The organism is Brevibacterium sp. SIMBA_078 (assembly GCF_046534565.1).
Classification (GTDB): Bacteria; Actinomycetota; Actinomycetes; order Actinomycetales; family Brevibacteriaceae; genus Brevibacterium.
The window spans coordinates 1,378,958-1,494,300 of the sequence record NZ_JAWRYQ010000001.1; the positions used below are offsets into that span (position 1 = coordinate 1,378,958).

The 115,343-nt window shown below is 63.0% G+C and carries 100 protein-coding genes (1 of these 100 cut by a window edge); 56 read left to right on the forward strand and 44 right to left on the reverse strand.

Annotated features, from left to right (window positions below):
* Positions 1–40: 40 nt before the first annotated feature.
* Both SB749_RS06165 and SB749_RS06170 read right to left on the reverse strand, forming a co-directional pair.
* Complete coding sequence (locus SB749_RS06165; RefSeq protein ID WP_410709548.1) at positions 41–442, reverse strand: helix-turn-helix transcriptional regulator; 402 nt, start codon at positions 440–442, stop codon at positions 41–43.
* Between the two features lie 2 nt (positions 443–444).
* Positions 445–897 carry a hypothetical protein gene (locus SB749_RS06170; RefSeq protein WP_410709549.1) on the reverse strand — a complete coding sequence of 151 codons (453 nt, stop codon included), beginning with the start codon at positions 895–897 and terminating at the stop codon, positions 445–447.
* A gap of 97 nt (positions 898–994) precedes the next feature.
* Here SB749_RS06170 and SB749_RS06175 point away from each other — a divergent pair, with 97 nt between their 5' ends.
* Both SB749_RS06175 and SB749_RS06180 read left to right on the forward strand, forming a co-directional pair.
* A complete protein-coding gene (locus SB749_RS06175; protein ID WP_410709550.1) occupies positions 995–1,714 on the forward strand; it encodes a hypothetical protein in 720 nt (239 codons plus the stop codon).
* 188 nt (positions 1,715–1,902) lie between these two features.
* Positions 1,903–3,393 carry a PepSY-associated TM helix domain-containing protein gene (locus SB749_RS06180; protein WP_410709551.1) on the forward strand — a complete coding sequence of 497 codons (1,491 nt, stop codon included), beginning with the start codon at positions 1,903–1,905 and terminating at the stop codon, positions 3,391–3,393.
* 71 nt (positions 3,394–3,464) lie between these two features.
* Here SB749_RS06180 and SB749_RS06185 read toward each other — a convergent pair whose 3' ends face one another.
* The 5 genes from SB749_RS06185 to SB749_RS06205 all read right to left on the reverse strand — a co-directional run bounded on the left by SB749_RS06185 (position 3,465) and on the right by SB749_RS06205 (position 8,402).
* The gene (locus SB749_RS06185; RefSeq protein WP_410709552.1) at positions 3,465–4,982 is read right to left on the reverse strand and encodes a tripartite tricarboxylate transporter permease; all 1,518 of its coding nucleotides are present in this window, start codon (positions 4,980–4,982) and stop codon (positions 3,465–3,467) included.
* Positions 4,983–4,991: 9 nt separating this feature from the next.
* On the reverse strand, positions 4,992–5,606 hold the full coding sequence (locus SB749_RS06190; protein WP_410709553.1) for a tripartite tricarboxylate transporter TctB family protein: 615 nt from the start codon (positions 5,604–5,606) through the stop codon (positions 4,992–4,994).
* Positions 5,603–6,478, reverse strand: coding sequence for a 4-hydroxythreonine-4-phosphate dehydrogenase PdxA (locus SB749_RS06195; protein WP_410709554.1), 876 nt, complete (start codon positions 6,476–6,478; stop codon positions 5,603–5,605). Before SB749_RS06195 ends, SB749_RS06190 begins: the two co-directional genes overlap by 4 nt.
* A gap of 140 nt (positions 6,479–6,618) precedes the next feature.
* Entirely contained in the window at positions 6,619–7,590 is a 972-nt protein-coding gene (locus tag SB749_RS06200; protein WP_410709555.1) for a tripartite tricarboxylate transporter substrate binding protein, read from the reverse strand.
* 83 nt (positions 7,591–7,673) lie between these two features.
* Positions 7,674–8,402 carry a GntR family transcriptional regulator gene (locus SB749_RS06205; RefSeq protein WP_410709556.1) on the reverse strand — a complete coding sequence of 243 codons (729 nt, stop codon included), beginning with the start codon at positions 8,400–8,402 and terminating at the stop codon, positions 7,674–7,676.
* A 131-nt stretch (positions 8,403–8,533) separates the two neighbouring features.
* Here SB749_RS06205 and SB749_RS06210 point away from each other — a divergent pair, with 131 nt between their 5' ends.
* Both SB749_RS06210 and SB749_RS06215 read left to right on the forward strand, forming a co-directional pair.
* Entirely contained in the window at positions 8,534–9,736 is a 1,203-nt protein-coding gene (locus tag SB749_RS06210) for a CaiB/BaiF CoA transferase family protein (RefSeq protein WP_410709557.1), read from the forward strand.
* Between the two features lie 25 nt (positions 9,737–9,761).
* Positions 9,762–10,556: an enoyl-CoA hydratase gene (locus SB749_RS06215; protein ID WP_410709558.1), complete on the forward strand. Its 795-nt coding sequence runs from the start codon at positions 9,762–9,764 to the stop codon at positions 10,554–10,556.
* A gap of 15 nt (positions 10,557–10,571) precedes the next feature.
* Here the strand turns inward: SB749_RS06215 and SB749_RS06220 are convergent, their stop codons facing one another.
* From SB749_RS06220 to SB749_RS06260, 9 genes are all read right to left on the reverse strand, one after another.
* Positions 10,572–11,462 carry an NAD(P)-dependent oxidoreductase gene (locus tag SB749_RS06220; RefSeq protein WP_410709559.1) on the reverse strand — a complete coding sequence of 297 codons (891 nt, stop codon included), beginning with the start codon at positions 11,460–11,462 and terminating at the stop codon, positions 10,572–10,574.
* A 72-nt stretch (positions 11,463–11,534) separates the two neighbouring features.
* Positions 11,535–12,305: an SDR family NAD(P)-dependent oxidoreductase gene (locus SB749_RS06225; protein ID WP_410709560.1), complete on the reverse strand. Its 771-nt coding sequence runs from the start codon at positions 12,303–12,305 to the stop codon at positions 11,535–11,537.
* Positions 12,306–12,340: 35 nt separating this feature from the next.
* Positions 12,341–13,285 (reverse strand): sugar phosphate isomerase/epimerase family protein, encoded by a 945-nt coding sequence (locus tag SB749_RS06230; protein ID WP_410709561.1) that lies wholly within the window; start codon positions 13,283–13,285, stop codon positions 12,341–12,343.
* Positions 13,282–14,052 (reverse strand): GntR family transcriptional regulator, encoded by a 771-nt coding sequence (locus tag SB749_RS06235; RefSeq protein WP_410709562.1) that lies wholly within the window; start codon positions 14,050–14,052, stop codon positions 13,282–13,284. The genes SB749_RS06230 and SB749_RS06235 overlap by 4 nt, the downstream gene beginning before the upstream one ends.
* On the reverse strand, positions 14,049–14,825 hold the full coding sequence (locus SB749_RS06240; RefSeq protein ID WP_410709563.1) for a triose-phosphate isomerase family protein: 777 nt from the start codon (positions 14,823–14,825) through the stop codon (positions 14,049–14,051). Before SB749_RS06240 ends, SB749_RS06235 begins: the two co-directional genes overlap by 4 nt.
* Before the next feature lie 30 nt (positions 14,826–14,855).
* Positions 14,856–15,311, reverse strand: coding sequence for a ribose-5-phosphate isomerase (locus tag SB749_RS06245; protein WP_410709564.1), 456 nt, complete (start codon positions 15,309–15,311; stop codon positions 14,856–14,858).
* Positions 15,308–17,137 carry a dihydroxyacetone kinase family protein gene (locus tag SB749_RS06250; protein ID WP_410709565.1) on the reverse strand — a complete coding sequence of 610 codons (1,830 nt, stop codon included), beginning with the start codon at positions 17,135–17,137 and terminating at the stop codon, positions 15,308–15,310. Before SB749_RS06250 ends, SB749_RS06245 begins: the two co-directional genes overlap by 4 nt.
* A gap of 150 nt (positions 17,138–17,287) precedes the next feature.
* Complete coding sequence (locus tag SB749_RS06255) at positions 17,288–19,261, reverse strand: hydantoinase B/oxoprolinase family protein (protein WP_410709566.1); 1,974 nt, start codon at positions 19,259–19,261, stop codon at positions 17,288–17,290.
* A gap of 10 nt (positions 19,262–19,271) precedes the next feature.
* Positions 19,272–21,356, reverse strand: a complete 2,085-nt coding sequence (locus SB749_RS06260) for a hydantoinase/oxoprolinase family protein (protein WP_410709567.1) — start codon at positions 21,354–21,356, stop codon at positions 19,272–19,274.
* Between the two features lie 164 nt (positions 21,357–21,520).
* Here SB749_RS06260 and SB749_RS06265 point away from each other — a divergent pair, with 164 nt between their 5' ends.
* The 6 genes from SB749_RS06265 to SB749_RS06290 all read left to right on the forward strand — a co-directional run bounded on the left by SB749_RS06265 (position 21,521) and on the right by SB749_RS06290 (position 27,856).
* Positions 21,521–22,732, forward strand: a complete 1,212-nt coding sequence (locus tag SB749_RS06265; protein ID WP_410709568.1) for a PucR family transcriptional regulator — start codon at positions 21,521–21,523, stop codon at positions 22,730–22,732.
* A 9-nt stretch (positions 22,733–22,741) separates the two neighbouring features.
* Entirely contained in the window at positions 22,742–25,081 is a 2,340-nt protein-coding gene (locus tag SB749_RS06270) for an MMPL family transporter (RefSeq protein WP_410709569.1), read from the forward strand.
* A gap of 235 nt (positions 25,082–25,316) precedes the next feature.
* The gene (locus tag SB749_RS06275; protein ID WP_167193381.1) at positions 25,317–25,814 is read left to right on the forward strand and encodes a MarR family winged helix-turn-helix transcriptional regulator; all 498 of its coding nucleotides are present in this window, start codon (positions 25,317–25,319) and stop codon (positions 25,812–25,814) included.
* A gap of 73 nt (positions 25,815–25,887) precedes the next feature.
* Positions 25,888–26,943 carry a pirin family protein gene (locus SB749_RS06280; RefSeq protein WP_410709570.1) on the forward strand — a complete coding sequence of 352 codons (1,056 nt, stop codon included), beginning with the start codon at positions 25,888–25,890 and terminating at the stop codon, positions 26,941–26,943.
* A gap of 59 nt (positions 26,944–27,002) precedes the next feature.
* Entirely contained in the window at positions 27,003–27,377 is a 375-nt protein-coding gene (locus tag SB749_RS06285) for a GNAT family N-acetyltransferase (RefSeq protein ID WP_410709571.1), read from the forward strand.
* Between the two features lie 8 nt (positions 27,378–27,385).
* Positions 27,386–27,856, forward strand: coding sequence for a carboxymuconolactone decarboxylase family protein (locus tag SB749_RS06290; RefSeq protein ID WP_410709572.1), 471 nt, complete (start codon positions 27,386–27,388; stop codon positions 27,854–27,856).
* Between the two features lie 72 nt (positions 27,857–27,928).
* On the opposite strand, the gene arr is transcribed toward SB749_RS06290, so the two are convergent.
* Positions 27,929–28,339 carry an NAD(+)--rifampin ADP-ribosyltransferase gene (gene arr, locus SB749_RS06295; RefSeq protein ID WP_410709573.1) on the reverse strand — a complete coding sequence of 137 codons (411 nt, stop codon included), beginning with the start codon at positions 28,337–28,339 and terminating at the stop codon, positions 27,929–27,931.
* Between the two features lie 216 nt (positions 28,340–28,555).
* On the opposite strand from arr, the gene SB749_RS06300 reads away from it, so the two are divergent.
* From SB749_RS06300 to SB749_RS06320, 5 genes are all read left to right on the forward strand, one after another.
* Positions 28,556–29,863: an Nramp family divalent metal transporter gene (locus tag SB749_RS06300; RefSeq protein ID WP_410709574.1), complete on the forward strand. Its 1,308-nt coding sequence runs from the start codon at positions 28,556–28,558 to the stop codon at positions 29,861–29,863.
* A 94-nt stretch (positions 29,864–29,957) separates the two neighbouring features.
* Positions 29,958–30,917 carry an alpha/beta hydrolase gene (locus SB749_RS06305; protein WP_410709575.1) on the forward strand — a complete coding sequence of 320 codons (960 nt, stop codon included), beginning with the start codon at positions 29,958–29,960 and terminating at the stop codon, positions 30,915–30,917.
* A gap of 10 nt (positions 30,918–30,927) precedes the next feature.
* Positions 30,928–32,109 carry a serine hydrolase domain-containing protein gene (locus SB749_RS06310; RefSeq protein WP_410709576.1) on the forward strand — a complete coding sequence of 394 codons (1,182 nt, stop codon included), beginning with the start codon at positions 30,928–30,930 and terminating at the stop codon, positions 32,107–32,109.
* An 85-nt stretch (positions 32,110–32,194) separates the two neighbouring features.
* On the forward strand, positions 32,195–33,229 hold the full coding sequence (locus SB749_RS06315) for a helix-turn-helix domain-containing protein (protein WP_410709577.1): 1,035 nt from the start codon (positions 32,195–32,197) through the stop codon (positions 33,227–33,229).
* A 268-nt stretch (positions 33,230–33,497) separates the two neighbouring features.
* A complete protein-coding gene (locus tag SB749_RS06320) occupies positions 33,498–34,061 on the forward strand; it encodes a dihydrofolate reductase family protein (RefSeq protein ID WP_410709578.1) in 564 nt (187 codons plus the stop codon).
* A 147-nt stretch (positions 34,062–34,208) separates the two neighbouring features.
* Here the strand turns inward: SB749_RS06320 and SB749_RS06325 are convergent, their stop codons facing one another.
* From SB749_RS06325 to SB749_RS06340, 4 genes are all read right to left on the reverse strand, one after another.
* The gene (locus SB749_RS06325; RefSeq protein WP_167193398.1) at positions 34,209–35,492 is read right to left on the reverse strand and encodes a TRAP transporter large permease; all 1,284 of its coding nucleotides are present in this window, start codon (positions 35,490–35,492) and stop codon (positions 34,209–34,211) included.
* Positions 35,492–36,136 carry a TRAP transporter small permease gene (locus tag SB749_RS06330; protein ID WP_410709579.1) on the reverse strand — a complete coding sequence of 215 codons (645 nt, stop codon included), beginning with the start codon at positions 36,134–36,136 and terminating at the stop codon, positions 35,492–35,494. The genes SB749_RS06325 and SB749_RS06330 overlap by 1 nt, the downstream gene beginning before the upstream one ends.
* Positions 36,136–37,179 carry a DctP family TRAP transporter solute-binding subunit gene (locus SB749_RS06335; protein WP_410709580.1) on the reverse strand — a complete coding sequence of 348 codons (1,044 nt, stop codon included), beginning with the start codon at positions 37,177–37,179 and terminating at the stop codon, positions 36,136–36,138. Before SB749_RS06335 ends, SB749_RS06330 begins: the two co-directional genes overlap by 1 nt.
* Before the next feature lie 226 nt (positions 37,180–37,405).
* Positions 37,406–38,104, reverse strand: coding sequence for a GntR family transcriptional regulator (locus tag SB749_RS06340; RefSeq protein ID WP_410709581.1), 699 nt, complete (start codon positions 38,102–38,104; stop codon positions 37,406–37,408).
* 146 nt (positions 38,105–38,250) lie between these two features.
* Here SB749_RS06340 and SB749_RS06345 point away from each other — a divergent pair, with 146 nt between their 5' ends.
* Genes SB749_RS06345 through SB749_RS06355 form a run of 3 tightly spaced genes read left to right on the forward strand, consistent with a single transcriptional unit; the run spans position 38,251 to position 42,424 of the window.
* Positions 38,251–39,492: a CaiB/BaiF CoA transferase family protein gene (locus SB749_RS06345; protein ID WP_410709582.1), complete on the forward strand. Its 1,242-nt coding sequence runs from the start codon at positions 38,251–38,253 to the stop codon at positions 39,490–39,492.
* A gap of 5 nt (positions 39,493–39,497) precedes the next feature.
* Positions 39,498–41,240, forward strand: a complete 1,743-nt coding sequence (locus SB749_RS06350) for a FumA C-terminus/TtdB family hydratase beta subunit (RefSeq protein WP_410709583.1) — start codon at positions 39,498–39,500, stop codon at positions 41,238–41,240.
* 35 nt (positions 41,241–41,275) lie between these two features.
* Positions 41,276–42,424 (forward strand): acyl-CoA dehydrogenase family protein, encoded by a 1,149-nt coding sequence (locus SB749_RS06355; protein WP_410709584.1) that lies wholly within the window; start codon positions 41,276–41,278, stop codon positions 42,422–42,424.
* 20 nt (positions 42,425–42,444) lie between these two features.
* Here the strand turns inward: SB749_RS06355 and SB749_RS06360 are convergent, their stop codons facing one another.
* Positions 42,445–42,915 carry a MaoC/PaaZ C-terminal domain-containing protein gene (locus SB749_RS06360; protein WP_410709585.1) on the reverse strand — a complete coding sequence of 157 codons (471 nt, stop codon included), beginning with the start codon at positions 42,913–42,915 and terminating at the stop codon, positions 42,445–42,447.
* 113 nt (positions 42,916–43,028) lie between these two features.
* On the opposite strand from SB749_RS06360, the gene SB749_RS06365 reads away from it, so the two are divergent.
* Together SB749_RS06365 and SB749_RS06370 are read left to right on the forward strand one after the other, a co-directional pair.
* Positions 43,029–44,492, forward strand: a complete 1,464-nt coding sequence (locus tag SB749_RS06365; RefSeq protein ID WP_410709586.1) for an MFS transporter — start codon at positions 43,029–43,031, stop codon at positions 44,490–44,492.
* Positions 44,485–44,994: a nuclear transport factor 2 family protein gene (locus SB749_RS06370; protein ID WP_410709587.1), complete on the forward strand. Its 510-nt coding sequence runs from the start codon at positions 44,485–44,487 to the stop codon at positions 44,992–44,994. Before SB749_RS06365 ends, SB749_RS06370 begins: the two co-directional genes overlap by 8 nt.
* A 2-nt stretch (positions 44,995–44,996) precedes the next feature.
* Here the strand turns inward: SB749_RS06370 and SB749_RS06375 are convergent, their stop codons facing one another.
* Positions 44,997–45,635: a TetR family transcriptional regulator gene (locus SB749_RS06375; RefSeq protein WP_410709588.1), complete on the reverse strand. Its 639-nt coding sequence runs from the start codon at positions 45,633–45,635 to the stop codon at positions 44,997–44,999.
* A 59-nt stretch (positions 45,636–45,694) separates the two neighbouring features.
* On the opposite strand from SB749_RS06375, the gene SB749_RS06380 reads away from it, so the two are divergent.
* The 8 genes from SB749_RS06380 to SB749_RS06415 all read left to right on the forward strand — a co-directional run bounded on the left by SB749_RS06380 (position 45,695) and on the right by SB749_RS06415 (position 56,488).
* Positions 45,695–46,459 (forward strand): hypothetical protein, encoded by a 765-nt coding sequence (locus SB749_RS06380; RefSeq protein WP_410709589.1) that lies wholly within the window; start codon positions 45,695–45,697, stop codon positions 46,457–46,459.
* Position 46,460: 1 nt separating this feature from the next.
* A complete protein-coding gene (locus SB749_RS06385) occupies positions 46,461–47,393 on the forward strand; it encodes an alpha/beta fold hydrolase (protein ID WP_410709590.1) in 933 nt (310 codons plus the stop codon).
* A complete protein-coding gene (locus SB749_RS06390) occupies positions 47,390–49,102 on the forward strand; it encodes an AMP-binding protein (RefSeq protein ID WP_410709591.1) in 1,713 nt (570 codons plus the stop codon). The genes SB749_RS06385 and SB749_RS06390 overlap by 4 nt, the downstream gene beginning before the upstream one ends.
* Positions 49,103–49,144: 42 nt before the next feature.
* Entirely contained in the window at positions 49,145–50,320 is a 1,176-nt protein-coding gene (locus tag SB749_RS06395; RefSeq protein WP_410709592.1) for an acyl-CoA dehydrogenase family protein, read from the forward strand.
* Positions 50,321–50,425: 105 nt separating this feature from the next.
* Positions 50,426–51,286, forward strand: a complete 861-nt coding sequence (locus tag SB749_RS06400) for a MaoC family dehydratase N-terminal domain-containing protein (protein ID WP_410709593.1) — start codon at positions 50,426–50,428, stop codon at positions 51,284–51,286.
* Positions 51,287–51,298: 12 nt separating this feature from the next.
* Positions 51,299–52,510: a CoA transferase gene (locus SB749_RS06405; RefSeq protein WP_410709594.1), complete on the forward strand. Its 1,212-nt coding sequence runs from the start codon at positions 51,299–51,301 to the stop codon at positions 52,508–52,510.
* Positions 52,511–52,871: 361 nt separating this feature from the next.
* Complete coding sequence (locus SB749_RS06410) at positions 52,872–53,303, forward strand: (deoxy)nucleoside triphosphate pyrophosphohydrolase (RefSeq protein ID WP_410709595.1); 432 nt, start codon at positions 52,872–52,874, stop codon at positions 53,301–53,303.
* Positions 53,303–56,488: a DUF3427 domain-containing protein gene (locus SB749_RS06415; RefSeq protein WP_410709596.1), complete on the forward strand. Its 3,186-nt coding sequence runs from the start codon at positions 53,303–53,305 to the stop codon at positions 56,486–56,488. The genes SB749_RS06410 and SB749_RS06415 overlap by 1 nt, the downstream gene beginning before the upstream one ends.
* A 35-nt stretch (positions 56,489–56,523) precedes the next feature.
* Here the strand turns inward: SB749_RS06415 and SB749_RS06420 are convergent, their stop codons facing one another.
* On the reverse strand, positions 56,524–57,591 hold the full coding sequence (locus tag SB749_RS06420; protein ID WP_410709597.1) for a DUF2891 family protein: 1,068 nt from the start codon (positions 57,589–57,591) through the stop codon (positions 56,524–56,526).
* A gap of 497 nt (positions 57,592–58,088) precedes the next feature.
* On the opposite strand from SB749_RS06420, the gene SB749_RS06425 reads away from it, so the two are divergent.
* The 3 genes from SB749_RS06425 to SB749_RS06435 are packed head-to-tail and all read left to right on the forward strand — an operon-like array spanning position 58,089 to position 61,333.
* Positions 58,089–59,369, forward strand: coding sequence for a hypothetical protein (locus tag SB749_RS06425; protein WP_410709598.1), 1,281 nt, complete (start codon positions 58,089–58,091; stop codon positions 59,367–59,369).
* Between the two features lie 3 nt (positions 59,370–59,372).
* Entirely contained in the window at positions 59,373–59,696 is a 324-nt protein-coding gene (locus tag SB749_RS06430) for a CHY zinc finger protein (protein ID WP_410709599.1), read from the forward strand.
* A gap of 56 nt (positions 59,697–59,752) precedes the next feature.
* On the forward strand, positions 59,753–61,333 hold the full coding sequence (locus SB749_RS06435; protein WP_410709600.1) for an aspartate ammonia-lyase: 1,581 nt from the start codon (positions 59,753–59,755) through the stop codon (positions 61,331–61,333).
* Between the two features lie 36 nt (positions 61,334–61,369).
* Here SB749_RS06435 and SB749_RS06440 read toward each other — a convergent pair whose 3' ends face one another.
* Both SB749_RS06440 and SB749_RS06445 read right to left on the reverse strand, forming a co-directional pair.
* Entirely contained in the window at positions 61,370–62,764 is a 1,395-nt protein-coding gene (locus SB749_RS06440; RefSeq protein WP_410709601.1) for an MBL fold metallo-hydrolase, read from the reverse strand.
* Between the two features lie 46 nt (positions 62,765–62,810).
* Positions 62,811–62,996: a hypothetical protein gene (locus SB749_RS06445; protein ID WP_025777490.1), complete on the reverse strand. Its 186-nt coding sequence runs from the start codon at positions 62,994–62,996 to the stop codon at positions 62,811–62,813.
* 189 nt (positions 62,997–63,185) lie between these two features.
* Here SB749_RS06445 and SB749_RS06450 point away from each other — a divergent pair, with 189 nt between their 5' ends.
* A complete protein-coding gene (locus tag SB749_RS06450; protein WP_369865482.1) occupies positions 63,186–63,443 on the forward strand; it encodes a metal-sensitive transcriptional regulator in 258 nt (85 codons plus the stop codon).
* Between the two features lie 45 nt (positions 63,444–63,488).
* Here the strand turns inward: SB749_RS06450 and SB749_RS06455 are convergent, their stop codons facing one another.
* Positions 63,489–66,569, reverse strand: a complete 3,081-nt coding sequence (locus SB749_RS06455; protein ID WP_410709602.1) for a DEAD/DEAH box helicase — start codon at positions 66,567–66,569, stop codon at positions 63,489–63,491.
* Between the two features lie 72 nt (positions 66,570–66,641).
* Here SB749_RS06455 and SB749_RS06460 point away from each other — a divergent pair, with 72 nt between their 5' ends.
* Positions 66,642–66,941 carry a biopolymer transporter Tol gene (locus tag SB749_RS06460; RefSeq protein WP_410709603.1) on the forward strand — a complete coding sequence of 100 codons (300 nt, stop codon included), beginning with the start codon at positions 66,642–66,644 and terminating at the stop codon, positions 66,939–66,941.
* Between the two features lie 70 nt (positions 66,942–67,011).
* On the opposite strand, the gene SB749_RS06465 is transcribed toward SB749_RS06460, so the two are convergent.
* Positions 67,012–67,476, reverse strand: coding sequence for an SRPBCC family protein (locus SB749_RS06465; protein ID WP_410709604.1), 465 nt, complete (start codon positions 67,474–67,476; stop codon positions 67,012–67,014).
* Positions 67,477–67,940: 464 nt separating this feature from the next.
* On the opposite strand from SB749_RS06465, the gene SB749_RS06470 reads away from it, so the two are divergent.
* The gene (locus tag SB749_RS06470) at positions 67,941–68,090 is read left to right on the forward strand and encodes a hypothetical protein (protein WP_410709936.1); all 150 of its coding nucleotides are present in this window, start codon (positions 67,941–67,943) and stop codon (positions 68,088–68,090) included.
* Here SB749_RS06470 and SB749_RS06475 read toward each other — a convergent pair.
* Positions 68,083–68,805, reverse strand: a complete 723-nt coding sequence (locus SB749_RS06475; protein WP_410709605.1) for a haloacid dehalogenase type II — start codon at positions 68,803–68,805, stop codon at positions 68,083–68,085. The two genes, SB749_RS06470 and SB749_RS06475, sit on opposite strands and share 8 nt — an antisense overlap.
* 148 nt (positions 68,806–68,953) lie before the next feature.
* Here SB749_RS06475 and SB749_RS06480 point away from each other — a divergent pair, with 148 nt between their 5' ends.
* The 4 genes from SB749_RS06480 to SB749_RS06495 all read left to right on the forward strand — a co-directional run bounded on the left by SB749_RS06480 (position 68,954) and on the right by SB749_RS06495 (position 71,846).
* Positions 68,954–69,739, forward strand: coding sequence for a MerR family transcriptional regulator (locus SB749_RS06480; protein WP_410709606.1), 786 nt, complete (start codon positions 68,954–68,956; stop codon positions 69,737–69,739).
* Between the two features lie 209 nt (positions 69,740–69,948).
* Positions 69,949–70,611, forward strand: coding sequence for a small multidrug efflux protein (locus SB749_RS06485; protein WP_410709607.1), 663 nt, complete (start codon positions 69,949–69,951; stop codon positions 70,609–70,611).
* Between the two features lie 87 nt (positions 70,612–70,698).
* Positions 70,699–71,121 (forward strand): hypothetical protein, encoded by a 423-nt coding sequence (locus SB749_RS06490; RefSeq protein WP_410709608.1) that lies wholly within the window; start codon positions 70,699–70,701, stop codon positions 71,119–71,121.
* Positions 71,122–71,195: 74 nt separating this feature from the next.
* The gene (locus tag SB749_RS06495; protein WP_410709609.1) at positions 71,196–71,846 is read left to right on the forward strand and encodes a homing endonuclease associated repeat-containing protein; all 651 of its coding nucleotides are present in this window, start codon (positions 71,196–71,198) and stop codon (positions 71,844–71,846) included.
* Between the two features lie 100 nt (positions 71,847–71,946).
* On the opposite strand, the gene SB749_RS06500 is transcribed toward SB749_RS06495, so the two are convergent.
* Positions 71,947–73,128: a pyridoxal phosphate-dependent aminotransferase gene (locus SB749_RS06500; RefSeq protein ID WP_410709610.1), complete on the reverse strand. Its 1,182-nt coding sequence runs from the start codon at positions 73,126–73,128 to the stop codon at positions 71,947–71,949.
* A gap of 159 nt (positions 73,129–73,287) precedes the next feature.
* Here SB749_RS06500 and SB749_RS06505 point away from each other — a divergent pair, with 159 nt between their 5' ends.
* Positions 73,288–74,016, forward strand: a complete 729-nt coding sequence (locus SB749_RS06505) for a VIT family protein (protein ID WP_173154699.1) — start codon at positions 73,288–73,290, stop codon at positions 74,014–74,016.
* Between the two features lie 515 nt (positions 74,017–74,531).
* Here SB749_RS06505 and SB749_RS06510 read toward each other — a convergent pair.
* The gene (locus SB749_RS06510) at positions 74,532–75,986 is read right to left on the reverse strand and encodes an NAD(P)/FAD-dependent oxidoreductase (RefSeq protein ID WP_410709611.1); all 1,455 of its coding nucleotides are present in this window, start codon (positions 75,984–75,986) and stop codon (positions 74,532–74,534) included.
* A gap of 179 nt (positions 75,987–76,165) precedes the next feature.
* On the opposite strand from SB749_RS06510, the gene SB749_RS06515 reads away from it, so the two are divergent.
* The 3 genes from SB749_RS06515 to SB749_RS06525 all read left to right on the forward strand — a co-directional run bounded on the left by SB749_RS06515 (position 76,166) and on the right by SB749_RS06525 (position 78,637).
* Positions 76,166–76,591 (forward strand): cupin domain-containing protein, encoded by a 426-nt coding sequence (locus SB749_RS06515; protein ID WP_410709612.1) that lies wholly within the window; start codon positions 76,166–76,168, stop codon positions 76,589–76,591.
* Positions 76,592–76,710: 119 nt separating this feature from the next.
* Positions 76,711–77,268 carry a hypothetical protein gene (locus SB749_RS06520; RefSeq protein WP_410709613.1) on the forward strand — a complete coding sequence of 186 codons (558 nt, stop codon included), beginning with the start codon at positions 76,711–76,713 and terminating at the stop codon, positions 77,266–77,268.
* Positions 77,269–77,437: 169 nt separating this feature from the next.
* Positions 77,438–78,637, forward strand: a complete 1,200-nt coding sequence (locus tag SB749_RS06525) for a pyridoxal phosphate-dependent aminotransferase (RefSeq protein ID WP_410709614.1) — start codon at positions 77,438–77,440, stop codon at positions 78,635–78,637.
* A 202-nt stretch (positions 78,638–78,839) separates the two neighbouring features.
* Here SB749_RS06525 and SB749_RS06530 read toward each other — a convergent pair whose 3' ends face one another.
* The 3 genes from SB749_RS06530 to SB749_RS06540 all read right to left on the reverse strand — a co-directional run bounded on the left by SB749_RS06530 (position 78,840) and on the right by SB749_RS06540 (position 82,787).
* Entirely contained in the window at positions 78,840–79,382 is a 543-nt protein-coding gene (locus SB749_RS06530) for an acyl-CoA thioesterase (protein ID WP_410709615.1), read from the reverse strand.
* Positions 79,383–79,535: 153 nt separating this feature from the next.
* A complete protein-coding gene (gene lgt, locus SB749_RS06535; RefSeq protein WP_410709616.1) occupies positions 79,536–80,456 on the reverse strand; it encodes a prolipoprotein diacylglyceryl transferase in 921 nt (306 codons plus the stop codon).
* A gap of 210 nt (positions 80,457–80,666) precedes the next feature.
* Entirely contained in the window at positions 80,667–82,787 is a 2,121-nt protein-coding gene (locus tag SB749_RS06540; protein ID WP_410709617.1) for a DUF222 domain-containing protein, read from the reverse strand.
* Positions 82,788–83,203: 416 nt separating this feature from the next.
* Here SB749_RS06540 and SB749_RS06545 point away from each other — a divergent pair, with 416 nt between their 5' ends.
* From SB749_RS06545 to SB749_RS06570, 6 genes are all read left to right on the forward strand, one after another.
* Entirely contained in the window at positions 83,204–84,115 is a 912-nt protein-coding gene (locus tag SB749_RS06545) for a LysR family transcriptional regulator (RefSeq protein WP_410709618.1), read from the forward strand.
* A 234-nt stretch (positions 84,116–84,349) separates the two neighbouring features.
* The gene (locus SB749_RS06550) at positions 84,350–85,654 is read left to right on the forward strand and encodes an MFS transporter (RefSeq protein ID WP_410709619.1); all 1,305 of its coding nucleotides are present in this window, start codon (positions 84,350–84,352) and stop codon (positions 85,652–85,654) included.
* 180 nt (positions 85,655–85,834) lie between these two features.
* Complete coding sequence (locus SB749_RS06555) at positions 85,835–87,175, forward strand: M20 family metallo-hydrolase (RefSeq protein ID WP_410709620.1); 1,341 nt, start codon at positions 85,835–85,837, stop codon at positions 87,173–87,175.
* Positions 87,172–88,797 (forward strand): amidase, encoded by a 1,626-nt coding sequence (locus SB749_RS06560; RefSeq protein ID WP_410709621.1) that lies wholly within the window; start codon positions 87,172–87,174, stop codon positions 88,795–88,797. Before SB749_RS06555 ends, SB749_RS06560 begins: the two co-directional genes overlap by 4 nt.
* On the forward strand, positions 88,790–90,034 hold the full coding sequence (locus SB749_RS06565) for an amidase (protein WP_410709622.1): 1,245 nt from the start codon (positions 88,790–88,792) through the stop codon (positions 90,032–90,034). The genes SB749_RS06560 and SB749_RS06565 overlap by 8 nt, the downstream gene beginning before the upstream one ends.
* A gap of 164 nt (positions 90,035–90,198) precedes the next feature.
* Positions 90,199–90,942: a DUF1345 domain-containing protein gene (locus tag SB749_RS06570; protein WP_410709623.1), complete on the forward strand. Its 744-nt coding sequence runs from the start codon at positions 90,199–90,201 to the stop codon at positions 90,940–90,942.
* Positions 90,943–91,061: 119 nt separating this feature from the next.
* Here the strand turns inward: SB749_RS06570 and SB749_RS06575 are convergent, their stop codons facing one another.
* Both SB749_RS06575 and SB749_RS06580 read right to left on the reverse strand, forming a co-directional pair.
* The gene (locus SB749_RS06575) at positions 91,062–92,519 is read right to left on the reverse strand and encodes a lipase family protein (RefSeq protein ID WP_410709624.1); all 1,458 of its coding nucleotides are present in this window, start codon (positions 92,517–92,519) and stop codon (positions 91,062–91,064) included.
* Positions 92,520–92,856: 337 nt separating this feature from the next.
* Entirely contained in the window at positions 92,857–93,585 is a 729-nt protein-coding gene (locus SB749_RS06580) for a sulfite exporter TauE/SafE family protein (RefSeq protein ID WP_370036023.1), read from the reverse strand.
* Between the two features lie 313 nt (positions 93,586–93,898).
* On the opposite strand from SB749_RS06580, the gene SB749_RS06585 reads away from it, so the two are divergent.
* Both SB749_RS06585 and SB749_RS06590 read left to right on the forward strand, forming a co-directional pair.
* Positions 93,899–95,251 (forward strand): Nramp family divalent metal transporter, encoded by a 1,353-nt coding sequence (locus SB749_RS06585; protein ID WP_370036025.1) that lies wholly within the window; start codon positions 93,899–93,901, stop codon positions 95,249–95,251.
* Positions 95,252–95,367: 116 nt separating this feature from the next.
* Entirely contained in the window at positions 95,368–96,537 is a 1,170-nt protein-coding gene (locus tag SB749_RS06590) for a sialidase family protein (RefSeq protein ID WP_410709625.1), read from the forward strand.
* A 30-nt stretch (positions 96,538–96,567) separates the two neighbouring features.
* On the opposite strand, the gene SB749_RS06595 is transcribed toward SB749_RS06590, so the two are convergent.
* Positions 96,568–97,353 (reverse strand): DeoR/GlpR family DNA-binding transcription regulator, encoded by a 786-nt coding sequence (locus tag SB749_RS06595; protein WP_370036029.1) that lies wholly within the window; start codon positions 97,351–97,353, stop codon positions 96,568–96,570.
* A 197-nt stretch (positions 97,354–97,550) separates the two neighbouring features.
* Positions 97,551–100,106: a 4-hydroxythreonine-4-phosphate dehydrogenase PdxA gene (gene pdxA, locus SB749_RS06600; RefSeq protein WP_410709626.1), complete on the reverse strand. Its 2,556-nt coding sequence runs from the start codon at positions 100,104–100,106 to the stop codon at positions 97,551–97,553.
* 140 nt (positions 100,107–100,246) lie between these two features.
* On the opposite strand from pdxA, the gene SB749_RS06605 reads away from it, so the two are divergent.
* The 6 genes from SB749_RS06605 to SB749_RS06630 all read left to right on the forward strand — a co-directional run bounded on the left by SB749_RS06605 (position 100,247) and on the right by SB749_RS06630 (position 108,016).
* The gene (locus SB749_RS06605; protein WP_410709627.1) at positions 100,247–101,227 is read left to right on the forward strand and encodes an aldo/keto reductase; all 981 of its coding nucleotides are present in this window, start codon (positions 100,247–100,249) and stop codon (positions 101,225–101,227) included.
* A gap of 43 nt (positions 101,228–101,270) precedes the next feature.
* Positions 101,271–102,164: a dihydrodipicolinate synthase family protein gene (locus SB749_RS06610; RefSeq protein WP_410709628.1), complete on the forward strand. Its 894-nt coding sequence runs from the start codon at positions 101,271–101,273 to the stop codon at positions 102,162–102,164.
* A gap of 239 nt (positions 102,165–102,403) precedes the next feature.
* Positions 102,404–103,132 (forward strand): GntR family transcriptional regulator, encoded by a 729-nt coding sequence (locus SB749_RS06615; RefSeq protein ID WP_410709629.1) that lies wholly within the window; start codon positions 102,404–102,406, stop codon positions 103,130–103,132.
* Positions 103,133–103,351: 219 nt separating this feature from the next.
* The gene (locus SB749_RS06620) at positions 103,352–104,398 is read left to right on the forward strand and encodes a 2-keto-3-deoxygluconate permease (RefSeq protein ID WP_410709630.1); all 1,047 of its coding nucleotides are present in this window, start codon (positions 103,352–103,354) and stop codon (positions 104,396–104,398) included.
* Positions 104,399–104,446: 48 nt separating this feature from the next.
* A complete protein-coding gene (locus SB749_RS06625) occupies positions 104,447–107,104 on the forward strand; it encodes a UxaA family hydrolase (protein ID WP_410709631.1) in 2,658 nt (885 codons plus the stop codon).
* Positions 107,105–107,164: 60 nt separating this feature from the next.
* Complete coding sequence (locus tag SB749_RS06630; RefSeq protein WP_410709632.1) at positions 107,165–108,016, forward strand: fumarylacetoacetate hydrolase family protein; 852 nt, start codon at positions 107,165–107,167, stop codon at positions 108,014–108,016.
* Positions 108,017–108,164: 148 nt separating this feature from the next.
* Here the strand turns inward: SB749_RS06630 and SB749_RS06635 are convergent, their stop codons facing one another.
* The 6 genes from SB749_RS06635 to SB749_RS06660 form a co-directional block, all read right to left on the reverse strand.
* Positions 108,165–109,109: a phosphoglycerate dehydrogenase gene (locus tag SB749_RS06635; RefSeq protein ID WP_410709633.1), complete on the reverse strand. Its 945-nt coding sequence runs from the start codon at positions 109,107–109,109 to the stop codon at positions 108,165–108,167.
* Positions 109,109–110,542 (reverse strand): Nramp family divalent metal transporter, encoded by a 1,434-nt coding sequence (locus SB749_RS06640; RefSeq protein ID WP_410709634.1) that lies wholly within the window; start codon positions 110,540–110,542, stop codon positions 109,109–109,111. Before SB749_RS06640 ends, SB749_RS06635 begins: the two co-directional genes overlap by 1 nt.
* Before the next feature lie 443 nt (positions 110,543–110,985).
* Positions 110,986–112,416, reverse strand: a complete 1,431-nt coding sequence (locus SB749_RS06645) for a purine-cytosine permease family protein (RefSeq protein WP_410709635.1) — start codon at positions 112,414–112,416, stop codon at positions 110,986–110,988.
* Between the two features lie 225 nt (positions 112,417–112,641).
* The gene (locus tag SB749_RS06650; RefSeq protein ID WP_410709636.1) at positions 112,642–113,778 is read right to left on the reverse strand and encodes an acyl-CoA dehydrogenase family protein; all 1,137 of its coding nucleotides are present in this window, start codon (positions 113,776–113,778) and stop codon (positions 112,642–112,644) included.
* A gap of 139 nt (positions 113,779–113,917) precedes the next feature.
* The gene (locus SB749_RS06655) at positions 113,918–115,060 is read right to left on the reverse strand and encodes a CaiB/BaiF CoA transferase family protein (RefSeq protein WP_410709637.1); all 1,143 of its coding nucleotides are present in this window, start codon (positions 115,058–115,060) and stop codon (positions 113,918–113,920) included.
* A gap of 235 nt (positions 115,061–115,295) precedes the next feature.
* A protein-coding gene (locus tag SB749_RS06660) for an acetyl-CoA C-acetyltransferase (protein WP_410709638.1) crosses the window boundary here: on the reverse strand, positions 115,296–115,343 show its 3' portion. 1,176 nt of this gene lie beyond the right edge of the window; 48 of the gene's 1,224 nt are visible here — the last part of the coding sequence; its start codon lies off the right edge, out of view; it ends in the stop codon at positions 115,296–115,298.

Consider the following 115,343-nt stretch of genomic DNA (forward strand, 5'->3'; position numbering starts at 1 on the left):
CGTCGCGTTGCTTTGCTGCCGGTCTGGGCTCCCGGTGCTGTCATTCCTCCTCCGACACCTCGACGAGGTGGCCCTGGACTCCCGACAGAAAACTCGCTCCCAGCGGGGTAAGCGAGAGCATCTTGCGCTTCGCCCCGGTGCGCGGGGCATCGACCGCTGTGCTCTGCAAGAACCCCGAATCCTGCAGACGCTTGATCGTGCGGTAGAGGCCGCGTTCGGTGATCTGCCAGCCGGTGGCGGCGGTGACCGCCTCGGCAATGGTCGAGATCTCGGCCGGCTGATGCTTTGCGACCAGGGAAAGCGTGACCGGGGTGAGCATCGACTTCTTGTAGGTCTCGACCCACGAGTCCACGCGGTGATCAAGCCATTCGCGCTCTTCAGGGGAGAGCGCGGCCGAGCCGCCCGTCTCCCCGGTTGTGATGCAGGGAGAGTCTGTCGCCATCCTCAGTCCTCCCAGCCGCGGCCGAGGACTGAGCCGAGGAGGTGGACCAGCAGTCCAAGCCCCCACAGGGCGCTCATCACGAGGGTGGCTCCGAACCACGAGCTCTCGAGCAGGGTGCGGGCCGCGTCTCCGGCGCCGTCGACTTCGAAGCCGAGGAACATCACCCGGAGGATCGCGTGCAGATTGAAGGAGGTGGTGACGGTGACGAAGGCAATGGCATGGGCGATGACCACGCCGAAGCGGACACGTTTGAGCGCGGTCAGGTTCCGCCACAGCCACACCGCGATTCCGATGGCGACGAGTGCTGTGAGTCCACCGGCGAGGATCGTGACCTCGCCGCCGGTGGTAGCGACGACGATCTGCACGATGGCCATGGCGATGATGAGACCGAGCGTGTACGGGAGTAGAAGGGTCCGTGCGTTGGTGGGCGATGACGTCTGCGGGGTTGTAGTCATATTGGTACGGTACCTATGGTTCAGTGCGTGCCGCAAGACCCGATCTCTCACGATCACTCTGGGGTGATTCCACCTGTGTGAAAATAGACCCGTGATGATGAGAGTCAGGCACCGGCGCGCTCTGCGCGGCACCCTCGCCGCAGCATTCGCGACCTTTGTCGCGCTGACGTCGCACATCCTCGGCGGTGGATCGTTTCCGACTGCGATGGGTGTCGTCGTGCCGCTGGCGCTGTCGACCCTCGTCTGCGTTCTCTTGGCCGGGCGCCAAATGTCGCTGCCGCGGCTGACAGTTTCCGTCGGAATCAGCCAGACGCTCTTCCACCTTCTTTTCTCCCTCTTCACTCCGCACGGTTCTGCATCGTCGAACACGATGGCGCGCTCCGACAACGGTCTCGCCACGCTCATCGGCTCGCACTCACACCACTCGCCGGCGCATGGAGTCCACCAAGCGGCGATGCATGCGTCGCCCAGCGGCGGGGTGCAGATGGCTCATGATTCCGCAGTCATGCCTGCCATGGATGGTTCTGTGGGTGCAGCAGCCGAGATGCATTCGCACTCGTCTCCCGCGATGCTGCTGGCCCACTGCGTTGCCGGGATCGTGACCATCGCGATGATCTATTGGGCCGAGCGACTGCCGATCATGCTCGGCGAGTTCGCCCGCCTCATCATCCGAGCGGTCATCCCGCGCCTCGTCGTCTTGCGGGCGCAGATCGAGAAGCCTCGGTCACTGATCGGCTTCGAGCCCGAACTGCCTCGCAGCCTCGGTGTGTGCCGATCCCCGGTGTTGCGGCGAGGGCCACCGCAGCCTGCTTTCTGACACTCATCACATCCGCGCATCGGCTCTCGTGAGTCGGTGCGATCACTGCTGACCGTATCTGGTCGTGGACCGCGACTGCGGGTAGCGTGCGACGACTGCCGACCTCAGCTGCCCGTCGACAGTGTCTGCTCGTCGAGGGCATCAAGCCGACCGGATCCGGTTCAGCGCAACTGAGAGAAAGCATCATCATGACCACCCCTTCATCAACCGTGCCCGAAAGCTCGGGCCCGGAACCGACCAGCCAACGTAACCACCCCGACCGCCCCGACCGTCCTATTCCGTGGCTCGGTCCGCTTCTGCGCCGTCTCCACTTCTACGCGGGCATCCTCATCGGCCCGTTCATCCTCATCGCCGCGCTCACCGGGGCGGCCTATGCGATCAGCCCGACGCTCGAAAAGGTGGTCTATGCCGACCAGCTCAGCGTCCCCGCCACCGACGATCCGCTGCCACTGGCCGATCAGATCGACGCCGCGAACACCGTGATCGCAGGCAGCGATTCGACGCTGTCCGCCGTGCGGCCGGCCCCCGAGCCGGGCGATACCACGCGAGTGATGTATTCCGATCCCAGCCTCGGCGAGAGCGAATCCCGGGCGATCTTCGTCGATCCCGCCACCGCCGAGGTGGTCGGTGACCTCACCGTCTACGGCACCTCGAGTGCCCTGCCGCTGCGGACGTGGATCGATCAGATGCACCGCAGCCTCCACCTCGGCGACGTCGGACGGATCTACAGCGAACTCGCCGCCTCATGGCTGGGAATCGTCGCCGCCGCGGGTCTCGTGCTCTGGATCCTCCGCGCTCGCAAAACGAAGAAGCCCGCCGCGATGCTACGACCTAGCCGGAAGCACAAGGGGCTGCGCCGCACCTTCTCCTGGCATGCTTCGGTCGGTGTCTGGGCGGCGATCGGGATGCTCTTCCTCTCGGCCACCGGGATCACGTGGTCGCAGTTCGGCGGGGAGAACGTGACGAAGCTGCGTGCGGCGCTGAGCTGGGAGACCCCGGCGGTGTCGACGGAACTCGGCAGCGCCGCCGCCGCGCATGCTGACGGCGGGTCCGGACACGAGGGTCACGCTGGTCACGAAGGCCACCCGGGAACCGGTGCCTCAGGAGGGTCCGAGACCGATCAGGCCGATTTCGACATGATGCTGTCGATGGCGCGCGGAGTCGGCATCGATTCCGGAGCCGTCGAGATCCTGCCGCCCGAGGACGAAGGATCCGCGTGGGTGGTGCAGGAGATCCAGCGCAGTTGGCCCACCCAGGTCGGCGCGGTCGCCTTCGACCCCGAGACGATGGAGGCCACCGACCGGGTCGACTTCTCCGACTACGGTGTGGCCGCGAAGCTCGCCCGCTGGGGCGTCGACCTGCACATGGGCACACTCTTCGGATTGGCCAACCAGATCGTGCTCTTCGCGCTCGCCATCGGCATCGCGTCGATGGTGGTCTGGGGCTATGTCATGTGGTGGCAGCGTCGGCCGAAGCGGAATCCGGCGAAGGGGTTCGGGCGCGCACCCGCACGCGGTGTGCTGAACGGGGCTCCGTGGTGGGGAGTGGCTGCGGTCGTCGTCGCCGCGATCGTGGTCGGTGTGTTCCTGCCGTTGATGGGCATCAGCCTCATTGGGTTCGTCGTCATCGATGTGGCGGTTGGGTCGCTGACGATGAAACGCAATGGGACTCACGCCTGAATGTAGGGCGGAAAGACTGTGGGATCGTCGCCTCAGGCTACGATCCCACAGTCATTGGAGAAGAGATGTGACTAGTGCGTGACCTTCTCTTTACTCGATGCGCCGGCCTTTCGTGTCTTGAGATTGCGCATAACGGCGCCGACCAGCGGATATGTCAAAGCGATAAGAGCCGCAACTGTAAGGACGAGCGATAGCGGCCGCTGGAACATGATGAGGAGATTGCCGTCTCCCATCGCTGAGGTCTGGACCAGGTACTTTTCGAGCAGAGGGCCGAGGACCAGACCGAGGACGAATGGAGCAGCTGGGAAATCGAACCGCTTCATGAAGTACCCGAGCAGTCCAGCGAAGAAGACGACCCACAGTGTGAATGTGTTGTTTCCCAAGGCGAACGCACCGACGAAGCTCATCATCAGTACGATCGGGTAGAGGAAGACGTATGGTATGCGCAGAATCTGAGCGAAGACCGGAGCCATCGGGAGATTGAGCACGAGCAGAATCAGGTTGCCGAAGAAGAAGCTGACAAGCAGACCCCAAACCAGGTCAGGTTCCTGTTCGAAGAGCAGCGGTCCAGGCTGGAGCCCGAAGATGACGAAAGCGCCGAGGAGGACCGCAGTCGTCCCGCTTCCGGGAATGCCGAGAGCCAAGGTAGGAATGAAGCTCGCGTTGGCAGCAGAGTTATTTGCTGCTTCTGGAGATGCGACCGCTTCGGGCGCGCCCTTTCCGATGAGATGTCGGAACCGGCTCACCTGCTTCTCTACTCCGTAGGCCAGGAACGTCGCCAAGGTGGCACCGGCTCCAGGTAGGACCCCGACGGAGAAGCCGAGAGCCGTCCCGCGTGCTGTTGCAGGAGCGGAGCGGGCGAGCTCTTCTTTGGTGACCAGCAGATCTTTGAAACGTGCACGAATGGGCTTTTCGCCGCCTCGGCGGATTTGATGAAGAACTTCACCGACCGCGAAGATTCCGATCATCACCGCAACGAAATCAAGGCCGGATAGGAGGTTTACACTGCCGAAGGTAAACCGCGCTGTGGAGAAGCCGGAAGCCACGCCGACCATTGATACGAGCAATCCGGCAGCGGCCATGGTGATGCCGCGCAGTATGTTCTCCCCGGCAAAAGATACGATTGTCGCCATTCCCAGCAGGATGATCGCCAGGTTCTCCGCCGGTCCGAAGTTGAGTGCGAATTTCGCGATCGGCTGTGCCAGAGCGATGAGTCCGATGAGGGAGACTATCGCAGCGAAGAACGACGCCAAGGCGGAGATTGCGAGTGCGGCACCCGCTCTCCCTTTTCGCGCCATCTGATACCCATCGAGGGTGAGAACGACACTCGATGAGTCGCCCGGGGTGGAGATGAGAATCGAACTGATTGAGGATCCGTACTGTGAGCCGTAGTAGATACCGGCCAACATGATGAGAGCGGTGACCGGTTCGAATGCCAGCGTCACTGGCAAGAGAATCGCCACACCAGTTGTCGAGCCGAGTCCAGGGAGCAGTCCGATGACGGTGCCGAGGAGAACTCCGACGAAGCACCACAGGAGGTTTTCGGGGCTGACTGCGGTTTCCAGCCCGAGCATGAGATTGTCGATCATGGAAATTCCTCAGATCAGTCCGAGCATGCCTGTCGGCAGTGGAACCGACAGTACGAGCCCGAAGACGATGTAGACGAAGACAGCTGCGCCGATCGTTGTGGCAGCAGAGGTCCACCATTTCTGTTTCTCGACGACGAGGAGGAGAAATAGGATCGCGGCAGCCAGAGAGATGATGAGGCCGGCGATAGGGATGAGCGCGAGGGCGACTCCGAACGTGATGAATATGTAGAAGGGGGCGCGATTGCGCTGTTTCTCCGTTCGACCAAAGGTATCGAGGTCGTCACCATTGCCCAGCTCAGATCGAGAGTCGGCGACGGCATCAATTGATTCGGCAGCCTGAGCTTCAATGTCCTCGACCGCCGACATGATTCGACCGCCGGAAGTTCCCACCCGGGCAAAGAAGAGGCGGAAGATCTCGGCCGTTGATGCGAGAAAGATGAACGCGCCGGTGAGAAACGGCAACATCCCCGGACCGACTTGGCCACCCTCGGCTGTGAGGCCGTAGCCAAAACCCACGACGGCGGCTCCGGCTCCGACAATGCCGAGAATCGACGTTCCGACGACATCGGCGACATCGGGCCTGTTCCGCGGCGGGTCCTTCAAAACTTCAGTAGTCGAACTCATCGGACAATCACCTCTGCGCTGCTGAGCTCATCGGTACCTGAGGTGATCCGGCTGTTCTCGGCCATGCGGACTACCAGATCGAAAGCGTGTGAGCTCGGACCGATTTCTGTTCTGCCTGTGCCGACGATGTTGTGGGCTGTGCCGTGAGCAGGAGTGGCGATTGGAATCGGTATCCCACCATGGACTGTGACGCCTTGGTCGAAGCCGAGTAGTTTCATCGCGATCTGCCCTTGGTCGTGGTACATCGTCACCACACCGTCGTAGTCACCGCCGACCGCCCGGGCGAAGAGCGTGTCGCACGGAAAAGGCCCCTCGACATCTATTCCGCGAGAACGAGCCAACTCAATAGCTGGGGCAATATCGTCGATCTCCTCTCTGCCGAACTTTCCGCCTTCTCCGGCGTGTGGATTGAGTGCGCATACTGCCAGTCGCGGTTTCGACGTGCGAGTCTGAGATACGACGCGATCGAGCAGTTCGATCGTCTCGAGCACTTTGCCGGCACTGATGCCGTCGGCAATCTCTGCGACCGGAACGTGAGAGGTGACTCGCGCCGTGACAAGCGATTCGATGAAATTGAGCTCAGAGGTGAAACCGGTAAACGCGAGCCGCTTGGCAAACCAGCGCAATTCGTCTTCCTCGGTCATTCCGGCTTGCCCCATCGCCCCTTTGTTCAGCGGTAGGAAGAGCACCCCATCCGCTTCACCGCCGGCACACAGGTCGAGTGCGGTGGAGAGGTCGGCAAGAGCGCGTTGTCCGGCGGCAATGCTGACCTCGCCGACGGGAATGACCGGTCCCTGGTAGGAAGTGCCGAGGAACTCTATGCTGTCGGGGTCGGGAATCGTTGTTCCCGCCGTGCGCGCGAAAGAGTCCAATTCGGCCTCTGTCGATGTGACGAGTAGGTGCGCACGGTCGCGGTTGGCGGGGTCGGCGAGAAGCCGGGCAGTGAGCTCAGGCCCCACACCGGAGAGGTCTCCAGGGACGAGAACGATTCGTGGCTGTGCTGAGATCATTGTCATTCTCCGATTGCTGCTCGCAGCTCTTTGTCGTTCTCAGAAAGGTAAGTCGCGAAGTCGTCGCCGTAGGCAGCGTTTGGCTGCATCATGTTGTCTTCGATGTAAGTCTTGTACGCGTCGGACTTCTCAAACTCTTTAGCCTTCTTGATCCAGTACTCTTTCGCTTCCTCGGGAATGTCTCCCGGAGCGATGACACCGCGGAACTGCGCGAAGGCAACATCGATACCTTGCTCCTTTGCCGTTGGAATGTCTTTGAGCTCGGGGTATTCGTAACGCTTGTCAGCCGCAGCACACAGCGGCTTGAGATCACCCGACTCGAGCTGGCCGGAGACTTCACCGGGATTGACCGAGATCGCTTCGACCTGGCCGCCGAGCGCGGCGGTGATGGCTTCCGCACCGGACTCGAACGGTACGCGGTCGAACTTCGCCTTGGTAGCCTTTTCCATCAGAGTGAACGTAATGTTGTCGAGTCCCGTTGCGCCGGAGATCGCGACGACGGTCCGCCCCTTCTTTCCCTTGTCTGTGAGGTCGGAGCAGGTGTCGAGCTTGGAGTCTGCCTTCGTGACGATGAGGGTGAAGTCATCGCCGAGCTTCATGATCGGTGTGAAGCTCTCATGGGTAAACTCAACATCCTGAACCGCAGGAAGGGCGAGCATCGCTGTCTCCGTGGCGAGTAAGTAGTTCGGGTCACCGGAACGGCCGAGGAACTCCGAATATCCCACGGCGCCCGAGCCGCCGTCGATGTTCTGCACCGTAATGGTTTTGCCCGTAGCCTCCTCCAGCCCCGAGGCGGTGGCTCGGCCTGCGATGTCGCTTCCACCTCCGGCCGCGAACGGCACGATCATCGTGACATTGCCCTTCGGTTCGAATTCCCCTCCAGACGCGTTCCCCGATGCTTGGCCGCAGGCGCTGAGACCCAAGGCAAGTGTTCCGGTCACGGCCGCGGTGGTGAGCAGATTCTTCGAATGCATTTCCATCTCCTTTGACAGAATTTTCTGTGGTGCCCGATTGTGCGTTGCGTGGTGGTGCTCTCAGGTGGGGTCGATGACAGGACTCAAGTCGTCGCGGACAGCGAGGCGCGCACCTCCTCGAGCCACCGGTCGGATTCCGGTGTTGCTCCGTCGAGTTGATCGACGGTATCGATGAGGAATGACAGGTTTCCGTGGTCGTCGAATTCTCGTTCGATCTCATCCGGATCTCGTTGCAGGATGACTTCGAGCATGCGAGCGTGCCGGGCTACATTGCCGTCGAGATCTTCGATCTCTCGGCGGGCCTGGTTGTTCAGTGCCATGCACATCTGCAGCTGCATCGCCATTGCCCGATAAGTCGATTCGATTCTGGCGTGCCCTGCGAGGCCGACGACTGCATAGTGAAACTCGAACCCGGCCGAGACCATATCGCCTTCGTCGCCGGTTTCGGCGATCCTTTCCATCTCCCGAAGCGTCTCGCGGCACCTTTCGACCCGATCTGGGGCGAGCTCGGGGTGGGTCAGCTTCATTGCCATTCTCTCGAGATCACGACGGAGAGTGGCGATCTCGAAGACATCGTGTTGAGTGATTGACATAATCCGTACGCCCTTGCGGGGAACGTGTTCTACGAGTCCTGAATGTGCCAATTCCTTGAGCGCCTCGCGGAGCGGGGGCCGTGAGATGCCGAGCTCTTCGCAGAGGCGTTCCTCAACGAGTCGCTCTCCCGGCAGGTAGTTCCCGGCGAGGATTGTCCGTTCGAGTGCTTGCCTGGCCAAGGTTGCCAAGCTGGGTTGGGATGGGATGAAAGATGCCACTTCCGAATAGATCCTCTTTTGTATACAGTAGTGTGAAGACTGTAACGCGGATCACACCCTTAAATCAATGGGTTGCCCACGCAGTGGTGGCGTGATTCCTACAGGATCGATGAAAATCTGAGGAGGAACGCATGAATGAGACCGAATCCGGGCCGACCGACGGAGCGGGGCCGCTTGCCGGGGTGACAGTTCTTGAACTGGGAGTGTTCATGGCCGGACCGTTTGCGACGATGCAGCTGGCCGACCTCGGCGCACGTGTGATCAAGATCGAGAACCCGATCGGCGGAGATCAGACACGGAGCACGGGGCCCTTCGTCAATGGGGAGAGCGCCCCCTACATGCTCATCAACCGCAACAAGGAATCGATCACACTCGATCTCAAGTCAGAGGTTGGTCAAGAAGCCTTCATGCGGTTGGCCGAGACAGCCGATGTCATCGTGGAGAACATGCGACCCGGCGTGATGCAGCGTCTCGGCGTCGACTATGAGGACGTTCGAGAACGTAACCCCGGCATCATCTACGCTTCAGCCTCCGGGTGGGGCCAGGACGGTCCGCTGGCGAAGCTGGCGGGTCTTGACATCATGGCCCAGGCTCGAAGCGGGCTTATGAGCATCACCGGCCAGCCCGACGCGCCCCCAGCAAAGGTAGGGGTGCCCATCTGCGATCTCACATCTGCGATGTACGTGGCCTTGGCACTCACATCGGCGCTCATCGAAAGAAATCGATCAGGGCAGGGGCAGTACATCGACGTCTCTCTCTTCGAAAGCGGGGTTTCCTATGCAGTGTGGGAAGCGGCGGCCTACTTTGTCGAAGGGAAGGTTGGCCGTCCGAACGGCTCCGCGCACCAGAACCAGGCTCCCTATCAGGCGGTCCACTCATCGGACGGATTTGTCACAATCGGAGCGAATACTCCACGGAATTGGGTGAGTTTCTGTCGGGGGTTCGGACTCGAGGAGCTGCTCGACGATGAGAGATTCAAAGAATCCTACGACCGGCTGGCTCATCGAGAGGCCCTCATCGCACTCATCGAAGAGAAGACTTCGAACATGACCACAGACGAGATTATCCAGGTACTCAACGAGGTAGGTGTGCCATGCGCTCCGATCAGTGATTATTCGCAGGTCTTCACTGACAATCATCTGGCAAGTCGTGACTTCTTCTGGGACTCCGAACATCCGGTCGCCGGTACGGTGCGACAGATCGGCTCACCCATGCGATTCTCTCGAACACCTGTAAGGCGTGGGTCGGCCGGTCCATCTCTCGGCGCGGACAATGCGCTGCTCGAAGACCTCGGGTTCTCGGAGGCCGAACTCGCTGATTTGAGATCACAATGAGGCGCACACAGGGAAGGGCATGATGATGGGCAATACAGCAGACAGCGGCGAGGCATCCGGAGACCTACTCGTCGACGTCGACGACGGAGTCCTCACTGTCACATTCAACCGGCCAGAGGCCCGCAATGCGATGACGTGGGACATGTATATGGGGCTTGCCGAGGCGTGTGCGAAGGCCGATAAGGACGATTCAGTTCGCGTCATGCTCTTACGCGGAGCAGGCGGGAAGGCTTTCGTCGCCGGAACGGATATTGCCCAGTTCGCCGAGTTCGACGGTGCCGCGGGCGTGGCCTATGAAAAGCGCATTTCCGAGGTACTCTCTCGTTTGCGAGGTGTGAATGTGCCGGTGATCGCGGCGATCGACGGATATTGTGTCGGTGGGGGACTGGGAATCGCAGCCTGCGCGGACGTGCGACTCGCGTCATCTAGGGCACGCTTCGGAGTGCCGATCGCCAGAACACTCGGTAACTGTCTGTCTGCGGACACGTTGAGGCTGCTTACCGAGCTGCTCGGCCGTGCCCGCGTGGTCGATATGCTGTTGCGTGCCAGGTTCATCGAAGCCGATGAAGCACTGAGTGCCGGTTTCGTCGGACTTGTGACTGACGACATCGCAGAGGCAGCGGCAGAGTGGGCGAGTACGCTCAAAGGCCACGCGCCGCTGACGATGTGGTCGGTCAAGGAAGTTGTGCGCCGGATCTCGGACTCGGGTGGGGCTGTCGATGACGAGGACATCGTCGAGTGGATCTATGGTTCGCAAGATTTCCATAATGCCGTGGGCGCCTTCATCGACAAGACTCCCTATGAGTGGCTCGGTCGTTGAACTGGGCTCGAAAGGTCAGGAATCGTAGGTTCGGATCACTTGGGAGTCGTCGCGGCGGAGATGACCGAGTTTCGCCGCTTCGGCGAATTTCTGCGCCGCCACAGGAAGGACGGCCAGGTCGATGTCGAGGGCGTCGGCAACTTCGGTGACGAGGGCGGTGTCCTTGACGAAGATGCCCACAGCGCTCGCCACTCGAGTATCGAGACCTTCGAGCATGCGAGGACCCCGATCACCGAGCATCCAAGAGTCGGCGGCTCCGGACGTCATCGCCTCGAGCACGGCCTTCTGGTCAAGTCCGAGCCTGTCGGCCAAAGTCAGGGCCTCCGCCGCAGCCACGATGTGCACAGCGCACAGCAGCTGATTCACCGCTTTGAAGGACTGGCCGTCGCCGATCCGCTCACCGCACTCGATGACCGTCCCGAGTGACTCGAGAACGTTCCGACGCGATTCGAGAACGTGCCTGGCGCCGGAAGCGAGCAGTCTCAGGGTTCCGTTCAGGACGCCAGCGATGCCGCCTGTGACAGGCACGTCGAGTACGACGATGCCGAATTCCTCGGCTCGTGTGGAGGCAAGACGGACTGCATCAGGTCCGACTGTGCTCATGATGATGAGGACGGATCCAGGTGACATGAGAGTGAGAAGCGGAGGAGCTCCCGTCTGCATGTCACCGTCGAGAGCCTGCGCAAGCTGAGCGCCGTCGGCGACCATGACGATCACCGTCGCCGCGGTCTCTGCCGACAGCGGACTCTCTTCCGTCGCCAGACCCTCTGCGCTGGCGTGAGCCCTGGGGTCGGGAAACGGATCGACCCCAGTAACGTTGAATCCGGCTCGTTGCATCCGAAGGGCCATGGGCAGGCCGATGGCACCCAGGCCAAGAAAAGTGATGTGTTCTGCGCTGACGGACATGGATCCTCCATTGGATCGATTCGCTGGTGTACTCGACTACGCGGAGTTGGGATTTCGACGGGGTTGAAGTGTTCAGTGGAAGTAGAGGCCGCCGTTGATACTCAAGGTCTGTCCTGTGATGTGTCCGGCTCCTTCGCTGAACAGGAACTCAACAGTGGCTGAGACGTCTTCTGGCACCGAAATGCGGCCGAGCGCGGTTGCCGCTCCCATCGCTGCACGGCGTTCGTCATCGAGTGGTCCGCCCATGATGTCGGTGTCGACCGGCCCAGGAGACACGGAATTCGCCGTCACCCCGTGAGGACCGAGTTCGAGGGCGACTCCGCGCATGAGTCCGACGATCCCCGCCTTGGCTGCGGCATAAGCGGTCTTGGAGAATGTTCCGCCGCCCTTTTGAGCAGTGACCGAAGACAGTCCGACGATCCGGCCCAATCCGTTCTTCGCCATAATGCGTCCGAATGCCTGCGTGACCAAGTGGGTCGACGTGAGATTGTTCGTGATCACCCGGGTCCACTCTTCGTCGGTGATCTCGAAGTAGGTCACAGACGACGAGACTCCGGCAAAGTTCGCCAGAGCGACGATTTGGGGCAGGTCTGACTCGAAGGCGGCGGCCGCCTCAGCGACCTCATCGGACGCAGTTACGTCGGCGCCTATGCCGAGCGCAGCGACGCCATACGATTTCGCTATCTCTTCGGCTAAGTCACCAGCTTGATCGTCGCGACGCGCGATGAGTCCGAGGTTCCAACCGGACTGTGCGAGGCGGTGAGCGGTGTGCCTGCCGATCCCGTTGGTGCTGCCGACGCCGGTGAGGACAGCCGTACGGTTTGAGGGAAAGGGGGCGCCCATTGAGAGCAGGGAGTTTGAACCAGAAGCAGTGGACGTCATGAGGATGCCATATCTTTCGTCGGTTGAGCCTGAGCGAGGAGTCCTTTGAGGTACGTTCTGTTCTCCGCACAGACTCCGAGGCTGTCGCCTCCGTACTGTTCCATGAGAAATGGGCCGTCGAAGCCGAGCTCCACAGCACGGGCGACCATTGCTCGGTAGTCGATGATTCCGTTTTGAAGTGTGGTCGGGTGGGACGTGAACCACGAGGCGTCGGCAGCTTCATCGCGTTGATAGTTCTTCATGTGCCAGTAGTTCGCGTGGGGCAGAGCGAGCTCGTGCATCTCTCGCCAGTCGTCGATGGGACGGTGCAGGCGGATGAGGTTTCCGATGTCGGGGTTGAGACCGACATTGTCGAGCCCGATCTCCTCGATGAGGCGAACCGCAGATTCGGCTGTTCCAAGATAGGTGTCTTCGTACATCTCCAACGACATCGGCAGCCCCACCTCGGCGGCATGCTTGCCCAGCTCCCGCAGTCGGCGTACCGCGAGTGCCCGGACGTCAGGGTCGGTAGGGTCTTCCCAGCCCTTCGCTGTCCAGAACCACAAAGCCTTGCGCTGAGCCGAGGAGAAGGGCTGGTGAAGTCCCGTGGAGAAGATCTGACACCCGAGTTCAGCTGCGGCATCGATTGTTCGGTGCGCGTAGTCGAGGTTCGCCGCTCCGTGGTCGGGGTCGATGATCGACTGGCGTTGGACATGGACGGAGGTGAGTTCGACTCCCGCCGAAGCAGCAAGACGCTTGAGAACGTCGCGTCGTTCGGGGGTGAGGTCGGCCGGACGGATATGGCTGTCGGCGATCTCGAGCGCCGTGAACTCCAGGCTGGCCAGAGCAGAGAAGATTGTGGCCCAGGACGCGGGGTCGGCTGCCGTCAGCGACTGTCCACTGCGGTCAGCAGGGGGGAAGCCGTGCATGCAGCAGGCGATCGTGTGCTCGGTTGGATTCATGGGTCCTCGTGGTTGTCGGGTGGGGGAGGAGGGTCTTCTACGAGTGCTCGGTGAGCGACCATTCTGACGTGGTGGCGCATAGCCGCTTCCGGTGCAGTGGGGTCCGGCGACGCGAAAGCCTCGACGATCGCCCGGTGTTCGGACAGAGCTTCGCCGACATCCGTGATGCCGTGCGGCAGTGCCTGCCGGAGACGGTGCACTTGAGCGCCGAGGTCCTGCGACATCTTGACCAGGTAGCGGTTGCCGCAATGTTCGAGAATCCTGTCGTGAAAGTCTCGGTCACGGGCGAAGTATTCCTGCGCGGCGCTCACCTGGACCCGCCGCACCTCTTCGGGACTGTCAGAGGATTCGGTGGCGTACTTTGCGGTCTCGCGAACTTTGTCGCCGGCCTTTTCGTGCGCGGCGTGAGCCGCTTCGAGTGAGCGCAGCAGCTCGTCATCGGCCGGTGTCGCCAGTTTCGTTGCGGCGGTCTCCACTGTCTCGCGGGCAACGAAGAGCTCCTGCAACTGTCCTCGATCCAAAGGAGGCGAAACGCGGTAGCCGCGCAAGGCTTCGCGGACAACGAGACCGGTGCGTTCGAGGTCGACGAGTGCTTCTCGCACCGGCGTCGGGGAGACATTGAGCTGCCTGGCCAATCCGTCGATAGACATTCTTTCGCCTGGCGAAATCTCACCGGTGAGAAGGATTTCGAGGATGTGCTCGTAGACAAGATCGCGGAGTCCACGGCGTTCGATGTCTGCGCGGGGAATTGAAGGCTGTGCATTCATGATTTCAGCATAATGACATCGGCGAGTTCGTCGAGGATCTTCGACAGTGAATGGGGGTCGTGGGCGAAGCGGCCGAGGAAGAGGCCGTCGACGGCGAAGCCGAGTTCTGTGAGGAGCCCAGGTCCTGCGCTGCCGCCATAGATGAGGCGGAAGTCGAGGGCGGGAAGTTGGTTGCTGGAGCGGACGGCCTTGCATACTGCGGTGATGTGAGCAGGGTCGGCGGGTTGGGGTGCACCGATCGCCCACATCGGCTCGTAGGCGATGACGACGGCACCTCGAGTCGGCAGGCCGTCGGTGAGGGCGGACAGCGCTGAGTGGATCTGGGTGACAACTTCGGCAGCGGCTGCTTCTGGGGAACCTTCGGCTTCCTCGCCCACGCACAGAATCGGGATCAGGCCGTGCCGCATTGCCGCGGCGGTCTTTGCACGGATGACTGCTTCGGTCTCGTGGAAATGGCGGCGACGTTCGGCATGGCCGACTTCGACGTAGCGGCAGCCCAGTTCAGCGAGTACGGCTCCGGAGACCTCTCCTGTCCACGCGCCGGCGTCTTCGGCTGAGAGATTCTGGGCGCCGACCTGCAGGGGACCGGTGAGGTCGAGGCAGGCTGGAATCGACGGGAATTGAGGAAGGACAACGAGCTCGGCTGTTCCTGAGGTAAACATCGAATGCGCGTGGGTGAGCTCGTTGACAGTGATGGCCCAATCTGTCGTCTGGGCGTGAGACATGTACATCTTCAGGCTGGTTCCGATGAGCCAGTCTGGGAGCGGAGACAATAGAGAAGACTCGGTTGTGCCGACCATCGGTCACTGAGACTCGTAGGCGCTGATCTGTGCCAATTTCTCGTTCGACGCGCTCGTCGGATCAAACGTGTAGCCGATCCATTCCCGAGCCAGACGGCGGGCGAGTTCGAGCCCGATGACACGTTGACCCATGCAGAGGACCTGTGCATCGTTTGACAGAACGGAGCGTTCCACGCTGAACGAATCGTGGGCTGTGGCCGCTCGAATTCCCTTTACCTTATTGGCCGCGATCGCCACACCGAGTCCGGTCCCGCAAATGAGGATTGCACGGTCGGCATCTCCTCGAGCGACCAACTCTGCAGCAGTTGTCGCGATTGACGGATAGAAAGTGTGCGACTGGGAGTCGACGCCGACGTCTAGCACTGACGCGATGCGTTGGTCATCTCCCAAGTCAGACTTGATGACCTCCTTGTAGTCGAATCCCGCATCATCGGATCCGATGACTACTCGCAGTGTCATGGTCGGGCCGCCTTTCGTTCGGTGCTGTCGGGGTGAATGATTTTGTCGCCAGTGGGCGCGGCGCTTGAAGATGCGTGAGAGGTCAGGCGGTCGGCAATGGACTCGGCGATAATCGCCAGTGAGACCGCACCCGGGTCCGGGGTGCCGACGCTTCGATCTCCGTGGGCGCGGGCTCGACCTCGTTTGGGGACGAGATCGGCGGTGGTGCGGGCTGCTCGAGTCGCTGCATGAGCGGCGCGAGAGGTCGCTTGAACGAACGTCGAACTCCTGGACACGTTGTTGCCGGATCCGATACTTCGTGAGAACTCTGTCGCCAACGGTACGAGCGCATCAAGTAAAGTTTTGTCTCCGATGTCAACGCCTCCGAACGAGCGGACCTCACCGACCACTGCCATGAGAGCAGCGGAGATGTCAGGGGGGTCAGGGACTCGGTCCCCGGCGAACCCATCAGCGAGCGTGGAGATGATCCGTCCCCAAATGGCTCCAGAAGTGCCTCCGCCGACATCGGCCCAAGCCTCGCCGGTTGCGCGGATCACCTCTGCGGCGCTGCAACCGCGGTTCGTGGCCTCGGCTGCGGCGAGTGCTGCGGCTTTCGACCCACGCTGCATGCCGATCCCGTGGTCACCATCGCCGGCAACGCTGTCGAGACGGCCGAGCTCGCCGGACGCATTGTCGAGGACGCCTGCGATCTGTTCGACGGCATCGGAGATCTCTCTTCCGAGCCGTCTGGATGCTGGCGACGCGTGAGGCGACGCAGGTACCGAGGCGGAATCCGCAGGATCTTCGCCCTGGAGCTCCTGCTGCGCGAACTCCGACTGGCGATTGAAGCTTCCGAGCTCGCCGCGAGTGAAGGCCGCCGAGGAGCATGGTGCCTCCCACAGCTGTTCAAGTTCATCGTCGAGCCAAAGGAGGGTCAGTGAGAGTCCCGCCATGTCGAAGCTCGTACAGAATTCACCGACTTCCGGATCGACGAGTTCGTATCCGGCTTCCCTCAGCAGGGGGTCGATGAGGCCGTAGAGAAGGTAGAGCTCTTCGTACTTGACGGTGCCCAACCCATTGAGGATGGGAACGACTCGTCGAGACGAGTCAGGCGCCTCGTCTAGGAGCCGTGAGACGAGCAATTCGGCCAGCTGAATTGCTGTGGGGAGTGGAACTTCGTCGATGCCGGGTTCTCCGTGGATGCCGAGGCCGACCGCCATGCTGCCTTCAGTGACGGTGAAGAGCGGCTCATCGGCTCCGGGGAGAGTGCATCCGGAAAACGCGACTCCGATCGACCGAGTGCAGCGATTGGCGACTCGGGCGAGACGCTCGACCTCGTTCAGCTCGAGACCGGCTTCCGCAGCGGCGCCGGCAATTTTGAATACGACGAGATCTCCAGCGATGCCTCGGCGCTTGTCGATCTCGTCTCGGGACGCGCTGAAGATGTCATCGGTGACTACGACCGTGCGAGTGTCGATGCCTTCAGTGCGCAGCTGTTGCTGAGCCTGATCGAAATTGAGGACGTCGCCCGCATAATTGCCGTAGCTGAAGAGGATGCCTCGTCCCTGGTCGCAGCTGCGGGCGACTGACAGGATCTGTTTCGCCGAGGGCGAGGCGAAAACGTTGCCCATCGCGGTCCCGTGTGCGAGGCCAGGGCCGACCAAGCCGGAGAAAGCAGGAAAGTGGCCGCTGCCGCCGCCGATGACCAGGGAGACCGTCGGTTCATGACTCTTCGTTGAACGCACGACGCCGCCGTTGACTGCTCGCACCCACCGGGACGAGGCGAGCGCGAAGCCGCGCGACATATCTGAGACGAAGTTATCCGGGTCGTTGAATAATCGGGTCACGAGTTCTCCCTTGAACTGATTCCTATTTCATAGATCCTATAGGATCAAAATGAAAACGAAAAGGTGGCCGGCGGGCGAATCATGTCGACCTACGAAAGAACGCCCCGCGATTCTGTTTCGAATCGGGGACGCTCTTTCAGTTGGAGGTGCTCAGCTCCAGTGCGAAGCGGATCGAGTCCGCATACTGTCGCGGAACTGTCCCGTTGACTTCTCCAACAGCTCTCCGGTGCCCCAATCGAGCACGACGCCGTATTGGCGGATGACGTCGTGGACGGTGATCTCATTAGCGCGGTAACGGCGGGCCACCTCGGCGGGGTCGGCTTCCAGCCAGGACGCACGTTCGGAGCGGATCCGTTCCCGCTCCGTCGCTGTCGCGGTCTCATCGATCTCGTACTCATCGAGTTCGGCATCGATCTCACGGATGACGACGCCGTAGTCTTTCGCCGCTCGATCGATGGAGACATAGCCGTCGATGACGTCCTCGAGCACCTCGGCAGTCGGCCGATCCAGCGGGTCACCGAAGCCACCACCTCCGGCGCTTGGTCGTTCGAACGTGTCACCGGGGCTGATGGCTACATTTGAGAACGTGGCACCCAAGTAGCGCGGGTTCTCTGACGAAGGATTGAGCCAGACTCCATGGGGGATCGACGGCAGTCCGCCATTGATGCCCCACGTCGTCGACCGCCCGCGGTCGCAGCAGTAGCTCATCACTGCACCGGTCGCATCGGTGAGGATGCCGCCCTTATTCACGCCGCAACCACCGCGGAACCTGCCGGGACCTCCGGAATCGATGTTGATCGAGTGCTGAGTGGTGACAACGGGAGTCAGTCGCTCTTGACCTTCAACTGGTTGGACCGCAAGCCCAGTACCGAAGACCGGAGACGTCGCGGAGGAGCCGTCCTTCGTCGACCGGCCGCCCCAGCCGCCTGCCATCCAGTCGTACCACATGAAGTACGGGCTCGATTCGGTCCTGGCATCATGCCCACCGACGAGCAGATACTCGAGGTTGAATGCACACGCCATCGCGCGTTCGGGCATGATGTGGGACCACAGTTCGAAGATCGCGTTCATGACCTTCTCGTACGGGCCCGAACAGAACCCGGTCACGGCATGCGGCCAGCCAGCGTTGACGACGGTGCCCTCCTCACCGATCTCTGCGGTCACCGCCTGGTAGAACCCGGAGTTGAGCGGAACCTCGGGGAAGAACGTCTTCGTTCCCGCGTAGATCGCAGAGAAAGTCGTCCCGTAGCCGGAGTTGAGGAACGTTGAGACCGCCTCAGCGGATCCCGTGAGGTCATAGTGGATACCTGTCCCGTCGAGCGTGAGCTTCACCCGGATCGGAGCCAGCCCCTCGCCCTTAGCCGGATCGCCGTCGAGAAAGTCGACTGTCTCCCACTCGCCCTTCGGCAGATCGCCGAGGCTGGCGAGCACGGTGCGGCAGACATAGTCCTGCGTCTCCTGCATCGCATCGAGGACCGTGTCCTTCGAATATTTGTCGACGAGGCGGAGCACTTCGCGTTCGCATACAGCTGTGGCCTCGGCTTGGGCGTTGAGATCGCCGAGGGCCTGATCGGGAGCGCGCGTATTCGACACGAGCAGCTGAGCCACATCGTGGAGGAACCGGCCCTTGTGCCAGACCCGAAGCGGGGTGATACGCAGACCCTCACCGAAGTGCTCACTGGCAGAGACATCGAACGAGCCCGGGACGGACCCACCGATATCGGCCCAGTGTCCTTTGTTCTGCGCGAAGCCGATGATTTCGTCATCAGCGAAGATCGGGCGAATGAAGCTGACGTCGTTGAAGTGGGTACCGCCTCGATAGGGGTCGTTGATGAGGAAGACGTCACCAGGGTTGATGTCGTCGCCGAACTCCTCCATGACGGCCTTGCACTGAAAATGCAGGGTGCCGACGTGGACGGCGATGTCTGCACTTCCTTGCATGACAGTGTTGCCGTCGCGGTCGCAAAGTGCCGACGAGAAGTCACGTGAATAGATGACGAACGAATAGCAGGTCCGCAGGATCTGTTCGCTCATGAGGTCGACGCTGGTCGCGAATGCGTTCTTGAGTACTTCGAATGTCACCGGGTCGAGCGTGGACGTCGACTGTTCCGTTGTTGTGGTCATGGGTCTCTCCTCACAGGCCGTTCTGTGTTGAATTGTTCGCAGCTGACAGCGCGGGCTCTGCAGTCTCTGCCGTCAGCGCGATGCGGATGTTGAACCACTCGTCGATCACGGCGGACGAGTTCGGCGGGATGACGGTGGTCGAGTCAATCTGGTTGAGGATCGCCGGTCCGATGAACGCAGCTCCCGAGGGCAAGTTCTCCCGCTGGTAGACCGGCGTCGAATGCCACTGACCGTCGAAATAGACGTCGCGGACCTCGAGCGGCTCACCGGGATCTTTGCTGCTGACAGGGGTCGGTTTGAAGGTCGGCTTCGGCGTCTTCCCGAGTGCCTTGAGGTGGAGTTGGTAGATCTCGACCGGGGTGTCATCCTGCCGGAACGCGTACTGCTTCTCGTGTTCCTCGTGGAAGAGTTGGACGGCCTCCCGCAGTGCGTTCGGGCCGGAGCCCATCTTCACCTGCAGCGACCGCCACTGGCCGTGGTAACGCATCGAGATGCCACGTTCGAAGACCGAGTCTTCCTCGGCGACTTTCTCATGCCGCAGTCGATCACGACCTTCGAGTTCAAGTTCGCGGAAGTGCTGTTCGACCGTTTCTGCGTCTGCGGAGTCCGCGACACCGGTGAACATCTGCGACAGGTCGTGCTGGATGTCGACGAGGAGGCACCCCAGCGCCGAGGTGACTCCCGGGCTGGGCGGAACGATGACAGAGGGGATGTTGAGTTCGCGAGCGACGTCCGCCCCGTGCAGTGCACCGGCTCCGCCGAAGGCGATGAGTGCGAAGTCCCGGGGGTCGAGCCCGCGACGGATGGACACGAGGCGGACCGCATCTGCCATGTTCGCGTTGGCCACCTGGGCGATGGATTCGGCCGCGGAGTCGACATCGAGGCCGAGCGGATCGGCGATCTTCTCCTTGATCGCTGCCCGTGCGCTCTCCCGGTCCAGCGTCATCTCGCCGTCGGCGAGGTCGGTGCCCAGACGATTGAGGGCGAGGTTCGCATCGGTGTTCGTCGGCTGATCGCCGCCGCGGCGATAGCAGACCGGACCGGGAGCGGCACCGGCCGACTGCGGCCCGTTGCGCAGGGAGCCGGCGATGTCGATGTGGGCCAAAGAGCCGCCGCCGGCGCCGATGGTGAGTACTTCGATGCTCGGGAAGACGATGGGGTGGCCGTATTCGACTTCCCATTCGTTCGTCTCCCGCAGTTCGCTGTCGGCGATGAGTGAGATGTCCGTCGAAGTGCCGCCCATGTCGAGTCCGACGGCATTGGCATGACCGCACTGCTCGGCCACGTGCTGAGCGGCGATCGCGCCGGCGGCGATTCCTGAGGCCGCGAGTCGCACCGGGAACCGCTTGACCATCTCCGAGGTCATCGATCCACCACCCGAATGGAGGAGAAGGAGTTCTCCGGCATAGCCGTCCTCGGTCAGGTTGGAGTCGAGCTGTTCGACGTAGCCGGATACCAACGGACCAAGAACGGCATTGGCGACAGTCGTGTTGAACCGGTTGTGTTCGAAGATCTCCGGCAGCACCTCGGCCGAGGTGGAGATGCTGGCTCCGGGGAGCTCCTCGGAGAGGATCTCGCGCATCCGGATCTCGTTCGCGGCGTTCGCATAGGAGTTGACGAAGCAGACGGCCACGGTGTCGGCACCGCGCTTCTTCAGCAGGCGGCCGAGCTTCCTGGCCTCGTCTTCGTCGAGCTCGGTGACGATGTTGCCCGCGTAGTCGATGCGTTCCGTGACCTCAAAACGGTCACGGCGACGAATATAGGGGCCGGATACATCGGAATAGGCGTCCCACAGATCGTCCTTCGTACCATCGCGGATCTCAATGACATCGCGGAAGCCCTTGGTCGTCACCATCGCTGATTTGGGAAATCTGCGAGTGATGAGCGCATTGGTGGCAACTGTCGTGCCATGTGAGAAGAGCTCGACCTGGCTGAGGTCGATGTTCGCCCGCTTCACTCCGTTGAGGACAGCCTCCATGGGGTTGTCCGGGGTGGACGGGACTTTCGTCACCCGCATTGTCTGGGTGGATTCGTCGAATACACAGATGTCGGTGAACGTTCCGCCGACGTCAACTGCGACGCGTAGATCTGCCACGGTCATCTCCTTTGATTGTGGTTTCCCTCATAGCCTGGCCTTCGATGATCGGGCCGGTCAATGGAGCAGACGAAGGAAAAGACGGCTAGATTTGTAAGAATCACAAAGCCGTGCCGACGGCGCGGAATGATGCAGCAGGCGAGTGGGAGCAGAGGTGAAATTCGATGGATTCGAGCCGAGACGCCCTGGCACGAGAGCGGATCTTCGATGAACTTTTGAGCGCGATGAATTCTGCAGATCCGCTTGAATCGGCGCTCTCCCGGGTAGCGCGGATGAGTCGGGGCGCAGGTCTCGTCATCAACGAACTCGGCGAAGTCGTCAGGTCCGTCGGTTCCGCCCCGGTCCACCTCATCGCCCGGTGGACTCAGGAGGAGGTCGTCGGTCCGGCGACACCAGCGGGCTGGGCCGAGTCGACGTCCGGTGCGATCGGCCGCTGGAAGGTGCACGCTCGGACAGTGCGACTACGCAGTCGCGCCCATGTCATCGTCTTCGCCGTCCACGCCGATGACGAAGAGGCCGGTACTGCCGGCAGCGAGCGCAGAAGTGGAACTGGGGAGGGCAGAGCTGGCAGCGGCACGGGCACCACCCACCCTTCCGCTGAGGTGATCCTCGATGTTCTGTCCAAACTTCTGCGCGCCTTCGAGGGATTCGAGTCCTTTTCGATCAGCAATCGACGGGAGGAATCGTCGCGGGTTCTGCGCGACTTGGAGGCCGGTGTCTCTCCCGGTCGCGAACCGGCGCTCTGGCGGGTCCTCGAGACCTTCGGCTTTGCGGCCTACGAGCCGATTCGCGCCCTGCGCCTCCGCATCGACGCCTCCGACTCGGGGCATGGGAAACCGACCCCGAACCCGGGGCGCGGCCTGGTCATCAAGGATTCCGGGCACGTCAGTTCGATGGTCGAACGGACCGCGCTGTGTACAGCAGACTTCGATATCGAGGGTAGCCTCGACGATTTCGGCCTCATCGGAGTCGGGGTCTCCGGACTCTTCACGGCACTCAGTCAGGTACCGGAGATGCTGCAGACGGCGGACGTGGCGCTTGCCTCGGCGGGGGAGTCGAGGTTCGCTTTCGTCGATCGCATGCGCCCGATCGAATGGGCGGCGGCCCGCATGAGTTCACGATTCGACCGCCGCCTCGTCGCTGCTTTCCTCAACCCGATAATCGCCAAGCCCGAATCTTCCACCACACTGCGCACCTACGTGGAAAGCGGCGGCAACATTTCTGAGGCTGCAGGTCGGCTGCATGTGCACGAGAACACTGTTCGTTACCGAATCGGGCAGATCGAGAAGGTATTGGGCGCACGCCTCACCGATCCACGGACGGCCGCAGAAATCGTCCTCGCACTGCAATGTCTCGATTCCGCCGAACACGCGTAGCCTGGGACCATGCCCCGTCACCTCCTGACCTCGACGCCGCCGAACCCCGACCCTCGCCGAGGGGGTCCCGCCGGTGACGACGTAAACGGCGCCGACACAGTTGCCGCGCCCAAACAGCACCCCAAGGGTCCCGTCCGCGGTCGTGGGGCACTGCTCGCCCTCTTCGCCGTCCTCCTCGTCGCCTGGGTGGGTGTCGCCGGAGTCGGTGGACCCTACTTCGGCAAGATCTCCGAGGTGGCCACGAACGATCGTTCCTCATTCCTCCCCGAGTCCGCCGAATCGACCCGAGCACAGGAGATCATCGACCGCTTCAGTGACGCCGACTATGTCCCCGCCATCGTCGTTCTCGAGAACACGGACGGCCTCACCGACGACGACTCCGTGGCCCTCGACGACGTGGCGAAGGAACTCGACGACGACGGTCTGCTTGCCGCCGACGCCTCACCGGTCATCCCCTCGGACGACGGCGACGCCCTCCAACTCATCCTCCCCGTCTCCTCCGACACCACCGCCGATGACGTCGAGAAGATCAGAGACGTCATCGCCGACACCTTCCCGACCGCGAATGCCGCCGATGCGACGCCGGATGAGTCCGGCAACGTCGCCACCCCGGCCACGGTTGCCGATGTCTACGTCACCGGCCCCGCCGGGTTCGCCGCCGACCTCACCGAGGCCTTCGCCGGCATCGACGGGATCCTCCTGCTCGTCGCCCTCATCGCAGTCTTCGTCATCCTCGTCATCGTCTACCGCTCTCCGCTGCTGCCGGTCATCGTCCTCTTCACCTCGGTCGCGGCGCTGTCCGCGTCGATCTTCGTCATCTGGCATCTCGCCGACGCCGGGATCCTGCTCATCAACGGCCAGGTCCAGGGCATCCTCTTCATCCTCGTCGTCGGCGCCACCACGGACTATTCCCTCCTCGTCGTGGCCCGGTTCCGCGATGCCCTGCAGGCCGAGCCGGATCGTGTTCGGGCCGGGCTCGCTGCGCTCAAGGGCGTGGCCGAACCGATCGCGGCCTCCGGAGGCACCGTCATCGCCGGCCTCCTGGTCCTCCTGCTCACCGACCTCGCGTCGACGCGCGCCCTCGGCCCGGTCGCGGCCATCGGGATCGTCGTTGCCATGCTCGCGGCGCTGACCTTCCTGCCTGCCGCGCTCGTCATCATCGGTCGTGCCGTGTTCTGGCCGTTCCGACCCCAGGTGGCGACCGCCGAGGTGGGGCTCCGTAAGAAGGGAATGTGGGCCCGGATCGCGGGTGGGATCGCCGCGCGACCGCGCCTGATCTGGATCGGACTCGTCATCCTGCTGGCTCTGCCGCTCATCGCGGTGCCGCAGTTCAAGGCCTCCGGGGTCGCGCAGAGCGAGTTCGTGCTCGGCGAATCCGAGGCTCGTGACGGCCAGGACGTCCTGGCCGAGCATTTCCCAGGTGGGTCCGGAACTCCGACCCAGGTCGTGCTCGATGCGAACGAACTGAGCACTGCCGCCGAGGCGGTCGGCCGCCTCGGCGGGGTCGGTTCGATGACCGTGGCCGCTGAGGATTCCCCGAGCGGAACCATCGGGATCGACGAGGACGGAAAGCTCCAGCCCCCGCAGGGTGGCCCGGGCAGCGGCGCACCGGATGCTGCCGGCGGCTCGGCGGCGATCGATCCCACCGAGGTCGACGGTCAGGTCCTCCTCGAAGTCACCCTCTCCGATGCGGCGGACTCCCTGGCTGCCGAGACGACGGTGACGGAGATCCGCGAGGCCGTCCACGACGTCGACCCCGATGCACTGGTGGGCGGGCAGACCGCGGTCGACCTCGACACGAACAACACCGCCGAGGCGGACCGGACCCTGGCGATCCCGATCATCCTGGTTGTCATCACGGTCATCCTCATCCTGCTGTTGCGGTCCCTGTTCGCGCCGCTGCTGCTCGTGGTCCTGACCGTGCTGTCCTTCGGCACCGCGCTGGGAGTCTCGGCGCTCGTGTTCAACCACCTCATCGGATTCCCGGGCGCCGATCCCTCGGTGCCGCTCTACGCCTTCGTCTTCCTCGTCGCGCTCGGCATCGACTACAACATCTTCCTCATGTCCAGGGTGCGCGAGGAGTCGCTCAAGGTGGGCACAAGGGCAGGCGTGCTCAAGGGGCTCGTGGCGACGGGTGGGGTGATCACCTCGGCGGGCGTGGTGCTTGCGGCGACCTTCGCGGCACTCGGAGTCATCCCGATCATGTTCCTCGTCCAGCTCGCCTTCATCGTCACTTTCGGCGTGCTGCTCGACGCCATCCTCGTGCGCTCGCTCGTCGTCCCGGCGCTCGTCTACGACATCGGACGCGGAGTGTGGTGGCCGTGGCGGAAGCGGATCCCGCAAGACTGAGCCGGGCGGGGATCGGGCGAGCCGCCTCGGCGAGGTCGAACCGATGATGAAGGGCCGACGGCGGCAGCACGATACCCCCGGAGCGAGACCGGAGTCCGGGCGACTCTGCTCAATCTCTCCAGCCGGGGGTACGTTGGGGATGTGCCGGGTACTGACGCCGAGGGGTGGTCGACGGGCCCCGAATCTGGGGCCAGTTATATCATTGAACTACTATTCTGTTGACTATGCAACAAAAGTGTGGCATGACACATCGACGAGCGGGGGCGGACCGATGGACAAGACGACTCCGGTGAGCAGCATGATCAGGCAGAACGGCCCAATCAAGATCGCGGCCTGGCGTCTGATGATGGAGAAGTATCAGGACTTCTATACGAGGTTCGTACACGAGTTCCGGACACGGCACGGGCTGACCGTGAACGAGTTCGACGTGCTCATCAACGCCCGACCCGAGGCCCAGGTGCGCCATCGAGACCTGCTGCGCAGCCTCGTGATCAGCCGCAGCGCGCTCAGTCGATTGCTCGGCAAGCTCGAGGATCGTGGCTTGGTCACGCAAGAGCCCGACCCGGAGGATCAGCGCGGGGTGCTCGTCGCCCTGACCGAGGAAGGACTGCGGCTCTGCGACGAGGCGGCCGCGACGAATGCGGAGATCATCTTCGCCAGTTTCGCCGGGCTCACGGATGCCGAGGCCGACGTGATCTTCGAGCTCGTCTCGAAGATCTGCCCGGTCGAGTAGGGGAGCGGGCGAGCGGCATTCGCGCGGAACTGTCCCCCTCCCCGCCCGCCGCGAAGAGGGCTACGATGTGGCCATGAGCAACGTCGAGACCCGCCCCGATCAAGTGGTCTGCAAGGCTGGGGGACTGCCCGGGCCGGCCTGCGACCAGCAGGGACGTTCCCCAGTCGAGATCATCACCTCCCGCGACGTGCCGCTGGGTGGGCCCCGAGCGATGACCGTGCGGCGGACCCTGCCGCAGCGTCAACGTTCCCTCATCGGCCCGTGGTGCTTCGTCGACCACTACGGACCCGCCGATGTCTCGGTCACCGGCGGCATGGACGTCGCCCCGCACCCGCACACCGGACTGCAGACCGTGAGCTGGCTGTTCGAAGGCGCCATCCAGCACATCGACTCCGGCGGCAACGCGGGCCTCGTGATGCCCGGCGAGGTCAACCTCATGACCGCCGGCGCCGGCATCTGCCACTCCGAGGTCTCGACCGAGGAGACCACGACCCTCCACGGCGTCCAGCTGTGGCTTGCCCTGCCCGAGGCCACCCGCCACCAGCCCGAACGCGAATTCGAGCACTTCGAACCCGCCCCTGTCTCCTTCGCCGGCGGAGAGATGCTCGTCTTCCTCGGCCGCCTCGGCGAAGGTTCCTCACCGGTGCACACGCACACCCCGCTGGTCGGCGTCGAGATACGCCTCGATCCGGGCGCAACCGTCGACCTGCCCGTCGATCCGCGGTTCGAGCACGGCCTCCTCGTCGATTCGGGCGATATCGCCCTGGAGAACGTCGATCTGCCGGTCGCGTCGATCGGCTATACGGGCATCGGCGTCGACGAACTGCGCATCGCCAACCACGGCGAGGATCCCGGCCGGGTCATCCTCCTCGGCGGCGAACCGTTCCCCGAAGAGATCGTCATGTGGTGGAATTTTGTCGGCCGCACCCACGATGAGATCGCCCGGTACCGCGAGGAATGGCAGGCCGAAGGTGACCGCTTCGGCGCCGTCGACGGCTACGTCGGCAAGGGCGGGCCCGGTCAGAACGCCGACGGCATGGGAAGGCTCCCCGCGCCGAGGCTGCCCGACGTCACGATCAGACCGCGGAAGAATCCGCCGCCCCAGGTCCAAGGTGGACCCGCGGAATAGAGCCGTGCCGAATTCCGCTCCACCCAGTACCAGCAGAGCACGACGAAAGGGTTATCGCCATGGTGAAGACATTCGAGGACAAGACCGGCGCCGAGGTGACCGTGTCGATCAACGAGGCCACCCGGTCCTATGACATCGCCGTCGCCGACGGCACCGTCGCCGGCCACGCGTATTTTCTGCCCGGTCCCGACCCGGAGACCGAACGCATCTTCCACCACACCGTCGTCGACGAGCAGTTCGGCGGTCGCGGACTGTCGAAGTTCCTCGTCGCCGAAGCGCTCGATGATTCCCGTGAGCGTGGTGTGACCGTCGTGCCCGTCTGCCCGCTCTTCGTCAAGAAGCTGCAGGAGACCGGTGATGACTACGCGGCACAGGGCGGAAAGTACCGCAATGCGACGGGTGCCGACATCGACATCGTCAAGCGACAGGCGTGAGTGACGGCATGAGCAACGCGAGTCGACCATTCATCGACAAGATCCACCCCGAGAACTACAAGGCGATGGCCCAGGCGGCCGCGGCATCGCGGAAGGCCTCGCGTGCCGCAGGACTCGATGACGGGCTCATCGAGCTCGTGAACACACGGGTCTCGCAGATCAACGGTTGCCGCACCTGCCTGAGCATCCATGCTCCGGCCGCACGGAATGCCGGAGTCTCTCAGCTCAAGCTCGATGTGCTGCCGAGCTGGCACGAGGCCGAGATCTTCACTGATCAGGAGTTCGCGGCCCTGACCCTGGCCGAGTCGCTGACCGTGCTGGACAAGATGGAGGATCGCGATGCGATCGCCGCGGACGCGGCCCAGCATCTGACAACCGAGCAGATCTCGGCGATCGAGTGGTCGATCATCCTCATCAACGCGTTCAACCGCATCTCGATCGCCAGCGACCACCCGGTGTTCGGAGCTCAGCAGGACTGAGTTTTTGCGGGCTCTCAGAAGGAAGCATCGTGTCGTTGCAGCCGGACGCTTTGTGTTTTTGGCAGCCGCGACTCAGTTGATGATCTCGGCGCTGTCGTCGTCGAGAAGGGCCGCGAGTTTGTCCCGCCATGTCTGCAGCTCCTCAGGGGTCATACGCGGCCAGCCGTCGACCTCGCGAATCACCCTGAGCGGTTCGGCGCTTCTGTAGGACCGGGTGGGATTGCCCGGGAACTTCTTGTCGGTGACGTTGGGATCGTCCTCGAAGTCACCGGTGGGCTCGACCTCGTAGACATGCGGCGTTCCGTCGAGGGCGGCGACCTGGGCGGCGAGCCCTGCCCCGTCGATGATCGCCGTGAAATAGATGTGGTTCATGACCACCTCGGGGCGGTAATTCGATGCATACCCCGCGGTGAGCAGATCGCCCGGACTCAGTTTCGCTTTGGTGCCGTGGAAGAACGGCCCGTCATCAAGCAGCTCAGACATGCCTCGAATATACGCGCGCAAGCTGCGGATCGGTCCCAGAACTGGCGACTAGAATGGACTACAACGAGCACAGAAGCGTGGACCAACAGTATTCCACGAGCTGAGACTTCTGTCCCGAAATGCGGCAACCTCGGCCATACTCTCCTGAGCGAACGATGCCCGTGCGAACGATTCCGGCGGCGTCGACGAACCCACGTGAAGGAGCCCACCCCGCCAATGTCCGCCGAAACGACATCGCAGACGAAGAACGCCGCCTCGGCGCCGACATCATGGGCTGGACGCCTCCGCCTCATCGGTCCGGGGATCGTGTTGGCGCTGGCCAGCGTCGGTGCCTCCGACATGATCACGACGATGAACTCCGGGGCCGAGTACGGTCTCGCGCTCATCTGGGTCTTCACGGTGGGCATCGTGCTCAAGTTCGTGCTCTCCGAGGCGGTCTCCCGGCTGCAGATGAGCGGGGACCGGTCGTTGCTGTCCCACCTCACCGGCTTCGGCGGGCGGACCTTCCCGGTGCTCTTCCTCATCGCCGAACTGCTCGTCGGGCTCTTCTTCGGCGCCGGCGTCGTTGCGGTGACGACGAACATCCTGCAGGCGATCTTCCCCGTCCTGCCGTTCTGGCCGACGGCCGTCGTCGTGCTGCTCTCGGCCTCGGTGCTGGTGGGCATCGGCCGCTACGGTCTCGTCGAAAAGGCGATGATGGGCTTCGGGATCATCATGTTCTTCGGCATCATCGCGCTCGCAATCTCCGTCTTCCAAGGTGACGGCGCCCAACAGGTCGCCGCCGAGACCGTGGTCCCGACGTTCCCGAACACGTCCATCATCACGGTCATGTCGCTCATCGGCGGCGTCGGCGGGGCGACCGGCATCCTCGCGTACTCGTTCTGGATCCGGGAGAAGTCCTGGCGGAGTCCGGACTGGAAACCCGTCGTCCGCCTCGACCTCGTCATCAGCTACGGCCTCGTCTTCGTCTTCGCCGTGGCGATGAGTGCGGTCGGGGCCTTCATCCTCTACGGCCAGGGCTTCACGATCGCGGACAACGACTCACTGTTCGCGATCGCCGACAGTCTAGTCAGCCGCATCGGTGACGTCGGACGAATGGTCTTCCTCATCAGCTTCCTCGCCGTGGTGTACACGAGCGTGCTCGGCGGATTCTCCGGCATCGCCTACGTCACCGCCGACTGCCTGCGAGTGCTCAGGCGTTACCCGCACCAGGACGAGGCGCGCTTCGACATGTCGGCGAAGTCGGTCGAGTTCCGCGGCGCGCTCGTCTACCTGTCGGTGGCGACGCTGGTGATCATGGGGCTCGGCAAGCCCGTCACCCTCGTGCTCGTCTACGCTGCGATCAGCGCGTTCATCCTGCCGGTGCTCGCGCTCGCCCTGCTCGTCATCCTCAACCGCGGATCCGTGCCGACCGGTCTGCGCAACACGTGGTGGTCGAATCTGCTGCTCACCGTGTGCCTGGCACTCTTCGGATTCTTGGCGATCCTCCAGGTCAAGGAGTCGGTGATGGGGTTCATCGGGTGAAGTGACGCGCACCCGACAACTGTCGGGTGATTGCCCGAAAAGCACGATGGTCTGGCGGTAGTGCCACGGTGCCGGGGTCGGCATACTTGGTGACATGACACAACGACGGTCACGATTCGACGCGGAGCTTGCCGCGAGTCTGTCCGTCATCGGCGGGGTCTTTCCGCCGACCATCACTCCTTCGCTCATCGACTTCATGCGAGTCTCGTACGCCTCGGAGCCGCTGGCGGAGACTCTCAGCGGCCGTCGGGTCGAACATTCCGAATATCAGGTGCCGGGCCACCTCGGCGAGGACATCACCATCTCCGTCTTCAGACGATCCGGGGACACCGGACGACGACCGACGATCGTTTACGCCCACTCCGGCGGGCTGATGTTCGGCGATCGCTTCAGCGCGCTCGGCCTCAACCTCGACTGGGTCGAGAAGATCGGTGCGATCCTCATCTGCCCCGAATACCGCCTGGCGCCCGAGTTCCAAGACCCCTATGCGCGTGAGGACATGTACGCCGCGCTCCTGTGGACGGCAGAGAACGCCGACACCCTCGGCGTCGACCGCGCCCGACTCATCGTCGCCGGAGCCAGCTCCGGAGGGGGACTGGCCGCCGGAATGGCGCTGGCGGCCCGGGACCGGCGCGGACCGAAGCTCAAGGGCCAACTGCTCATCTACCCGATGCTCGACGACCGAGGCATCACACCGTCGACCCATCAGTTCGACGGCATCGGCGTCTGGGATCGGGTGAGCAACGAAACCGGATGGCAGGCGATGCTCGGCGATGACTACCGCACCGAGGCGGTTTCGCCCTACATCGCACCATCGCGTGCCAACGACCTCACCGATCTGCCGCCCGCGTACATCGACGTGGGTTCGGCCGAGATCTTCCGGGACGAAGCCGTCGCCTACGCCTCGGCCCTCTGGAACGACGGCAGCGAAGCGGAGCTGCACGTGTGGCCCGGAGGCTTCCACGCCTTCGACATCTTCGCCGCCCATACACACCTTGCGCAAGGAATGATCAGCACCCGAATGGCCTGGATCGAGAAGCTCCTGGCCGACTGAAAGGAACATCATGTCTGAGAACACAGCTGTCAACGACGCAGTTGTCCGCGTGGCCACGAAGACCGCCGACAGCGGCGGCGTCCCAGGCGTCGTCGCCGGAGTGACCACCGACAAGGAGACCATCAGTCTCACTGCTGCAGGAGTCCGCTCCCTCGACGATCCGCAGCCGATGACCACGGACTCCGTGTTCATGATCTTCTCCACGACGAAGGCCCTGACCGGCACCGTGGCACTGCAGCTGGTGGAGTCGGGAGAGCTCGACCTCGACGCCCCGGCGAAGGACTATGCCCCAGGACTGGCCGACGTGCAGGTCATCGACGGTTTCGACGACGGCGGAGAACCGATCCTCCGGGCACCCGCCAGCGAACCGACCACCAAACAGCTGCTGCTGCACACCGCCGGCTTCGGCTACGACTTCTTCAACGAGAAGTACGAACGACTCGCCCGCGAACACGGCCAGCCGAGCATCGTCACCGCCACCAGGAAGGCATTGGAGACTCCGCTGCTGTTCGATCCCGGCACCCAGTGGGAGTACGGGTCGAACATGGATTGGGCCGGCCAGGTCATCGAAGGCATCACCGGAAAGACTCTGGGTGAGGCGATGCGCACCCGAGTCCTCGAACCGCTGGGCATGGACGACAGCACCTTCCGTCCGACCGCGTCGATGCAGGAGCGGCAGGCCACGATGCACCAGCGCACCGACGGCGAACTCGCGGCGTCCGACTTCATGCTGCCCGATCCGGAGGTGGAGATGGGCGGCCACGGACTCTTCTCGACCGTCGATGACTACCTGAAGTTCATCAGGATGTGGCTCAACGACGGAGCAGCCGACGACGGAACCGTCGTCCTCCGCCCCGAAACGGTGGACATGGCCACGCAGAACCACCTCGGCGATCTTCGGGTGAAACTGCTGCCCGGAGTCATCCCGAGCTTGTCCAACGATGCGGAGTTCTTCCCCGGCATGCCGAAGACCTGGGGATACACGTTCATGATCAACGAGGAGGACGCCCCGACCGGACGCCCGGCCGGCGCAGCCGCATGGGCGGGTCTCGCCAACCTCTACTACTGGTTCGACCGACAGAACAAGATCGGCGGGTACTGGGCCACACAGATCTTCCCCTTCGCCGACCCCGAATCCGTCGGTGGGTATCTCGAGATGGAGACGGCAGTCTACGATGCTCTGAAAGGCTGATTCGCGACCGAGGCGAATCGCGACCGTCGGGCGACAATCGTGGACTGCCAATCGTCGACCGACGGACGAACGAGGAGGTGGTGACGTGCAGGAGCTGCTCGGCAGGATTGCCAAGCTAGATCCCGAGGTGAGCCTGGGTCTGCGCGTCATCGCCTGCTTCGACGAACTCATGGCCGGCGAGGTCAATTCCCATGCCCTCGCCTCTGCGGCCGCGGCTCTGGCCGGTTGCCCGGCCGGCTTTCGCAGTGGGGACGGGAGCAGGCAGCTGAGGGTCGATTCAGGCGGAATCTCGATTCCGGGAGACCGACCCGCCGAGGTGGCCGCCCTGTCCCTGCCGAACGATTCCGAGGTCTGGCTCGAGCGGGAGGACGGTGCCTTGCCCAACGATGAACTCATCCTTGAGAGATTCGGCCTGGCCATCGGCGTGAGATTCGGTCTCGAACGGCAACAGCTGGAAACCCCGCGGGACGTGGCGCTCGCCCTAGATCCTGCTGCGACGCCCGAAGACCGGAGTGCTGCCGCGGTTCGCCTCGGTTTGACGCCTGGTTCGGGATATCGAGTCCTCGCGGCCCCGCTGTTCGCCGTCTTCGAGAAACGACCCGCCGGTCCCACCGATGTCATCACCAGCGAACATGGCACTCTGCAGGTGGTCATCGTGACCGACGACACTGAGGGTGTCGCCGTGACACCGGCCGGACTGGGGCCGTCCGGGTCGATCGGAGAATTGCCGCGGTCACTTCGGGCAGCTGTGGTGGCACTGCGGCTCAGCCGCCCGCCCGAGGAAGGGCTCGTGCGGGCGGAAAACTTCGGTGGGCTCGTCGAACTGCTCGCCGAATCATCTGACACAACCGATCCGGACGCTGCGCTGATCGACGAGATCATGGACTCGCCGTGGGCAGAGTCCACGGTGCGCGTGCTCCTCGAAGCACCGACGATCAGGCAGGCGGCGCGCGACCTCGGTCTGCACCACAGCACGGTGCAGAGCCGGGCCGAGCAGATCGAACGCTGCCTCGGCTACGACCCGCTGTCTGGCTACAACCGCACCAGGTTGGGCATCAGCGTGCTCCGGTGGCGGCTTCGCAATTCCCGAGTGCTTGAACTTCCGGGGCCCGTGGGGTGAGGTGTTCTTGGCCGCTGTCGGGTGAGCGACTGGCGGCGCTCCTCCCTCACTCCCGTCCGGAACTGATCCACTTCGGATTGTCGACGATGTTGCGGCCGCCTTCGACGAGCCGATGGGAGAGACCTCGAAGTCGTTGAGGAGAGTCATGGCATCCAACCTACGACTGTGAGTGCGCTCGTCGTCAAGAGGTGGCGGCGAACTCACTGTTCATCGATCTGGGACCGTTCTCTATTGAATGTCGCTGCTCGCAGCTGAGACACTTGACCACATGTCCGGGTCAGAGCAGTCCGTCCGCGCCTTCGTCTTCCTCGGTCTGAGCGTCGACGGGCGAATCGCGCGTCCGGATGGGGACTTGGAGTGGCTGACCAGACGAGGCGCAGCTGCTGGAGACGCGGGGTTCACTCCGTTCCTCGAGTCGGTTGATTCCTTGGTGATGGGGCGGAGGACCTTTGAAGCCATCGCAGCCTACGAAGACTGGCCGTACCTCGACCGCCCGATCCACGTGATCAGCACGACCCTCCCACCGGGTGTCGACTCTCGAATCACCGTGCACCGCAGCCCCGAATCCGCCATCGACGCATTGCAGAGAGATGGTCGTCGGAGGGTCTATGCCGATGGCGGGGAGACCATTCGTTGGTTCTTAGCTGCGAAACTTGTCGACGAGATCACGCTCTCCTACGTACCCGTGCTCATCGGCGATGGGCCATCACTGTTCGGTCCGCTCGGCGGCGATGTCGACCTGGAACACGTCCGGACTGAGGTCCTCGACGGCGGAATGGTGCAGACCACCTACCGCGTCGTGGATGGGCCGACGCCTCGCGCATCCGAATAGGCCGTCTGCGGCGAGCGACGACTCACTGTCACTTGTGACAGAGACCTCCGGAGACAGAAAACCGCAGGCCAGGTCGACTGCACTCACTGTGCCCCGACCCGGCCCGCGGTCCCAATCGAATCGCGCGGCTCGCTCTGACTTACACGCTCACCCCACGAACGCCGTGGCGAAGAACGGTACGAACGTGACCAGCGCGAGTGCCGCCAGCAGCACCAGCGCACTCGGGATCGCGGCCTTCGCCACTCCGACGACGCTCATACCGGACATGCCAGAGGCGACGAACAGGTTGAGCCCAAGCGGCGGTGTGATCATGCCGATCTCGAGGTTCATCACCACGATGATCCCGAAGTGGATCGGGTCGATGCCCAGCTCCATCGCGATCGGCAGCAGGATCGGGGCGAGGATGAGGATCGCCGAGGATGTCTCCATCACACAGCCGACGAACAGCAGCAGGATGTTGACGAGGATGAGGAACTGCCACGGCTGCAGGTCCCATTCGGTGATCGTCGTCGAGATCTGACCCGGGATCCGCTCACTGGCGAGCACGAAGGTGAAGAGAATGCCGTTGGCGATGATGAACATGACCATCGCCGAGGTCTTCACCGACGCCAGCGTGACCTCCCACAGCTGCGAGATCTTGATCTCGCGGTAGATGAGCAGCGACACGACCAGCGAATAAGCGACGGCCACGGCGGCCGCCTCGGTGGGGGTGAACCATCCGGAGTAGATTCCGCCGAGGACGAGGAACGGCAGCGCAAGGGCGAGAATCGCATCCCGGAACGCCTTCAACTTGTCCTTGTTCGACATCCGGAAGCCGACCCCGGCGTGACCGTAGCCCTTCTTCCAAGCGACGAACACAGCCATGCCCAGCAGCATCACGCCGGCGAGGATGCCCGGCAGGACGCCCGCGAGGAACAGGTCGCCGATGTTCTGCTCGGTGGCGATGCCGAAGACGATGAGCGGAATCGACGGCGGGATCAGGATTCCCAACGACCCCGAGGTGGCGACGAGCCCAGTGGAGAATTCCTTCGGGTACCCGTTCTTGATCATCGCCGGAATCATCAGCGCACCGACCGCGACGACCGTGGCCGGCGATGATCCGGAGACTGCGGCGAAGAACATGCACGCGAGCACCGTGGTGATCGCCATACCGCCGCGCAGGTGCCCGACCATGGCCGCACCGAAGTCGGTCAGCCGCCTCGAGATCCCACCGCGGGACATGATGTTCGCGGCGAGGATGAAGAACGGGATCGCCATGAGCGGGAACGAATTGAGCGCGTTGAACAGCCGTTCCGAGACCTGAGTCATCGGAATGAGCGTGAAGTAGTAGAAGTAGACGAGGCTGGTCAGGCCCAAGGCGACCGCAATGGGCGCCGAGGTGACGAGCAGTGCGATGAGAACGACGACGAGGACGATGGTGGCTTCGAACATCAGCGATCGCCTCCCTTCTCATCGTTCCTGCCATCGCCGAGGCGGTCATTCCCGTTGTCCCCGTCCGCGCGGTTCGCGCGGTCGCTTCCGTCATCGACAATCGCGAGGTCCTCAACATCGATGCCGACGGCGGCGGCCTCCTCGGCGAGGACATCCTTGTCGAGCTCCGCCGCAGGAGTGCGCAGGGCGCGGATGGTCATCTCCACGGCGCGGATGAAGAACAGCGTCATGCCCACGGCCAGCGAGAGCTCGACGACCCACAGCGGCAGCTTGAGCGCCGGGGTGATCGTCGTCCGCGAGAACGGTTCGGTGATGAGTGCCCAGGACAGGTAGGCGATGAAGCCGGCGTAGACCAGCGTGGCCAGTCCGCCGAGGACGACGAAGAACTTCTTCGCCTTGCCCTTGAGCAGAGCAGGCATGATGTCGACGGCCACATGCTCGTTGTGGCGCAGGGTGACCACCGCGCCGAAGAACGTCGAGAAGATGATGAGGTAGATGACGGCTTCTTCGGACCAGAAGATGACGTCACCGGTGATGTTGCGCAGAAGCACGGCGAAGACCGCCAAGGCGGTGGCCGCGATGAGGCAGCCGCCGGCGAGAACGTTCTCGAGCCGGCTGAGGTACTTGTCGATGGTCTTCATCATCAGCCCCTCTTCTCGTTGCGTTCGAGGAGCTCGTCGACGACCTCGGGACCGATGACGTCGCGGTACTTCTCGTATTCGGACGGCACGACCATGTCCTTGAAGGCTTGACGCTCGTCCTTGCTCGGGATGACGATCTCCGTGCCGCCGGATTCCTCGATGGTCTTCTTCGACTCTTCGTTGACCTTCTGAGCTTCCTTGCGGTTGAATTCGCTGGCCTCATCGGCGGCCTCGTCGACTGCGGTCTGCAGATCGTCGGGAAGCTCGTCGTACCAGCGCTTATTCACAGTGAGGATGTAGCCGATGTATCCGTGATCGAGTTCGGTCACGTACTTCTGGACGGTGTGCATATTCTGCGACTGGATGTTCGAGTAGGTGTTCTCGCCTCCGTCGATGAGTCCCTGCTGCAGTCCGCTGTAGACCTCGGCGAACGCGAGCGGGGTCGGAATCCCACCCCAGGTCTCGAACTGGGTGCGCAGCACGTCTGAAGGCTGGATGCGGTACTTCTTGCCCTTCATGTCTTCGGGTTTCAGCGTCTTGTTGTTCGAGTGGATCTGCTTCATGCCCGAATCCCACAGACCGAGGACTTTGAGCCCGTTCTCCTCGAGATCGGGGTTCGCGTAGATGGCCTTGCCGATCTCGGTATCGGGACTGGCGACCTCGGGGATCTCGTCGGGGTCGTCGAAGATGAACGGCAGGTCGAGAACCTGCAGGCTCGGTGCGATCGTCGTGAACTTCGCACTCGCCGGGGCCAGGACCTGGACGGCATTCGACTGGATGGCCTGCATCTCGTCCTTATCGCCGTAGAGTTCCGAGTTCGGGAACACCTCGACCTCGATGCGGCCGCCGGACTTCTTCTCGACCTGTTCGGCGAAGAAGTCTGCGGCAAGTCCCTTCGGTGTGCCCACCGAGGTCACATGGGCGAAGCGCAGTTCGAATTTCTGTTGGTCTCCGCTGCGGGCGGGATTGCATCCGCTCAGCAGCAGGAGGCTTATCGAGAGGCCCGCGATGAGCGGCTTCCACCTCGGTCGTCTCATTGACGTCATCGTCAGCTCCAGTCTGGTTGGCCAGGGGCGAAGCCGATCGGGAGCCTGTGTGCGGACGAGCTCACCGAAGACGACGGCCGGTCATTGCCGTGAGGAGAGTTCATGTCGAGTCAGGTTCTCGATCGACCGTTCACGAGCCTAGAGGACTTTTCGCTGATTTCCAATATGATCGTCGAAATAATGCATTATTTGTTGAACTGTGAGTTCGCAGCCTGCCTCGATGGCGTCAGTCCGTGTCGAAGTCGAAGGGGTCGGAGACTGCCTGACCGGTCGTCGACTCGGCCAGGCGGAGGAAGCCGTTCGTGATGTGATCGCCGAGGTGGCGCGCCGCCGCGTCCGGATCGACGTCGCGGACAGCGTCGACGATCGACTGATGCTCGGCGTGCACCTGGTCGAGTCTCTCGGGACTGTCGAGGGTGAGGTCCCAAGGGAACGCTCGCCAGCGTGCGGCGATGTCGTCGCGCAGCGCGGGCATTCCGCAGCGGTCGTAGAAGAAGAAGTGGAACTCCTCGTTGCGGGTGTTGCGTCCCAGTGAATCGCCCTCGGCGCTGGCCTCGTCGAGGGCCTCGAGTAGACGTTCGGCCTGGCGCAGCTCGTGCCTGGAGATCCGTGTGGTGGCGCGGGCGATGGCGAAGGTCTCGGTGAGCTTTCGGGTGACGAAGAGGGATTTGAGACGGTCGACGTCGACGCCGGCGACACGGACGCCCCGGTGGGCTTCGGAGGTGACGAGTCCCTCGGCTTCGAGGATCCGCAGGGCCTCGCGGACGGGGGTGATGGAGGCATTGAACCAGTCGGCGACCTGATCCTGTCGCAGTCGTTCGCCGCGATCGAGCTCGCGAGAGAGGATCTTTCGGCGCAGGCCGAGGACGATGACGTCCCGTTTGGTCGATGCCGACTCCTGGTCCACCCGATGCCTTTCGTTCATACGTCACCCGCTGTCGGGGTGTCGGTTTCATGTCTCGATGGTCTCAGTCTACAGGCTCAGGCATCAGCCGGGACTAAAGAATGCATTATCTGTGGAGATATGTATGATGTGGATGTCAACGTTTCACACCTCGTCGTGGAGGGCCGATGGCCACTGCTGCACCGACGTCCGTACCGAGCCCCGCGGGGCAGGACGACGCGACCGCCTCGAACCTGCCGCTGTCCGGCATCACTGTCATCAGCTGCGAACAGGCTGTCGCCGCCCCGTTCGCCTCACGCCAGCTGGCGGACCTCGGAGCCCGGGTCATCAAGATCGAACGCCCAGGCGTCGGCGACTTCGCCCGCGGATACGACACGACGGTCAATGGACTCTCGAGCCATTTCGTATGGATCAACCGGAATAAGGAGAGCCTGGCGCTCGATCTCAAGAGTCCCGACGGGCTGAAGATCCTCCACGATCTCATCGCCTCGGCGGATGTCTTCATCCAGAATTTTGCCCCCGGCGCGGCAGAGAGACTCGGCCTCGGTGCCGACGAGCTCCGGTCGATCAACCCTCGGCTGATCCATGCGTCGATCTCCGGATACGGAACGGACGGGCCGTACAAAGATGCCAAGGCATACGATGCACTTGTGCAGGCCGAGGCAGGACTGGTCTCCGTGACCGGAACAGAGGAGTTCCCCGCGAAGACGGGAATCTCGACGGCAGACATCGCCGCGGGAATGTACACCTATTCCGGCATCCTCACCGCTCTGTACAACCGCGAGCGCACCGGTGTTGGAGCCACCTTGTCGACGAGCCTCTTCGACTCTCTCGTCGAATGGATGGGCTACCCCCTCTACTTCACCCGCTATGGCGGCACCCGTCCCACCCGAGCCGGCACCTCCCACGCCGCCATCGCCCCCTACGGTGCGTTCACCTGTGGCGACGGTACTCAGATCATGCTCGCGATCCAGAACGAACGCGAATGGGAACGCTTCGCCACCCAGGTCCTCGACCGCCCCGATATGGTCACCGACGAACGCTTCGACCGTGCCGCTCACCGCTACGCCCACCGACACGAGCTTCAGGAGATCATCGAGCGAGCCTTCTCCGCGCTCACCGGCGAAGCCTGCGACGAACTGCTCGAGACAGCCGGCGTCGCCCACTCCCGGCAACGCGATATGAGCGAGATCGCCGACCATCCGCAGCTGACCGAACGCCACCGCTGGCACGATGTCGAGACCCCGGCCGGTCCGATCTCCATGCTCGCGCCCCCGGTCGAGATGTCCGGGGTGGGCAATCGCATGGACCCGATCCCGGCGGTGGGGCAGAATTCGGAGTCCATCCTCGGCGAGCTGGGGATGGATGCCGAGACGATCGGCGAACTGCGCGCCAACGGGGTGATCTGACGACGATGAATGAAGAACCCGCACAACCGACCGACGGCGGGGCCGCCTCGGCGGGAGCCGATGACTTCGCCTACTCACCTCTGCTGCCCACGCACGGTGACGGCCCGGTGATGCGCCAGCTCGACATCGCCGGAGTCGAGCAGATCCACGCCGAGGTGGCCGGAGCGTCCCGCTCCTTCCTCCACGTGGCACCGTTGACGTTGACCGACCTCGCCGAGGTGGCCTTCAAAGAGGTCTCCCACTACCTGCGCACCGACCACCTGGCGAGCCTGCGCGCAATCATCGATGACCCCGAGGCCAGTGACAACGATGTCTTCGTCGCCCTCGACCTGCTGCAGAACGCCGCGGTCTCGGCCGGGGAGATCCTGCCGATGTGTCAGGACACGGGCACCGCGATCGTCTCGGCCAAGCGCGGACCGAACGTGCTCACCGACGGCGATGATGCCAAGCATCTGTCGCGCGGAATCGGCCGTGCCTACGAAGAACTCAACCTCCGGTACTCGCAGCTGGCACCGACGAGCCTGTTCGACGAGACTAATACCGGCACCAACCTGCCCGCCCAGATCGAGGTGGCGCTGAGTCCCGACGACGACTATGAGCTGCTGTTCATGGCCAAAGGCGGAGGCAGTGCGAACAAGTCCTTCCTCTACCAGGAGACGAAGGCCGTGCTCAACGAGTCGGCGATGCTCGACTTCCTCGCCGAGAAGATCTCCACCCTCGGCACCGCGGCCTGCCCTCCTTATCATCTGGCCGTCGTCATCGGCGGGCCGTCGGCCGAATTCACGCTCAAGACCGCGAAGCTCGCCAGTGCCCACTACCTCGATGATCTGCCGGAGACCGGCGACGCCGAATTGGGCCACGGATTCCGGGATAAGGAGTTCGAGCAGACCGTCTTCGAACTCACCCAGAACCTCGGATTCGGTGCCCAGTTCGGCGGCAAGTACTTCTGCCACGATGTTCGCGTCGTCCGGCTGCCCCGACACAACGGATCCCTGCCGATCGCGATCGCCGTGAGCTGCTCGGCCGACCGGCAGATCATCGCCCGCATCAACTCCGACGGCGTGTTCATCGAAGAGCTCGAACACGATCCGGCGAGGTTCCTGCCCGCGATGGGCCGGGTCGAGGAGATCGAATCCGGCAATGTCACCGCCATCGACCTCGACCGACCGATGCCGAGCCTGCAGGCACAGCTGTCCGAACTGTCCGTCGGTGACCGTGTGTCGCTGACGGGAACGGTCGTCGTCGCCCGCGACATCGTGCACGCGAACCTGCGCGAGCGCCTCGACGGCGGTGGGGAGCTTCCCGACTATTTCAAGGACCATCCCATCTACTATGCGGGGCCGGCGAAGACGCCCGAGGGGATGCCCTCGGGGTCGTTCGGTCCGACCACCTCGTCGCGGATGGACACCTATGTGCGGCAGTTCCAGGAGGCCGGCGGGTCGATGATCATGCTCGGCAAGGGCAATCGGTCTGCGCAGGTGAAGAATTCCTGCGCCGAATTCGGGGGCTTCTACCTCGGATCGATCGGCGGCCCTGCCGCCCGGCTGGCCAAGGACTGCATCACCTCGGTCGAGGTCCTCGATATGGAGGAGCTCGGGATGGAGGCAGTGTGGAAGATCCACGTCGACGACTTCCCGGCGTTCATCATCACCGACGACAAGGGCAATGACTTCTTCGACAGCACCGGCCCACCGACGCTCGGCCTCGGCCGGACCCGCACGGTGCGTGACGGCACCCGACTGGACTGAACTTTCCAAATGACGAACGAACAGAGGATTTCACCATGGCAGTGAGCAATGAAGAGCAGATGATGATCGACCTGGTCGCCGAATTCATCGACGAACAGGTCAAACCCAGCGTCAACAAGGTCGAGCACGCCAACGAATACCCCGAGGCATGGATCCAGACGATGAAGGACATGGGCATCTACGGGCTCGCCATCGACGAGCCGTGGGGGATGGGCAAGGTCTCTACCGAGGCGTATGCGCTCATAACTCAGGAGCTGGCTCGCGGGTGGATGTCCCTGGCCGGTGCCATGGGCGGGCACACCGTCGTCGCGAAGCTCCTCCAGGAATACGGCACCGATGAGCAGAAGGATAAGTACCTGCCGCGGATGGCCACGGGAGAGCTGCGAGCGACGATGGCGTTGACCGAACCCGGCGGCGGCTCCGATCTACAGGCGATGCGCACCACAGCAGCGAAGGATGGAGACGACTACGTCATCAACGGGTCGAAGACGTGGATCACGAATGCCCGGAAATCGGACCTCATCGCTTTGCTGTGCAAGACCGATCCGGAGGCGGAACCCCGTCATAAGGGCATCTCGATCATCCTCGTGGAGAAGGGGGAGGGCTTCACGGTCTCCCAGGATCTGTCGAAGCTCGGGTACAAGGGCGTCGAGACGTGCGAGCTGTCCTTCGACGGTCTCCGGCAGCCGCAGTCGCAGCTGCTTGGTGAGGCCGAGGGCGTCGGGTTCAAGCAGATGATGAAGGGACTCGAGATCGGCCGCATCCAGGTCGCCTCCCGGTCGCTCGGCGTCGCGCAGGCCGCCCTCGATGACGCGGTGAAGTACTCGCAGGAGCGCGAGTCGATGGGCAAGCCGATCTGGAAGCACCAGGCCGTGGGCAACAAGCTCGCCACGATGGCCACGAAGCTCGAGGCCGCCCGGCAGCTCGTCCTCCACGCCGCCCGCACCTACGATTCGGGTGCGCGTGTGGACATGGAGGCCGGAATGGCGAAGCTCTATGCCTCGGAGATGGCCGCCGAGGTGGCCCTCGACGCCATCCGCGTCCATGGCGGTTACGGATACTCCACCGAATACGACGTCGAACGCTACTACCGTGACGCTCCTCTGATGATCGTCGGCGAAGGCACGAACGAGATCCAGATGAACGTCATCGCCAAACAGCTCATCGGCCGAAACAAGGCCTGAGGGTCATCGGCCCTATTTGGTCACGGCGTGGACGGTGTCAGCTCGATGAGGAATCCGGATCTCCCCTCCTGCGCCTTCTCGCCGTGCTGATTGAACAGAGTGAAGCGCCGGTCGACGAAGCCCTTGTCTCCTGCCGAGACCTTCCGACAGGACAGGATCTCCATCTCGAGAGTCACTGTGTCTCCGATGCGCAGCGGCGTGAGGAACTTCCAGTCGTCGAGTCCGGTCATGGCGATGGCCGATTGCGCGAACCAGCCGGCTCGGTCCATCAGCCCGGTGAGGACGGCGATTCCCAAGGCGCCGTGCAACAGCCGTCCGCCTCGGTCCTCCATGTATTCGGCATCGGCATGGACTTGGTTCCAGTCGCCCGAGAGCATCGAGAACATTGTGAGGTCGGCTTCCGTCAGCGTCCGCGCGGGGGACCGATAGACCTGGCCGACCTCGAGGTCCTCGAAGTAGAGGCTGTTGTCAGTGGTGCGCTTCTCGAGCATGGAGTCCTCCTGGGTCAGGGGCCGAAATCGGGCGCCTGTTGCCTGGGTGGAGCGCCTCTGTCATACTCAGCATACAAGAACGAACGTTCTTCCCTGCTCAATGAGGAGTGAAAATGCAATCAGCACCCAACTCACCCACCGGCCCTGACGCAACCACGTCCGGCACGACCACGACCGAACTCGAAACACCCGACGAAGGCAAGATGACTCGCCTCGCTGCCGCATCTGTCATCGCCACAGCGCTCGAGTGGTTCGACTTCCTCATCTATTCGACCGCCTCGGCGCTCGTCTTCGGCCATGTCTTCTTCCCCTCGCTCGAAGGAGCCTTGGGAACCATCGCCTCGTTCGGCACACTCGCGGTGGGCTTCATCGCCCGTCCCGTCGGCGGCATCATCGCCGGAGCACTCGGCGATAAGTTCGGCCGCAAGGGACCGCTCGTCGCCTCGATGATCGTCATGGGACTGGCCACAACCTCGATTGGACTGCTGCCCAGCCACGAGACCATCGGAATCTGGGCACCGATCCTCTTGGTGACCGCACGCTTGATCCAAGGACTCGGCGTCGGCGCCCAATGGGGTGGCGCCACGCTGCTGCTGACCGAGCACTCACCGCTGAAGCGTCGCGGATTCTACGGCTCCCTCGTTCAGCTGGGCACCGTCGCCGGCATCATCATCGGCAACGCCTTCTTCCTCTGCATCCTGCTCTTCGTCGATGAAGGCGCCTTCATCGAGTGGGGCTGGCGGGTGCCGTTCCTGTCGGGCATCCTCCTCGTTGCTGTCGGAATCTTCGTGCAGATGAAGATCGAAGAGACCCCCGTCTTCAAGTCGATGCAGGCCAAGGCGGAGGCCGCAACCGCCGGTACGAAGATGCCTCGCGTCTCCTTCCTGCGCGCCCTGCGGCTGTACTGGAAGCAGATTCTGCAGGCTGCCGGCGCATTCTTCGTCGTCAACGGCACCTTCTACATCATGATCTCCGGAATGCTGTCCTACGGCACCGCGAATGTCGGGCTCTCGCAGACGACGATGATCATGATCGTCTGCCTCGCCGTCGCCACTCAGATCTTCACGATCCCCTACTTCGGGGCCTGGTCCGACCGACACGGCCGTCGGAAGATCTTCCTGCTCGGCACCGTGCTCATGGGCGTGTGGGCCTTCCCGTTCTTCTGGCTCGTCGACACCGGCAATCCGTTCCTCGTCGCGGCAGCCATCATCGTCGGTCTCACCCTGCACGCCATGATGTTCGGGCCTCAGGCAGCTCTGTTCGCCGAGATGTTCCCCGCCGATGTCCGGTACTTCGGAGCCTCCCTCGGATTCCAGCTGGCGAGCGTCTTCGCCGGTGGCCTCGCACCGATGATCATGGTCTCGCTCATCGAAGCGACCGGCACCTCGGCGAGCGTCTCCCTCTACATCATCGCGATGGCCGTCATCACATTCGTCGCCGTGTACTCCATCAGGGAACGCTTCCAGGCGAACCTGCATGAGACGGCCGCAGACATCGAAGAACGCGAACTTCGCGAAGCAGGCAAGCTCGATGCCGCGCCGAAGTCGACAACCCCCGAGGAGGCCGAACATGCCTGAAACGACACTGACCCTCGAAGAGAGAATCACTCGCCTCGAAAACATCCACGAGATCGGGCAGCTCCGCGCCCGATACTGCCAGGCACTCGATGACGGTCGCTGGGAAGACCTCGCCGACACGTTCACCGAGGACGGCGCGTTCGTCGGCCTGTCCACTGCACGCGGCCGTGCGGAGATGCTCGAGTTCTTCCCACAGCTCAATTCCTCGACCGTGACATCGTGGTGGCACTTCAGCTCCAACGAAACCGTGGAGCTCGACGGCGACTCCGCGACGGGGACGACCTGGCTGCTCCAGCCCTGCGTCGTCGACGGCGAATCCCAGATCGCGGCCGGTCGGTACGAAGACACGATGGTCAGGACGGCACACGGGTGGCGATTCCAGGAGCGTCGAGTCTCGTTCTTCTTCTGGTCGTCGCTCGAATCCGGATGGGACGCGGCACGATTCTCGTTCCCACCCGCCGTCGACGCGGCCGATGCCCGAACGGTCGAACGGCTCGGATGATGTCAGTCGGAAGAGACAGGCCGCGTGGCGGCACGGACCAGACCGAAGACGAGGTCGACCTGCAGATCGGCGAGTTCGGCGGGCGAGAGTTCACCGTCGGGCCGGTACCACGTCGACATCGAGTTGCAGAGGGTGACGACGCCGCGCACCGCCGAGCCGAGATTGCGCACCTCGCACTCTCCGGCGGCAGCAGCGTCACAGATCGCAGCCCGGAACACCGCTTCCGTCCTGTCTCTTTCGGTGACCACCTCGGCGCGGTTCTCCCCCTCGAGGTAGCGGAATTCGGTGATGCCCACCACCGAGGCGCGGGGCTGGGCCACGATGAAATCGACGTAGGCACGCACCGCGGCCTCGAGCCTCGACAACGGGTCCGTTCCCGCTGCGCCGACCGCTTCCTCGAGCGAATCGGCCAGGGTTCGCGCCGTCTCTTCGAGCACGAACTCGAGGATCTCACTCTTCGACCCGAAGTAGTTGTAGAGATTCGACAGGGAAGTGCCCGCCGCCTTCGCGATCTGCCGCGTCGACGCGCCGTGGAACCCCTGCGCGGAGAACACCTCGAGAGCCGCGTGGACAACCGTGTCACGGTCGATGAATCTCGGCGCTGCTCGCCGCCGGTTCGCATTGGTTGGGGTGTCCTCCATGGGCACCAATCTACTCATAAGTTCACCTGCACTCATAAGCACACCCGGAAGGAACTGTCATGACCACCCCGCTCAAACCCGGCCGAAGACTGCTCGCCGATGCTGACGCACTGGCTGCGTCAAGTCCGCTGGCGCTGGCCGACTCCGTTGCCGAGGCGATCGGTCAGGAGCTGGGGCAGTCGGTCCGACTGGTCTCGGCTGAGCTGGAGACGAACGGCACGGTCCAGACCGACGACGGCGAACTCGTCTCCCCGTCTGCGGTGGTGACGGCCGTCCTGCCTCAAAAGGGACAGGAGCTGCGGACCGAGGTGACAGCTCATCTCGAAGGGGACGCCGCCTATTCCGCCTCGGTGCGTTTCGCCTTCGCCGAAGCCATCGACAACAGCGACGACGTGTCCGATCTGCTCTGCCCAGGCAGTGCTGGTTGGAACAGCGCATTGCGCGATCGCCTGCGTGAGGACTCCGAGTTCTCCACACTCATCGAGGCCTACGACGGAACGATCGGCATCGCCATCGGCGGTCGCCCAGTGCACTTTCGCTGCTACCGCGGTCACGTGCTCGAGGTCGTCGCCCGCTCCATCCTCGGCGCTGACTTCGTGCTCTCCATCCCCGGCGACGTCTTCGTTGATCTCGTGACCGCCGAGCGCAACCGCTTCATGGAGACCGCGATGAGCGGGAGGATGCGCTCCTCCGGATCCGGGTACGAGTACCTGCGCATGACCAGCGCACTGATCCGCATCATCGACCACGCTCGAGCCATGGCCGTCACAGCCGGCTATGTCGGCTCCGAACGCGTCCTCGACACGAATCTGCAGGTGGCCTGAGATGACGACACTGAACCACACGAACGGTCCGGCAGTGACGACCCTCCGCGCTCACCAGCTGATCATCGACGACCGCATCGCGTTCGTCGAAGACTGGGGCGACATCGACGCGACACCGCTGCTCGCAGTTCACACCGCAGGACAGTCCGGAGTCCAGTACCGTCACGTGGCGGCCGACCTCGCCGCCCTCGGCTACCGGGTTATCGTTCCCGACCTGCCCGGACACGGCCGCACCGAGCCGGCGAAGAGCGGGCCGGTGACCGACCTCGGCGAATACGCACGATTCGGTCTGACAGTGCTCAACCAGCTCGGGATCGATCGATTCGTCGCCGTCGGGTGCTCGATCGGCGGCAAGATCACGATCGACCTGGCCTTGCGCGCCGGGGACCGCATCATCGCGGCCATCGCCATGGCCGCCGGATCCCGCCCCGGCCACGTCTCGCTGCGAGGCCTGACACGTGAGCTCGTCGACATCTCGACGCCCTCCCGCGGCGATCGCACCTACTGGGGGACGCGAGCCGTCGTCGGCTCGGCAATCGACGAGGAACAGCGAGAACTTATCGCCCGGATGCATTGCAGGGAGGATCCGATCGTGTCGAACTCGGATCTCATCGGCTGGGGGCGCCACGACGTCAGCGAGGACCTGCCCGCTGTCACCTGCCCGACGGTGCTCGTCGCCGGTGAGGACGACCTGTGGATCGACACCGCAGCGATCCGCCATGACGCGGAGTCGATCCCCCGAGGCACCTTCGTCCTCCTGCCGGGAATCGGGCACTATCCGATGGAGGAGATGTCGGACTTCGCCGAGGCGGTCGACTCCTGGGTGCGCAGTGCCGGCACTCGCGGTGCCGATACCGATCTTCCCGATTCCGGCAGTGCCGATGCCTGCAACGCTGACCGAAAGACCGAAGAATTGGAGGCCGCCCGCTCATGAATTCACCCGCCACTCTCTACGGTCATCTGAAAACCTGGGCGGAAACCGACCCGCAACGGACGGCCCTCATCGACCCGGTGCCAACCGGTGCCGCCCGTGAAAGCACCGAGTCCGGCCACGTGCGTATCAGCGTCTCGGATCTGCTCGCCCGCACCAACGAGTTCGCCGATCTGTTCGCCGAGCACGGTGTCGGCCCGAACGACTGCATCGCAGTCTGGCTGCCAAGCTGGTCCGATACCTATGCGTGGCAGTTCGCGGCTTCCGCGCTCGGTGCCCACGTGATCGGGGTGAACACCCGCTACAACGTCGCCGAGGTGGGGCACGTCCTCACCAAGGCCCGCCCGCAGGTGCTCGTCGTGGCCCACGGATTCCGCAACCTCGACTTCCTCGCTACCGCACGGAAGGCCATCGCCGAGGTGGACCAGGAAACTGCCGCACAGCAGGACCGTTCACCGGGGGAGCCTTTCACCCCGCCGAAGGCATTCGTCTGGGCGGTGCCGGGAGCCGCGAGCGAACCCAAGATCGCTGACTACGACCTCGGCGCAGGGGCAGTGCTCGTCCCAGCGGAGTCGTCAACCATCGATCAGGCAGCGACTTCATTCGCCGCGGCCGCACCCGAAGAATCCCGGCTGTCGGTTGCCTTCACGACTTCCGGCTCCACGGGGATGCCGAAGCTCGCGGCTCACCGGGAGTCCGCCGTCATCACTCATTCCCAGCAGGTCGCCTCTCGAATCGGCTTCACCACCGGTGACGTCCTCGTCGAACCCCTCCCGTACTCGGGCGTCTTCGGATACTCGGCGGGAATGGGGGCACTCTTCGGCGGAGCGGCAGTCCTCCTTCACCCGGTCTTCGACGAACAAGAACTCGTCCGGGCCTGGAGCACCTTCTCCGGCTCACACTTCGTCGGAGCCGACGACATGCTCTCCCGAGTGCGCAAGGTCTGCGAAGACACGGGCACGAAACTCGAATCGTGGCGGTGGGCAGGCGTGGCCGATTTCCAAGGAATGTCCGCCGACATCGCCGAATGGGCGGCCGAACAGTTCGGCACCCGCACCGTCGGCGTCTACGGATCCTCCGAAGTCTTCGCACTCACTTCGTTCTGGCCGAACGACACCCCGGAAGAGCTGCGGTACTCGGGAGGCGGTCGCCTCGTCGACCCTCGCTACGAATACCGCATCGCCGATCCGGTCACGGACCAGCCTGTGTCCGAAGGCTCGGAAGGTGAAGTCCAACTCCGGGGTCCCAACGTCGTCGACCACTACCTCGGTGATCAGGGAGAAGGAAGGAAGAACTTCACCGCCGACGGCTGGTTCCAGACGGGGGACCTCGGGCGCGCTCAAGGGCCTGAGGCTTTCGAATACGTCTGCCGAATGGGTGACGTCATCCGTCTGCGGGGGTTCCTCGTCGATCCCGCAGAGATCGAGCTGCACCTCATCACCCATCCGGACATCGAGTTGGTCAAGGTCGTCGGGCGCAGCAGCGACGTCGGCGAGCCCGAAGTCGTCGCTTTCGTTCAGCCAGTGCCCGGAACTACTCCCGAACCTGCGGACATCCGGCAGTACTGCCGGCAGCAGCTCGCCAGCTTCAAGGTCCCGACCGAGGTCCGCCTGGTCGAAACCATGCCCGTCACCGCGGGAACGAACGGCTCGAAGATCAAAACCGCCGTCCTTCGAGAATGGGCGGCTCAGCCGGCGGTGGTCGGACAGTGATACGAATCGAAGAAGACACGAAGACCCCAGAAAGGGCAGAAGATGACTCATAAGCCGCGTCCGCGTCCGGACACTCCGCACATGATGACCGAGGAGCGCCTCGAGATCCAGGCGCTCGCCCGCGAGTTCGCCCGTGATGTCGTCCTGCCCATCGCCAACGAACTCGACCCTGTTGAAGGGCAGTTCCCCGAGTCGATGGTCAAGCAGATGGCGGAGATGGGGTTCTTCGGCATCCTCATCCCCGAAGAGTACGGGGGACTGGGGCTTGGTGTGTTCGAGTACTGCCTCGTGGCTGAGGAACTCTCCCGTGCCTGGATGTCGGTGGCCGGGCTGTTGGCTCGCGGCAACGGCATGGGTGGTGGATTCTCGCCCGAGCAGGAGGCACGTCTGTTGCCGAAGGTTGCCAGTGGTGAGTACCTCGGCGCCTTCGCCCTGTCTGAGGCTGAGGCTGGGTCGGATGTGGCGAACCTGCGGTGCAAGGCCGAGCGCAATGCCGATGGTGGTTGGGTCATCAACGGCACGAAGATGTGGTGCACGTATGCCGATCAGGCCGACTACATCGTCCTCTTCGCCCGCACCTCCACAGAGGAGAAGCGACATCGGGGGATCTCGGTGTTCCTCGTCGAGAAGGAACGCGGCACCTTCCCCGAGGGGATCTCCGGGGCGCCGGCGAAGAAGATCGGGTACCACGGGTGGAAGACATGGGAGCTGTCGTTCGACAACTTCGTCCTGCCTGCCGATGCCCTCCTCGGTGAGGAAGGCCGCGGTTTCTACCAGGCGGTGTCCGGTCTCGAAGTGGGCCGCGCCCATACGGCGGCTAGGTCGATCGGTCTGGCGCAGGCGGCACTTGAGGACTCGATCAAATACCTGAAAGAACGCGAGCAGTTCGGCCATCCGTTGGCTGATTTCCAGCATCTGCGGTTCAAGGTCGCGGACATGGCCGCTCAGATCGAGGCGTGCCGGCAGCTGATGTACCACGTGTGCACGGAGATCGATTCGGGTCGTCGCTGTGACAAGGAAGCGGCGATGGTGAAGTACCTGGCCGGAGAGATGAGCGAGAAGGTCACCTCGGAGGCGCTGCAGATCCATGGCGGTGCCGGGTACACGAAGGACTTCGCCGTCGAACGCCACTGGCGGGATGCTCGCCTGACGAAGATCTTCGAGGGCTCGTCGGAGATCCAGATGCGCATCATCTCCGACGAACTCCTCGGCCGCTGAATTACTACCCGACGGCGGCCCAGCACCCTGGCGCGAGGTATCTGAGCCGCCGTCACGTAGCAATTGGGACATACTTCTCGAACTACCGATAGGAAGATGACTGCGATGAGTGACTCTCCGAACCTCCAGGACTGGGTTGGCCGCAGCGCCACTGCCACCGAGACCGCTGACGGCCAGCGGGCCGCACGCCTGGCCACCCTGCTCGGCCACGACGGCGACCAGGCAGCGCCCTTGTTCCCGCTCGGGCATTGGCTGCACTTCTCCGAAGATGATGTGCCGATGAGCGAGCTCGGAGCCGATGGGCATGCCGCGCTGGGTGGGTTCATGCCTCCGGTGCCGTTGCCCCGGCGGATGTGGGCTGGCAGTGATCTGACCTTCCACGCCCCGATCCTGCCCGGGCAGGCGATCGAGCGGGTGACGACGATCGAGTCGATCACGGAGAAGACCGGCAGCACCGGACCGCTGTGTTTCGTGAAGCTGCGTCACGAGGTTTCTGCGGATGGGGTCTTGGCGACGACGGATCGGCACACGATCGTCTACCGCGAGGCCACCTCGGCGCCGGAGGGATCAGCGGCGAAACCCCCACGAGAAGACTCGCCCGTCCCCGACGGTTGGGACTGGTCGCGCTCGGTCCGACCGAATGAGGTCATGCTGTTCCGGTATTCGGCGTTGACGTTCAATTCCCACCGCATCCATTACGATCACCCGTACGTTACCGAGGTCGAGGGCTATCCCGGTCTGGTCACGCATGGACCGCTGACCGCGACGCTGCTGCTCGACGCGTTCATGACCACCCACCCCGAGGCGGTCGTGACCGGATACCGGTTCACCGCGAAGTCCCCGTTGTTCGCCGGCGAGCAGATCCACCTCGTCGGCCGAGAGACCGAACCCGGTGTTCATGAACTCCAGGCCATAGCCCCGGGTGGGAAGACCGCTGTCGCTGCCACCGTGACGACGAAGAACTGAGGAGAGCCCATCATGACCGACATTCGCCCCGCCCCCCTGACCGGCCTCAAAGTTGTTGAGATCTCCGCATTCGTGGCAGCACCTTTGGGAGCGATGACGCTCGCGCAGTTGGGTGCCGATGTTATCCGTATCGATCCGATCGGTGGGAACATCGATGCGAATCGGTGGCCGATCAGCGATGACGGCACAAGCATCTACTGGGCGTCCCTGAACAAGGGGAAACGTTCGGTCACGCTCGATCTGAAGTCCGAGGAGGGGCAGAAGATTGCGACCGACCTCATCGCCGAGGCGGGCACACTGGTGACGAACCTGCCGGCCCGCGGATGGTTGAGCTACGAGAACCTCAAGCAGCATCGTGAGGACCTCGTCATGTTGCGTTTGGGTGGGTGGCACGATGGTTCGCCGGCAGTCGATTACACGGTGAATGCGGCCAGCGGGTTCCCGATCATCACCGGCGACGACGACCGGCCAGTGAATAATGCTCTTCCAGCCTGGGATGTCGCAGCCGGGCTCTATATTGCCAACGGGATCATGGCTGCCGAGTTGGATCGTCGTGGTTCGGGCAAGGGGCAGGAGATCACCCTGGCACTGTCCGATGTCATGCTCGCGACTGTCGGTAATCTCGGCTATATCGCCGAGGTTCAGGCGACAGGGAAGACCAGAGGCGCTTTGGGCAATGGTCTCTACGGTGCCTATGGTCAGTCGTTCGAGTGTTCGGATGGACGTCAGGTGATGGTCGCCGTCATCTCGAACAAGCACTGGCGAGGCTTGGGGAAAGCGACCGGGCTGAGCGAGAAGCTCGAGATGATCGGTCCGCTACTGGATGTCGACCTGACCACCGAAGGCGGTCGGTTCGAGGCTCGGGGAGCTATCGATGCGGTGGTGCGCCCGTGGTTTGCCAAGCACACCCTCGCAGAGGCGGAAGCTGCGCTTAAGGACGCTGGTGTGCTCGTCGGCGGGTTCCAGACTTTCGAAGAGCTTGTCACCAGCGACCCACGGTGTTCGGCGGAGAACCCGCTGCTCACCGAGATCGATCAGCCCGGAGTCGGGCGTGTGCTGGCTCCTCGGGTGCCTTTGCAATTCGGCGGAACACCGGTGGCCGATGCCTTCCCTGCACCGGCATTGGGCGGGGACGCCGCTGAGGTGCTCGAATCCGAACTCGGACTCGATACGGCTGCGCGCGATCAGTTGGGTTTGAGCGGGGTCGTCTATTTCGGGAAGTGATCGGTTTGGAAGGCTGGCGATATTGCTGAGTACCTGATACGTATTTATCGATGGTGTTGAGCCACTCGACGGTGTGGTGTCTATGCATGGCCTGCTCTCATTAAAATCACTTCAGTTTGTTCTGCTGCGCGGAGTGACTTTCCACCAGAAGACGAAGTCCCTGAGGTGTCTAATTGCGACGACCTAGCCGACGAACGGCTATATCTGAGCCACTCAATGAGGTTCGTGGGGGATACCGTCCAGTTTTTATCCTTGAGGAATAACCCAACGCCGGCAGATGCGACTATGGCCGATATATGTACCTCGAATCGGCTATCTTAATCACATCAAACAGAGCAAAATCCCAGGTAGGCTGCAATTCATGGAGCACAGTTACCTCGAAGTCGTTGGTGCAGTCTTTAGCGGTGACTCCCAAGGAGAGCCAGCAGTTCTTGCTTTCCGCCGCGCAGCAGACAGATCTGCGGGAGGCAAATGGGAGTTCCCTGGCGGAAAAGTTGAACCTACTGAAACACAACCGTCGGCGCTTGTCCGCGAGATACGTGAAGAACTTGGAATCAAAGTAAGTGTTGGGGGGCTAGTCGCCCGTGCCTCTACCGAAGTAGACGGCCGAGTTATCGACTTAGCCTGCTATTGGGCCACGGCGAACGAGCTGCCGACGGCGAGCAGTGACCACGATGCAATCCGATGGGTGACAGTTTCAACTTTGCACGAAGTGGACTGGGCAGAACCCGATCTGCCCGCTGTTGAAGCTATTGAAGCGATACTGGGAGCGGAAATCGGAGTGAGCGACTGATGAGCGACAATGCAAACCTTCCACCAGGCATTTATGAGCTGCTTGTTGATGGCTCCACAGACGCACTCATCAATAATTTGGAAGACTCGAAATACGCAGAAACTCAGCACGTAGATGTTGCGGACTTTCCTGCGCGAGCTGCGCGTCATATCGGTGGAAAAGTGGAGGCGGCATTGGCACGATCTGATGCCGAAGACCGGGTGTTGTTGGCGAACAAGATACTCCAAGCACTGCCATTGGGTGAAAGCGATCTTCAGCTGACTAGTGACCGCCGCGAACTGAAGTCGATATATGAGAAGGCTCCCGTTAGCCGACCTTCGACGCCGCTGACTGAAACTGCGCTTTTCACGAATGCTGCTGGTACTCCGAGTCTCCAATCTGAATTGAGACTTGAAATGGAGAGCGCCGACCGAGTGGACCTATTGTGTGCCTTTGTAAAGTGGAGCGGAATTACAACTATAGAACAGGGGCTCCAAAGGTTACGCAAGCGTGGAGTGCCGATTCGAGTTCTCACGACCACATATATTGGCGCAACTGAACGTAAAGCCCTCGATCGGCTTGTCGATGAATTTGGCGCTGAAGTGCGTGTCAATTACGACTCACGAACCACACATCTTCATGCGAAAGCTTGGCTCTTCTATCGGAAAACTGGTTTCGACACTGGGTATGTTGGAAGCTCAAACTTGAGCAGGACGGCGCTCGTCGATGGATTGGAATGGAACGTCAGGGTCTCTCGAGAAGCAACTAGGTCTCTGATGGATAACTTTGACGCAACATTCGAATCATACTGGGCTTCTAGCCAGTTCGAGGAGTATTTTCCAGCTCGTGACGCAAAGCGTCTCGACGGAGCATTAGCGGATGCTCGAGTTGGAGGTAGTCGGACAACCGTCGCTCGCTCAGGAATTAATACGCGATTCCTGGATGTTCAGCCGTTCGCTCACCAGATTGAAATGCTCGATGATGTTTCTTCTGAACGCACTGAGCACGCACGGTCTCGGAATCTACTTGTTGCGGCTACGGGCACCGGCAAGACGGTAGTTGCGGCACTCGACTATGAGCGACTTGTTCGCGAAGCCCGTGATTTGGCACGCGCACAAGGTACTGCTCGAAAACCGTTACGACTTCTATTTGTCGCACACCGTAAGGAAATTCTGAGCCAAGCACTGGACACATACCGTGCTGTGCTCAAGGAAGGCGATTTTGGATCCCTGCTGGTCGGTGGGGCCGTTCCAGGAGACACGGACCACGTATTTGCATCTATTCAAATGCTGTCAAGAGACGATCAGCTGGCGCAATGGGCCCCTGATCATTTTGACGTTGTCGTTATCGACGAATTTCACCATGCGGAGGCTTCGACATATCGAAAGGTCCTCAATTGGTTCAAGCCAAACCAGTTACTTGGATTGACTGCCACCCCGGAGCGGGCAGATGGAGTGAACGTCGCTCAAGCGTTCTTCGATGGGAGGATCGCTAGTGAGCTCCGACTTTGGGATGCGCTGGAAGCAGATCTGTTGGTGCCTTTTCATTACTACGGGATCGCAGACAATGTTGATTTGAGTGGCGTGACTTTCCGCTCAGGAGGATACGACTCCGCGGAGCTGTCAGCGGTTTACACCGGCAACAGTGAACGCGCAGCACTTATCCTTCGCCAATTGGACGCGAAAATTCTTGATCCACAAAGTATGCGGGCGTTGGGCTTTTGTGTGACTGTTGATCATGCAAGTTACATGGCGAATGTATTCAACCAAGCAGGAATAGCATCGGAATCGTTGAGCGGAAGTTCTACGACCGAGGAGCGTGACAGTGCCCTCCGCCGACTTCGTTCAGGAGATCTGCAGTGTATCTTCACTGTGGATATCTTTAATGAGGGCGTGGATGTACCCGAAGTCGACACCGTTCTGATGCTTCGTCCGACACAGTCAGCAACAGTATTTCTTCAACAGCTGGGACGGGGGCTGCGTCGAGCGCGTGGCAAGGCGCTTCTGACTGTACTTGATTTCGTTGGGCATCAGCACGCAAAGTTCCGGTTCGATATCCCATTGCGGGCCATGACGGGCATCCCGCGTGGCCGGCTAGAAGATGCAGTGCAAAAGGGGTTCCCCCAGATGCCCGGGGGGTCGCAAATAATTCTCGACCGTGTTGCCCAGGAACACGTCCTAGAAAGCATTAAGAGCCAATTGTCTTTGACTACGAAGGCACTGGTTTCTGACATACGACAGCACAAACCCACAGAGACCAGTCCGCTCGAGTACCAGCTTGGCGACTATCTTGGTCAGTCTGGTCGAGACCTGCCAGACATTTATAAGCCGAACAACCGCACCCTGGGCGGACTGAAGTTGCCGGCGACCTGGTCGACTGTTCGCCATCTGGCCTTCTCAAAGAACGAATCAAGCGCAGTAGAACAAATGCTCGCTTCTCAGATCATGAATAGAGTTAGGGCATTGACTCACGTAGATGATCTGGCGCGAGCCGCGGCATATCGCAGGCTTCTTGCACGTGGTTCAATGTTGAGGCAGGAAGTTTCTAACGATCCATATGCGGCGATGCTATATTACACATTTTGGCCGAAAGGCGACGGCGGGTCGATAAATGAAGGACTCGACGAGATCCGTTCGAACGACTATCTATGTCAGGAACTCGATCAGCTTCTATCTGTCACTACAGCGTCAAGTCGATCGAATCCTCGATCTCTGGAAGGTGACCTCGGCAAATTGCCGTTACACACACATGCGCGGTACTCTCGCGAGGAACTGTTAGCGGCTTTCGGAATGGGGACCGTCGAGAAGCCTCAACCTGGAAACTTTCGTGAAGGGGTTAAATGGTTCAAAGACTACCAGACTGACGTCTTGCTCATAACCTTGCGCAAATCGGAAGCTGATTTTTCGCCGTCTACTTTATACAAAGACTACGCACTGACTCCGGAGTTGTTCCATTGGGAGTCGCAATCGGGGACCTCAGTCGAAAGCCCAACCGGGCAACGCTATATTCGCCATCGCGAACTAGGATCTCGAGTTCTACTATTCGTCCGGCAGGCAAAGTCAGACGACTTGGGAACATCGCCTTATACATGTCTGGGTACAGCGACGTATGAATCGCACGAAGGATCCCGTCCAATCCAAATTGTTTGGAAACTCGACAGGCCAATGCCAACAGATCTCTTTCTCGAAGCAAAGGCTGTCTCTTAAGGAATTCTTCCTATGTGGAGCGGAGGACGATTCATTTACCCCTTTGACTGATGCAAGACTTCCCATGCAAAGGTTGCGATCCAGTGGGAAGACACGTACTCATCTGAGACTGCCGCATCGAGCCCGGGTGCCATCAGCGAATCGACTCGGGCGAGCATGCCTTTGGTTTGGTCCATGAGGTCATCGTGGTCAGTATGTTCGGCGATCGCCTCCAACTTAGGAGCCAACCGAAGGACTGAAGCCGCGACCGAGAGGCCCAAACCGTAGAGGTGGCTCTGCTGGCCGTCGGTTGGGTCGAGGACCTTGACCGGTGTGAGCGCTGGGGATTCCGGCGAGAGTTCGGATAGAAACTCAGGTAGCCACGTCGCCAACTCGCCCTCGGTGAGCACTTCAGCCATAAGGTCGGCCTCACAGAGACCGGGGGAGATGAAGTCGTGACCGCTTCGCTCCTGAGTGAAGTTCCACGCCGCATCCTCGGCGAAGAATCGACGAGTCGCACCTGCGATGGCATCGACGACATCGTGCCGTTCTGCCTCCCGAGCACCGATGAGGATTCGACGCAGTCCGAATGCCGTATTCGAGTGCACTCCATGTCGAACCGGCTCAGCCACTCTCGGCAGCCAGGCAGCGACGAGATCGAAAACCGTCTCGGCGAGCACCTGCGTGTGAGTACCAAGCGCGCGCAACTCCGGAATCCCACTGGCATCGAGCACCCGATTGAGCTCGACCGCCCACGCCCAGCCGTATGGACGCTCCCACGACGGATTCTCGCGGAGGAAGGCCGCCTCGGCGAGCATATTCTCTTCACTCAGATGCGCGGTCAGAACCTCGATCGCGCGTTCACGCCAGCTAGCCCCGTGTGCCGCCTCGGTCCCCAGCAGCGATGCCAGCAGATAGTGCATGTGCACGCTCGAGTGCCAGTCATACGAGTTTGCGAACGCGGGATTCATCCCCGCTGCCGGCACGATATCGGCAACACTCCGCGCCAGATGATGGGACGCGAACGGATATTCACGGGTGATGTTGCTCAGAGCCACCTCGGCGAAGGGGTGGACGAAATCGGCGGGAAGCGGCATGGGTCCTTCTCCGGTCGGGGTCTCCACTCTACGTGGATGGCGGGATCCAATCGGCCCTTGACCCTGAGCGGACGCCGAGCTGGGCTCAGATCGGGAGTCGCACGGGCGAGTGTTCGGCGTAACGAAAGGACGGGACGCACTGACACGCGTTCCCGGAGTACTCGGCGCAGCGGTTGACGAACACACTCGGTTCGTCCATTACGCCACCGAACTCGCCATCCGCTTCGCCTGTTGCGACCGCTACTTTCCCTGCCGCCTGTGCTCAGCAATGACAAGCTATACCCAGCGACGGATCGTGTGCTAACCCTTACATCTATGTTGGGAACCGGGGCCGGCGAAGCAAGACATTACAGACCTCGACGAGCAAGGCCGCAGTCGGCGTGGCCTTCGATGTTTTGCGCTTTTATCCGCTCTTGCGCGGCCCCTACGGGAATTTTGAATGCGCAGTAGACGATGCAAGACTACTTGCTGTGTTATTTACGGGCTACTCATAACCGCAAATCAAAGAATCATGGAGTATTGCAATGGCGGCAATCATGTTGATGGCGACGCTGATTCTCGGTGGGGCATTTGTCATATTTTTACGGCGCGGTAAGTTGAAATATACGAATCGCTGGAGAGCTCCCCGAATATCGATCTACTTAGGGGTAATTCTTGTTTCTATACGTTGGGCAGATGCTGCTGGTGGAGGCCTGGTTCTTCTACTGGTTCTAGTCCTTCTAGTCGCGGATATCACACTAGGGAATGAAGCGAACAAGCATTTTGAGGATAAGGTCGATTTGACTCTTAGGCAAGAGGTGGAAACTGCTTGGGGCAACTTCTGCACTACCATAAAATATGGCGCCAGGAATTTGATGATGCTCTTGGCTCCGAATGGTTGGGGCGTGAAAATCAACTACGATAATAGAATTGTAGAGTTCATTCTGCATGTGGTTGATAGAGGCAAAAAGTCAACCCTATTTCTATTTGTGATCATGTACGGGTCTGTAACTGCTGTAGCTATACTCTTAATTCTTGGATTCGGAATACTTGGCTTGACGTGGGTTGCTTCTGACGAATCCACCAATGCGCTAATCTTGCGTCGCCTAGGAGGGGGTCTTCTGGTCATTTATGGGCCGTTCGTGGCAGCTACTTGGCTAGTGTCTTGTGTTCTGGTTGGAGTTTTCGGCATGCTGATTGGTTGGCGCCGAGCGGCGCGCGAGGGCTTACGGCTGTTCACCTACTTTGCCGGGGCTACAGGTGTCGGGGCGGCAGTTGGGCTAGTTTCCGGTGTGCTTTCTCCTGCTGTTTGGAATCTGGTCAAGACCTGGGCTGTCTTTGATTCCATGCTGACTAAGAATCCTGCTATTTCAGGTGACCTCGCGCTTACCTGTTCTAGTCTAGGTATTGTGTTTGGTGCCTTATTTGGCATGTATCTATCGCTAAGGAAGTATAATAGACCGATATCTAATCTTGTTTATCGCGAGGTCTCCACGTTCGGTGTTATTGGCATTTCTGCCTGGTTGGTTTCACTACTTGAGGAAGTGTCTCCCGAGGAGATGCTTCGATTGGTCTTGCGGGAATCCTCGGATCTAAATAAGAGAGAATGTGCTGCGTATCAGGATTTTGAAGGGCTTGATATGCCTGATGCTGCAAAGTGTATGAATATGTCGGACCCATCTTTCTTTGGCGATGCGACCGATATTTTTATGCTAATAGTATGGACAGTTGCGATCTTGGGTGTACTTGCGTTGGTCGTAGGGTTTTTCGGCCGTTTAGTTCGGTCAGATGCAGATGCAGATGTGAACATAAGTAAGGACGGGTGAGCAATGACGCGAACTCCCGAAGTATTTGGCCCCACTGTCGATGACCACACTCGGTGCGTCCACTACGCGACCGAACTCGACATCATCGCCATCCGCTTCGCTTGCTGCGACCGCTACTATCCCTGCCACCAGTGCCATTCCGAGACGGCGGATCATCCCGCACAGCGGTGGCCACGCGAACGATGGGACCAGCCCGCCATCCTGTGTGGGAACTGCTGGACCGAACTGACGATCGAGACGTACAAAGCAACCGACAGCTGCCCCGAATGCGCTGCGCACTTCAACCCCCGCTGCGCGGCCCACTCGGACTACTACTTCGGTTCCTGATCTCACACAGATCACCCCTTCGGGTAGAAGCCGAAATGTGAGACTCTGAAACCACTATGACTGAGTCGAACGCCTTCGCAGACCCCAACACCGCCTCTCTTCCCCTCACCTCGCCGACTTCGACGAACCAGATCCCCACCAGCCAGAACTTCCCCACCCGCACCGAGACCGACTCGATCGGCAGCCTCGAGATCCCCGACACCGCCTACTGGGGAGTGCACACGGCCCGGGCGAACGAGAACTTCCCCATCGCCCGCCGTCCCATCTCCGTCTACCCCGACTTCGTCCGCGCCTTCGCCTGCGTCAAACAGGCCGCCGCCCGTGCCAACGCCGAGATCGGAGCGCTCGACGACCAGCGCGCGAACCTCATCGACGCGGCCTGCGAAGAGATCAAGTCCGGCAAGCTCCACGACCAGTTCGCCGTCGGCGTCGTCCAGGGCGGAGCCGGCACCTCGACGAACATGAACGCCAACGAGGTCATCACCAACCGTGCGCTCGAGATCGCCGGCCGGTCCAAGGGCGACTACGCGTTCATCCACCCCAACGACCACACCAACCACAGCCAGTCGACGAACGACACCTACCCGACCGCGATCAAGATCGCGCTGGCGTTCTCACTGCAGAACCTCCTCGGCGAACTCACGCTCCTCGCCGACGCCTTCGCCGCGAAGGGCCGCGAGTTCACCCATATCGTCAAGGTCGGGCGCACCCAGCTGCAGGACGCTGTGCCGATGACGCTCGGCCAGGAGTTCAACGCCTTCGCCACCACCCTGCGGGAGGACGTCGAACGCCTCGAGGAAGCCGTCGCCCTCCTCGGCGAAGTGAACATGGGTGCAACCGCGATCGGCACCTCGATCAACGCCCCGGCCGGGTACAAAGAAGCGGTCATCAAACACCTGCGGCAGATCACCGGGCTCGACCTGAAAACGGCCGGAGACCTCGTCGAATCCACCTCCGACACAGGTGTTTTCATCACCTTCTCCGGTGCGCTCAAGCGCAGCGCGCTGAAGATGTCGAAGATCGCCAACGACCTGCGTCTACTGTCGTCGGGGCCGCAGGCCGGCATCGGTGAGATCAACCTGCCCGCCCGCCAGGCGGGATCGTCGATCATGCCCGGCAAGGTCAATCCCGTCATCCCCGAGGCGGTGTCCCAGGTCGCGTACTCCGTGGCCGGTGCCGACGTCACCGTGTCCATGGCCGTCGAAGGCGGACAGCTGCAGCTCAACGCCTTCGAACCGATCATCGCCCACTCGCTGTTCCAGTCGATCACCTGGCTCGAACGCGCGGCCCAGACCTTCCGCATCAACTGCGTCAACGGCATCACCGCCAACGAGGCGCATATCGAGGACACCGTCGACCGCTCGGTCACCGTCATCACCGCGCTCGCCCCGGTCATCGGCTACGTCGCCGCGGCGAAGCTCGCGAAGGAAGCACTGGCGAAGAACGAACCCATCGCCGATCTCGTCGTCGAGCACGGACTGCTCGAGCGGGATGAGCTCGGCGAGATCCTTCGCCCCGAACGGCTGACCGGGATGCCCGCCGATGATTCCGTGGACAACACTGCCACCAGCGCCGAGGTGGTTCCCCGGGATGAGGTGACGGCCGAGCTTCCGATCATCCCCGATCTGGAGGGGTAAGCGGCTCGCGGATGGCCGGCAGCTCCCTGTTCCGGATCAGGACTCGAGCGACCGCCAGGCGTCGTAGGAGCCGGCGAGCTCGGCGACCCGGTATCCGGCACGGCGCAGGGCGCTGGCGGTGATGCTGCTGCGGGTGCCGCTCTGGCAATAGGTGACGATCCGGCCGTCGCTCGGCAGGCGGTCGAGTTCCCACAGGGCGCGGCCGCCGCTGAGTTGGGTCGCACCGGGGATGTGGCCGCCGGCGTGCTCGTTCTTCGAGCGGACATCGACGAGGCGGATGTCGGCTGCGTCTGCCAGTTTCGCCGGGTCGATCAGGTCGACCGGTTGCAGATCCATTCCGGCAAGCGAGGTCACGTAGCCGGTGACCGTGTCGATCCCGACCCTGATGAGATGATCCCGGAACTCCGCCGCCTGCTCGGCGTCGCCGGCGAGGATGATGATCGGCGTCGACTCCGCGGCCGGGTCGAAGACCCAGGCGCCGAAGCTCGCGGCCTTGCCAGGTCCCGGGATGTGCAGGGCCCCGGCCGGGGTGCCGGCATGGACATCCGCGGTCGGACGGGTGTCGATGAAAGCCGCCGAGCCGTCCTCGATCCTCTCCTGCACGCGACCGGCGTCGAATTCCTCGAGCTCGGCGAGCTCGCCGAGGAGAGACGGGCCCTCCCGGTTCTCGGTCTTCATCCTGGCGAAGTAGGCGTGGGCGTCGGGCTGCCCGGACAGCAGTTCGTCGACGAAGCCCTGCTCATCGCCGCTCTCGAGGAACGGCGACCACCAGGCGAAGGCGCGCTCGTAGCCGACGGTGGTCGTCGGAATGGCCCCCAGGGCTTTGCCGCAGGCGCTTCCCGCGCCGTGGGCGGGCAGGATCTGCACGTAGTCGGGGAGGGTGAGCAGGCGGTCGCGGAGGCTGGCGAAGAGGTCGCGGGCACCGGCGAAGCGGGTGTCGGAGCCGCCGGCCGCCTCGTCGAGGAGGTCTGGGCGTCCGATGTCGCCGACGAAGACGAAGTCGCCGGTGAGCATGAACCCCGGTGCGTCGGCCTGGGCACCGTCGGTGACGAGGTACGACAGGTGCTCGGGAGTGTGGCCGGGGGTGTGCGAGGCGCGCAGGGTGATGTTGCCGAGGGCGATCTCGTCACCGTCGTGCAGGCGCACCGCGTCGTCGAAGCCCGCCCCGTAGGACCAGTCGGGTCCGCCTTCGTCGGAGACGTACATCGTCGCGCCGGTGGCGGCGGCGAGTTCGCGGGTGCCGGAGAGGTAGTCGGCGTGGATGTGGGTCTCGGTGACGGCGGCGATCGTCAGTCCGTGGCGGTCGGCGAAGTCGCGGTAGACCGCGATGTCCCGGCGGGGATCGACGACGATCGCCTCCCCGCTGGCCTGGCAGGCGATGACGTAGCTGGCGTGGGCGAGGTCGGCGTCGAAGATGCGTTCGAGGAGCATGGGAGTCTTCTTTCCGTGGTCGAGGGGTGTTTGGTCTGCCGTGTGGTCAGCGGCCGAAGAGGCGGGAGAAGAAGCCGGGCTTGGCCGCTCGGGCCGCATCCTCTTCGGCCTGGGTGTGCTTGCCGTTGCACCACTGACCGGCCGGAACCGTGCTCTTCACCGACTGGATGTGCTGTCCGCATCCTGCCCACGTGGTCTTTCCGCACACTCGGCACGTCGCTGCTCGACACATAGCTGTCTCCTTCTTCGGCCATCGCGAGCCTGTTCATCATTGGTTTCATATACCCTCTGGGGTATGCATTCAATATACCCTTAGGGGTATAGTTGATGTCAACATCGAGAACGTGAAAGGACGACGATGAGCGAACGCGACACGTCCCCGGCTGAGCCGGCGAACGCAGAGGGCGACCCGGGTGAGCGGATGCTCGCCGATCCTGCCGCGCAGAAGAAGGTCCTCAATCGACTGCGTCGGGCACAGGGGCAGCTCGGCGCGGTGATCACCGCGGTCGAGGACGGAAGTCACTGCCGCGACGTCATCCATCAGCTCTCAGCGGTGTCGAAGGCCCTCGACCGGGCCGGATTCCTCATCATCTCGACGGCGCTGCGGGAATGCCTCGAGGACGACGAGGACGATGTGCGCACCGACGAGCTCGAGAAGCTCTTCCTCTCCATGGCGTGACGGAATGCCTGACGCAATTCCTGACGGGGCATGTGCCTACGGCCCTTACCCCTTGAACAGCCCCTTGATGTCCGCGGCCGTCACGGTCTGGCTGAAGGCCTGACCGCCGGGGCCGCGCCCCTGGTAGGTCCCGGAATCGGACATGAGCTCGTCGAAGAGTTCGGCCTTGCGCTTCTGCAGGGCGAGCACTTTCTCCTCGATCGTGCCCTCGGCGACATAGCGGTAGACCATGACGTTCTTCGTCTGACCGATCCGGTGCGCCCGGTCGATCGCCTGATTCTCCGAGGCGGGGTTCCACCACGGATCCATGAGGAAGACATAGTCCGCCTCGGTGAGGTTGAGCCCGAACCCACCGGCCTTGAGACTGATGAGGAACACCGGCGCCACACCGGACCGGAACGCATCGACGACCGTCCCGCGATTGCGCGTCGACCCGTCGAGGACGACATAGGGAATCCCGCGAGCGTCGAGCTCCGCGGCGACATTGGTCAGGAACGACGTGAACTGGCTGAATACGATCGACCGGTGGCCCTCGGCGATGACATCGTCGAGCCGTTCCAGGAGTGCAGCCAGCTTCGACGACGGCACCTCAGCATGTTCGGCATCGACGATCGACGGATCGAGAGCGAGCATCCGCAGCAGCGTCAGTGACCGGAACACGATGAATCGCTGCTTGTCGTATTCGCTGTCGATGAAGCCGAGGATCTTCTTCCGCTCCTTCTGCAGAATCCGATCGTAGAGTCTCCGGTGCGCGGCGTTGAGCTCGACCGAGATGACCTGCTCCTGCTTCTCCGGCAGGTCCGCGGCGACGAGATCCTTCGTCCGCCGCATCATGAATGGCCGGATCCGCCGTTGCAGGCGCTGCATCCGTCCCGGGTTCTCGCCGGATTCGATCGGTCGGACGTATTCCTCCTCGAACCGGTGAGGACTCGGGAACAGTCCGGGTGCCGTGATCGAGAACAGCGACCACACATCCTTGAGCGAGTTCTCCAAAGGCGTGCCGGTCAACGCCAAGCGGAACGGTGCCCGCACTTCCTTCGCCGCCAGGTGGGTCTGCGCGGTGGAGTTCTTGACGAACTGCGCCTCGTCGAGGATGAGCCCCGCCCACTCCATCCGCGAGATCGGAGTCTCCTCCAACCTCAACATCGCATACGACATGACGATGACATCGGCACCTCGAGCCACCTCGGCGAGGTCGACCCCACGCGCCCGCGTCGATTCGGCCACGACACGGACATCGAGATCAGGGGCGAACGCGGTCGCCTCCTTCACCCAATTCGGGACGACCGATGTCGGTGCCACGACGAGGAAGGGCGGGAGCGTCGCATCGTTGTCGGCGGGGGACGGGTGGGCCGCCTCGGCGGGGGCATCCTCGGTGAAGGACCGGGTGTGCTCGGTTTTCGCGTGTTTGATGAGAGCAAGCGTCTGCAGGGTCTTGCCCAGGCCCATGTCGTCGGCGAGGATCCCGCCGAGGCGGCACCGGTAGAGCAGCGCCAACCACCGGAATCCCTGCACCTGATACGGACGCAGTGTCGCACCGTTCAGGTCAGGCACCTCGGTGGCGGGCAGGTGTTCGAGGTCGGCCAATGCGCGCACCGAGTCTCTCCAGGTCGCGGCCGGTTCGGACTCGTCGGCGAGGTCCTCGAAATCCGACCACAGACCCACATGCATCCGGCAGATCTTCGGCGACTCCGGTTCCCATTCGGGGATGAGGTCCGCCTCGGCGAGGAGGGCCTTGAGCTTGTCGAAGATCGGCTTGTTCAGCGACAGGAACGAATCGTCGGAGAGCTTGATCTTCTTCGTCCCGGCGGCCAGCGCCTTGTACAGCTTGACGAAGGGGACCGGGCGGCCGTCGATGCTGATCTGGAAGCCGAGGTCGAACCAGTCGTTCTTCTCCGACTCGACCGCGGTGATCTTCACGTTCGGCTCCCCGCCGAGCTCCCGGTACGGCTGCTTCTTCCCGCGCGTGATGACCTTGACGTGTTCGATCTCCTCGAGCCCGGGCAGGACGTTGACGACGAAATCCGCGGTGTCCGCGTCGTCGAGTTCGAAGTCCTTGATGCCCGGCAGGGCGGAGCCGGTTTCGTGGGCGTCGGCGAGGAGTTTGTCGACCTCAGCGACGACGGCATCTTCGAAGTCGAGTTCGCGTTGCTCCGCATATTCCCTCGCCGAGGCGGCGCTGAGCCTCAATCGATCGATGACGGGGAAGGTGCGGCGGGGTCCCTGGTATTCCCAGTACCAGCTTAAGGAGAGTTTGTCGCCGGCGCCGAAGGCGGCGAAGACGACGAGGCGGGGGCGCCCGTACTGGGGGAAGGCGACGGTTGCGTCGCTGCTGATGACCTCGGCGCTGGAGCGCAGCTGCGGGTAGTACTCCTCGAAGAATTCTTCGGTTTCTGCCTCGGGAATGGTGATCGGCCCCGGGGACTGGAGCACGGGCAGTGCGGATTCCTTCGTCGGGGTCTCCGCGGGGGCCAGGGTGACGGTGAAACCGCTGGTGACGTCGACGCCGAAGAAGCCGTGCGTCCAGATCGGCTTGATCAGACCGGGAGCATATTCGCGTTCGTCGATGGTCGCCCGCGTCTGCACCTGCAGGCGGTTCTGGCTGCGGCGGATGTCGATGGCGGCGCGGGCGGTGTGCCCGATGGTGACGATCATATCCGGATTGATACCGACGAATTCGATGCCGAGCTTCTTCCCCTGCGTGAAGTGATCCCACAGCAGGGGAGTGCGGAAATCGCCGAGGTGGTACGGCGCCCCGTCGGGCGTGAAGTCCGTCTTCCCGCGGGTGCGCAGCCCCGCGAGCTGGGTGAACCATTCCTGGTGGGCCGGGTCGATGTCGAACTGCCGGGTCATGCGGTCGATGGTGCGCCAGGTCAGGGTCTTCTTCACCCAGTTGCCGGACTCGCTGAGCATGAGCGGGCGGATCGCGAGGCTCGGATTCGCGCCCGGGGTGACGTCGTCCTTGTTGAGGAGGACGGAGTGCTGAGCTTCGAACCAAGTGCGGGGGATGACTTGGACGAGCTCGAATCCCAGCGCCACGGGCGTGTGTGAGTGCGGAGCCGCCTCGGCGAGTGGGGCGAAGGCATCACGCCAATCGGCGGGGAGGGCGGATCGGTTGGCAGACACCAGGCTATCCTCTCATCTGCCGGTGCCACGAGACGTACGCGCTGCGTCCGGGGTGAGAGGTACAGTCGGCGCATGAGCGAGAACAGCGACAATGATGACGAGCGTTGGTTGATCGTCAAAGGACGCCGGTGGCGACGAACCGACCCAGCACTGGAACCGAGCGTGATCGAGGAACTCAAGAGCCGCCTCGGCGCCGCGAGGAATGCCGTCAAGCAGGCGAAGAGGCGGGGTGCTGAGAATGATCTCGCGGAGGCGAGGCGGAGGGTGAATGTCGCGAAGCACGGCCTCGGCGAACGCGGCGAGTATTGGTGGGAGATGTCAGTCGAAGACCGCCGGCGACGCGCGGAGACGGCCCTGAACGAACTGCGGTGAGCTCGAACAGGGCCGCCTCATCAGACTCATCAGGCGTGAGCAGCCCGGGTGGACGCGCTGCTGCGGGGCGTCAGACTCCGGACACCGCGGCTGCCAAGTTGCCGAGGGACGATTCGAGGTCCTCTTCGCTGACGGCCGGGAAGTCGACCTGCTTGAGCACCTCCTTGTCGGTGACAGCGCTCCAATCGTAGGTCACGGAGACCTCGGTCGAGTCATGGCTGTGGGACTTGAGCTCCCAGACCCACTCCCAACCCGGTGGCTCTTCACCGGCCGGTGCCGTCTTCCAGGCGAGAAGCTTGTTCTCCTCAAAGCCGATGACGTGATTGTCGGTCTTGTAGTCGCCGCCCATCTTGTCCCAGTGCATGTTCATCGTGAACACTTGGCCGGTCTCGGTGATGCGATCGGTCTTGTCATCGGACTGGACCATTCCCGAGCCGTCGATCTCGGCATGACGCTCTGGATTCGAGAGGATTCGGAAGATGTCCTCTACGGGGGCATCGATCGTGCGGGAAGCGCTGATGCTCGTCTCACTCATGCTTGTCACCTTTCGTCAGATGGTGGCTGGAGTACGGGCCGGTCGACCCGTCCCTGTGGCCCACGGTATACCCTGATCCCGAATGAGGGGAGGGGGTGCGCAACCAATGACAGCAAATGTGGCTGGTCTTCCGGATCCTCGTTGAGGAATGCAGAATAACCGACAGAGGTACGTGCCCTACGACGAAGACTTCAACATCGTAGGCAGCTATCGGCCGGCAGTCTCGCAGGGCCGATCGCTGATCCTGCAAGGTCATGTGGATGTCGTTCCAACCGGACCCTTGGAAAATTGGACTGCTCCGCCTTTCGAGCCTCGAGTCGAGCCTTCGAGCCTCGAGTCGAGAACGGCTGGCTGTACGGACGTGGCGCCGGGGACATGAAAGCCGGGCTCACTGCCAACCTTTTCGCGTTCGACGCGACCACGGCCGCCGGTTTTCTCCTGCAGCCCCGACCCATCTTCAATCCGTGGTGGAGGAGGAGAGCACCGGCAACGGAGCGCTTTCGGCACTTCTGCGCGGCTACACCGGCGACGCCGTGCTCATCCCGGAACCAGTAGAGAACGCCCTAGTGCGAACCAACGTCGGAGTCATCTGGTTCCTGCGATGCCTCAGCTGATCTGGTCAGCGAGGTCTTCGAAGTCCTCGGCAACGATGTCCCAGTCGCCCGTGGGCTCGAGATCGATGGTCTGATCAGGTCCATGCTCGGTGGGGCGACGAACGAAAGCCGTGCGGAGCCCGAGGGACTGCGCCGCGGCGAGATCGCTGTTGTGCGCGGCGACCATGGCGACCTGCTGCGGTTCGAGACTGAGGATGTCGGCGGTCCGCAGATACGCGTCGGGGTCCGGCTTATAGGCTCCCGCCACCTCGGCGCCGAGGATCGCATCCCAGGGAACACCAGCACGTTTGGCGACGTCGAGAGCCAACCGGACGTTCGCATTCGACAACGGGGCGATGATGAACCGCTCCTTCAAACGGGTCAACCCTGCGATCGCATCCGGCCACGGATCGAGCCGGTGCCACGCAAGATTGGTCTCGTCGAGGACCGGTGCGGGAATCGAGTCCGGATCGACGCCGAGACCCCTGAGCACGGTCTCGAGATTCTCCCGGTGGAGCACATCCAGACGAACGAACTCCCGGTCACCGTTGCGGACCTGCTCCATCGACGGCTGATATTCGGCGCGCCAGGCATCGGCGAACTCAAGTGGAACGAGATCGGGAACATGATCGCGCAAGTGCACGGCCACCTCGGCGGCTACACTGCTGCGCCAGTCGACGACGGTGCCGAACATGTCGAAGACGAGGGCGTCGACCGAATCGAATCCTGCTGTCATGGTTACACGGTAGTCCGCGTGGATCGGACCGTCCACGTCGGTTCTCCCGCTCACCATGTCAGTCCGTCCGCTTAGACTGAGCGGTGTTGGGAGTCGACGAGGACCTCATCGACACTGGACCACACGGCATCGGCGGAAGGACCTGACCGTGGGATGGAGCACGAGCGAATTGGCGCGGCTGACCGGCACCACGGTCAACACGATTCGGCATTATCACAAGCTTGGGCTGCTCACCGAGCCCGAACGGATGAGCAACGGATACAAACAGTACGGGGCCTCCCACCTGCTGCGACTCCATCAGATCCGGCGGATGCGCGAGCTCGGGATCCCGTTGTCGGACATCGGTGCGGTCGACGACGATCACGAACAGCAGCAGCTCGCCCTCAAACAGCTTGAGGTCGATCTCGGTGAGCAGATCGCGGCTCTGGAGAAAGCACGCACCGAGGTGTCCCAGCTCCTCGAACACGGAGCGCCGATCGATACTGCTTCAGGCTTCATCGACATCGCCGCCCGGATGTCGAACTCCGATCGCGCACTGATGAACATCTATTCGACCCTGTACGAGGAATCGGCGCTCGCGGAGATGCGGTCCATCATGTCTGAGACCACCCCGTACGACCAGGAGGTCGACGACCTCGCCGAGGATGCCGACGACGCCACCCGCGCACGCTTGGCAGAGCAGATCGCCCCGAGTATGAAGCGACAGCTCGAAGCGAAACCCTGGCTCCTCGCGCCGACCGAGCGGATGACCGGGGACGTGAAGATGGGGCAGGCTGCGATCATCGGCTCGCTCAGAGAGCTCTACAACGACGCGCAGATCGACGTCATCCAGCGTGCCTTCATCTCTGTCTTCCCGACTCTCGAGATTCCGGACGAAGATCGCGAGCGGTTCATCGCTTTCATCAAGCACGTGGCCGCGGAGGAAGAAGGCTGAGGCAGGAGACTGAGGCGGAGGAAGAGGAGTGAGGTCGGGAGCTGAGGGAGAGAGCTGAAGACAGTGACTAGGGAAGATAGCTGAGGATTCGCTGGGTTCGACGATGAGGGCTTGACCCTGTTCTGAGAACACAGTCTGTACTGAACGTATCAACCATCAGATCCGGTTCATTCGGGCCGGGATCTGCCGATCACGTTCAGGAGGACACCATGAATCCCATCATCGAATTCTTCCAAGGTCTCGCCGCTCAGGTTCCCGACCTGCTTCAGCCGTTCATCATCGCCGCGGCCGGGGCGGTCCCCTTCATCGAGGGTGAGATCTCCTCAATCATCGGCGTGTGGGCCGGAATGAACCCCGTGCTCGCCGGAATCGCCGGGACCATCGGCAACTTCATCTGCGTCACCGTCATCGTGCTCCTCGGCGCACGGGCGCGTCGCGCTGTCGTGAATCGGCAGAGCGAAAAGCGTGAGCTCGCGGCCGTGGGAGTCGGCGCAGGTGTCGGCTCCGGAGCGGTTGATGGTGCTGTGCCCGAGGCCGCTGCCACGCGGAATGGATCCGCCGACGTTCTCTCTCCGGATCCAGCGGCCGACAGCGATGCCGGTGACACGGTGACGGAGGGCCACCTCGGTGAGGGTGGGAAGCCCGAGTCCAAGGGACGGGTCAAGTTCAAGAAGTTCCTCACCCGCTTCGGTGTTCCCGGCGCGAGCCTGCTCGGACCGTTGGCGATTCCCACCCAGATCACCTCGACGATCCTCGTCAGTGCTGGTGTGAAGACCTCGTGGATCCTGCTGTGGCAGGGCATCGCGATCATCGCCTGGACAACCTTGACCACGCTCATCGCCACCGGATCGCTCGCCCTGCTGGCCGGCTGAAGCCTCAGGAACTGCGGTCCCCGCAGGTGCCGCCCTCACCAACCCACCGCCCACGGACCTCGTCGCCGCAAGAAGAAAGGACGAATCATGCGCTCGCTGTATCGCCACCGGCTGGTCCTCACCCTCACTGGCCCGATCCTTATCGCTCTGGGACTGCCGCTGATCGTCCCGTTCGCCGCGACCCTGCTGGGCGAGACGATGCAGCTGCAGATGCGATTGAGTCTGCCCGAATCGCTGCTCGCGACCTTGGGCATTCTCGTCGCGTGGTTCGTCATCTCGCGGACGATCGACGTCGTCCTCAGCGGAAGCGACATCGGCGGCAAGATGACCGGGCGTCTGGTGTCGGCGGGTGCGTCGGTGCTCGTGCTCGGCGGAGGCTACCTGCTGATCACCGGTTCGATCCCATTGGCCGCGATCACTGCGGTCGTGATCAGCGGTCTGTTCTTCGCGTTGAATACGATGCTCGATGTTCGGGCGATGAAACCGACAGGATTCCGACGATCCAGCTGACCCAGCCCCGGTGCTGATCTCCACGGTGGCGGTAATCCTGAGCAGGGAACCATCTGAAACGTACAATGGACTGGATGTCTGATACCGGGAGAACCCACACCTCGTCGCTGGCCGTGCTCGGTGCGCTGCTGTTCATCACCGCCCGCAGCCTCGATGCCACCGGTACGCCGGGGATCCCCGCGAGTGCTGACCCGGCCAAGCTCAGCCCCACCGACCGAGAGACCCTCGCCGAGGTGGAGTCCGCGCTGACCGTCCAACTCGAGAATTCAGGGGCGTCTGTGACGTCCACCCTCGCCGAGGTGGCTGCGGCGGTTGCGTACGTCCGTGGCCGGGCGGAGGTCCCTAGTCTGACCGCGAGCCGGTACGACAAACTGCGCAAGTCGGTGCTCGACAGCCTCGGTGCGACCTCGGCGCAGGGGGCGACGATTTGGCCGCCGACCAGTCAAACCGCGGTGCAGAGGTTCGGGTCCTGGAACGAAGCGCTCAAGGCGGCGGGTCTGGCGACGAACAAGATCGGCCGAGCCAAGGGGCAGCTGCGCTTTGACTCGGATGCCTACGACAAGGCGATCGCCGAATTCCTCGCCGACTGCGAATCACGCGGGACCGCCGCGACCTACAAGGCTTACACCGAATACGCCGCCGAACATAAGGGCGAAGTGCCCTCGGCCGCGGCCGTCCGGAAGTTCTACGGAAGCTGGAATTCAGCGCTCGCCGCGGTGGAGTGAGGTGCGGATCAGCGACCGTGCGTCTTAACTCCGACCGCTCACGCTATGCGATGCGCGGTCGACGGTGACTTGAGCGCTCGGTGGCTCAACACTCCTGGCATCACCGGCTAGCGGCGAAGGCCTCCAGCCGGTCGCACGCAGTGTTGATGGTGTCCTCGGACACGGCGAAGGTCAGACGCAGGTAGCCTTCGCCGGCCGGGCCGAAGGCCGAGCCGGGGATCGTCGCGAGGTTGTGCTTCTCGAGCAGCTGGGTCGCCAGTTCCCACGAGTCCAATCCCCACTCGGACACATTCACCCAGGCATAGAACGTCGCCGCCGGCCGCAACAGACTCAAGCCCTCGATGGCGTTGATGCGCTCGACCATGAGCTCGCGCCGCCTGGCATACGAAGCGACCATCTCATCGACCGCGGTCTGCGGTCCCTCGATTGCGGCGACCGCTGCCTCCTGGACGAAGCCGGGCAGGCTCGAGGTCAGGCCCTCCTGCAGCAGTGCCATCGGCGCGATGAGATCCTCCGCGCCGATGACGAATCCGCACCGCCACCCGGTCATGGCATAGGTCTTCGAGAAGCTGCCGATGGCCAGGAATCGATCGAACTCAGCCCCCACCTCGGCGGTGGATGGTTTCACCTCGGCGATGGAGGTGTATTCCGCCTCGAAGACCATCTCGTCATAGACCTCATCGGAGATGACGGTGAACCCATGCTCATCGGCCAGCGCGGCAATCTGCTCGAGGTCGGTCCGATCCATCACCGACCCCAAGGGGTTCGAGGGACTGTTGATGATGATCGCCGCGGTCTTGTCCGTGATCGCTGAGCGGACATCCTCGGCGCGGAGCTTGAAATCGTTGTCTTCGGTGACGGGGACGGACACGGCAACCCCGCCGAGGCGGTGCACCTGACCCATGTAATTGGGGAAGCTCGGGTCGGGGATGATGACCTCATCCCCTGGAGCGACAGTGACGTCGAGGGCGAAGGTGAGCGCCTCCATCGCGCCGAAGGAGACCATGACGTTCTCGGGCGTGATGCTGCGATTCCACCGATTCGAGTACTTCCGGGCGATCGCCTGCCGCAGTTCGGGGATGCCCGCATTGGCGACGTAGCGGGTGTTGTCGTTCTCGATCGCGCGGATGCCGGCGGCCTTGATGTGCTCCGGAGTGGTGAAGTCCGGTTCGCCGACGGTGAGCTTCACAGCATCGGGGAAGTCGAGGGCGAGGTTGAACATCTTGCGGATGCTCGACGCCGGGTAGGAAATGGCCATGGGGGAGATGCGGGATTTCGTCATGGCTTCAGTCTGCCCCTTCCTCGCGAGCTGAGGCAGAGGGCACCGCTGCGTAAGACCCGAGGACGGTTCCCACGGCTCCGTGTCGGCTTGGTGAAACGGTCCTACGTGCCTCGCTCCGCCGTTTACGTGCGCGGCGTCACAGCGCCTACAATCTGCACCATGAGGAACGCCCGCGGCCACGAAGCCGAGCGAGAAGAACCACACCAGATCGATGGCCTGGCACAGCGACTCAACTGGCTTCGTGCCGGAGTGCTCGGCGCGAACGACGGCATCGTTTCGACCGCCGCCGTCGTGGTCGGAGTCGCTGGCGCGACGAACAGCTTCACGCCGGTCCTGCTTGCCGGCGCGGCAGCCGTTGTCGGTGGGGCGATTTCGATGGCCCTCGGCGAGTACGTTTCGGTCTCGAGCCAGCGCGACAGCGAGCGGGCCCTGATCGATAAAGAGCGAGAGGAGCTCCGAGTCGACCCAGATGGCGAGCTCGAGGAGCTCATCGGGCTGTATGAGACTCAGGGGCTCTCGCGCAGCACCGCGGAGGTGGTGGCGAAGGAGCTCACCGAGAAGGATGCGCTCAAGGCGCACCTCTCGACGGAGCTCAACATCGACGAGGACGACGTTGTGAACCCGTGGCACGCAGCGCTCGCCTCCGCGCTCTCGTTCTTCGTCGGCGCGCTCCTGCCGATGCTCACTATCCTCTTCCTGCCGACCTCGATGAATATCCCGGTGACGTTTGGTGCGACCATCGTCGCCCTCGCGATCACCGGCTACGTCGCGGCGTGGGTCGGCGGCGCGAACAGGTGGTCCGCCGTCGCCCGCACCTGTATCGGCGGTGCGATTGCGCTCGCCGCGACATTCCTTGTGGGTATGCTGTTCGGCACCTCGGTGGCCTAGGGCATGGTTCGTCACCAATTTTCTGTGGAGCTGGGATCGTGGCGAGATCTGCCCTAGTTCTACGGCCCCCTATTCCGGATCAGCTCGGCTTTGCCACGTGAGTTCAGTGCCTTGGCAAGGTCATTATCGGATGAATCGCCACGAGATCCGACAGACCCGACGGCGTCTTGTTCGGCCAGGTCCTCGCGACAGCGGAATGCTCGATACCGGACCCTGGGATTCGAGCGATGCACCAGACCGGGCAGATCCCCATCTGCGGGGCGTCCCGAGCCACCTCGGTACGCAACGACCTCGATACCTGCCAGCCGACGATCTCGCAGGTGATCACGACCGAGGTAAGCCCGCTCTGTGAACATTGGAGGTGCCGCTTTCCGAGGGGGCAGGTGAGGTCCGCCGCGAAGAAAGCCGACTACAGGATCTGGTCAGCTCGGAGCAGTTTCCGGTTCTCTTTCTCGAGATCTATGATTCGCTGGACATCAGCGGTGGTAGTGCCGGACCGGTCACTCCCGACCGGCCTACTCATGCAGGCCAGCCAGCCGAGAACCGAACCGTGCGAGCAGGCTCGTCTTCTTCGCCCCGGTCGCTGACTCCCACGCATCGGCGAGGCCGAAGATCTTGTACATCGACCGGATGCCCAACCACCGAATCGGTTCGGGCTCCCACTGCCCGGAGAAGTGATCGTTCCACGGCAGCCCGGTCAAGGGCGTCGATGCTCCGGCAGCCCGATCGAGCAGGGTCTTCGCCGCCAGATGAGTCGCCGTCACCCCGTGCCCGGCATAGCCGCGGGCCACTCCGATGCGCTGTGTCGGGTCGAAGAAGATGCCGGCGCACCAGTCTCTGGTCACCCCGAGCGCACCGCGCCAGGCATGCGCAACCTCGAACTCGAGGTCCGGGAAGAGCGAGGACAGGCGCCCGGCCAACAGGTCGACCACCTCGGCGGGGACCTCACCGTCACCGGGCAGACCCGACCGGAAAGCATAGGGCGCCCCACGGCCGCCGAGCGCGATCCGGCCATCGGCCGTGCGCTGGGCATAGATGAACGTGTGCGCCGTGTCGCCGAGGCATTCGCGCCCCTCCCAGCCGATCGACGCCCACGCGTCGCCCGGCAGCGGCTCGGTTGCGATCATCGACGAGAACACCGGGATGACCTGCCGTCCCTGCAGGCCCGGCAGGTCGCCGCCGACCGTGTCCGAATACCCCTCGAGGCACACGAAGATCGTGTCCGCGCGCACCGGCCCGCGGTCCGTGGCGACCGAATTCTTTCGGATATGCCTCGCCGAGGTGGCCTCGCAGATGGTCACGCCCTGTTCCCTGAGCACGTGGCCGAGTCCCCGGGTGAGCAGCGCGGGATCGATGGCGGCGGTACAGGGGAAGTAGAGACTGCCGAGTGCCCCGTCGACGTTGATGCGGGCACGAGTCGCCTCGGCGTCGAGGAACTGCATATCCTCCGTCCCGTATCCGAACTGCTCATTGCCGGCCTCAAGGTCGCGCAGCCGGGACAGGCCGGCCTCCGACTGAGCGATGTCGATGTGGCCGCCGCGGACTTGTTGGGCATCGATGCCCTCGGTCTCGCAGACGTCGAGGACCTCGTCGATGGAGTCGAAGAGTGCGGACTGAAAGGCGCTGACGCTGGCGACGCCGTCGAGTCCTGCCGAGCCGACCGGCCCGGTGGGATCGTTCTTCCGGGCGCGGTCGACCGCCTCGGCGAACTTGCTGCGATTGCCCGGCAGCAGGGTCGAGAGCCATCCGCCGTTGCGGCCGGAGGCGCCGTAGCCGATGTGGCGGGCCTCGATGATGGTGATCGCCCAATCGGGGTGGGCCTGCCTGGCGTAGTAGGCCGACCACAGGCCGGTCAGTCCGCCGCCGACGATGACGAGATCCTGCTTCTCGCGCGGCAGCGGGACGGCGTCGACGTCGTCGGCGGGGGATGCTGCCAGCCAGTGTGAGGCTTCGCCATTGAAGTAGGACACGGATCATCTCCTGAACTCGAGGCGGACCTTGTGGTCGCCTACGAAAACAGTTCTATCTCACGCTCAACGGGAAGTAAACAGTTGTGGTGATTTGTATTGAGTGTTGAAACGCGCTCGACTGCCCACTGATTTCTTCGTCGAGGCGGGACTCGGGTGGGCTGTCTAATTACACTGTTCGCATGAGCGCAATGGAGCCGATCAACACCCACGAATTTCCTCTCAGCCATGAATTGATCGAGGAGTGGCAGACCATTCCGGCCACCTCGACGGGAGGACCCGACACAGTCGGGTCGGTGGGGCTGGAAGGGGCGGCCGCCTCGGCGGGGGAAACGTCTGTGACAACGGGATTCGCCGAACTCGGCACCATCGGCGGTGCCGAATACGGGTTGTGGGAGATGAGCGCTGGAGCGATGCGCGATATCGAAGGCGACGAGGTCTTCCTCGTCATCTCCGGGACCGGGCGCATCGAATTCGACGAACCCCTTCGCGACCCCATCGAACTGGCGCCGGGATCGCTGGTTCGCCTCGATGATGGGATGAAGACGCGCTGGTACATCGACGGAACGCCGCTGCGGAAGCTGTTCATCGCGCCCGGCGAAGGGTGAGCTTCACTCTCTGGCGAGCTGGGTTCGCAGGACCGAGGGAGTCGGGAAAACGTCATGGGCGCGGATCCTCTTCGTTGAGTAGTGTCGAAGGCAACCCGCTCGGATGAAAGGGATCGACGATGATCGACGTGGCCCACCCGCGCGACCTCGTTATGATCGGCGCGATCTTCGGACTCGCTGCGTTCATCTGGTCAGGCTGGGCACAGGAAGCGCCACCCAGAGCACTGGTCTGGCGGCTCGTGCTCGCCGGACTCGGAGTCGCGGGCCTCGCACTCGCGGTACCGAGCATCCTCACCGCCATCGGCAACTGGTCGGAACCCAGCGCTTTCACCACCGGGACCACCGCGTTCACCCTCTACCTCATCGTGTTCTGGGCCGAGGTGATCATCGGGGCGGTGGCGAGCTTCTTCCTCATCCGCACCGGCCAGACCGAGAATATCGCTCCACTCATCTTCGCGATCGTCGGTATCCACTTCTTCGCGCTCGCCGTCGTCTTCGGCCAGCCCGTCCTTCACGTGGCGGGGCTGATGCTGACCATCGTCGCGGTGGTCGCGTTCATCTTGCCGCGCGAGACCGCGGCGCCGAGTTTCTGGTGCGGCATCTTCGGCGCTCCGGTATTCCTCGGCATCGGCCTGTGGTGTCTGCTGGCCGGGCGCAGCGCGCTCGCCGTCGGATGAATCTCGGACACCGCTGACAATCCCTGGTCAGGTGCTCTATCGTGAGTGAACCGGTGCGCACCGTGGCCCGGGGACGGTTTCGTCCCGCGTTGCGCAGCACGCATGGACACCTCAGCACCGACACCTCAACATTGCCCGGAAGAGATGCACCCCGAAGAAGGAGTCGACGATGAAGACTGCTCGCCGCTTGGACAACCTCGGCACCGAGACCGCTTTCCGCGTGGCCCAGGCCGCCGCCGACTGGAAGGCGAAGGGCAACGAGGTCTTCCCGTTCCACCTCGGCGATCTCAATTTCCCGCTCGCTCCCCACATCGTCGAGGCGATGGAGCAGGCGATCCGCAACGGCAAGACCGGTTACTGCCCTGGGCCGGGGATTCCCGAACTGCGGGAGGCGCTCGCCGATGACATCGGCTCGCGACGCGGAATGACGATCGACCCCGCCGAGGTGGTCGTGACCACCGGAGGCAAGCCCGTGATCACGAAATTCCTCCAAGCCGTGATGAACCCCGGCGAAGGCGTGCTCTACCCGAATCCCGGATTTCCGATCTACGAATCCCAGATCGAATATCTCGGCGGTACGGCCCGGCCCTACCGATATGTTCCGACCTCCGACGGCTTCGCCATCGACCTCGACCACCTGCGGGCATCGATCGATGAGAACACCACCGCCATCATCTACAACGACCTGCAGAACCCGATCTCCGCAGAGTCCACCCCGGGCGAGCGTGAGGCCATCGCAGCGATTGCGCAGGAATTCGACCTGTGGGTGCTCTCCGACGAGGCGTACTTCGAGATGCGCTATCGCGGGAAGTCCCAGTCGATCGCCGCGCTGCCGGGAATGCGGGAGCGCACCGTCATTCTCTACACGTTCTCGAAGAAGTACGCGATGACGGGTTCGCGGCTCGGCTGTGCAGTGGCCCCGAAAGAGGTCTCCGAGGCGATCTCGCTGATGAACACCAACGACGAATCCTGCACGAACCAGTACGTGCAGTGGGCAGGGATTGCCGCCCTGCGTGGACCGCAGGGGCCGGTCGGGCAGATGCTGGAGGTGCTGCGCAAGCGACGTGATGCCACCTGCCGGCTCATCAACGAGATTCCCGGCATGTCCGTGGCGACCCCGGGCTCGACGTTCTACGTCTTCCCCGATGTCACCGAGGCGATGGAGGCGAAGGGAATCGCGACTGTGGCGGACTTCACCACCGAGGCTCTGCATGCCACTGGTGTCTCATTCTGCACTCGCGAGCACTTCGGGTCACCGCAGCCCGGTGAGGACCGGTCGTACATTCGACTGGCCTATTCGGGCATCGACGAAACCGCGATCACAACCGGTCTCGGCCGCCTCAAGGAGTGGATCGAGGCGGGGCGGTAGTCCGTGCGCCGGGGTTGCGCTTGCAGCGGTACCGGGCTGGGGCGCCGTCGCGAACACTGCTCTGTTCGGACCACAGTGCCGTCGCGCGACCACGGCTCGGTGTCGACTACGGCGCCGTCCCGGCCGCGGCTGCGTGCCGACCGCGACTCAACGCGGACCACGGTGCAGTGCCGACCACAGTTCGGTCCAGACGACAGCTCTGTTATGTCCAGCTGCTCCAGGCAGGCCGGCGGGTGCTCGGCAGCGCGTTGTCACGGCGCCAGTCGTGGATCCAGTCGGGCAGTTCGGGTTCGTTCTCCGGCATCCCGAAGGCCTCGATGAGGTCGTCCCTGGTGAGCGGCCGGTCATCGGAGATCAGGCGAGTGGCGACATAGGCTCGGGCGAAGATCTCGCCGTCGACGACCATGCGCTGTTCGAAGAACACGGTGCGCTCGTCGATTCCGCAGACCTTGGTCTCGAGGTTGTAGCGCTGCCAGAGTTTCAGTGATTTGCGGAAGCTGATGGTCTCGGCGCTGACGACGCCGGTCCACCCGCGCTCACGCATCGCCTGCCATGCTCCGCTGCGTACCATCATGTCCAGTCGTCCCAGGTCCATGATGGAGAGGTACTTGCCGTTGTTGAGATGCATGAATATGTCGATCTCACCCAGGTGGACGCGCATGGGGAGGGAGTAGGTGTCCCAGATGTCGCGCGCGGAACGTCGGTGGGACCTCAGCAGGTGCAGGACCATGCGCAAGAAGTGCATGCAATCTATGTTACTTGACAGTATTTTGCTGGGTGATCATAACCCTGCCGGGTGAATGGGGCTCTGACTGGGGAACGTGGGCCCGACCGCGAATGCGCCCACGGAAGGGTGCGCATCCACGGACCCCGGGAGTCGCCTCGGCGAGGGTGGGTGTCAGTCCTTCGCGGGTTCGGGTTCGCGGCCGGGGATGAACGGTGATTCTTCGGGCTGGGGGTGGCGCTTCCACTGGATGAGCATGATCGCCACACCGAGAGCGACGGCGCCGATCGCGCCCCACACGTTGGTGCGCAGACCGAGGATGACGAAGCTCGGGTCGAGTCGGATGGACTCCCAGACGATGCGGCCGGCGCCGTACCACATCAGGTAGACGGCGAAGAGGCGTCCCCACTGGAAGAAGACGTGGCGGCCGAGATAGAGCAGGACGAGTGCGCCGAGGCTGTTCCAGACGACCTCGTAGAGGAACGTCGGGTGGAAGAGCGTGTCAGCCGGGGTGCCTGGTGGGATGGCGGGATTGCGGGGGTCGATCTCGAGGCCCCAGGGCAGGGTGGTCGGCAGTCCGAAGAGCTCTTGGTTGAACCAGTTGCCGAAGCGTCCGCAGGCTTGGGCAAGGATGAGACCAGGGGCCAGGGCGTCGAGCAGAGTGGTGAGTTTGAGGCCGAGGCGGCGGCACATGATCCATGCACCCAGCGTGCCGCCGATGAGCGATCCGAAGATCGCGATTCCGCCCTCCCAGATGGCCCACACCGAGCCTGGTTCGAAGGGGTTCCACGGGTTGCGACCGGGACCGAAGTAGTCGGTGTAGTGCGTGATCACGTGGTAGATGCGAGCGAAGACGATGGCCATCGGCACGGCCAGGGTCGCAATGTCGAGGACCTGCCACTCTTCGACTCCGCGCTTGGTTAGGCGGTGGTTCGTGAGCACGATCGCGATGATGATGCCCACGAGGATGCACAGCGCATAGAAGTGGATCGTCAGCGGTCCGAGTTGGAAGCTAGAGATGGAAGGACTGGGGATTGCCGCCGAGATGTCGTGCGGAATCGCGGTCGCGCTGGAAGTGACTGGGCCGAGGTGCATGGGGCCAGTCTATTTGCACCCGTCTGAGAATCTCTTATGCAGCGTCTGGTCTCTGACCGGCGAGGACCGTTTTCGGGCCGATTGCTGTGCCGCCTGCGCTCCGACTAGCGCGTAAACCTGAGTCCTGTGGGGTGAAGGCAGCCGCGACAAGGCCATTCGCGCTCACATCAGAATGGAGGCACAGCGGTGCCATTGAATGGCCGTGCCCCGCTACGTGCCGAAGAGGCCCTCGATGATGTCGTCTGTGATGAATCGTGAGTGCAGGATTGGAATGCGAGCAGGGTCGGTGCTTTCGGGCGGTCGCCATGCCGGCCGTCCGTCGCCGAGCATGAAGACTTCCCAGTCGGAGCGGTCCATAAGGTGGTGGTGGAAGGAACACAGCAGGCACATGTTGTTGATGTCGGTCTTGCCGCCCAGGGCGTGCGGCACAACATGGTTCACGTCGCACCACCCCGCCGGTGCATCGCAACCGGGGAACACGCATCCGCGATCCCTGGCGGTGACGATTGCGGTCTGCTTCTTGTTTGCGAAGCGCTGTTCCGTGCAGACTTCCACCGTGCGAGCCTTTTCGTCCATCAGGTGGAAGAAGACGGTGCCATCGAGGCCGCGCCGAGCGACGTCGCCCATCGGGAAGCGGTCGCCGGAGCCTGTGGTGGCTTCGCCGATGCCGTTGGCGATGTCGGACGCTTTGGCTGTGACGACCAGGGCGTAGGGCGAACCCTTGGCGGCTTCCTTCATGCTGATGCGCGAGATGAGAGTGGCGAAACGTTCGTAGATCCAGGCCTTCGCACTGGGCTGCGCGCTCATGAGATCGACAGTCGAACCGTCGGCGCGGATGCCGTGGCCGGAAGGAACGGCACGGTTGGCAGCGGGATCCGCGGATTCGGCTTCGTTGTCTCCGGTGGCCTCGATGACAGCCCATGGAGGTGCATCGAAACGATCTCCGGTAAGGACGGCATCGAGAGGTTCGAACCGTTGCTCATCGAAGGTCTGGCCGTGGCCGCCACTACCGGGAGCCTGGTCTGGCCCGGCGTTTGGGGCGAGTGAGGGAGCGTCTTCGCGCTCGCCTTCGTCCGCCTCGGAGTCGGTGGGTTCTGCGCTTGTCGATGTGTTGTCTTTCGCCGATTGGATCCGCGAGGTCAGCAGTCCGTGCAGTTCGGATCCCGCCACGGGATCGAGCACGCCCTCCAGCCTCCAGTCTCCATTGCGCTTGGGGCGGGCAGTGATGAAGTAGGCGGAACGATCGCTGGGGTCGAGCGGCTCGGCACCGTCGGGGTCGATGAGAGCGAGCATCCGACGGAAGATGTCGCGGAGCTCGCTCGCCGTCACCGATTTCGCGTACTTCACGAGGTCGGTTTCCACACGGGACTTCGTCTCATGATCCACCCATGCGGGCAGCGCCTTGAGGCAGTCTTCGATAACAGTGAGGTGCTCTGCGGGCAGGGTGCCGAGGTGGAGCTGCTCGGCGACGAGCGGGTGTTCGGGTTCAAGCGGTTGTCCGTCGAGTGCGACTCGTCCGCCGAGATTCTCTGCGAGCTTTGCCCGGCGGTTCGCTTCTCGCCCCGAGAGGTTGAGGCGTTCCTGGATGAGCGCCTTGGTCGACTTGGCGCCACTGTCCTTGGGCGTGCCGACGCGTTCGTAGACGGCCAGCGCCAGGGTGGACAGAGACTCACTGAGCCGACGCAGAGCCTCGGCTCCATCGATGACCTGCAGGGCCTCGTTCGGCCCCATCGGCCGGTCGAAGGCGCGAAGACCTCCGACCAGTTCGGTCAGTGACGAAATCGAATCGGTGATCTCAGGTGTGCTCGCAGCCAGGTCGTTCCAGGCGGCGTCGGTGAGGATCGGGTGCATCGAAGTCGGGCGCTGATCATCGTCTCCGTGCTCGGGTTGCGCAGTCGATTCTGCCGGTGCGGTCGAAGCGAGCTCTGCTGAGTCCGCGGATTCGACGGTTTCGTGTGGTTGGTCGGAACCGGCAATTCCAACTGCATTGCTTGGTTCTTCGACGTCGGCGATCGACGTATCGTCGTTCGGTTCGTCATCGTCGGTCGAAACCGGGTCAAGGGCCTCGAACACCTCGGCGAAGTGGTGGCCGCTGAGGTCGAGCCCGGCCGCCTTGAGCTGTTCGGCCAGTGTTGCGGGGTCCGATGTTTCTTCGGGTTGTGCTTGCTCCGTGTCCTCGGGTGCGTGGACATTCTGAGAAGTGGTGCCCACGAGATCTGCCGGTGTGGTGTTCGTTGGCGGTCTTCTGCTCGCCCCACCGCGCGAGTCAGCGGCAGTGCGGCGGTCGCGCTTTCCTGACTTGCGTCGCTTGCGGTCGGGGGTGAAGGTCATCGCTGTTGAGTTCCGTTCGTCATTGAAGGTCTCTTAGCTCAATTGTAGGCAGTCAGAGAATAGAAGACAATAGAATCTTCGAAAAAGATTCGACTGGAAATGACATGCTGAATTTGAAGGACGCTTTTGAGTGGTTTATTGGGAGTTCGATCAGTTTCAGGGCACTTTACTCGTCGGCATTGACTCGGGATCGGTGACGACTGAAGTGGCGGGAGAATTCTCGGAACTGGATCCGACCCGGTAGAAGGGGATGGTCTGTGCGATGCCTGCCGGCCGGGAAGAGTTCGAGCCTGCCGTCTGGGGAGGGTTGCAGCCTGCCGTCTGGGAACGGTCGGTCGGTAGTGCTCGAACAGAACCGCCTCGGCGCGGTTGGATCTGGACGCGAATCGCCATCGCAGATGGGATGATGGGAAGCTATGGCCCTTGATTTCACCCTGGTGCAGCTGCGCTACTTCCAGGAGGTCGCCAGGCGGGAGAACATGACCGAGGCGGCGAAGCAGCTCAACGTCACCCAGTCGGCGATCTCGACGGCGATGGCCCAGCTCGAGCGGACCATCGGCCTCGACCTTTTCATCCGACAGCGCAATCGTTCGGTGGTGCTCTCGCCTGCCGGGAAGCGATTCCTCTCAGAGGTCACACCCTTCCTCGAAGCCTCCGACAACCTCGGCGAGACTGCGTTGGGCCTCTCACGTCGTCTCAGTGGAGACCTCACTGTCGGAGTCTTCTCGCCGATCGCGCCCACCCGCCTGCCGCTCATCCACAGCGAATTCGAGAAGCGCTACCCGGATGTTCGGATCAACTACCTCGAGGCGAACCTTCAGGAGCTGCAAGCCGCTGTCATCGCCGGCGACTGCGATCTCGCACTGACTTACACGCTGGGAATGACCGATCGCTTCGATCGCTTCCTCATCGACGTCGTGAAGCCGCACGTCCTCGTCTCACTCGATCACCACCTCGGCGGGGGTGGGAAACGGCCGCGACCAGTCCACCTGCGAGAGCTCGCAGATGAAAACTACATCCAACTGGATCTGCCGTTCAGCACTCAATACTATGACGAGCTCTTCCGGATCGCCGGCGTCGAGCCGATCGTGCGGCACACCTTTGCTGGCTACGAAACCGTGCGGTCGTTCGTGGCGATGGGGCACGGGTACTCGCTGCTGAGCCAGAGCGTGTCCTCGGGGACGTACATCGGATCGAAGACGGTGGACGTTCCGCTGCTCGACGACTTCCCGAGCATCGACCTTGCCATCGTCTGGCCGAAAGAGCTGAGGCTGAGCAAGCGTGCGCGAGCCTTCTGCGAGCTGACCTTGGAGATCCTCGGGACCTAGGCGGCTGAAGCGGACAGAAGGACCCGAACCGCGGCCCGAGGACTGCGCTGGTGCTGGGGAAGGCGGTCGGTGGGGAAGCGGTCCGCCGCCGAGGTAAGGGGCTTACGCGGAGAGGTGCCACCTCGGCTTCTCATCGATTTTCCTCATGACCAGTTTCAAAAGTATCTGTTGGACTAATGTGTTGTGGATCGCAAAGATGGTGGAAATCGTCCCCGCGCCCTAAGGAGATCCCGGATGTCCATCACAGCCCCGACCGAGCAGCGAACCACGTCGACGAAGATGCAGCGGAAGGTGCTCCTGGGCGGCAGCATCGGCCAGTTCGTCGAGTTCTACGACTTCACGTTGTACGGTCTATCGGCGGTGATCCTGTCCGAGTACTTCTTCCCCGACGGCGACCGGATCACCGGTCTGCTGGTCATCTTCGCGACCTTCGGAGTCGCGTTCGTCATGCGCCCCCTCGGCGGACTGTTCTTCGGAGCTCTCGGCGACAAGGTCGGCAGGCGACAGACCCTGACCATCACGATCTTCCTCGTCGGAGCCTGCACAGCCCTCATCGGCATCCTCCCCGGGTTCGACACGATCGGCTGGTTCGCCCCGATCCTGCTCATCCTCGCCCGGCTCGGTCAGGGCTTCTCCGCCGGCGGCGAATCCGTCGGCGGACCGTCCTTCGTCTACGAGCACGCTCCGGTTGCCAAGCGCGGACTGTGGATCAACATCACCCTGGCAGCGACCGCTCTGCCCTCGGTGTTCGCCGGCGGCCTCATCCTCCTGTTGTCGACTGTGATGAGTGACGCCTCTTTCGACTCATGGGGCTGGCGCGTTCCGTTCCTCCTGGCGCTGCCGTTGTCGGCCGTCGGACTGTGGATCCGGTCGAAGACCGACGAATCCGAGCTGTTCAAGAAGACAGCTGCCGAACGGCCCAAAGAGTTCAGCCCGATCCGCGAAAGCTTCCGCGAGAACTGGGTCGGGATGCTCCAGGTCTTCTTCGTCCTCGGCGTCACCGCGCTCGGCTTCTACATGCTCTCGGCCTACTTCGTCACCTACATCCAGACCACGGGCGACCTCAGTCGCGAACAGTCGCTCCTGACAAACGCGATCGCCATGGCCAGCTACACGATCTTCCTGCCCATCGCCGGCCACCTCGGCGACCGCTTCGGACGTCGGCCCATGCTCATTGCGGGTGCGATCCTGCTCGCGGTCACCTCGGTGCCGGCATTCGGGCTGGTCACCAGTGGACACATGGGACTGGCATTCGTCGGGCAGACGATCTTCGTCCTCGCGCTCTGCTGCTACGGTGGCGGCTGCTACACCTTCTTCTGTGAGCGCTTCTCGACGAAGACGCGGTTCACCTCGGCGGCCATCAGCTACAACATCTCCTACGCAGCGCTCGGCGGAACCGCGCCATTCGTGGGTACCTGGCTCGTCGACATCACCGGCGTCAACACCGCACCCGGCTACTACATGGCTGCTGCGGCTGCTGTGTGCCTCGTCCTCATCTTCGTCACGCGCCTCCCCGAGACCCGCGGACGGCTGGGGTGAGCAGGGGTGAGCCTGCATTGACATCGAGTTTCGTCCACTTTCACATCACATTTTGTACAGATCATCGGGATGAAAAGCGATGAACTGAACGAAAAGCGATGTGCGGGCCCGCCCGCGCCCTCAACCGCGCCCTAGACCTTTGCAAACCACATCCCACCCACAGGAAAGCAGCGATAACCAATGAACCATCAGGCACCCCCGTCGCCCGACGCCGCCCCGTCGTCCGCATCCCCATCCTCCGACGCGGCCTTCCTCGCAGACTTCCACTTCGTCGCCACCATCGGTGCCACCGACAACAACGGCGTCGATCGGCAGGCGCTGACGCCGGAGGACAAGCAGACGCGTGACTGGATGCGCGGCTGGGCGACGGACAAAGGCTTCGGCGTGCGCGTCGACGCCATCGGGAACATGTTCGCGTGCCTCGAGCTCGTTCCCGAAGCCCCGTACGTCCTCATCGGTTCCCACCTCGACTCGCAGCCGCTCGGCGGTCGATTCGACGGAGCCTATGGAGTCATCGCCGCCCTCTTCGCGGCCCTGCGCATCAAAGAGGAGCTCGCGGAATCTGGACTGAAGCCCGCCTTCAACCTCGCAGTCGTCAACTGGTTCAACGAAGAGGGCGGTCGCTTCGCCCCGTCGATCATGGGCAGCTCCGTCTACGCCGGTCTCTTCGACCTCGACGAGATGCTCGCTGTCGCCGACCTCGAAGGCACCACCGTCGCCGAGGCGCTGGGCGCCATCGGCTATGCCGGCACCGACACCCCGCCCGAGGCGATCACCTACGCCGAGATCCACATCGAACAGGGCCGAATCCTCGAACGCGAAGCCACGGACATCGGCGTCGTCGAGTCCAGCTGGTACACGCAGAAGCTCGACATCGACGTCCTCGGCGAACAGTCCCACACCGGGGCCACAGCCATGGCCGACCGCCACGACGCGCTCGTCGCCGCGGCCAAGGTCGTCCTCGCCGTCGCCGAGGTGGTCGACGAGTTCGAGGAAGAAGCCCTCGTCTCCTCGGTCGGCCAGCACGTCGTCGAACCGAACTCGCCGATCGTCGTGCCCCGCCGTGTCCATATGGTCGCCGACCTCCGCTCCTCCGATCCTGCCATCGTCCAAGCCGCCCGCAACTCGCTGAAGACGCAGATCGCCGAGATCGCCCGCAGCCACGACATCACCATCAACGTCGACGACTTCGACATCCGCGACAAGCGCCATTTCCCGACCGAAGGCGTCGAACTCGCCGAGAAGGCCGTGGCCAACGAGGGCCTGAGCATCCGACGCTTGGAGACGATGGCCGGCCACGATTCCGTGGCGATGAATCACCGCGTGCCCGCCGTGATGATGTTCGTTCCCAGCGTCGACGGCGTCTCCCATTGCGAGCGCGAGTTCACCACCGATGAGGACATGCTTCGCGGCGTCCGCGTGCTCACTTCGGTGGCCGGTGAACTCGTCCGCGGTGAGCTCGCCGATGTCCGCGACGGTGCCGTCTGGGTCGGTTCGTCCATCGCCGAGGCGCGCGCATGAGCACCGATACCCCGCGCTCCAGCGCCGCCCCGCACCTCAATGCCCGCACCACGACCGCCACCGAACCCAGCACCGCACCCAGCACCGAACCCTGGACCCTGTCCGCCACCGAGGCGCTCGCCGCCTTCCGGTCCAAGGAACTCTCCCCAGTCGACTACCTGACCTCCTTCATCGGCCGCATCACCGCCGAGGATGAGCGCATCAATGCGGTCATCGAAGTCGTCGAGGAGGCGGTCACCTCGGCGCGGGAAGCCGAGGACTTCTACGCGAACGCCACCAGCGATGACCTCGCCGCGGCGGCCGTCTTCCGGCCATTGCTCGGACTTCCCGTGATCGCCAAGGAGAAGCACGCGCTCGCCGGCCGCGGCCTCACTCAAGGGCTGCTGCACGAACGGGACACCGTCGCCGACCATGACGCCGCGATCATCGCCCGCATCCGCGCCGCCGGCGGATTCGTCCACGCCCGAGCGACCTCTCCGGAGTTCAGCTGCGCGACGATCACGCACTCGCCGATGTGGGGCGTGACCCGCAATCCGTGGAACCCGGACCTCTCTCCGGGCGGGTCCTCCGGCGGGTCCGGTGCTGCGTTGGCAGCCGGGTTCGCGCCCCTGGCCACGGCCTCGGACATCGCCGGATCGACGAGGCTGCCCGCCGCCTTCACCGGCACCGTCGGGTACAAAGCTCCCTACGGCCGGATCCCCGGCGCTCAGCCTCTGGCCGCGGACTGGTACCGCGGGGACGGGCCGATGGCGCGCACCGTCGCCGATGCCGCGCTGCTCGCCAAGGTCATGGTCGGGGTCGATCCGAGCGATCACGCGACCATCGCCTCGCCCGGGTTCCTCGATGACTTCGACCCCGCCGAGGCGGTCGATCGACTCCGCGGACGCAGGGTCGCGCTGTGCGTGCGCTTGGGAGACTTCCCCGTCGGGAAGGACATCGAGGCGAATACCCGGGCGGTCGCCTCGGCGCTGGAATCGGCCGGAGCGCATGTCGAGGAGATCGAACTGCCGTGGACGGCCGAGCGGATCTTCGAGACCGCGTTCACTCACTTCGGCAGCCTCCTCGCCCCTGCGATGCGCGCGGCCACTCGCGGCCATGAACACACTCTGGCCGAGTACACGGTGCGGTTCATGGCCGATGCGGAAGCGGTCGCCGCACGCCGTTCGCTCTTCGACGGGCTCGCCATGGAAGCGCAGATCCAGGCGGAGCTGGCGTCAGCGATGGACGGCTTCGATGTGCTCTTGGCGCCCACCTCGGCGGTGGCGGGTTTGGAGGCCGGAGCCAGCTACCTCGACGGGATCACGATCGGCGCCGACGGCGTCGGTCGCGAAGCGGCACATGCATTCGGGGCGGACGGTGCGTCCGACTCCGGCGAAAGCGACGGCGTGCGACTCGACCACTATTGGCAGGCGCATATGACGATGCCGTTCAACATCTGCAACCGCGTGCCGATCGTCAACGTTCCCTCCGGCATGGCCGACTGCGGCATCCCCACCGGCGTCCAGGTCATCGCCCACCCCTATGACGACACCCGCGCCTTCGACGTGGCAGCCGCCATCGAAGCTCTGTGCCCGTGGACGGGGCTGGCGTCGACGGTTCGGATAGGCTCATCGGATGGATGAGCAGACCCTCGCCGAGGTGGAGCGGGCCGGAACGCAGTTCAACGCTGTCACAGCGATGACCGTCGACCGCGCGAATGCCCTCACCGCGGAATCGAACGACCGCCGCGATTCCGGTCAGCCGTCTCGGCGATTGGAGGGGATTCCCTTCGCGATCAAAGACGTCATCGACTTGGTCGGATACCCGACGACGATGGGATCGAACGTGCGCAGCGATGCCCCGGCTGCTAACTCGGCGCCGGTCGTCGACCGACTCGAAGCGGCAGGCGCGATCCCTGTGGCGAAGACGAACTGCCAGGAGTACTCCTACGGAATCCTCGGCGACGAGTCGGCCTTCGGCCGCGTCGTCAATCCTGTCGATGCGGCACTGTGCACCGCCGGGTCGAGCTCCGGATCGGCCGCACTCGTTGCCGCCAGGGTGGTGCCGTTGGCTCTGGGCACCGACACGGCCGGGTCCGTGCGCGTGCCGGCGGCCTGCCAAGGCGTGCTCGGGTTCAAACCGACCTTCGGCGTCGTGCCCGTCGACGGAGTCTTCCCGCTCTCGCAGAGCTTCGACACCGTCGGACTCTTCGCCTCCGACCTCGGCGTGCTGACCACGGCTTTCGACGTGATCGCGGGCGACGATTCCGGCAAGGCGCCTGGCCCAGGTGCGGTGCCAGGCCTGACAGGCAGCGGAGCACGGACGATCGATGTCAGTCTCTTCGCTGACGACGACGCTCGGGCGAGAGACCTGCTCATGCCGGCACCGGACCTCACGGTCACGTCGGCGAATGGGGGAGTCGTCGACAAGCTCCTCGACGATCTTGCACCGATCTACGACTTCATCCGCCTCTATGAGGCGTACGAGGTCCACGCAGACCTGTACGCCGAGCACTCAGCGGACTACCAGCCAGGGGTGGCCAAGAAGATCGAGGCCGGCAGAGACCTCGGCGAGACCGAATACCGGAAGCAGGTGGAAGCGCTCGCAGACTTGCGGAAACGGTCGCTCACGGTATTCGGCGGCACTGATTTCCTGCTCACCCCAGCCATCGACGGTCCAGTGATCCGCTGGGACGAGATCGACTCCGGGACGGCGGCGAAGTTCATGCGCTATTCGATGCCATTCAACGTTCTCGGCTGGCCGGCATTGACGATCCCGCTGCCCGGGGTCGGAGCCAGCGAAGGGCCGCAGGCGGTGCAGCTGGTCGGCCGCCCCGGCGGCGACCGCGACCTGCTTGCTTTCGCTTCGCGGCTGGTCTGACTAGACCCGTGGCCGGTGTGACTTGAGGATCAGTTCGATTGACTCGGGGATGCCTGGTCTGACTCGGTGCCACCGGTCCGATTCGGAGATCGGACGAGTCGAGTCCACCCTCGACTAGGCTGAACTCGAACAGCCGCCGCGTCTAACGAACCGGAGCCGGGCCGATGAGACCCACGCACAGTCAGATGCTCACTCTCTCCGACGACTCGCGCGCAAATATCGCGGGAGTCCCTGCGCTCATCGTCAGCGGCATCCTCGTGTTCGGATTCGACTTCGATCCGCTGGGCTCCGGCCCGAGCATGGCTGCATCGCTGGCCCTGCCGCACGAGGTCATCAACCTCTTCCTCGTCTTCTGGCCGCTCTTCGCGCTGACCTATCTGCTGTGGACCCACGCGGGACTGAGAGACCTCGACGAGACCGAACTCATCGTCCACTCCCGGTGGTCAGTGGCGAACCGCCGACGATGGTGGTCGAAGTGGTTCGGGATGGGCGGAGCAGTGTCCTGGGCGACCATGGCTGCCTACCTCGCATTCATCTTCAACATCTTCCTCGTCACCTCTGGCTCGAGCGCCAGCATCGGTATCTCTGCGGCGCTCGGCATCGCGAATGTCATCGCCTCGTGGGCGGTGCTCGTGTACTCGTTCGCACTCGAGTTCATGCGTCTCGACCTCAGCGGCGGCGGCAGCCCCGACGCTCGTCAGCTCGAATTCGAGATGGAAGGCCCACGCGAGTTCGGTGACTACCTCACCTTCTCCGTGCTGTCATCGACGATGACGGCCGCGCTCCCCGGCCGAGCGGTGTCGCGGAAAGCCTGGCGATTGGTGCGCACGAACGTCATCGTCGCCTTCGCCTTCAACTCCGTCGTCGTCGCGACCCTCGTCTCGATGATCCTCTCCTACGTCATGTGACCGTCACCGGCACCGCCCAACCCTGTGCATATCGTCGAGGCGGCCCACCCCGTTCAGGGTGGACCGCCTCTGGCGTATGGGCTCCCCAACCGGGCGGGCCGCCTCGGTGAGGTGGGAGGTCACAGCCTCCAGCAGCTGTCGAGCGAAGCCTTGCCCGAGAAGGTGCGGGTGGTGAAGGTCTCGATGCGCGGCAGCGCGGCGACGTAGCCGCCGACATGCGTGGGCCCGAGGTTGTCCTCGAACGCCACCTTGTGGCCGGCTCGGCACCACGCCGAGGCGAGGTCCTTGCCTTGATCGAACGAGATGACGTCGTCGAGGCGGCTGTGGTTGACCAGCAGCGGAACATCCGGCACCGCGGCCTTGCCCAGCCGCTGCCGGTCAACGATGTCGGTGAAGTGCTCGTCGATGATGTCGGTGAATGACTCGCCGTTCTTCGTCAGCGACTTTCCATCCGTGAAGGCTGTCGAGAGCAGGGCTTCGACGGTGCACTTGTCCGCTGTTTCGGCCACCATCTTCTGCCCTTTCTCGTTGAGGAAGTCGCTTGTATCGATGTCGGCCTGCTCGGCGAACCCGACGACACCGTAGAGCGCGAATGCCGTGTAGACGCTCGAGAGCCCGGACACCGTCTTATGCAGATCGACCGGCACTGCGCCGGCTGAAGCCGAGGCGATGTTGAGCTCGGGTGCCCACTCCTTCTGGAGTTCCAGGGCAGCAGTCGTGGCATGACCGCCCTGCGAGTAGCCGCGCAGTTGGAGTTTGGTGCCCTCATCGATCTCGCTGCCATCGACCTGCTGGACGGCACGTGCCGCATCGAGGACCGACCGACCCTCTTCGATGCGATTGACGAAGTGGTGAGTGCCCTCGGTGCCGAGGCCCATGTAGTCGACGACGACGACAGGGTGCTTCGCGGCTAGGGCCGAGGCGACGGAGATCCCCTCGTACTCGGTTCCCATGCCCAGCTGACGGCTGGGAGCGCATTTGTCGGCGACGCCCTGAGTGCCCGGCGAGATGACGACGGCATCTTCGGCATGGCCGCTCGCGCCGTTCGGAGTGAGCAGGGTGGCGGTCGCGGCTCGGGCCTGGCCCTTCTCATCAGTGGTCTTGTACATGAAGACCGTCGACTTCGCGTCATGTTTGATGAGTTTCACCGGGTCGAGGTAGAACTCCGAGTCGGCCTGCTTGAGCACTGTTCCGTCCTCGCTCGGCAGCGAGTCCGGGGTCTCATAGAAGTCTCCGGGGACTCCTGATGCCGGCAGGTCTTCCTGCGCGGCTGCATATTCGACGTCGGCGGGCGTGAGCTCGTCGGTCTTCTCGACGGCTTTCTTCGCCTGCTCGACGCTGATGCCCTCGGGGACGGATTCACGGTCGAGTGCGCTCGGATCCTCTGCCGCACGGTCGTCGAGGAACTGTTCGGCCTCGGCATCGGTCTGCGGAACGAGTTCGGTGGCCTGGGCCGGCGCGGTGGTCGTGCACAACGTGAGTGCGAGGCCGACGACGGCTGCGGCGCTCAGGGCCTGGAGGCGACGACGAGGCCCGTGTGGGGAGGTGGTCGGCAGTGCTGTGGTTGGCGTGCTCATAGGCGGTGGTCCTGTTCTGCCTTGTCTCTCGGCATTGAGAAGGTGCGGGACAGTAGTGCCGGTGCAGATCGCGGTGGAGTGCACCGTGACGGTGAGGTCAGTGTGGTGACGGGGTGCCGTCGGCCAGAGTGTTCACCGTTGGACGTCCTGATTGTGACGGGCACCACACACATTACTTGATAGTAGAACTGAGTGGTAGTTAAGTGGCGGATGTGTTCTGCGGCGTGCTCAGGTCAGGTCGGTCAGCTCGGGGCTGGTCGGGGCAGGTCAGCTCGGGTCTGGTTGGGGCTGGTCGTGCGGGGTCGGGGTTGGTCGGGGCTGGTCAGGTCGGGACTGATCAGGCGAGATGAGAGCGAACGACTTCGACGATGACGAGGAGCGCGCCGACGATCGACGAGCCGACAGCGAGGCGGTAGAGGAGTCGACGGTCGGCGCGTCGGATGACGAAGTTCGACAGCCACAGTCCGATGAGCATGAACGGCAGCAGGACCGCCGCCGCGATGAGGTGTCTGGTGCCGACTTCGCCGCCGATGGTCAGTCCCGTCAGGGACAGGATGCTGCCGAGGGTGAAGTAGGCGCTCATCGTCGAGCGCATCGATGACGGATCGAGCGAGCGCATGATGAGACTGATCGGTGGTCCGCCGATGCTCGTGGCCGTGCCGAAGATTCCCGAGACCGATGACGCGACGAACATATTGCGGTTCGAGGCCGCCGGTGACCAGCCGACAAGGCTGAATGCGGCGCCGGCGAGGACGGTGATCGCGAGCATCAGAGACAGCCCGGAATCCGGCAACATCACCACGGCGGCGGTGCCGATGGCGATGCCGGGCAGCCGTCCGAGGGCGCCCCAGCCGACGAGCTTCCAGTCGACGTCCTGACGTTCGCGGGCGAACGCCGTGAATGAGGTGAGGGTAGCCAGCAGCAGCAGGGCGGACGGCAGCAGGTCGGGGCGCAGGAGCGCGAGCACTGGTGCGGTGATCATGCCGAGGCCGAATCCGATGGAGCCCTGCAGGCAGGCTGAACCCAGCACCACGATCCCGATGATCAGGTACTGGACGATCTCCATCGATTCCTCATTCCTCTGCTGTGGGCGCCGCGGTCGGACATCTGCGGGCCGCTGGTCAGGCGACTTCTTCCGCTTGCGACACTGCAGCCGTACGGCGCAGATTGCGCGTTCTGATCACCTATTCTATGCGCAGAACGAACAATCAAGCATCTTTTTTGCGAAATTGATTGCGCACAACACGCATGTATGGGCTAGTCTTTACGAAGATTGCGCACGGTGATGACACGGATCAATCCTTGCATCATTCATCGGGCAATCGCTCAGATGTCCATCTACACATGGGAGTGCAGCCATGGCCGCCGATGTCCATAGCGTGAAACGCAGCTCTGTCTCTTCGATGCCCGCGCAGAATCCGCTGCCGCGCGGTCTCGGTCTCGTCACTTCGGTCGGGCCCGGCCTCGTGCTGGCCATGTCCTTCCTGGGCACCGGCGACCTCGTCAGCTCCTCCGTCTCCGGCGCCTCCTACGGGTATGCGCTGCTGTGGACGCTCATCCTCTCTCTCGTCGCCCGCACGTTCATCATCTCGTCCATCGCGAAGTACACGCTGATGAACAAGCACGGGGACACACAGATCCTCGACGGATTCGCCCGCCTGTCGCCGGTGCTGCCGGGGATCATGGCCGCGGTCGTCCTCATCGCCGGCTTCATCACTCAGGCCACCTTCCTCCTCGCCGCGGCCGTCGGACTCCACGAACTCACCGGCGGTGAGTGGGGAGGCAGCTGGGGCCGTTTCTTCTGCGCGATCATCATCGTCGCGCTCACTCTGTCGCTGGTCATGCTGCGCAAGCAGTTCGTCGTCCTCGAATACTTCGCCCGTTTCGCCTCTGTCGCGATGATCATCGCCTTCGTCTACGCGCTCATCAAGATCGGGACCTTCGACATCGCCGGCTTCGTCCAGGGCATGGCCTTCGAGATCCCGAAGGAGCAGAACACCTCGGCGTTCGCCCCCATCGTCATCGCCTCGGCGACCATCGGCACGATCGCCGGCAACATGCCCAACCTTCTCTATTCGGGCTTCATGCGCGACAAGGGCTGGGTCGGACCGAAGTATCGGAAGATCCAGCAGTTCGACCTCATCGCCGGCATGGCCCCGCTGCTCATCATCAACCTGCTGTTCTGGATCGTCGCCGCCGAATTCAGCGCCGCCCACCCCGGCTTCTCCATCGCCGACGAATTCGACCTCTCCCACATGCTCTCGGTCGCCGTCGGCCCGGTCGGTCCGTATCTGCTATGGATGTGCATCTTCTTCGCCGCGATGACGAGCTTCCCGCCGCAGTCGCGCGGTTTCTCGCAGCTGGCCATCAACGGCATCAACCACACCGTGCCGTCGATGCGGAAGTTCCTCGGCCGCGACGAGGAGAACCCCGCCTTCCGGTGGATCCAGGCGATCGTCTTCATCGTCCTGCCCCTGGCCTCGACGATCCCCGGCGCCCCGGATCTCATCTCGCTCAACATCGTCGGCACCGCGATCTCCACCGTGCTCAGCCTCCCGATCATCGTCGTCTGCATCCTGCTGCTGACCTCCCGGAAGAAGCACATGCACTCCTACGCGGTCAATCGGAAATGGCAGACCGGACTGCTGCTTCTCCTCGGCATCATCGCCATCGTCGTCGGCGTCCAGATCGCCATGCAGATCCCCGCGATGTTCCAGACCGCGTTCGGATGATGAGTCGGACCGTCGGTCCGGGGATTCCCTCGCCGAGGCGGCCCACCCCTGCCGTGCGAGCGATCCCGCCGAGTTAAGTACCCTGATTCCGTTGCCAAGACATGGAGGAGACACCCATGACACTGCTGTCCCAGCCCGCACTCGAACGAGTTCCCGCACCGTCGTCTGACGGCAGGCTCCGGTTCTTCGAGGACGATGGTTCCGCGGCCGCGGTGATCCCGACTGATCGGCGCTCGAATCACGCGCCGTCGATCCTGTCCCTGCCCGGCGGTGGTCTGCTGGCCGCCTGGTTCGGCGGCAGCGATGAGGGCAACAAGGACATCGACATCCTCGTCTCCCGGTTCGACGTCGATACGGGACGATGGACCGCCTCGGCGGCGGTGACCCACGATGAGATCCGATCGGATCAGAACCCCGGTCTCTTCGCAGCCCCCGACGGGACGATCTGGCTCGTCTATACCTCCCAGCTGTCGCGGCAGTCCGGGGTCCCCGAGACCTTCAACCTCCAGCACACCTCCGTGGTCAAGGTGATCCGTTCGACCGACGACGGAGCGAGCTGGAGCGAACCGGAGACGCTCTTCGACTGCGAAGGAACGTTCTGCCGACAGCCCATCCAGGTGCTTGAGGGTGGGACCTGGGCGCACACTCAGTGGCTGTGCTTCGACGATGATTCGAAGAACGGCTCCGACCAACCGGTCGTCCAGATCTCCGCGGATCAGGGATCGACCTGGAGACAGGTCGAATTCCCCGAGGCAGCCGGTCGGGTCCACCCGAACATCGTCGAGCTCGAGACGGGACGACTCGTCAGCCTCTTCCGCTCACGCTTCGCCGACTGGGTCTACCTCAGCCGATCCGAGGACGGCGGAGAGACCTGGTCGGTGCCCGAAGCCACCGAGGTGCCGAACAACAATGCCGGGCTCAGCGCATTCCGTCTGCCCTCGGGCATGCTCGCTCTCGTCTCGAACGAGCACCAGGTCGCCACGGAACCCGGCGAGGTGGTCTGGCCGTACGAACGGCTGCGGATCGTCATCGCGGTGTCGAACGATGAGGGCCGCACCTGGCCCGTGCGTCGAGTCATCGAGCCCGGTGACGGATTCTCCGGTGAGGGCAATCTGCGCAGCAATCGCCGTCAGGAGTACCCGCACGGCATCGTCGACGCCGACGGGGTCATCCACGTCGTCTACGCCTTCAGCTCCCGCCGGGCGATCCGACATGTCGTCTTCGACGAGGAGTGGATCTCCGGAGTCGAGGATCAGGTCCACACCGACTGCAAGCTCTGGGGCTGAGTCCCGGGGCCTCTTCACGTCCTCGTGCCGTCAGCTCTGCACGGCGTTGCCCATCTGGTCGACACGGACGACGGTGATACCGCGGTCTTCGAACGGTGTGATCTGCGCCGGATCGGCCGAATCGTCGGTGACGAGAGTCCAGCCGTTGCCGAGGTCGGCCCAGGCGTGGAAGGGCCGCTGGCCGAGCTTCTCGGCATGGGCGAGAACGAAGACGTGGGTGGCGCGGCGGCTCATCAGCTCTTTGAGGCGAACCTGTTCGGGCAGAGCCTCGCACACTCCGTCCTCGGCGGTGACGGCATCGGCGCCGAGGAAGGCGAAGTCGAACGTGAATTTCTCCAGCCCCGCCTCGGTGATGGGGCCGATGAAGCCCTGGCTGACGGGGCGGTAACGACCGCCGAGGAGCGTGAACTCCACGTCCTCTAGGTCGGCCATCTGCTGCAGGGAAGTCAGGCCGGAGGACACCACGGACAGAGGGGCGGTATCCCGGAGCGCACGGGCGACCTGCGCGGTCGTCGTGCCGGCGTCGAGGAGCACATGCGAACCGGCAGGGACCTGCCGGGCGCACCAGGAGCCGATGGCCCGTTTCACCTCGGGGGCTTCGTGGGAGCGTTCGGCCAGCGTGGTCTCGGACTCTGAGGGGACGGCGATCACGCCGCCGTAGGTGCGTGCCAACTCTCCCGAGTCGGTGAGCTTGGCGAGGTCGCGACGGATCGTCGACGCGGTGACCCCGAGCATCTCCGACAGGGACTCGACACTCATCTCGCCCTGCGTCCGGACGAGCTGAAGGATCTCCTCGCGACGTTCGCCTGCGTTCATCACACTCCTGATCGGTAGTCGTTGATCGCCACTGTATCGCGGATTCTCGCGCGGATTGCGCAGAGCCGCCTCGGTGATGGGGCGGTTCGCGAACTCAGACTCGCGCGAACTGCGCAGAACATCCTCGGCGCAGGGGCTGGTCAGGGGCGGTCCTGACCGCGCATCGAGGCTGAGAACGGGCCGACGGCAGAGGCGGCTCAGACGACGGCGAGAGCCGCGGCCTGACGCATCGCCTCACTCATCGACTCGGTGTCGACCTTGCCGGTGCCGGCGATGTCGAAGGCGGTGCCGTGATCGACCGAGGTGCGGATGACCGGCAGGCCGACGGTGATGTTGACGCCGGCATCGATGCCGAGGACCTTGATGGGTCCGTGCCCCTGGTCGTGGTACATCGCGACGATGAGGTCGTAGTCACCGCGGCCGGCGAGGAAGAAGGCGGTGTCGGCGGACAGCGGCCCGACGGCGTCGATGCCGTCGGCCTGCAGCTTCGTGATCGCCGGAGTGATCTTCTCCTCCTCTTCGCCGTAGCCGAAGAGCCCGTTCTCACCGGCGTGCGGGTTGATCGCGCAGACGCCGATATGCGGCCGTTCCAGTCCGGCCCGGATGAGTGCGTCGTGGCCGCGGCGGACGGTGCGTTCGACGAGGCCGGGCTCGATCTTCGCCACGGCATCGATGAGTCCGATGTGGGTGGTCACGTGGATGACGCGCAGCTTGGGGGAGGAGAGCATCATCGAGACCTCCTCGGTGTCGGTGAGCGAGGCGAGCATCTCGGTGTGCCCGGGGTACTTGTGCCCGGCGGAGTGGAGGGCCTCCTTGTTGAGCGGCGCCGTGCAGATCGCCTGCACCTCACCGGACATGGCCAGCTGCGAGGCGCGTTCGATGTAGCGGAACGCGGCATCTCCCGCGACGGGGGAGAGTTCGCCCCAGGGCAGATCGCCCGGAAGAAGGGCGAGGTCGATGACGTTGATGACGCCGGGCACGTGTTCGGCCTCAGAGGGGGAGTCGACTCGGCGGATCTCGACCGCGGTGCCGAGCACCTGCGCGGCCTGCTCGAGCCGTGCGGCATCCCCGATGACGACGGGGGCTGCGACCGCGAGCACCGAGGGGTCGAGGCAGGCGGCGATGCAGATCTCGGGGCCGACGCCGGCCCCGTCGCCCATGGTCACTGCGACTGTGGGAAGCGCGTTCATTGACTCTCCTTCGTGGTTCGCGACGGTGGCCGCGGTGGTCGTGGTGGGCTCACCGGTGGTCAGAGCCGAGTGGATGAGGGTGAGGGAATCGGGTCCGCCCTGGCCGCCGGGCCGAGTGACGACGGCGGCGAGGTCGACATCGTCGGCAATGTTCGCCGAGGCGGTCCTGACCGTGGACAGCACCGCACCCGGGTGGATCTCGCGGATCGTTTCGATCCTGTGCACGCCGAGGCGGTCGAACACGGCGCGTGCCGTCTCTCCGCCGGCGGCAGCAAGGGCGACGGGCCCGAATCCGGACAGTGCACGGGTGGCGAGTTCGGCGAGGAAGCCCGGCAGCGGCCGAGGGTCGACGGAGGCTCCCGTGTCGGTGAGTCGGACGACGAGGTGGGACTCGGTCAGGGCCTCGCGTACGCGTGCGGCGGAATCGTCAAGACGGTAGGGGTCGTCGGCCCAAGCGGTTACCTCGGTGGCGGGGAAGTCGAGCACTCGAGTGTCCGAGTGGTCACGCAGGTGAACGATCTGCGTCTCGATCCTCTCCGCAGCGGTGCCGAGGAGAGTGAGGACCCGTGTGGGCGTGCGCGGCAACGATGACGGGGCGGGCCGTTCAGCTGCTGTGTCACCCGCATCGGCCAGGGCAGATGCGTCGCTTGGTGCAGTGAGTCCGCCTCTTCGACGCTCGGCCAAGGCGCGCGCGAGTGCGGAAGTGCCGACGAGGACGGCCGAGGTCGCCTCGGCGAGAGCGACGATACGGGTGAGATCCTCCATCGTCTCGGCATCGGCGGTGATGAGGCGCTCGCCACCGACGCCGGCATTCGCGGCGTCGATACTGGCGTCCGCGCTGTCAGCGGCGTCGCGGCTGTCAGCGGCGTCCGAACTGCGGCTGTCAACGACGTCGGCGAAGACGTCGGCAGCATCGGTGCCGGGCAGTGACCGCAGTTCGCCGAGGCCCAAATGGCGGGCGGGGACGGGGCACAGATCCGATAGTGCCTCCGGTGCGCTGCCGTCCTCGAGGCTCCAGGCGCGGGTGCTGCTGAGCCGAATTCCGTTGTCGAAGGGCACTCCGCCGACGACCGTGCGGGCCTGCTGCGGAAGCGCCGGAGCGAAGATCACGGGGCCGCCCGCGTGGTCGAGGGCCGCAGTGAGCGCGGCGCGGATATTGCCGCGGAGCAGGGAATCGACCTTGATGAGTGTGCTGCGGGGCGAACCGAAGTCACGAAGTGCAGCTGCAGTGCGGGCGCCGGCCGACTCCGCCGGCAGATAACGGCAGTCGAGATCGACGACGAGGTCCCGGGGATCTGTGTCGGCCGCCTCGGCGAAAGATCGATCGGATTCTGAGCCGGCGTTCGCCTCGATGATGGTGTCATCCGCGCCGGCGTTCTCCTCGGCGATGGTGTCATCTGTGCCGGGGTTCGCCTCGGTGATGGTGTCATCTGTGCCGGTCGCGGACTCTGCACTCGACGAGGTGAGCACGATCGGGGTGCCCGGATCGAGTGTGGCGGCGACCTCGGCAGCGCCGCTGAGATCGTCGGCAATGACCAGGACACCGGATTCGCCTGCTGACATGGCACTCCTTTGCGTCCGGTCCGGCTGAACACCCTCTACACTGACATGTGTGCGCGAAATGCGCAAGTTGTTGCACGATCCACGCACAAATGGGAAGATCGGTGTATCGACGATCTGCCCCACTCAACGAGGAGACTCCCTTGACCACAGACTCGACCATCACGCTCGACGGAGTCTCCGTCCCCCTGTCCCGGCTGGTGCTCGGCACGATGACATTCGGCGACACCGTGACCGAAGCGGCAGCGCACGAGGTCTTCGAAGCCGCCGTTGCGGCCGGGATCACCGGCATCGACACCGCCAACGGATATGCGAAGTCGACGACGGAGAGCCTCATCTCGCCGCTGGTGAAGAAGCACCGGGACCGGATCGTGCTCGCGACGAAGGCAGGCATGCCCCACGCCGATGCCGGCGAGCATTCGCCGCTGTCCGCAGCGGGACTGCGCGCGAGCGTCGAAGGGTCCCTGCGCCGCCTCGACGTCGAGTCGATCGACCTCTTCTATCTCCACCAGCCCGACCGTGCGGCCTCGCTCGACGAGACGCTCGAGACCATCGCCGCCCTGCGCGCCGAAGGCAAGATCACCGCGCTGGGCTTCTCGAACTTCGCCGCCTGGCAGGCCGTCGACGTCATCGCCGCCGCCGAGCGCGCGGGCGCGCCGCGCCCCGTCGTAGCGCAGAACGTCTACAGCGTCCTGGCCCGCCGGATCGAGGACGAATGGCTCGAATGTGGACAGTCCCACGGCATCGCAACGATGGCCTACAACCCGCTGGCCGGGGGCCTGCTGGCCCGCCGCCCGTCGACCGATGGAACGGGGGATCGTTTCTCGGGATCCGTGCTGGCAGAGATGTACTCGCAGCGCTACCTCTCCGACTCCGTCCTCGCCGCGGTCGAGGCCTTTGCCGCCGTGGCCGACGATTCCGGGATCCCGCAGGCCGAGCTCGCCCTGCGCTGGGTTGCCGAGGCGCCCGGAATCTCCGCCCTGCTGCTCGGAGCCAGCCGAGTCTCCCAGCTTGAGGGCAATATCGCCGCGATCGCCAAAGGCCCGCTGCCGGCCGATGTGCTCACCGCCGTCGATGACGCCACCGCCGAAGTCCGCGGCTCCCAGCCGAAGTACAACCGCTGACCCGTCGCCGATCAACCACTCCACCACCTGAGAGGGAACCACCATGACAGCCACCCGAGGCATCCTCGCCGCCACCGCCACTCCGTTCGACGAAGACGAGAACATCGCCGAGGCGGCCCTGCGCGCCCATGTCCGCCGTCAGCTCACCGCCGGAGTCCACGGCATCTTCGCCCTCGGCACGAACGGTGAGTTCTACGCCCAGTCCGCGGCCGAGCGTGCCGAAGCCGCGCTGATCGTCATCGACGAGGTGGCCGGCGCCGTCCCCGTCGTCATCGGTGCCGGTGCCGCAACGACCCGGGAGACCATCGCGATCGCCGCCGATGCCGCTGCGGCCGGTGCCGACGCGCTGTCGATCATCACCCCGTACTTCGCGGCCGCCTCGCAGGTCGAGATCGAGAATCACTTCCGGGCCGTGGCCGACTCCGTCGACGTTCCGGTCATCGTCTACAACATTCCTGCGCGGACCGGCAATGCCGTGGCACCGGCGACGCTCGAAAAGCTCGCAGCCGTGGACAACATCACCGCGGTCAAGGACTCGAGCGGGAACTTCGACACGATTCTGCAGTACCTCGAGCGCACCGATCGCGAGACCTTCGACGTCATTTCCGGCAATGACTCCCTCATCCTCTGGACCCTGCTGGCCGGCGGTGCCGGAGGGATCAGCGGCATCGCGAACATCTATCCGGAGACCATGGCCTCGATCTATGACCTGTTCGTCGCCGGGGACATCGATGCTGCGCGCTCCGCACAGGACAGCATCCGCCCGATCCGCAACTGCCTGGCACTCGGCAACCCGAACACAGTGGTCAAGGCTGCCGCGAACGAGCGCGGATTCGGCCTCGGTCCGGCGCGGGCGCCGTTTAATGCGCTCTCGGACGAGGCGAAGAAGCAGGTCGCCGCGACGGTCGCCGCCGATGTGGAGCGCGGCCTGGCCTGAGGCGCGCATCGCGGGCATGAGATAAGGGGCTGCACCGATCGGTGCAGCCCCTTAGATCGCAGTTGGTGCGGTCGGCGCTCGGGGGCCACCCCGACCATACACGTAAGTGTATGCAGTTCTCGAAAGAGCATATGCTGATAATGGCGAAACTGGACAAAAACGGGACGTATACTTCCGATTCATAGAGTAAGTGTATACACTTGAGACGGTTGACGGGTTTGGACTGAAGGGTTGAAACTATGACGCGGGATCTGGCTGCACCTGGTGAGAGTCGACGACTGGTTGAGTATGCACATGCGCGCCTCCGAGAAGGAATTATCACAAACCGCATACCCGCCAATTCTTCAATTAGCCAAGTCAAACTCGCTGACGAGCTTGGGGTGAGTAGAACACCGCTTCGCGAGGCGCTCCGATTGCTTCAGCATGAGGGGCTTGCGAAAGTAGAAGCGAACAAGAGGGTGACAATTTCGCAGGTCGACCCTGCTGATTTGGATGCTTTGTACGCAATGCGCATTCAGCAAGAGTCACTCGCAGTGTTTCACGCCACCAAACAAGTCTCGGACCAGGACCGTCACCGTTCTGAGCGGGACCTCGAAATGATGTTCCAGGCGATTCAAGACGACGATATCGACGCTTGGAGTGTCGCCCATCGACGCTTTCATCTTTCGATGGCGCAGGGACTTCACGCGCGATATGACACGAGCATTTCTCGGCATTTCGATCACGCAGAGAGGTACCGGCATATCTACCTGACCGATTCTGATGTGAATTGGTCGCAGAGTTCACGAGACCACAGTGCAATCTTCGAATCTTTTAGCGCGGGCGACGCTGCTCGCGTAGCTGAACAAGTTGCAGAGCATTACGGGCGAACTGCGACGTCGGTCATGCGAAGCATAGACCCAGACTACAAGCCAGCTTTAGTTCCATCCGCGATCAACATGGCTCTCAGCCTCCGGTTCATATCCTGATATGCGAACGGCTCAATTGAGTCCAACGACGGCTTCATTGGCTCAAACTGTCAGGACTCTGGTGACGTGTGCTTCCTCGGTATGTGCTTGTCGTGCAGATAGGCCCGCACACACCCGCGCTGAGAAAAGAGCATGTGTTCACTCACAACTTCCGCGTGAATAGCGACTCGTCTTTCATTTCAAAAGTTTTCGACCCCTTCACATGTCAAAGGAGACAAGATGAATATTCTGAAATATGCGAGCAAGATTCCAGGCGGATTGATGATCATTCCGTTGTTGCTCGGAGCAACGATAAATACGTTGTTTCCACAAGTACTTGAAATAGGTGGATTCACTCAAGCCGCTTTCAAAGACGGCGCCAATGCAGTCATCGGGGTGTATCTCTTTATTATGGGGTCCCAGTTGACCGTAAGGTCGACTGGCCCAGTCCTGCAGAAGGGATTCGCGATTCTCCTAGGGAAAATCGCCGCTGGTGTAGCCGTGGGATTGGCGGTCGGATTCTTTGCGCCAGATGGCACGCTATGGACTCTTACGCCGCTCGCAATCATTGCTGCCATGATCAATTCAAATGGTGGCCTATTTGCCGCGCTGACTACGGAGTTTGGGAATAAGACTGATCGTGGAACATTCCCTATCATTGCGCTCAACGACGGTCCGTTTTTCACGCTCGTGGTACTTGGCGCTGCTGGAATGGCGGACGTCCCACTGATCGCTCTGGTTTCCGTGATCGTCCCGATACTCCTCGGATTCCTGCTGGGGAACTTAGATGAGCGGATCCGAGATTTCCTTAAGCCCGGTGAGAGCCTGCTCATTCCGTTCTTTGCGTTTCCGCTCGGCGCCGGTATCGACTTCAAAGACATCGTGTCGGCGGGCCCGCCCGGAGTCCTTTTGGGAGTTCTCACCGTGGTTCTCTCGGGAGGCGGAGCGATGTTGTTCCTTCACATCATCCACCGTGTTAAACGGACCCCGAAAGAGAGAAGGAACCTCATCTCCGGAGCTGCAGAGTCGTCTACCGCTGGTAATGCTGTAGCAACGCCAGCGGTCGTTGCGACTGTCGATCCGAGCTACGCGGATATTGCCGCAGTTGCGACTACACAGGTCGCGGGAGCCATGGTGACAACCGCGATCCTCACGCCGATACTGACGACTCTTGTGTACAGATGGCAAATGAAGCGTGGAATAGATCCGAAGAACGAATACCCGGAGTATGACTCAATCGGACAAGCGACGCCTGCCACTGAACCAGTGAACTCCGACGAAACGTGAGTCCCCGAGCGCGACCAAGAATTCAGAACATCTGAAAGGAGATTGCAAGTGAAGATCAGATACTTGCTTCCGGACAAATCCGACAATGTGGCAATCACGACTGAGAAGATTCTCGCAGGCGAAACGCTCGAAGTCGCTGGGCAAGCGGTAGACATTTCGACAACGATTCCGAAGGGTCACCGTTTTGCTGTCAAGCCAATTCCCGCGGGATCGGAAGTGAACTCGTGGACGTACGCTTTCGGCTACGCCACGCGAGATCTGGCTGTCGGGGACTATCTGTGCAACTCGAAGATGCGGGAAGTGCTAGAACTTCGTGACCCACAAGATTACCCTGATGGACTGACGGTCAATTTCACCGACCGGGATACGACGGTTGAACAGTTCATACCAGAACCGCATACGTACTTTCCCACTCGGGAAGGCGTTTCGAATCCGCCAACGTTCTCCGGCTATTTTAGAAGCAACAGCAGAGGCTGGGGGACCCGTAACTACGTAGCTCTTATCGGAGTCAGTTCGCTCTCCCGAAACCTCGTCCTTTCTGCAACGCAAGCTATAAGCGAAGAATTCGAAACGACTGACGATTTCCACGGTGTCGTCCCGGTAGTACACACCGAAGGCGGTTCGACTACCTCCATCAACAATCGTGCCCTTCTCCTGCGCACATTGGCGGGGTTCGCGGTCAATTCGAATCTCGCCTCGGCGATCTTCGTGAACTCTGAAGACTCGGCCATTAGGAACGAAGATGTGCTGGCGGAATTGCAGAGAATGGGGTCTCGACATCTGTCAAGCAGCATCCGCTTTTTCAACGCAGGATCCGAGGAAGGTTCGGATATTGCCGCATTGCAGAGGATTGCAGCGCCACTGGTAGATCGTGCGCGACGCGTGAGGCCCGGGAAGGCGCCGATGTCGGCCCTCAAGCTGGGATTACAGTGTGGTGGCTCGGACGCGTTTTCGGGAGTCACTGCGAACCCGCTTCTTGGTAGTGCTGTGGAACGAATCGTGCAGGAAGGCGGAATAGCGAACCTCGCTGAGACTGACGAGCTTATCGGCGCAGAACAGCACGTCCTGGCGAAGGTGAGTGACGATTCCGTCATAGGAGCATTTCTTGGAAAGCAGAACGCTTTCAAGTCTTATGCCCGACGGCACGGGCAGACTGCTGAAGGAAACGTATCTGGAGGCAACATCTATCGCGGTCTTTACAACATCACGTTGAAGTCGCTGGGTGCTGGCCGTAAGAAGGATCACGATACGACTCTCGACTATGTCATCGGTTATGGCGAACAAATGGATCGAGTGGGGTACTGCTTCATGGATAGTCCAGGAAATGACCTCGAAAGCATTGCCGGACAGGTCGCGGCCGGAGCCAACCTAATTCTATTCACCACCGGAAATGGATCGATCACAAACTTCCCATTTGTTCCTACCATCAAAATTGTCACAACAACAGAGCGATTTGAACTGCTTGAGAGTGATATGGATTTCAACGCTGGTTCATTGATGGATGGCAAGCCGTTCCAAGAAGCTGTTGAAGAGCTGTACGAGCATACGCTGACTGTGGCTTCCGGGACGCGGAGCAAGGGAGAACTTACCGGCCAGTCTCAGGTGCAGATTTGGCGCGACTGGCACGAATCAGACAACAGCGCGGGGCGGCGACCGCTGCAGGCTGTCAGGACGGGGCCAGCATTTGCGAATCGTGGCGCAGTTGCGAACAAACTGCCGAACAAGGTACGTGATCTTCGCAGGATTGCAATCCTGCCGACGAGTCTATGCTCCGGACAAGTTGCCGAACAGATTGCTGGTCGTGCAGTTTCCGGAGAGTTATCCAGCCAATGGGAGGTCATTGCACTTCCACATACTGAAGGATGTGGAGTCTCGGGTGGCGAAGCAGAGGACCTCTATGCAAGGACGATGGTCGGATATGCCGACCACAGCGAGATTGACTACGCAGTATTCCTTGAACACGGTTGCGAAAAGACTCATAACGACTTCTTCTCAGCGCAGTTACGGAAACGAGGCATAGATACTTCTCGATTCGGGTGGGCTAGTATTCAGCGGTCGGGTGGCATCGAGGCAGTGACAAACATCGTTCAGTCTCTTATCGATGCACGCATTGGGATCAATGACGCACCGACCGCACACGATTCGAGAGAAGAATCGCGAGGGCATGGCCTTACGACTATTGGGGTGGGGAGCTCCAACTCTGGTCTGACGGACTACGCGGCCAGAACGATGTCGAAAACTGTGGAACTACTGGCAGGTCTGGGGATGACCATGATTATCGCCGAATCAGATGCGCTTTTGCTTCAATCAGAGTTCCTCGAACCGCTTGGGCTGGTTGACGTATCCCCGACGCTCGAATATGGAGCACGGCCCGAGGACTCAGGGCTTCACATTATGCAGATGAGTACCGACGACTGGGCGGAAGCATCAACTGGGATGGGCGCGGCCGGTGCGCAGGTGTTCATGGCACTGGCCCATCTGCGTCCGCTGCAGCCTCATCGTTTCCTACCGACCCTGCAATTCTCAGACCAATCAAGTCAAGACTCGCTCTTTGACCACATCCTCACTGGAAACACCCGTCACGACTCAGAGCTGATCATCGAACGGAGTCTTGGAGCATACGCCGGTACTTATTCATGTGTGACTAAGGGCCGGCCAAATACGGGATTCCAACTCTCGCGGGGCTTCAGCGGAGTTTCACTCTGACCAGCATCTATGCCGATTTCGAAAAGCTGCTTGACTCTTTACTTTATGGAAGGACCTCCTTTGAAAATTGCACGAATAGATGGCAAAGCACATCTGATCGATGATTCCGGAAACGAACTGCGCGCTGCGGATATTGAGGCGCTTTCAGGGGGCGAATTTTCGTCCGACGTGAAAGCGTTACTTCCCAGGCTGGACGAGTTGCAGGTGTGGTCGGAGGAGGCCGACTGGAAGACTCGGGGGGAAACAGTCGACTTCTTACAGTTGCAGACCCCATTGCCAGACCCCACGCAGATTCTGGCTATCGGAATGAATTACCAGGATCATGCTGACGAGGTAAACATCTCAGTACCCGAGTCGCCTGCAATTTTCACCAAGTTCAGTTCGTCGCTGACAGGTGCCTCGCACAAAGTTAAATTGCCTTCAGCAATGGTCGACTGGGAAGTGGAACTCGTAGCGGTCATTGGGCAAGGCGGTCGTAATATCGGAAAGCAAGAAGCGTGGGAGCACATAGCAGGCTATGCAGTAGGCCAGGACTTATCGTGCCGAGAACTTCAATTCGCCGCCTCCAACTCGCCTCAGTTTTCACTGGGAAAGTCGTACGAAGGGTTTGCGCCAGTAGGGCCCTGGATTACAACAGCAGATGAGATCGATGTCTCCCTCGGCGTAAGGATGGACTGCCGACGCGGTGACGTGATACTTCAGCAAGGTTCGACCGAGCATCTCATTTTCGATATTCCCACTCTCATCGAACACATCTCTTCAGTCATCGAACTCAGAACGGGGGACTTGATTTTCACGGGAACTCCGGACGGCGTCGGTTTCGGGCGGGACCCGAAAGAATTCCTATCCCCTGGCGATAGACTAACCAGTACAATCGAGGGACTTGGCACCATTGTCCAAGCATTCCACTGATCCATCCGAGGGTATGGTTTCGGCCGGGATGAACTCTACAGCGAGACCGGCTTGAAGCTCACTGGATGTCGAAGGGGCTGCACCGATCGGTGCAGCCCCTCTTGTCTACGATGCCGCTCTGTCTATGGCGACGGTGGTGCTTGGCGAATCAGACCACCGAGAAGCGCGGTTCCTCGCCCTGCAGCACCCGGACGACGTCTTCGACGGCCCACGTGCCCATGTTCTCGTTCGCTATATCGGAGTACGCGCCGATGTGCGGGGTGGCGATGAGATTCGGCGCAGAGAGCAGTGGATCGTCCGCCGCCGGCGGTTCCGTGGCGAAGGCGTCCAGGGCGGCGAATGACAGCCTCCCGGACTCAAGAGCCGTGGCCAGAGCTGCCTCGTCGACGAGCCCGCCACGGGCCGCGTTGATGAGCCCGGCGCCCTTGGGCATCGTGGCGAGAAGCTCGGCATCGAGCAGCGGCTCGTCGCCACCGGGCAGGTGGAGGGTGAGGAAATCGGACCTTGCGACCACCTCGGCGAGGTTCTGGGGCTCGGCCCCTGCCTCGGCGATGGCCTCATCCGGGACGTACGGATCGTACGCAGCGATGCTCAGGCCGAATCCTGCGGCACGCTTTGCGACCTCCCGTCCGATGCGGCCGAAGCCGAGGATGCCGAGGCGTTTGCCGCTCAGCTGCGAACCGAAGAACACGCCCCACTCACCGGCGCGCAGAGAATCCTCGGCCGCGCGGATCCGGCGGGCGCCCATGATGAGGAGTCCGAGCGTGAGGTCGGCGACGGACTCGGCATTCGCTCCGGGAGTGTTGACGACCCTGACTCCGGCAGCAGCGGCGGCGTCCAAGTCGATATTGTCGACCCCGGCTCCGTGCTTCGCGACGACCTTGAGGTCGGGGCAGGCGGCGAGCACCTCGGAGTCGATCCGATCGAGACCGACGATGACCGCCTCGGCGCCGGAGATCGCCTCGATGAGGTGCTGGCCGGTCTTGGGATGATTCTCGGTCCGGTAGTCGAGGTCGAGGCCGAGTTGCGCGGATCGCGCACTCGGTCGCTGCGAATACTTGCCGAAGGACGGGGTGAGGACGGTGAGGCGCATCAGGCTCCGATCTCGATTCCGAAGGTCTCGAACACGGTGTAGATGCCCAGCAGACCGATCGCCAGGGAGGCGAAGACGAGCATCACCGTGAAGAAGTGGTTGGACTTGAACTCGGCCGGCACCTCTCGGGAGCGAAGGTACCAGACGGCGATGACGACGGCGACGAGGAAGACGCCGCTGGCCACCCCGCCGATCTGGACCATGATCACCGGGGACTGGATGATGAGGTAACTCAGCGCCCAGATGATCGGGAAGACCACGGTGAGCACACGGATGATGCGGCCACGGGTGAGGGTGTTCTCCCAATCGAAGACGCCGAGGATGGACACCGTGTTCGTCCACAGCCGGGGCACGCTCGCGGTCGACGCGATGAAGGTCGAGAAGAGGACGGCGAACGCACCGATGAGGAAGATCCAATGGCCGGCTTCGCCCATCGTCGAGGAGTACATCGACGACAGCGTGGTGATCATGTCGTTGCCCTCGGGCACGAGGTTCTGCGGGTGGAGGATAGCCGCGCCGATGACGTAGAAGGACATCGTGCACACGGTCGAGACGATCCAGGAGACGAGCACATCCGTGCGCATCACCGAGATCCAGCCGCGGGCGCGGCGGGCGCGTTCCTCGGTGCCGTCGTTCGGGCCGGTGTAGCGGGCATAGCCCTTTTCGAGGCACCAGTAGGTGTAGGTCGTCATCTCGTCGGCGCCGACGCCGGTGATGCCGAACATCGCGACCGCGAAGCCCAGCGTGCCGGCGGGAATGGCGAAGGTCAGTCCGCTCATGACGTCCGCCGAGGTGTAGGCGAAGTCGGTGAAGGGCAGCGATACTGCGAGTCCGACAGTGGAGACCGTGAAGATGATGACCGCACCGACGGAGAACTTCTCGACGATGCTGTACTTGTTCGTCACGAGCAGGGCGATGACGACCGCGAGCGAGACGACCGTCCAGAAGACGAGAGACGGAGTCGAGAGCGGCTCGCCGAAGACAGGCAGCATGATGCTCAGTGCAGCGACGGCACCGCCGATGATGCCGCCGCGCTGGAGGACCTTCGCGAAGTCCATGAGGATCCACAGCAGGTTGATCCAGCCGGCACGCCCGATGAGGCGGGGACCGACGTGGCCGTAGCCTTCGAGCGCGGGCTTACCGGAGAGGATGGTCCACTGCGCGAGCTCGAGCTGGACCCAGACCTTGACCGCGGTGGAGATGATGACGAGCCAGAGGAGGACGAAGCCGGCCTTGGCACCGAGAGCCGTGGTGGTGATGAGTTCGCCGGAGCCGATGACTGCGGCCGAGATGACAAGACCGGGACCGAGGTACTTGAGCTTGCCCGCAAAGGTCGTGGGCGGTTCGAGCACGTCCTTGGGGTCGAGGTGGTAGGGGTCGACGGCGGCTTCGGCGCCTGTGCGATCGTCCCGGTCGATGTTCTGCGCGGTCATACTCGGCTTCCTTGCACGGAGGTGGATCTGTCCATTGATCGTGCCGGTGCCTCGGGGCGAATCAGAGCACGACGGCCCCGTCGGCACGGCTCATGCAAGTGTGCCACCGATTGCGTGATGTGCGCAACATGAATGCATGAACTGCGCATTCAGGGTTGGTTTGGCGCTGATGAAGTGCTCGTTGTGAGCGAGACGTGGCCTTTCGGCTGGAGTGAGCTTGCGGTGACCGATTCCCTGCACGGTGTGAGCCGTTGATGTCTCCTGCGGGTGGATCCGCCTCGATCGCAATGCAAATCTCGAGGAGGATCCACCCGCAGGGAACATGACGACGACCGCGGGTCGGCAGCGAAACACGCTGCCGACCGACGGCCGTTGGAGGAGTGGAATCACCCGCCGAGGTCAGCTGCCCGGATAGGGCGGGGCCGCCTCGGTGAGGGTGGGGCTCACGTGCGCTCGAGTTCCTCGAGGCTGGGGTAGATCGTCTCCTTCGGGGCGACTCCGTGGTTGCGGATGAGCACGAAGTAGAGGACGAAGGTGACGACGATGCCCACGAGCCACGAGATGTCTGCGCCGCCGAGCTTCGCGACCAGCGGGCCGGTATAGAACGACTGCGCGAGGAACGGGATCTGGATGATCACGCCGACGCCGTAGGCGAGCAGTGCACGCCAGTTCCATGCCCCGTAGCGGCCGGCTCGGTCGTAGAACGCGGGGATGTCGAAGCGGTCCTTCGAGATCAGGTAATAGTCGGTGAGGTTGATGACGCTCCAGGGGGTGAACACCATGAGCAGCGCGAGCACGAAGTTCTTGAAGTTCGCGAGGAAGTCAGCTGACGCCAGCAGCGCCACAAGCACGGTGAGGGTGACGATGCCGATGACGAAGACCGCGCGGGTCCAGCGGCGGATCGTCGCCCTGTTGCCGAAGGAGGTGAGGATCGTCAGCGTGCACATGAACGCACCGTAGGCGTTCAGCGTGTTGACGGTGAGCTTGCCCAGCAGGATGACGATGAAGATGAGGAGCGCGAAGACGCCGCCGCCGACGATGTCACCGACGTAGGCGACCTGGTTCTCGACGAATTCGTTGCCGGACTCCGTCATGGCGGCCGCACCGATGAGCGCGCCGAGAGTCATCGACCACTGCGATCCGATGACCGATCCGCCGAAGGTGAACCAGAAGGTCTTCGACGACGGGGTCGACCGCGGCAGATACCGCGAGTAGTCCGCGACATACGGGCCGTAGGTCAGCTGCCAGCCCACGGACAGCGCGATCGCGGAGAGGAAGGCGGGGAAGGCGAACGACGAACCCGAGATCAGCCCGGGAACGTCGACCTTCGTGAACACGCAGTAGGTGATGAAGAGGAACCCGAGCAGGCCCGTCACCGAGGAGATCCGACCGAGCACGTGGATGTACTTGTATCCCAGCAGGGCCACCAGGGCGGTGAGTGCGCCGAAGATGACGATGCCGATCCACGGGGTCTGCGCACCGATGATGAGGTTGACGGCTTGACCGGACAGGACTGCGCCGGTCGACGCGAAGCCGATGTACATGAGGACGACGAGCACGAGCGGAATGATCGCGCCGATGATGCCGAACTGGGCACGTGAGGAGATCATCTGCGGCAGTCCCAGCTGCGGGCCCTGCGCCGAGTGGAGCGCCATGACGATTCCGCCGATGATGTTGCCGATGAGCAGGCCGATGATCGCCCAGAGTGCGTCGGCGCCGAAGACGACGGCCAGGGCCCCGTCGACGATCGCGGTGATCTGAGTGTTGGCGCCGAACCACAGGGTGAACTGGGAACGTGGCGTTCCGTGACGCTCGGCGTCAGGCACCATATCGATGGATCGCTTCTCGATCCCCGAATTGGTCGTACTAGCCAAGATTGCCTCCTTTGAGTGATGAATCAGTCTTAGTCAACACCCAGAGGAGGCGACCGACGAGACCTGAATCACACATTCTGTCCGATATTTCGGATCATCTGCGGGGTGAAATGAATAGCGGGACTCAACGGCGAATGACTCGCCCCTCAGCCCCGCTTCGATCGTAATCTCGGACGGATTTCTGTTCTGTTTCGCTCGATTCTCCGGCTTGTTTCAGCCGCCTCGTCAGGACAGAGAGCGGGCAATGATCGTCCGCTGGATCTCCGACGAGCCTTCGTAGATGCGATAGATCCTCGCATCGCGAACGTAGCGTTCGAGCGGAAAGCCCCGGGTGAAGCCGTAGCCGCCGTGGATCTGCAGGGCTTCATCGGCTATGTACGCGGCCGCTTCGGAGGCAGCGAGTTTCGCTGTGGCTGAGGAGCGGGTGAAATCGACCCCTGAATCGCGCTGTTCGCCGGCGTCCATCGTCAGCAGCCACGCCGACCGGTACTTCGTGTACATGTCCGCGAGCTTGAATGCGATGCCCTGCAGGCGGCCCAGCGGTTTCCCGCTGATCTTGCGCTCACCTGCCCACGCCACGGCGGCGTCGAGGGCGGCCTTGCCGATTCCCAGGCTCATCGCCGCGACCTCGATGCGACCCCGGTCGAGCACCCGCATGGCTGTGGTAAAGCCCTCGCCTGCGTCCCCGAGGAGGGCGTCCTCGGGCACGACCGTGTCGATGACGAACTCGTAGACCGGGCTGCCGCGCAGACCCATCGTCTTCTCCGGGGGATTGAAATCCAACCCCGCCGAGGCGGCCGCGGTGTCGACGATGAATGCGCTGATTCCCTTGTGGCCGGCATCGACGTCGGTCTTCGCGTAGACGATGATGAAGTCCGCGAAGCCGGCGTTGGTGATGAAGCACTTCGTGCCCTTGAGGTGCCAGCCGCCGTCAACCCGTGTGGCCTTCGTCGACATCTCCGCCGGGTTCGAGCCGGCACCCGGCTCGGTGAGTCCGAAAGCTCCGATGACTTCGCCGGCTGCGGCCCGCGGCAGCCACGCTTCGCGTTGGGCATCGGTGCCGCCGAGGAGGATCGAATCGGTGGCGAGGAACTGCGCGGTGACGATCGACGCTGTCGACGCGCACGCCTCAGTGATGGCGGCGACCATCTGGCTCATCGCTACCGATCCGACTCCGGGTCCGCAAAATTCCTCGGGCAGGTTGAGCCCCATGACCCCCACCTCGGCGAGGGTCCTCAGCGTCTCATCCGAGACGCGTTCGTTCGCATCCGCGGCCGCCGCCTGCGGGACGAGGACGTCCTTGCTGATCCGGGTGACCGCGTCGACGAGTTCCTGTTCGTCGGCGGTGATGTCGAAGGCCATGGGTGCTCCTTGGAGGTGGGGGTCGGTTCGATGGAATTGGACGGGGCCCGGATCGGGAAGATCAGGGAATCCCGGCGGAGAGGCTAGGGGATTCGTGCGGAGTGCGCCGCCTCGGCGAGGTTGGCGCCAGCCGGTCAGGTCAGGGTGCGTCGGTGGGTGTGGCGAAGTCTGCATTGTGCTCGCCGAGGCGGGGCGCCGGAAGCGCGGACGCGGGGCGGGTGCCATCGACGAGGAGCGGGTGGCCGAGGAAGGCGTGCCCGGACCGGAGATCGGTGGCGGTCAGGCCACGGTCCGCGCCGATGGGGCCGGTGACCGCCTCGGCAAAGTCGAGAACGGGGGAGTTCGGGATTCCGGCTGCTTCGAAGATCTCGCACAGCTCGGTCACGGTGCGCCCGGCGGTGAACTCTTCGATCTCGATGCGCAGGGCCTCATCGTTGTCCGAGCGGTGAGCATCGGTGGTGAAGCGCGGATCCGTTGCCAGCCCCGGCTTGCCGAGGGTGGCGGCCAGGGTGCCGAAGAGGCGGTCGTTGGCCACAGCGATGACGAGGAGTCCGTCGGCGGCGCGGTAGGTGTCGAACGGTGCCGAGACCGGGTGGCGGTTGCCGACCCGGGTGGGAGCGGATCCGGCGGAGTGGATGGAGGCGTTCGTCGGCTGCATGGCGAGCATGACGTCGAGCATCGGGATGTCGATATGGGTGCCTTCGCCGGTCGTCTGCCGGTGGAAGAGCGCCGACGAGATGCCGAAGGCGGCGAAGACTCCGGCGGAGACGTCGGCGATCGATTCGCCCACGCGGGTGGGCGAGCCCTCGGGGAAGCCGGTCGAGGCCATGAGGCCGCTCAGGGCCTGGATGACTGTGTCATAGGCGGGACGTCCCGCCTGGCTGCCGTGCTGCCCGAAGCCGGAGATCGACGCGTAGACGATATCGGGCTTCACGGCCCTGAGGTCCTCATAGGACAGGCCGAGCTTCGCGGCGACTCCGGGACGGAAGTTCTCGACGACGACATCGCTGGTCTTGATGAGGTCGAGCAGGCGAGCGTGGTCTTCCGGGTCCTTGAGATCGGCCTCGACCGATCGCTTGCCGCGGTTGAGTCCGGTGAAGTAAGTCGACCCGGAATCTGTGAAGGGTCCGAGATGTCGGGAATCGTCCCCGTGGCCGGGCATCTCGATCTTGATGACCTCGGCGCCCTGGTCGGCGAGCATCGCCGTGGCGTAGGGACCGGCGAGGACTCGGGAGAAATCGGCGACCCGAACCCCGGTCAGCAGCTGCTTCGTTGCGTTCATGATCCTCATCCTCGGCGCTGACCAGGGCGAAGACAACGGGGTCTCTGCGGATTTCGTCCGAGGTGTTGGACGGGGCGGGTACGCAGTCTGGGCTGGGCTGGAGGCGCGACGGTCTCGGTCGCCGGAGTCGCGGAGAGTTCCGGCCGTTCCGTGCGGGAAATGGGTGTCTGTTCCCGCACGGAACGTCCGGAACTCAGTTCTGCCTTGAAAAGATCAGGCTCAGGAGGGGTGAGTCTCAGGCGACGCGTTCGAAGACGGCGGCCATTCCCTGACCGCCGCCGAT

Bases quoted from the DNA above. Each gene is read 5' to 3' on its own strand.
- SB749_RS06165 (WP_410709548.1), bottom strand. From the start codon at position 442: ATGGCGACAGACTCTCCCTGCATCACAACCGGGGAGACGGGCGGCTCG.
- SB749_RS06170 (WP_410709549.1), bottom strand. From the start codon at position 897: ATGACTACAACCCCGCAGACGTCATCGCCCACCAACGCACGGACCCTT.
- SB749_RS06175 (WP_410709550.1), top strand. From the start codon at position 995: ATGAGAGTCAGGCACCGGCGCGCTCTGCGCGGCACCCTCGCCGCAGCA.
- SB749_RS06180 (WP_410709551.1), top strand. From the start codon at position 1,903: ATGACCACCCCTTCATCAACCGTGCCCGAAAGCTCGGGCCCGGAACCG.
- SB749_RS06185 (WP_410709552.1), bottom strand. From the start codon at position 4,982: ATGATCGACAATCTCATGCTCGGGCTGGAAACCGCAGTCAGCCCCGAA.
- SB749_RS06190 (WP_410709553.1), bottom strand. From the start codon at position 5,606: ATGAGTTCGACTACTGAAGTTTTGAAGGACCCGCCGCGGAACAGGCCC.
- SB749_RS06200 (WP_410709555.1), bottom strand. From the start codon at position 7,590: ATGCATTCGAAGAATCTGCTCACCACCGCGGCCGTGACCGGAACACTT.
- SB749_RS06210 (WP_410709557.1), top strand. From the start codon at position 8,534: ATGAATGAGACCGAATCCGGGCCGACCGACGGAGCGGGGCCGCTTGCC.
- SB749_RS06215 (WP_410709558.1), top strand. From the start codon at position 9,762: ATGGGCAATACAGCAGACAGCGGCGAGGCATCCGGAGACCTACTCGTC.
- SB749_RS06220 (WP_410709559.1), bottom strand. From the start codon at position 11,462: ATGTCCGTCAGCGCAGAACACATCACTTTTCTTGGCCTGGGTGCCATC.
- SB749_RS06225 (WP_410709560.1), bottom strand. From the start codon at position 12,305: ATGGGCGCCCCCTTTCCCTCAAACCGTACGGCTGTCCTCACCGGCGTC.
- SB749_RS06230 (WP_410709561.1), bottom strand. From the start codon at position 13,285: ATGAATCCAACCGAGCACACGATCGCCTGCTGCATGCACGGCTTCCCC.
- SB749_RS06235 (WP_410709562.1), bottom strand. From the start codon at position 14,052: ATGAATGCACAGCCTTCAATTCCCCGCGCAGACATCGAACGCCGTGGA.
- SB749_RS06245 (WP_410709564.1), bottom strand. From the start codon at position 15,311: ATGACACTGCGAGTAGTCATCGGATCCGATGATGCGGGATTCGACTAC.
- SB749_RS06255 (WP_410709566.1), bottom strand. From the start codon at position 19,261: ATGACCACAACAACGGAACAGTCGACGTCCACGCTCGACCCGGTGACA.
- SB749_RS06265 (WP_410709568.1), top strand. From the start codon at position 21,521: ATGGATTCGAGCCGAGACGCCCTGGCACGAGAGCGGATCTTCGATGAA.
- SB749_RS06270 (WP_410709569.1), top strand. From the start codon at position 22,742: ATGCCCCGTCACCTCCTGACCTCGACGCCGCCGAACCCCGACCCTCGC.
- SB749_RS06280 (WP_410709570.1), top strand. From the start codon at position 25,888: ATGAGCAACGTCGAGACCCGCCCCGATCAAGTGGTCTGCAAGGCTGGG.
- SB749_RS06285 (WP_410709571.1), top strand. From the start codon at position 27,003: ATGGTGAAGACATTCGAGGACAAGACCGGCGCCGAGGTGACCGTGTCG.
- SB749_RS06290 (WP_410709572.1), top strand. From the start codon at position 27,386: ATGAGCAACGCGAGTCGACCATTCATCGACAAGATCCACCCCGAGAAC.
- arr (WP_410709573.1), bottom strand. From the start codon at position 28,339: ATGTCTGAGCTGCTTGATGACGGGCCGTTCTTCCACGGCACCAAAGCG.
- SB749_RS06300 (WP_410709574.1), top strand. From the start codon at position 28,556: ATGTCCGCCGAAACGACATCGCAGACGAAGAACGCCGCCTCGGCGCCG.
- SB749_RS06305 (WP_410709575.1), top strand. From the start codon at position 29,958: ATGACACAACGACGGTCACGATTCGACGCGGAGCTTGCCGCGAGTCTG.
- SB749_RS06310 (WP_410709576.1), top strand. From the start codon at position 30,928: ATGTCTGAGAACACAGCTGTCAACGACGCAGTTGTCCGCGTGGCCACG.
- SB749_RS06320 (WP_410709578.1), top strand. From the start codon at position 33,498: ATGTCCGGGTCAGAGCAGTCCGTCCGCGCCTTCGTCTTCCTCGGTCTG.
- SB749_RS06325 (WP_167193398.1), bottom strand. From the start codon at position 35,492: ATGTTCGAAGCCACCATCGTCCTCGTCGTCGTTCTCATCGCACTGCTC.
- SB749_RS06330 (WP_410709579.1), bottom strand. From the start codon at position 36,136: ATGATGAAGACCATCGACAAGTACCTCAGCCGGCTCGAGAACGTTCTC.
- SB749_RS06335 (WP_410709580.1), bottom strand. From the start codon at position 37,179: ATGACGTCAATGAGACGACCGAGGTGGAAGCCGCTCATCGCGGGCCTC.
- SB749_RS06340 (WP_410709581.1), bottom strand. From the start codon at position 38,104: ATGAACGAAAGGCATCGGGTGGACCAGGAGTCGGCATCGACCAAACGG.
- SB749_RS06345 (WP_410709582.1), top strand. From the start codon at position 38,251: ATGGCCACTGCTGCACCGACGTCCGTACCGAGCCCCGCGGGGCAGGAC.
- SB749_RS06350 (WP_410709583.1), top strand. From the start codon at position 39,498: ATGAATGAAGAACCCGCACAACCGACCGACGGCGGGGCCGCCTCGGCG.
- SB749_RS06355 (WP_410709584.1), top strand. From the start codon at position 41,276: ATGGCAGTGAGCAATGAAGAGCAGATGATGATCGACCTGGTCGCCGAA.
- SB749_RS06360 (WP_410709585.1), bottom strand. From the start codon at position 42,915: ATGCTCGAGAAGCGCACCACTGACAACAGCCTCTACTTCGAGGACCTC.
- SB749_RS06365 (WP_410709586.1), top strand. From the start codon at position 43,029: ATGCAATCAGCACCCAACTCACCCACCGGCCCTGACGCAACCACGTCC.
- SB749_RS06370 (WP_410709587.1), top strand. From the start codon at position 44,485: ATGCCTGAAACGACACTGACCCTCGAAGAGAGAATCACTCGCCTCGAA.
- SB749_RS06375 (WP_410709588.1), bottom strand. From the start codon at position 45,635: ATGGAGGACACCCCAACCAATGCGAACCGGCGGCGAGCAGCGCCGAGA.
- SB749_RS06380 (WP_410709589.1), top strand. From the start codon at position 45,695: ATGACCACCCCGCTCAAACCCGGCCGAAGACTGCTCGCCGATGCTGAC.
- SB749_RS06385 (WP_410709590.1), top strand. From the start codon at position 46,461: ATGACGACACTGAACCACACGAACGGTCCGGCAGTGACGACCCTCCGC.
- SB749_RS06390 (WP_410709591.1), top strand. From the start codon at position 47,390: ATGAATTCACCCGCCACTCTCTACGGTCATCTGAAAACCTGGGCGGAA.
- SB749_RS06395 (WP_410709592.1), top strand. From the start codon at position 49,145: ATGACTCATAAGCCGCGTCCGCGTCCGGACACTCCGCACATGATGACC.
- SB749_RS06400 (WP_410709593.1), top strand. From the start codon at position 50,426: ATGAGTGACTCTCCGAACCTCCAGGACTGGGTTGGCCGCAGCGCCACT.
- SB749_RS06405 (WP_410709594.1), top strand. From the start codon at position 51,299: ATGACCGACATTCGCCCCGCCCCCCTGACCGGCCTCAAAGTTGTTGAG.
- SB749_RS06410 (WP_410709595.1), top strand. From the start codon at position 52,872: ATGGAGCACAGTTACCTCGAAGTCGTTGGTGCAGTCTTTAGCGGTGAC.
- SB749_RS06415 (WP_410709596.1), top strand. From the start codon at position 53,303: ATGAGCGACAATGCAAACCTTCCACCAGGCATTTATGAGCTGCTTGTT.
- SB749_RS06425 (WP_410709598.1), top strand. From the start codon at position 58,089: ATGGCGGCAATCATGTTGATGGCGACGCTGATTCTCGGTGGGGCATTT.
- SB749_RS06430 (WP_410709599.1), top strand. From the start codon at position 59,373: ATGACGCGAACTCCCGAAGTATTTGGCCCCACTGTCGATGACCACACT.
- SB749_RS06435 (WP_410709600.1), top strand. From the start codon at position 59,753: ATGACTGAGTCGAACGCCTTCGCAGACCCCAACACCGCCTCTCTTCCC.
- SB749_RS06440 (WP_410709601.1), bottom strand. From the start codon at position 62,764: ATGCTCCTCGAACGCATCTTCGACGCCGACCTCGCCCACGCCAGCTAC.
- SB749_RS06445 (WP_025777490.1), bottom strand. From the start codon at position 62,996: ATGTGTCGAGCAGCGACGTGCCGAGTGTGCGGAAAGACCACGTGGGCA.
- SB749_RS06450 (WP_369865482.1), top strand. From the start codon at position 63,186: ATGCTCGCCGATCCTGCCGCGCAGAAGAAGGTCCTCAATCGACTGCGT.
- SB749_RS06460 (WP_410709603.1), top strand. From the start codon at position 66,642: ATGAGCGAGAACAGCGACAATGATGACGAGCGTTGGTTGATCGTCAAA.
- SB749_RS06465 (WP_410709604.1), bottom strand. From the start codon at position 67,476: ATGAGTGAGACGAGCATCAGCGCTTCCCGCACGATCGATGCCCCCGTA.
- SB749_RS06475 (WP_410709605.1), bottom strand. From the start codon at position 68,805: ATGACAGCAGGATTCGATTCGGTCGACGCCCTCGTCTTCGACATGTTC.
- SB749_RS06485 (WP_410709607.1), top strand. From the start codon at position 69,949: ATGAATCCCATCATCGAATTCTTCCAAGGTCTCGCCGCTCAGGTTCCC.
- SB749_RS06490 (WP_410709608.1), top strand. From the start codon at position 70,699: ATGCGCTCGCTGTATCGCCACCGGCTGGTCCTCACCCTCACTGGCCCG.
- SB749_RS06495 (WP_410709609.1), top strand. From the start codon at position 71,196: ATGTCTGATACCGGGAGAACCCACACCTCGTCGCTGGCCGTGCTCGGT.
- SB749_RS06500 (WP_410709610.1), bottom strand. From the start codon at position 73,128: ATGACGAAATCCCGCATCTCCCCCATGGCCATTTCCTACCCGGCGTCG.
- SB749_RS06505 (WP_173154699.1), top strand. From the start codon at position 73,288: ATGAGGAACGCCCGCGGCCACGAAGCCGAGCGAGAAGAACCACACCAG.
- SB749_RS06515 (WP_410709612.1), top strand. From the start codon at position 76,166: ATGAGCGCAATGGAGCCGATCAACACCCACGAATTTCCTCTCAGCCAT.
- SB749_RS06520 (WP_410709613.1), top strand. From the start codon at position 76,711: ATGATCGACGTGGCCCACCCGCGCGACCTCGTTATGATCGGCGCGATC.
- SB749_RS06525 (WP_410709614.1), top strand. From the start codon at position 77,438: ATGAAGACTGCTCGCCGCTTGGACAACCTCGGCACCGAGACCGCTTTC.
- SB749_RS06530 (WP_410709615.1), bottom strand. From the start codon at position 79,382: ATGCACTTCTTGCGCATGGTCCTGCACCTGCTGAGGTCCCACCGACGT.
- lgt (WP_410709616.1), bottom strand. From the start codon at position 80,456: ATGCACCTCGGCCCAGTCACTTCCAGCGCGACCGCGATTCCGCACGAC.
- SB749_RS06540 (WP_410709617.1), bottom strand. From the start codon at position 82,787: ATGACCTTCACCCCCGACCGCAAGCGACGCAAGTCAGGAAAGCGCGAC.
- SB749_RS06545 (WP_410709618.1), top strand. From the start codon at position 83,204: ATGGCCCTTGATTTCACCCTGGTGCAGCTGCGCTACTTCCAGGAGGTC.
- SB749_RS06550 (WP_410709619.1), top strand. From the start codon at position 84,350: ATGTCCATCACAGCCCCGACCGAGCAGCGAACCACGTCGACGAAGATG.
- SB749_RS06555 (WP_410709620.1), top strand. From the start codon at position 85,835: ATGAACCATCAGGCACCCCCGTCGCCCGACGCCGCCCCGTCGTCCGCA.
- SB749_RS06560 (WP_410709621.1), top strand. From the start codon at position 87,172: ATGAGCACCGATACCCCGCGCTCCAGCGCCGCCCCGCACCTCAATGCC.
- SB749_RS06565 (WP_410709622.1), top strand. From the start codon at position 88,790: ATGGATGAGCAGACCCTCGCCGAGGTGGAGCGGGCCGGAACGCAGTTC.
- SB749_RS06570 (WP_410709623.1), top strand. From the start codon at position 90,199: ATGAGACCCACGCACAGTCAGATGCTCACTCTCTCCGACGACTCGCGC.
- SB749_RS06575 (WP_410709624.1), bottom strand. From the start codon at position 92,519: ATGAGCACGCCAACCACAGCACTGCCGACCACCTCCCCACACGGGCCT.
- SB749_RS06580 (WP_370036023.1), bottom strand. From the start codon at position 93,585: ATGGAGATCGTCCAGTACCTGATCATCGGGATCGTGGTGCTGGGTTCA.
- SB749_RS06590 (WP_410709625.1), top strand. From the start codon at position 95,368: ATGACACTGCTGTCCCAGCCCGCACTCGAACGAGTTCCCGCACCGTCG.
- SB749_RS06595 (WP_370036029.1), bottom strand. From the start codon at position 97,353: ATGAACGCAGGCGAACGTCGCGAGGAGATCCTTCAGCTCGTCCGGACG.
- pdxA (WP_410709626.1), bottom strand. From the start codon at position 100,106: ATGTCAGCAGGCGAATCCGGTGTCCTGGTCATTGCCGACGATCTCAGC.
- SB749_RS06610 (WP_410709628.1), top strand. From the start codon at position 101,271: ATGACAGCCACCCGAGGCATCCTCGCCGCCACCGCCACTCCGTTCGAC.
- SB749_RS06615 (WP_410709629.1), top strand. From the start codon at position 102,404: ATGACGCGGGATCTGGCTGCACCTGGTGAGAGTCGACGACTGGTTGAG.
- SB749_RS06620 (WP_410709630.1), top strand. From the start codon at position 103,352: ATGAATATTCTGAAATATGCGAGCAAGATTCCAGGCGGATTGATGATC.
- SB749_RS06635 (WP_410709633.1), bottom strand. From the start codon at position 109,109: ATGCGCCTCACCGTCCTCACCCCGTCCTTCGGCAAGTATTCGCAGCGA.
- SB749_RS06640 (WP_410709634.1), bottom strand. From the start codon at position 110,542: ATGACCGCGCAGAACATCGACCGGGACGATCGCACAGGCGCCGAAGCC.
- SB749_RS06650 (WP_410709636.1), bottom strand. From the start codon at position 113,778: ATGGCCTTCGACATCACCGCCGACGAACAGGAACTCGTCGACGCGGTC.
- SB749_RS06655 (WP_410709637.1), bottom strand. From the start codon at position 115,060: ATGAACGCAACGAAGCAGCTGCTGACCGGGGTTCGGGTCGCCGATTTC.